100 protein-coding genes, 1 tRNA gene, 1 pseudogene and 2 riboswitches (1 of these 104 cut by a window edge) are annotated in these 94,371 nt (G+C 47.9%); of the genes and pseudogenes, 53 read left to right on the top strand and 49 right to left on the bottom strand.

From position 1 onward, the window contains the following. The coding region (locus tag NC980_RS11750) for a hypothetical protein (RefSeq protein WP_190376363.1) at window positions 1–239 on the bottom strand (239 nt) is incomplete at its 3' end. Between the two features lie 481 nt (window positions 240–720). Between NC980_RS11750 and NC980_RS11745 the strand changes: the two genes are divergently transcribed. Then, window positions 721–945, top strand: coding sequence for a hypothetical protein (locus tag NC980_RS11745; RefSeq protein ID WP_190376362.1), 225 nt, complete (start codon window positions 721–723; stop codon window positions 943–945). 26 nt (window positions 946–971) lie between these two features. Next, window positions 972–1,382: a hypothetical protein gene (locus tag NC980_RS11740; RefSeq protein WP_190376361.1), complete on the top strand. Its 411-nt coding sequence runs from the start codon at window positions 972–974 to the stop codon at window positions 1,380–1,382. Window positions 1,383–1,675: 293 nt separating this feature from the next. Here NC980_RS11740 and NC980_RS11735 read toward each other — a convergent pair whose 3' ends face one another. Beyond that, window positions 1,676–2,095, bottom strand: coding sequence for a hypothetical protein (locus tag NC980_RS11735; protein WP_190376360.1), 420 nt, complete (start codon window positions 2,093–2,095; stop codon window positions 1,676–1,678). A 593-nt stretch (window positions 2,096–2,688) separates the two neighbouring features. Between NC980_RS11735 and NC980_RS11730 the strand changes: the two genes are divergently transcribed. After that, a complete protein-coding gene (locus NC980_RS11730; protein WP_190376359.1) occupies window positions 2,689–3,285 on the top strand; it encodes a hypothetical protein in 597 nt (198 codons plus the stop codon). Window positions 3,286–3,368: 83 nt separating this feature from the next. Further along, the gene (locus tag NC980_RS11725; RefSeq protein ID WP_190376358.1) at window positions 3,369–3,548 is read left to right on the top strand and encodes a hypothetical protein; all 180 of its coding nucleotides are present in this window, start codon (window positions 3,369–3,371) and stop codon (window positions 3,546–3,548) included. On the opposite strand, the gene NC980_RS11720 is transcribed toward NC980_RS11725, so the two are convergent. After that, on the bottom strand, window positions 3,537–3,731 hold the full coding sequence (locus NC980_RS11720) for a hypothetical protein (protein WP_190376357.1): 195 nt from the start codon (window positions 3,729–3,731) through the stop codon (window positions 3,537–3,539). The two genes, NC980_RS11725 and NC980_RS11720, sit on opposite strands and share 12 nt — an antisense overlap. A gap of 303 nt (window positions 3,732–4,034) precedes the next feature. Beyond that, the gene (locus tag NC980_RS11715; RefSeq protein WP_190376356.1) at window positions 4,035–4,370 is read right to left on the bottom strand and encodes a hypothetical protein; all 336 of its coding nucleotides are present in this window, start codon (window positions 4,368–4,370) and stop codon (window positions 4,035–4,037) included. A gap of 174 nt (window positions 4,371–4,544) precedes the next feature. On the opposite strand from NC980_RS11715, the gene NC980_RS11710 reads away from it, so the two are divergent. The 3 genes from NC980_RS11710 to NC980_RS11700 all read left to right on the top strand — a co-directional run bounded on the left by NC980_RS11710 (window position 4,545) and on the right by NC980_RS11700 (window position 7,206). Next, a complete protein-coding gene (locus NC980_RS11710) occupies window positions 4,545–4,730 on the top strand; it encodes a hypothetical protein (protein WP_190376355.1) in 186 nt (61 codons plus the stop codon). Window positions 4,731–5,652: 922 nt separating this feature from the next. Beyond that, window positions 5,653–5,931, top strand: a complete 279-nt coding sequence (locus NC980_RS11705; RefSeq protein ID WP_190376354.1) for a hypothetical protein — start codon at window positions 5,653–5,655, stop codon at window positions 5,929–5,931. A 912-nt stretch (window positions 5,932–6,843) separates the two neighbouring features. Then, entirely contained in the window at window positions 6,844–7,206 is a 363-nt protein-coding gene (locus tag NC980_RS11700) for a hypothetical protein (protein ID WP_190376353.1), read from the top strand. Between the two features lie 101 nt (window positions 7,207–7,307). On the opposite strand, the gene NC980_RS11695 is transcribed toward NC980_RS11700, so the two are convergent. Continuing rightward, the gene (locus tag NC980_RS11695; protein WP_190376352.1) at window positions 7,308–7,472 is read right to left on the bottom strand and encodes a hypothetical protein; all 165 of its coding nucleotides are present in this window, start codon (window positions 7,470–7,472) and stop codon (window positions 7,308–7,310) included. 386 nt (window positions 7,473–7,858) lie between these two features. On the opposite strand from NC980_RS11695, the gene NC980_RS11690 reads away from it, so the two are divergent. Then, a complete protein-coding gene (locus NC980_RS11690) occupies window positions 7,859–8,116 on the top strand; it encodes a hypothetical protein (protein WP_348253926.1) in 258 nt (85 codons plus the stop codon). A gap of 14 nt (window positions 8,117–8,130) precedes the next feature. On the opposite strand, the gene NC980_RS11685 is transcribed toward NC980_RS11690, so the two are convergent. Beyond that, window positions 8,131–8,574, bottom strand: a complete 444-nt coding sequence (locus NC980_RS11685) for a cupin domain-containing protein (RefSeq protein ID WP_348253925.1) — start codon at window positions 8,572–8,574, stop codon at window positions 8,131–8,133. A gap of 195 nt (window positions 8,575–8,769) precedes the next feature. Between NC980_RS11685 and NC980_RS11680 the strand changes: the two genes are divergently transcribed. Further along, entirely contained in the window at window positions 8,770–10,548 is a 1,779-nt protein-coding gene (locus NC980_RS11680; protein WP_190376349.1) for an ATP-binding protein, read from the top strand. Window positions 10,549–10,815: 267 nt separating this feature from the next. Here the strand turns inward: NC980_RS11680 and NC980_RS11675 are convergent, their stop codons facing one another. Both NC980_RS11675 and NC980_RS11670 read right to left on the bottom strand, forming a co-directional pair. Next, entirely contained in the window at window positions 10,816–11,232 is a 417-nt protein-coding gene (locus NC980_RS11675; protein ID WP_190376348.1) for a hypothetical protein, read from the bottom strand. 252 nt (window positions 11,233–11,484) lie between these two features. Then, window positions 11,485–11,556 (bottom strand) — tRNA-Lys (locus tag NC980_RS11670). A gap of 48 nt (window positions 11,557–11,604) precedes the next feature. Here NC980_RS11670 and cbiE point away from each other — a divergent pair. Next, window positions 11,605–12,807, top strand: coding sequence for a precorrin-6y C5,15-methyltransferase (decarboxylating) subunit CbiE (gene cbiE, locus NC980_RS11665; RefSeq protein WP_190376347.1), 1,203 nt, complete (start codon window positions 11,605–11,607; stop codon window positions 12,805–12,807). Here the strand turns inward: cbiE and NC980_RS11660 are convergent. Beyond that, on the bottom strand, window positions 12,773–13,528 hold the full coding sequence (locus NC980_RS11660; protein ID WP_190376346.1) for a cobalt-precorrin-6A reductase: 756 nt from the start codon (window positions 13,526–13,528) through the stop codon (window positions 12,773–12,775). The two genes, cbiE and NC980_RS11660, sit on opposite strands and share 35 nt — an antisense overlap. A 77-nt stretch (window positions 13,529–13,605) precedes the next feature. On the opposite strand from NC980_RS11660, the gene bioA reads away from it, so the two are divergent. Together bioA and NC980_RS11650 are read left to right on the top strand one after the other, a co-directional pair. Further along, window positions 13,606–14,886 (top strand): adenosylmethionine--8-amino-7-oxononanoate transaminase, encoded by a 1,281-nt coding sequence (gene bioA / locus NC980_RS11655; RefSeq protein WP_190376345.1) that lies wholly within the window; start codon window positions 13,606–13,608, stop codon window positions 14,884–14,886. A gap of 119 nt (window positions 14,887–15,005) precedes the next feature. Continuing rightward, the gene (locus tag NC980_RS11650; protein WP_190376344.1) at window positions 15,006–15,566 is read left to right on the top strand and encodes a hypothetical protein; all 561 of its coding nucleotides are present in this window, start codon (window positions 15,006–15,008) and stop codon (window positions 15,564–15,566) included. A gap of 44 nt (window positions 15,567–15,610) precedes the next feature. Here NC980_RS11650 and NC980_RS11645 read toward each other — a convergent pair whose 3' ends face one another. Beyond that, window positions 15,611–15,811 carry a hypothetical protein gene (locus NC980_RS11645; RefSeq protein ID WP_190376343.1) on the bottom strand — a complete coding sequence of 67 codons (201 nt, stop codon included), beginning with the start codon at window positions 15,809–15,811 and terminating at the stop codon, window positions 15,611–15,613. A gap of 37 nt (window positions 15,812–15,848) precedes the next feature. On the opposite strand from NC980_RS11645, the gene NC980_RS11640 reads away from it, so the two are divergent. From NC980_RS11640 to NC980_RS11630, 3 genes are read left to right on the top strand one after another with little or no spacing between them, the layout of a single operon-like run. Next, window positions 15,849–17,375, top strand: a complete 1,527-nt coding sequence (locus tag NC980_RS11640) for an efflux RND transporter periplasmic adaptor subunit (RefSeq protein WP_199298462.1) — start codon at window positions 15,849–15,851, stop codon at window positions 17,373–17,375. 1 nt (window position 17,376) lies between these two features. After that, on the top strand, window positions 17,377–18,642 hold the full coding sequence (locus NC980_RS11635; RefSeq protein ID WP_190376342.1) for an ABC transporter permease: 1,266 nt from the start codon (window positions 17,377–17,379) through the stop codon (window positions 18,640–18,642). Between the two features lie 17 nt (window positions 18,643–18,659). After that, complete coding sequence (locus tag NC980_RS11630; RefSeq protein ID WP_277881344.1) at window positions 18,660–19,334, top strand: ABC transporter ATP-binding protein; 675 nt, start codon at window positions 18,660–18,662, stop codon at window positions 19,332–19,334. A gap of 38 nt (window positions 19,335–19,372) precedes the next feature. On the opposite strand, the gene NC980_RS11625 is transcribed toward NC980_RS11630, so the two are convergent. Further along, complete coding sequence (locus NC980_RS11625) at window positions 19,373–20,215, bottom strand: flagellar assembly protein H (RefSeq protein WP_190376341.1); 843 nt, start codon at window positions 20,213–20,215, stop codon at window positions 19,373–19,375. Between the two features lie 114 nt (window positions 20,216–20,329). Between NC980_RS11625 and fumC the strand changes: the two genes are divergently transcribed. Together fumC and NC980_RS11615 are read left to right on the top strand one after the other, a co-directional pair. Next, on the top strand, window positions 20,330–21,718 hold the full coding sequence (gene fumC, locus NC980_RS11620) for a class II fumarate hydratase (RefSeq protein ID WP_190376340.1): 1,389 nt from the start codon (window positions 20,330–20,332) through the stop codon (window positions 21,716–21,718). 133 nt (window positions 21,719–21,851) lie between these two features. Next, entirely contained in the window at window positions 21,852–22,133 is a 282-nt protein-coding gene (locus NC980_RS11615; protein ID WP_199298461.1) for a hypothetical protein, read from the top strand. On the opposite strand, the gene coaBC is transcribed toward NC980_RS11615, so the two are convergent. From coaBC to NC980_RS11600, 3 genes are all read right to left on the bottom strand, one after another. Then, on the bottom strand, window positions 22,130–23,335 hold the full coding sequence (gene coaBC, locus NC980_RS11610) for a bifunctional phosphopantothenoylcysteine decarboxylase/phosphopantothenate--cysteine ligase CoaBC (protein ID WP_190376339.1): 1,206 nt from the start codon (window positions 23,333–23,335) through the stop codon (window positions 22,130–22,132). The genes NC980_RS11615 and coaBC overlap by 4 nt on opposite strands. After that, entirely contained in the window at window positions 23,335–23,547 is a 213-nt protein-coding gene (locus tag NC980_RS11605; RefSeq protein ID WP_190376377.1) for a DUF2555 domain-containing protein, read from the bottom strand. The genes coaBC and NC980_RS11605 overlap by 1 nt, the downstream gene beginning before the upstream one ends. Before the next feature lie 122 nt (window positions 23,548–23,669). Further along, on the bottom strand, window positions 23,670–24,299 hold the full coding sequence (locus NC980_RS11600; protein ID WP_190376338.1) for an alpha/beta hydrolase: 630 nt from the start codon (window positions 24,297–24,299) through the stop codon (window positions 23,670–23,672). 72 nt (window positions 24,300–24,371) lie between these two features. Between NC980_RS11600 and purH the strand changes: the two genes are divergently transcribed. The 9 genes from purH (at window position 24,372) to NC980_RS11555 (ending at window position 32,496) form a co-directional block, all read left to right on the top strand. After that, the gene (gene purH / locus NC980_RS11595; RefSeq protein ID WP_190376337.1) at window positions 24,372–25,907 is read left to right on the top strand and encodes a bifunctional phosphoribosylaminoimidazolecarboxamide formyltransferase/IMP cyclohydrolase; all 1,536 of its coding nucleotides are present in this window, start codon (window positions 24,372–24,374) and stop codon (window positions 25,905–25,907) included. A 45-nt stretch (window positions 25,908–25,952) separates the two neighbouring features. Continuing rightward, the gene (locus NC980_RS11590; RefSeq protein ID WP_190376336.1) at window positions 25,953–26,423 is read left to right on the top strand and encodes a DUF4079 domain-containing protein; all 471 of its coding nucleotides are present in this window, start codon (window positions 25,953–25,955) and stop codon (window positions 26,421–26,423) included. A gap of 331 nt (window positions 26,424–26,754) precedes the next feature. Continuing rightward, the gene (locus NC980_RS11585) at window positions 26,755–27,243 is read left to right on the top strand and encodes a hypothetical protein (RefSeq protein WP_190376335.1); all 489 of its coding nucleotides are present in this window, start codon (window positions 26,755–26,757) and stop codon (window positions 27,241–27,243) included. A gap of 31 nt (window positions 27,244–27,274) precedes the next feature. Continuing rightward, the gene (locus NC980_RS11580; RefSeq protein ID WP_190376334.1) at window positions 27,275–27,622 is read left to right on the top strand and encodes a translation initiation factor; all 348 of its coding nucleotides are present in this window, start codon (window positions 27,275–27,277) and stop codon (window positions 27,620–27,622) included. Window positions 27,623–27,820: 198 nt separating this feature from the next. Continuing rightward, window positions 27,821–29,410, top strand: coding sequence for a glycoside hydrolase family 57 protein (locus tag NC980_RS11575; RefSeq protein WP_190376333.1), 1,590 nt, complete (start codon window positions 27,821–27,823; stop codon window positions 29,408–29,410). Between the two features lie 3 nt (window positions 29,411–29,413). After that, complete coding sequence (locus NC980_RS11570) at window positions 29,414–29,593, top strand: hypothetical protein (RefSeq protein WP_190376332.1); 180 nt, start codon at window positions 29,414–29,416, stop codon at window positions 29,591–29,593. A 1,187-nt stretch (window positions 29,594–30,780) separates the two neighbouring features. Further along, window positions 30,781–31,320, top strand: a complete 540-nt coding sequence (locus tag NC980_RS11565) for a hypothetical protein (protein WP_190376331.1) — start codon at window positions 30,781–30,783, stop codon at window positions 31,318–31,320. Between the two features lie 132 nt (window positions 31,321–31,452). Next, window positions 31,453–31,755, top strand: a complete 303-nt coding sequence (locus tag NC980_RS11560) for a hypothetical protein (RefSeq protein WP_190376376.1) — start codon at window positions 31,453–31,455, stop codon at window positions 31,753–31,755. A 30-nt stretch (window positions 31,756–31,785) separates the two neighbouring features. After that, window positions 31,786–32,496, top strand: coding sequence for a Uma2 family endonuclease (locus NC980_RS11555; protein WP_190376330.1), 711 nt, complete (start codon window positions 31,786–31,788; stop codon window positions 32,494–32,496). Here NC980_RS11555 and NC980_RS11550 read toward each other — a convergent pair. The 4 genes from NC980_RS11550 to NC980_RS11535 form a co-directional block, all read right to left on the bottom strand. Beyond that, window positions 32,493–32,768, bottom strand: a complete 276-nt coding sequence (locus tag NC980_RS11550; RefSeq protein WP_190376329.1) for a (2Fe-2S) ferredoxin domain-containing protein — start codon at window positions 32,766–32,768, stop codon at window positions 32,493–32,495. The genes NC980_RS11555 and NC980_RS11550 overlap by 4 nt on opposite strands. 4 nt (window positions 32,769–32,772) lie before the next feature. Further along, window positions 32,773–33,747: a cysteine synthase A gene (locus NC980_RS11545; RefSeq protein ID WP_190376328.1), complete on the bottom strand. Its 975-nt coding sequence runs from the start codon at window positions 33,745–33,747 to the stop codon at window positions 32,773–32,775. A gap of 115 nt (window positions 33,748–33,862) precedes the next feature. Further along, entirely contained in the window at window positions 33,863–34,246 is a 384-nt protein-coding gene (locus tag NC980_RS11540; RefSeq protein ID WP_190376327.1) for a lysozyme inhibitor LprI family protein, read from the bottom strand. Window positions 34,247–34,249: 3 nt separating this feature from the next. Further along, the gene (locus NC980_RS11535; RefSeq protein ID WP_190376326.1) at window positions 34,250–34,906 is read right to left on the bottom strand and encodes a bifunctional 4-hydroxy-2-oxoglutarate aldolase/2-dehydro-3-deoxy-phosphogluconate aldolase; all 657 of its coding nucleotides are present in this window, start codon (window positions 34,904–34,906) and stop codon (window positions 34,250–34,252) included. Window positions 34,907–35,051: 145 nt separating this feature from the next. Here NC980_RS11535 and NC980_RS11530 point away from each other — a divergent pair, with 145 nt between their 5' ends. Continuing rightward, window positions 35,052–36,032: a DUF2382 domain-containing protein gene (locus NC980_RS11530; protein ID WP_190376325.1), complete on the top strand. Its 981-nt coding sequence runs from the start codon at window positions 35,052–35,054 to the stop codon at window positions 36,030–36,032. Between the two features lie 66 nt (window positions 36,033–36,098). Here NC980_RS11530 and NC980_RS11525 read toward each other — a convergent pair whose 3' ends face one another. Together NC980_RS11525 and NC980_RS11520 are read right to left on the bottom strand one after the other, a co-directional pair. Further along, window positions 36,099–36,908 (bottom strand): DUF1028 domain-containing protein, encoded by an 810-nt coding sequence (locus NC980_RS11525; RefSeq protein ID WP_190376324.1) that lies wholly within the window; start codon window positions 36,906–36,908, stop codon window positions 36,099–36,101. 147 nt (window positions 36,909–37,055) lie between these two features. Continuing rightward, window positions 37,056–39,317, bottom strand: a complete 2,262-nt coding sequence (locus NC980_RS11520; protein WP_190376323.1) for an amylo-alpha-1,6-glucosidase — start codon at window positions 39,315–39,317, stop codon at window positions 37,056–37,058. Window positions 39,318–39,718: 401 nt separating this feature from the next. Between NC980_RS11520 and pyk the strand changes: the two genes are divergently transcribed. Continuing rightward, window positions 39,719–41,500 carry a pyruvate kinase gene (gene pyk / locus NC980_RS11515; protein ID WP_190376322.1) on the top strand — a complete coding sequence of 594 codons (1,782 nt, stop codon included), beginning with the start codon at window positions 39,719–39,721 and terminating at the stop codon, window positions 41,498–41,500. A gap of 101 nt (window positions 41,501–41,601) precedes the next feature. On the opposite strand, the gene glgA is transcribed toward pyk, so the two are convergent. After that, entirely contained in the window at window positions 41,602–43,077 is a 1,476-nt protein-coding gene (gene glgA / locus NC980_RS11510; RefSeq protein ID WP_190376321.1) for a glycogen synthase GlgA, read from the bottom strand. A 152-nt stretch (window positions 43,078–43,229) separates the two neighbouring features. Here glgA and NC980_RS11505 point away from each other — a divergent pair, with 152 nt between their 5' ends. Next, window positions 43,230–44,660, top strand: coding sequence for a glycosyl hydrolase family 57 (locus NC980_RS11505; protein WP_199298460.1), 1,431 nt, complete (start codon window positions 43,230–43,232; stop codon window positions 44,658–44,660). Window positions 44,661–44,680: 20 nt separating this feature from the next. Here the strand turns inward: NC980_RS11505 and NC980_RS11500 are convergent, their stop codons facing one another. Then, complete coding sequence (locus NC980_RS11500) at window positions 44,681–45,169, bottom strand: crossover junction endodeoxyribonuclease RuvC (protein WP_190376320.1); 489 nt, start codon at window positions 45,167–45,169, stop codon at window positions 44,681–44,683. A 50-nt stretch (window positions 45,170–45,219) separates the two neighbouring features. On the opposite strand from NC980_RS11500, the gene nth reads away from it, so the two are divergent. Then, a complete protein-coding gene (gene nth / locus NC980_RS11495; RefSeq protein WP_190376319.1) occupies window positions 45,220–45,873 on the top strand; it encodes an endonuclease III in 654 nt (217 codons plus the stop codon). On the opposite strand, the gene NC980_RS11490 is transcribed toward nth, so the two are convergent. From NC980_RS11490 to NC980_RS11475, 4 genes are read right to left on the bottom strand one after another with little or no spacing between them, the layout of a single operon-like run. Beyond that, window positions 45,870–46,592 carry a biotin--[acetyl-CoA-carboxylase] ligase gene (locus NC980_RS11490; protein WP_190376375.1) on the bottom strand — a complete coding sequence of 241 codons (723 nt, stop codon included), beginning with the start codon at window positions 46,590–46,592 and terminating at the stop codon, window positions 45,870–45,872. The two genes, nth and NC980_RS11490, sit on opposite strands and share 4 nt — an antisense overlap. After that, complete coding sequence (locus NC980_RS11485) at window positions 46,567–47,337, bottom strand: ABC transporter ATP-binding protein (protein ID WP_190376318.1); 771 nt, start codon at window positions 47,335–47,337, stop codon at window positions 46,567–46,569. Before NC980_RS11485 ends, NC980_RS11490 begins: the two co-directional genes overlap by 26 nt. A gap of 23 nt (window positions 47,338–47,360) precedes the next feature. Next, window positions 47,361–48,209, bottom strand: a complete 849-nt coding sequence (locus NC980_RS11480) for an ABC transporter permease (protein WP_190376317.1) — start codon at window positions 48,207–48,209, stop codon at window positions 47,361–47,363. A gap of 3 nt (window positions 48,210–48,212) precedes the next feature. Next, complete coding sequence (locus tag NC980_RS11475; RefSeq protein ID WP_190376316.1) at window positions 48,213–49,274, bottom strand: ABC transporter substrate-binding protein; 1,062 nt, start codon at window positions 49,272–49,274, stop codon at window positions 48,213–48,215. A gap of 117 nt (window positions 49,275–49,391) precedes the next feature. After that, window positions 49,392–49,492, bottom strand: a riboswitch (guanidine-I (ykkC/yxkD leader). A 257-nt stretch (window positions 49,493–49,749) separates the two neighbouring features. Continuing rightward, window positions 49,750–49,848: riboswitch (guanidine-I (ykkC/yxkD leader) on the top strand. 85 nt (window positions 49,849–49,933) lie between these two features. Here NC980_RS11475 and NC980_RS11470 point away from each other — a divergent pair. The 4 genes from NC980_RS11470 to uca are packed head-to-tail and all read left to right on the top strand — an operon-like array spanning window position 49,934 to window position 55,188. After that, the gene (locus tag NC980_RS11470) at window positions 49,934–50,662 is read left to right on the top strand and encodes an urea amidolyase associated protein UAAP1 (protein WP_190376315.1); all 729 of its coding nucleotides are present in this window, start codon (window positions 49,934–49,936) and stop codon (window positions 50,660–50,662) included. A gap of 34 nt (window positions 50,663–50,696) precedes the next feature. After that, window positions 50,697–51,338, top strand: a complete 642-nt coding sequence (locus NC980_RS11465; protein WP_190376314.1) for an urea amidolyase associated protein UAAP2 — start codon at window positions 50,697–50,699, stop codon at window positions 51,336–51,338. A 54-nt stretch (window positions 51,339–51,392) separates the two neighbouring features. Continuing rightward, complete coding sequence (locus tag NC980_RS11460) at window positions 51,393–51,575, top strand: hypothetical protein (RefSeq protein WP_190376313.1); 183 nt, start codon at window positions 51,393–51,395, stop codon at window positions 51,573–51,575. A gap of 7 nt (window positions 51,576–51,582) precedes the next feature. After that, window positions 51,583–55,188 (top strand): urea carboxylase, encoded by a 3,606-nt coding sequence (gene uca / locus NC980_RS11455; protein WP_190376312.1) that lies wholly within the window; start codon window positions 51,583–51,585, stop codon window positions 55,186–55,188. A gap of 10 nt (window positions 55,189–55,198) precedes the next feature. Here uca and NC980_RS11450 read toward each other — a convergent pair whose 3' ends face one another. The 5 genes from NC980_RS11450 to plsX are packed head-to-tail and all read right to left on the bottom strand — an operon-like array spanning window position 55,199 to window position 59,595. Further along, window positions 55,199–55,900, bottom strand: coding sequence for a TIGR02466 family protein (locus NC980_RS11450; RefSeq protein ID WP_190376311.1), 702 nt, complete (start codon window positions 55,898–55,900; stop codon window positions 55,199–55,201). A 58-nt stretch (window positions 55,901–55,958) separates the two neighbouring features. After that, window positions 55,959–56,597, bottom strand: coding sequence for a 1-acylglycerol-3-phosphate O-acyltransferase (locus NC980_RS11445; protein ID WP_190376374.1), 639 nt, complete (start codon window positions 56,595–56,597; stop codon window positions 55,959–55,961). 32 nt (window positions 56,598–56,629) lie between these two features. Further along, window positions 56,630–57,511 carry an ACP S-malonyltransferase gene (fabD, locus tag NC980_RS11440; protein ID WP_190376310.1) on the bottom strand — a complete coding sequence of 294 codons (882 nt, stop codon included), beginning with the start codon at window positions 57,509–57,511 and terminating at the stop codon, window positions 56,630–56,632. A gap of 27 nt (window positions 57,512–57,538) precedes the next feature. Continuing rightward, window positions 57,539–58,537, bottom strand: coding sequence for a beta-ketoacyl-ACP synthase 3 (locus NC980_RS11435; RefSeq protein ID WP_190376373.1), 999 nt, complete (start codon window positions 58,535–58,537; stop codon window positions 57,539–57,541). Window positions 58,538–58,563: 26 nt separating this feature from the next. Beyond that, window positions 58,564–59,595 (bottom strand): phosphate acyltransferase PlsX, encoded by a 1,032-nt coding sequence (gene plsX / locus NC980_RS11430; protein WP_190376372.1) that lies wholly within the window; start codon window positions 59,593–59,595, stop codon window positions 58,564–58,566. Between the two features lie 159 nt (window positions 59,596–59,754). Here plsX and NC980_RS11425 point away from each other — a divergent pair, with 159 nt between their 5' ends. Beyond that, window positions 59,755–61,152, top strand: a complete 1,398-nt coding sequence (locus tag NC980_RS11425) for a DUF2079 domain-containing protein (protein WP_190376309.1) — start codon at window positions 59,755–59,757, stop codon at window positions 61,150–61,152. A gap of 78 nt (window positions 61,153–61,230) precedes the next feature. On the opposite strand, the gene NC980_RS11420 is transcribed toward NC980_RS11425, so the two are convergent. Beyond that, the gene (locus NC980_RS11420; protein ID WP_190376308.1) at window positions 61,231–61,410 is read right to left on the bottom strand and encodes a chlorophyll a/b-binding protein; all 180 of its coding nucleotides are present in this window, start codon (window positions 61,408–61,410) and stop codon (window positions 61,231–61,233) included. 234 nt (window positions 61,411–61,644) lie between these two features. Here NC980_RS11420 and NC980_RS11415 point away from each other — a divergent pair, with 234 nt between their 5' ends. The 3 genes from NC980_RS11415 to NC980_RS11405 all read left to right on the top strand — a co-directional run bounded on the left by NC980_RS11415 (window position 61,645) and on the right by NC980_RS11405 (window position 65,988). Then, entirely contained in the window at window positions 61,645–63,069 is a 1,425-nt protein-coding gene (locus tag NC980_RS11415; RefSeq protein WP_190376307.1) for a folate/biopterin family MFS transporter, read from the top strand. Window positions 63,070–63,168: 99 nt separating this feature from the next. Next, window positions 63,169–64,692 carry a carotenoid oxygenase family protein gene (locus tag NC980_RS11410; protein WP_190376306.1) on the top strand — a complete coding sequence of 508 codons (1,524 nt, stop codon included), beginning with the start codon at window positions 63,169–63,171 and terminating at the stop codon, window positions 64,690–64,692. Between the two features lie 60 nt (window positions 64,693–64,752). Beyond that, on the top strand, window positions 64,753–65,988 hold the full coding sequence (locus NC980_RS11405; protein WP_190376305.1) for a lipid-A-disaccharide synthase: 1,236 nt from the start codon (window positions 64,753–64,755) through the stop codon (window positions 65,986–65,988). Window positions 65,989–66,027: 39 nt separating this feature from the next. Here the strand turns inward: NC980_RS11405 and NC980_RS11400 are convergent, their stop codons facing one another. Next, window positions 66,028–66,117, bottom strand: coding sequence for an NAD(P)-dependent oxidoreductase (locus tag NC980_RS11400; RefSeq protein WP_190376304.1), 90 nt, complete (start codon window positions 66,115–66,117; stop codon window positions 66,028–66,030). Window positions 66,118–66,192: 75 nt separating this feature from the next. Next, window positions 66,193–66,909, bottom strand: coding sequence for a Crp/Fnr family transcriptional regulator (locus tag NC980_RS11395; RefSeq protein WP_190376303.1), 717 nt, complete (start codon window positions 66,907–66,909; stop codon window positions 66,193–66,195). Window positions 66,910–67,286: 377 nt separating this feature from the next. Here NC980_RS11395 and NC980_RS11390 point away from each other — a divergent pair, with 377 nt between their 5' ends. Beyond that, window positions 67,287–68,048, top strand: a complete 762-nt coding sequence (locus tag NC980_RS11390) for a DALR anticodon-binding domain-containing protein (RefSeq protein ID WP_190376302.1) — start codon at window positions 67,287–67,289, stop codon at window positions 68,046–68,048. Between the two features lie 181 nt (window positions 68,049–68,229). On the opposite strand, the gene NC980_RS11385 is transcribed toward NC980_RS11390, so the two are convergent. Continuing rightward, complete coding sequence (locus NC980_RS11385) at window positions 68,230–69,054, bottom strand: Cof-type HAD-IIB family hydrolase (RefSeq protein WP_190376301.1); 825 nt, start codon at window positions 69,052–69,054, stop codon at window positions 68,230–68,232. Between the two features lie 58 nt (window positions 69,055–69,112). Here NC980_RS11385 and NC980_RS11380 point away from each other — a divergent pair, with 58 nt between their 5' ends. Further along, window positions 69,113–70,051 carry a cation diffusion facilitator family transporter gene (locus NC980_RS11380; RefSeq protein ID WP_190376300.1) on the top strand — a complete coding sequence of 313 codons (939 nt, stop codon included), beginning with the start codon at window positions 69,113–69,115 and terminating at the stop codon, window positions 70,049–70,051. Here the strand turns inward: NC980_RS11380 and NC980_RS11375 are convergent. Further along, window positions 70,027–71,319 (bottom strand): annotated as a pseudogene (locus NC980_RS11375) (cytochrome P450). The gene NC980_RS11380 and the pseudogene NC980_RS11375 overlap by 25 nt on opposite strands. A 72-nt stretch (window positions 71,320–71,391) precedes the next feature. Between NC980_RS11375 and NC980_RS11370 the strand changes: the two are divergent. Then, window positions 71,392–72,357 carry a carbohydrate kinase gene (locus NC980_RS11370; RefSeq protein ID WP_190376299.1) on the top strand — a complete coding sequence of 322 codons (966 nt, stop codon included), beginning with the start codon at window positions 71,392–71,394 and terminating at the stop codon, window positions 72,355–72,357. 4 nt (window positions 72,358–72,361) lie between these two features. Next, the gene (locus NC980_RS11365; RefSeq protein WP_190376298.1) at window positions 72,362–72,823 is read left to right on the top strand and encodes a CYTH domain-containing protein; all 462 of its coding nucleotides are present in this window, start codon (window positions 72,362–72,364) and stop codon (window positions 72,821–72,823) included. Between the two features lie 4 nt (window positions 72,824–72,827). Here NC980_RS11365 and leuD read toward each other — a convergent pair whose 3' ends face one another. Further along, the gene (gene leuD, locus NC980_RS11360) at window positions 72,828–73,424 is read right to left on the bottom strand and encodes a 3-isopropylmalate dehydratase small subunit (protein ID WP_190376297.1); all 597 of its coding nucleotides are present in this window, start codon (window positions 73,422–73,424) and stop codon (window positions 72,828–72,830) included. 117 nt (window positions 73,425–73,541) lie between these two features. Between leuD and NC980_RS11355 the strand changes: the two genes are divergently transcribed. Further along, window positions 73,542–74,252: a Uma2 family endonuclease gene (locus tag NC980_RS11355; RefSeq protein ID WP_190376296.1), complete on the top strand. Its 711-nt coding sequence runs from the start codon at window positions 73,542–73,544 to the stop codon at window positions 74,250–74,252. Between the two features lie 11 nt (window positions 74,253–74,263). Here the strand turns inward: NC980_RS11355 and NC980_RS11350 are convergent, their stop codons facing one another. Both NC980_RS11350 and NC980_RS11345 read right to left on the bottom strand, forming a co-directional pair. After that, complete coding sequence (locus NC980_RS11350) at window positions 74,264–74,722, bottom strand: anti-sigma regulatory factor (protein WP_190376295.1); 459 nt, start codon at window positions 74,720–74,722, stop codon at window positions 74,264–74,266. A gap of 21 nt (window positions 74,723–74,743) precedes the next feature. Then, complete coding sequence (locus NC980_RS11345; protein WP_190376294.1) at window positions 74,744–75,724, bottom strand: sugar transferase; 981 nt, start codon at window positions 75,722–75,724, stop codon at window positions 74,744–74,746. 475 nt (window positions 75,725–76,199) lie between these two features. Between NC980_RS11345 and NC980_RS11340 the strand changes: the two genes are divergently transcribed. Next, window positions 76,200–76,526, top strand: coding sequence for an STAS domain-containing protein (locus tag NC980_RS11340; protein WP_190376292.1), 327 nt, complete (start codon window positions 76,200–76,202; stop codon window positions 76,524–76,526). Between the two features lie 65 nt (window positions 76,527–76,591). On the opposite strand, the gene NC980_RS11335 is transcribed toward NC980_RS11340, so the two are convergent. Together NC980_RS11335 and NC980_RS11330 are read right to left on the bottom strand one after the other, a co-directional pair. Beyond that, on the bottom strand, window positions 76,592–77,770 hold the full coding sequence (locus NC980_RS11335; protein ID WP_190376291.1) for a SpoIIE family protein phosphatase: 1,179 nt from the start codon (window positions 77,768–77,770) through the stop codon (window positions 76,592–76,594). Between the two features lie 88 nt (window positions 77,771–77,858). Next, entirely contained in the window at window positions 77,859–78,584 is a 726-nt protein-coding gene (locus NC980_RS11330) for a PTPA-CTERM sorting domain-containing protein (protein ID WP_190376290.1), read from the bottom strand. Between the two features lie 242 nt (window positions 78,585–78,826). Here NC980_RS11330 and NC980_RS11325 point away from each other — a divergent pair, with 242 nt between their 5' ends. After that, window positions 78,827–79,231, top strand: coding sequence for an NIL domain-containing protein (locus NC980_RS11325; protein WP_190376289.1), 405 nt, complete (start codon window positions 78,827–78,829; stop codon window positions 79,229–79,231). On the opposite strand, the gene NC980_RS11320 is transcribed toward NC980_RS11325, so the two are convergent. The 3 genes from NC980_RS11320 to NC980_RS11310 all read right to left on the bottom strand — a co-directional run bounded on the left by NC980_RS11320 (window position 79,218) and on the right by NC980_RS11310 (window position 81,271). Then, entirely contained in the window at window positions 79,218–79,904 is a 687-nt protein-coding gene (locus NC980_RS11320; protein ID WP_190376288.1) for an SAM-dependent methyltransferase, read from the bottom strand. The two genes, NC980_RS11325 and NC980_RS11320, sit on opposite strands and share 14 nt — an antisense overlap. 3 nt (window positions 79,905–79,907) lie before the next feature. Beyond that, complete coding sequence (locus NC980_RS11315; protein ID WP_190376287.1) at window positions 79,908–80,663, bottom strand: class I SAM-dependent methyltransferase; 756 nt, start codon at window positions 80,661–80,663, stop codon at window positions 79,908–79,910. 71 nt (window positions 80,664–80,734) lie between these two features. Further along, window positions 80,735–81,271, bottom strand: coding sequence for a phosphate-starvation-inducible PsiE family protein (locus NC980_RS11310; protein WP_190376286.1), 537 nt, complete (start codon window positions 81,269–81,271; stop codon window positions 80,735–80,737). Window positions 81,272–81,433: 162 nt separating this feature from the next. Between NC980_RS11310 and NC980_RS11305 the strand changes: the two genes are divergently transcribed. The 3 genes from NC980_RS11305 to NC980_RS11295 all read left to right on the top strand — a co-directional run bounded on the left by NC980_RS11305 (window position 81,434) and on the right by NC980_RS11295 (window position 84,432). Then, window positions 81,434–82,564, top strand: a complete 1,131-nt coding sequence (locus tag NC980_RS11305; RefSeq protein WP_190376285.1) for a cob(I)yrinic acid a,c-diamide adenosyltransferase — start codon at window positions 81,434–81,436, stop codon at window positions 82,562–82,564. Between the two features lie 137 nt (window positions 82,565–82,701). Next, the gene (locus NC980_RS11300; RefSeq protein ID WP_190376284.1) at window positions 82,702–83,910 is read left to right on the top strand and encodes a S8 family serine peptidase; all 1,209 of its coding nucleotides are present in this window, start codon (window positions 82,702–82,704) and stop codon (window positions 83,908–83,910) included. A gap of 81 nt (window positions 83,911–83,991) precedes the next feature. After that, on the top strand, window positions 83,992–84,432 hold the full coding sequence (locus NC980_RS11295; RefSeq protein WP_190376283.1) for a peptidylprolyl isomerase: 441 nt from the start codon (window positions 83,992–83,994) through the stop codon (window positions 84,430–84,432). Here the strand turns inward: NC980_RS11295 and NC980_RS11290 are convergent. Both NC980_RS11290 and yidD read right to left on the bottom strand, forming a co-directional pair. Beyond that, window positions 84,429–85,118 carry a M15 family metallopeptidase gene (locus NC980_RS11290; protein WP_190376282.1) on the bottom strand — a complete coding sequence of 230 codons (690 nt, stop codon included), beginning with the start codon at window positions 85,116–85,118 and terminating at the stop codon, window positions 84,429–84,431. The genes NC980_RS11295 and NC980_RS11290 overlap by 4 nt on opposite strands. Then, complete coding sequence (gene yidD, locus NC980_RS11285) at window positions 85,115–85,336, bottom strand: membrane protein insertion efficiency factor YidD (RefSeq protein ID WP_190376281.1); 222 nt, start codon at window positions 85,334–85,336, stop codon at window positions 85,115–85,117. Before yidD ends, NC980_RS11290 begins: the two co-directional genes overlap by 4 nt. 587 nt (window positions 85,337–85,923) lie before the next feature. On the opposite strand from yidD, the gene NC980_RS11280 reads away from it, so the two are divergent. Then, the gene (locus NC980_RS11280; RefSeq protein ID WP_190376279.1) at window positions 85,924–87,264 is read left to right on the top strand and encodes a tetratricopeptide repeat protein; all 1,341 of its coding nucleotides are present in this window, start codon (window positions 85,924–85,926) and stop codon (window positions 87,262–87,264) included. Between the two features lie 173 nt (window positions 87,265–87,437). Continuing rightward, window positions 87,438–87,566: a hypothetical protein gene (locus tag NC980_RS11275; RefSeq protein ID WP_348253924.1), complete on the top strand. Its 129-nt coding sequence runs from the start codon at window positions 87,438–87,440 to the stop codon at window positions 87,564–87,566. A gap of 357 nt (window positions 87,567–87,923) precedes the next feature. Here NC980_RS11275 and NC980_RS11270 read toward each other — a convergent pair whose 3' ends face one another. Continuing rightward, a complete protein-coding gene (locus NC980_RS11270) occupies window positions 87,924–88,103 on the bottom strand; it encodes a hypothetical protein (RefSeq protein ID WP_190376278.1) in 180 nt (59 codons plus the stop codon). 1 nt (window position 88,104) lies between these two features. Between NC980_RS11270 and hisC the strand changes: the two genes are divergently transcribed. Next, complete coding sequence (gene hisC / locus NC980_RS11265) at window positions 88,105–89,163, top strand: histidinol-phosphate transaminase (protein WP_190376277.1); 1,059 nt, start codon at window positions 88,105–88,107, stop codon at window positions 89,161–89,163. A gap of 52 nt (window positions 89,164–89,215) precedes the next feature. Here the strand turns inward: hisC and htpG are convergent, their stop codons facing one another. Next, on the bottom strand, window positions 89,216–91,210 hold the full coding sequence (gene htpG, locus NC980_RS11260; RefSeq protein ID WP_190376276.1) for a molecular chaperone HtpG: 1,995 nt from the start codon (window positions 91,208–91,210) through the stop codon (window positions 89,216–89,218). A 464-nt stretch (window positions 91,211–91,674) separates the two neighbouring features. Between htpG and NC980_RS11255 the strand changes: the two genes are divergently transcribed. Both NC980_RS11255 and NC980_RS11250 read left to right on the top strand, forming a co-directional pair. Then, the gene (locus NC980_RS11255) at window positions 91,675–92,820 is read left to right on the top strand and encodes a HAMP domain-containing sensor histidine kinase (protein ID WP_190376275.1); all 1,146 of its coding nucleotides are present in this window, start codon (window positions 91,675–91,677) and stop codon (window positions 92,818–92,820) included. Window positions 92,821–92,842: 22 nt separating this feature from the next. Continuing rightward, window positions 92,843–93,544, top strand: coding sequence for a response regulator transcription factor (locus NC980_RS11250; RefSeq protein ID WP_190376274.1), 702 nt, complete (start codon window positions 92,843–92,845; stop codon window positions 93,542–93,544). Between the two features lie 134 nt (window positions 93,545–93,678). On the opposite strand, the gene NC980_RS11245 is transcribed toward NC980_RS11250, so the two are convergent. After that, a protein-coding gene (locus NC980_RS11245; RefSeq protein WP_190376273.1) for an amidase crosses the window boundary here: on the bottom strand, window positions 93,679–94,371 show its end. The gene runs 708 nt beyond the window's last position; only the last 693 of its 1,401 coding nucleotides appear in the window; the start codon falls outside the window, past its right edge — the gene reads right to left on this strand; it ends in the stop codon at window positions 93,679–93,681.

Raw genomic sequence — 94,371 nt, 5'->3', positions numbered from 1 at the left:
CCATGCTTCCTGCCAATCCGATCGCTTTCCACTTTATCAGCGTTGATACGGGCAGAGGTGCGTTCAATGGTGGTTGATAATTCAGTGATGAGGAAGTTTAAGTACTGCGGTAGCGAATCCTGCAAGATCAGCGAGTTGTGATGCAGGGAGGCGCTGATTTCAGTCCGTGCCCGCTCCTCCCATAGCTGCATGATGCGATCTGCATGTTGCTGAAGCCGCTCAGATGCCGGATTAATCATCAAATTTGCCTTTTATCGTCTTATCTAAGTGTCTACAATATTTAGATCTTATGTTAAGCAGAGTAACAACTCACTTTTCTAGTTGTCGATCAACTTCATCCCTACGCCAAGAGAAATATTTTTTGTACTATTCCAAAACAACCCTCAGATCCAGACCTGACGGTAAGAGAAGCGCGATCAACCATAGAAAAAACCGCCCAACTTTAACCATTTGGCTAGAGTTGGGCGATTTTTGATTCTGATGCGGATAGTGGGCAGGCTAGATATTGGGTGCAACTTCCCGGTAGTAAGTCGATCGCTCTCGACTCCACACAATGTGGAGAAATCCAGACGGCAAGCATTCTCACCGGATTAAAGGGAAAGAGACTGCTATTTTTTATCAGCGCTTCATCAACGTGATGTGTAATAAAAGTCTTGATGAATGCATATATAGGCTGAGGAGTATCGCTATTATCTTCAGCAGGCTCCTATTTCAAGAGTTATGTTGAAACCATTCATTCTCGGAAGCGCGATCGCTGTCTTATCATCTTTGTTTCTGCCTGCGACCGCTACTGATTGGCGAACGGTGGGAGTATCAAGTCGAACTCGCGAAACGGTGGCGATCGATATGGATTCAATCGATCGTGTATCTCGATATGATGTGCGGTTTCGGCATCTGATTGGCAAAGATTTGGTGCAAGCTTCGGTCATTGTGATTCATCGCTAGCGACTCCGAATATTGGTAAGCCGTTCATGCCTAATATGACGGGCGCGACTCGCGAGATGATTAAAATCGCTTGTGGCAATCAGAGCGCTCCTGCTCGATATGATCGCGGGTATGGAAATGCAGATTTTTCATCAACTGAATACACGATTGATGACGAGACGATTCGTATGTTTAGGCTGCTGTGGCACACTATGGATAAATGGGATGCTGAATTCGACTTTAGCGATCACGATGTCACGTTCTATCTTTCCAGCTATTGCAAGATTCGTAGCGACGGGCAAAACTCAATCGGCTTCATCGCTGCTTTCACAAGAAATATCCAAAACAAGTATCCAGGAAACCGAATAGCTGGAGAAACGGCACTGAGGCTCGGATCCACAATCTCCACGATCGGAGATAAATATGTTTGTCCTGAGTTCGATCGGAATGAGAATTAGATTGGATTGCAAGGAAGAGTGCGATTGCATTTGTGATTTGTACAAAGCGTGGGAAAGTCCAACTTCAACAGTTCTCAACGGATTGAGAACTGTTGAAGTTGACCGACCGCGGTCGTATTGATTGGTTGAATTCTTTAAGAATTGAGGGCGGTATGAGCCTCACTTTCCGATAACTTCCTGACTCATAACATCGACACGCGAACACTAAAATCATTGCCACGCGAAGCTTCGAGCCATCGTCGATCTGTTGAGGGCGCTGCAACTTCACTTAAAGTTGCAGCGCCCCCATCGCACTACTGAATTTCGTGGATGTAGTTGTGGTTTGAGCCGCAGGTGAAACTGTGCGGGAACCATGCCGAGGTGCGTGGAGACCCGTAACCGCTACCAGTGTCGTTCCTGTACTCGACAGCAGTGGAGGTAACTACAACGCCAGTAGCCGCGTTGTTCAGCGTTTGGCTTGACCAGTTCTCAGTCTCATTCGGGGTCAGGATTTTGTTAGCCAGCCCTTCAGTGTAGACTGTGTTGCCGCCGACTTTGTACAGAAATCTAAGCACTTTGATTGAAGCTCCCTTCTTGTTTATCACCCTCACGTTGGGTTGGCATTTGACCCCGGCTGCGGTGGCTGGCGACGTAGTGAGTGCGACCAGCACACGGCGATGGGTGGCGTTTTGGATCAGATTGGCTCTTGATTGCATATTGCGAATGATATCCATGAGTATCTGCTCCTTTTGGTACTAAATGTTGATGATTGAGTATTGACTTCAGGTGAGACAGCCTACCCAACAAGGGTTCCAGACGACAAAGGATTGAGCCTCGCTAGATATGTCCTGCCTTATGTTGCTACCCAATGATCTACACGGTGGGCTTCTGACCTTTATGCAGCGAAGTCAATGACCACATCCAAAATTTTGTTCCGCAACTTACACCCTCCCCGGAGAAACAATTGCATCGGCTCAGAAGTTAGAACTCAAGATACTATCGAATTGAGATACCTCTTATGCAAACTTGCTCCTGTATCTCGCTCTCCGGTGGTCAAGGTAAGACAACTAGCATTTTTTCACAGCGCTCTTATTGGCTCAACAAGGGAAGAAAGTTTTAGCGATTAATACGCACGTTCACAATTATCCATTCTTGAATTCCCCAGGTATAGATGCTTGTAGAACAAAGTTGTGATTGATGCCGCGATCGCCTCGCGAAACTCCCCTTTCTTCCTGTGCATCACGAAACTCACGAAACTCCGCTTTTTTTATGCAAGAGTTTGAAAAATATTTGTCATGATTAGTTTGAATGCAACCAGTGATGAAAAATGGAATTGCTGCAACAGTTGGATAAGCTGATGGATGTTTCACACCGCAATCGTGCTGCCAGCCGAGCCAAATCAGCACAAGGATTTACAGCCACGCTGCCAAAAATCGTTACAGATCCAGCGCTGGGCTTTGGGCTTTCGGTTGTGATGAGATCCCCTGAAGAATCATCAGAGTTGACGACAGAATTTGTCCAAGCTTGGCGCGATCGTATTCGAGCAATTGAATCAGACTTTCCAGGTGAAGCGGTGAAAGCATTGACCTGCCAGCTTGCCTTAATGGAATCAATTACGCAGGAATTGAGCAATTTAGCTTTTGCCTTACTTGAAGATATCGATCGCGCAGAAACGTTGTTTTCATTGATGTTTCGAGCGCAGGAATCCTGTAGAAAGCTGATTCTAGCGATCGATACGATCAAAAATCCCAAGAAGCCAACGCAGTTCATCAAGAGTTATGTCGATAAGCAACTGAACCAATTAGGGGGAATTCATGCCGCGATGGAGCAACGAACCGATAGAACGCGAATTGCAGAAAGCCAAGCAGCGTCACTGGATGCAACAGAATCGCCCCTGGTTGAAATCGACGGGCGCGAAGTCTGAGCAAGGGAAACAGCGCGTCAGTAAAAATCGACTGCGACACGGAAAACAGAGCCAGCTTGTTATCGAAATGCAGAGGTTAATAAATGAGGTCGATCGACTCAGCCGAAAGATCCTTGAGCAGTCAGGCACTTCGCACGATGGTTTATGAATTGGGTCAAAAGATTGAGACGGGTGATCATCGCGATCCAAAAATGATCACAGCCGTTGCTGAAGCCGTTGGAATCATGGCGCTGCTCTGGTTTGCCTTAGAACTACAAAAATGAGATCGTTAACTGAGCGATCGCTTCTACCATCTGCAACTCGGCTCGAATCTCCTTAATTACTTCCCTGGTTCCTTTAACTTGTCCACCATCATTGAGACCTGCTGAAATTTGAACATTGCGCCCTTCAGACTTGAGCGATTCTGCCAGCGATTCACACCTGCTGAAAAAGCGCCTTTTTAGCACGACACCGACCCGCTGCTCTCGCTTCAGCCAAGACCAGAAAAAGCTGATACGAACAAACGCTGTACACTGTGATCGATGTCAACTGCTTTGGGCATCCTGAAAATATTCACGTTTTCAGATGGCCCTTCCTCTAGTTGATTAGCTAGGGGATTTTATTGAGGGATGAAGGTGACCAATACATAAAAAAGAAGGCTCGCGACACCTTCCTGTCATCATGACGTATAACTATCCTTTTGTCTCATACCATTAACGAAGTTCGCTCCTCCAGAAAGCGTCGCTGAGTCACAGCAAAGTAGAGCTTCTTTAAGGCTTGGAGAGCCTTGTGCCCGAATCGAGAAGCGGGCTGTGTTTACCCTTCCAAAGTCCGTGCAATACACTCACGTCTACACCCCCAGCACGGTTCATCGCATTCACCTGCTGTAGCGCTCGGTACAAACTCAAGCAGAGCGTTTGATCGTATTGCTCACTTGCGTAGCGCAGCGCTAGATCAGACACAGCTAACCCTTGCTTGAAGCTTCTCAGCGTTTTAATTACCATGGTCAGTTTTGCAATTTCGTGCTCCCCGGAAAGCGAGATGGCATTCACAATCTGCTCCAACAGGGCATCGGAAATCTTTGAGTTGTTCTGCTGTTTGGACATGAGACAGTTTTAGTACTCACGGTTCCTGAGATCGAGGCTTCTCTATGCTTGAATTAAAGCTTGGGCTATCACAAGATATTTTGCATCAGCTTTTTAGTATTTCACAAATATGAGAGTCGATACAGTAGTCCACAGCACATCTTCCATAAGCAGGGGCGGAATTGCTGACCGAGTATGAGCATACTGGTGCAGTGGTTTTTGCCATTAAGTCTGAAGCACCCAGGCTGCAAACAAGGCTGTTGCCCTACCCTGCCCTTCGCCGAACGCTTGCCGCTTGCCGCTCGTATCAAGCTCAGCCCAGCCCGTGCAAGGATTGATGCCGAGCAAGTATTGCTCCTGAGAGCAGCAGAAAATGACTGAAATCCACGCTTTATCAACTTTGCACTGAGCTCATGGTCTTGATCACGGCAATCAAGACCAAAGCTGGCAAGCTGAAGGAACAATTGGTTTTGATAATGAATGCCATCACAAACGCGATCGTAGAACCAGAACTTAAACAACTGGCAGTCCGATTCATTAGCGGGGAGCATCTTTGTCATGACTGGAGTAGACCTAGGAAGTGAGAGATTGCAGGTGAAGGATGAGATCTACAATTCACTGTGGCATAAATAATTGTCTCTGTGTGTATAAAACACTGCAAACTGCTCAGAATTAGTCTAGTTGCAGAAAAATCACGATAATTTAGCTAAGTGTGTGCCTTACACATCAACGAGCACCTCGCATTTCTCTCAGCGATTGCACGGAGAGGAAGGCGTGAGCAAGACGGCACGCGCCACCTTCATAGCGTGTCCTGTCACTCTGTTCAACCGCTTTTGCTTTTTCCTATGATGCCTGTGTTCGATGGGTTGTGACTCTTATTCCTGAGGTAAGCTCACTCCGTCGCTGGGTGCAATCTGGTTAGACAAGCCATGTAATCGTGCTCCATTTTGGACACACTAGCCTCTTTCTTATCCCCAATGACAATAAAAGAGAAAGCGAATGCTCTGTACTACGAAGTGCTCGGTTCGATGCTGCACTCTGAACCTCGGAAGGCTTCACTGGGCCGAAAGCAGCACTCACATATCAATCAGGAGCTAGACCAAAGCCTCCCATTCAAGTCCTTCAGTCAGGTCTTTTTCGTTGCTTCAAACTCAAATGTTTTTTACGAGAAGATAATAAAGATTCTCGGCACTGCGATTGCTGAGCCATGCGGCAGGAAATTCTAGCTCAAGCGCTCCCCAGGAAGTGAACGGTCTTATTCCGTGCAACCTGAAGCGACTCAAACTTGAAAGGAATGTGAGGCATGGGGTTCGCAATAGACAAATCGTCCCAGGAGGAAATCGATCTCAGTGCTATCGAGCAAATCAAGCTGGAACTGCTCTTGCAGTTTCAGCAACAGTCTTTTAGTGTGCCGGATCTTCAGCGTCACTATCCTGGAGAATCGCGGCTGTTTTTACTGGATGACAGCATTGCCGTCAGAGCCATTCACATCAACTTGGTGTACGCGCTGCTCGAACTCCATCAGCAGAATCAACTCAGAATCGTTGATCGGAGTCCTGTCCGCTTTTGCATCGAGCCTTGACCAAATGGAGAAGACAAGCCGCGATCGATTAACTAGGCATCCTAGAAACAGCTTCAGATGGGCATCAATCACATTGCATGATCTACCAGGCATTTCTTCGTGTATTTGAATATGACTTATACACGAAATGGAGGTAAGTTTTTACGCCGTAAAAAGGGATTTGTAGATGCAGGGCTTGTAAGGTGTATGGGGAATTCCATAGATCTTGAGATGCCGCAATGCTTAACGAAGTTGCATGATCGTCGGTCGCCGCTGCTCTAGGGTCACTTCCAAATATCGAGAGAATTCATTCAAGGATTCGTGTCCAGAATTTGTGCGATCGTTTTAACCGGCACTCCCTTGTTGTGTAGTGACGTAACCAGCGATCGATAAGTTGAGCGGATGAACTCGATCGCACAAATTCTGGACTAGACACAATTTTGCTTAGTCCAGCCCTTCCAAATCAGGCTTGCCCCTGGAATGGGTGATACATAAGGGCTTGACGGATTTATGGTTTCTAGAGTTGTGTAGATTCCCAATGAACTTCTACGTGCCGCAGAAGTTCAATCAAATCAATAAAACTCAGGATATACGCCTGATAATAATTTAAGTCATTATCTAACTCATCTCAAAAATGGCTGGACTAAAAATGGTGTATTTGGACTAAGTGACGATCAATTTTTGCACTGGACGATCGAGACATCTTGCAGGATGAGGGCAAATGTACCCATTAAATAGAGTTATCAATGCTCTCTCTTCGAGCCTCGATTTAGACGATTAGGAAGCATGAGCTATGACTCATGCATTAAGGGAATCAATATTCTTTTATCGGCACTTCATCAAGGGTGTAGAGTAGCGCAAAGTTTTTATAAACTACGTCACCGTACTGAGGTTGACAGCTATATTCTCAGCACGTTTACCCCTTGAGAGTTCATGCTAACGAAAGAAGCGATCGCGCAAGTCCTAAAAATTAATCCAGAAAACATCGAGAAGTTTGGAATTAATCAAAAATGTGTACAAGTTTGGTTGAAAGATTCACCGGAAGTATTGTCTGTTAGTTTTGAAAAACTGGGATTAGACCAGAAAAAGCTGATTTCTACCGAGCCATTCGTGGTAATTGCTGTGGTTCTTTTGTTGGGACTGGTGTGGAACGCGATCGCAAATTATAAACCTGCTTCTTATGATGCTGCTGCCGAAGCTGAAAAGTGCGTTAAAGCCAATATGAGCGGCGGAGAGCGTGTTACTCATGAAGATATGGCGCATATTGAAAGGAACTGCGGTCGGTTTCTTCGGTAATGACAGGAACTTGCTAGTTACGAATAGTAGGCACCAAATTAAGCGACTTACAGAGAGATTAAGGGTAATAACTGTTTGGCTTAATCAAAACACCGATCGCGCTATCTGAAACCACTGCATTCGGAGGCGTAGAGAACTTTTTCTTCACCGCTCGGCGTAATCTGAACGCACCATTTCCCGCCCGCCTGCCACAGTCGAAATTCATCAGACATCCGAGCGATCGCATAGCTGAGGGGGATTATACCGATCGCGATGACGAGAATCATTTGGGAGATACGATCGCGCCTGATATGCTATTGAGAGCGCCACTGGAATTTATTCATCGCTATCTAAAAAGGGAATGTTTTAAGGATTCCCCTCTTTAAGGGACGCTTGCGCCTGCAATCGACTTTAAGGGTTATAGCTGAGCGATCGCGCTCATTCTCAAACAAAAAATCCTGCCAGATTGACGGGATGACAACAAAAAATTGAGCTGTTGAGTGTTCCCAAATGGGTGGGCGAGTGATCGTCTGAGCAATTAGGCTGCAACCGCTGACTTGGAAAGAAATTTACGCAGTTTAGCGATGCCAGAACTGATCTAGTTGGGATAAGTTCGCAAGGATGGTTGCTGCACATTGGAGATGCTTATTATCATCGCGATGAAATGACGGAAATGCCTCGCTGTCCACTTGGGCTGTCGATTCTACAACGGCTTGGAGATGTGGATTCTTTTGTTCGTCGCCGCAATCAAGAACGCCTACGGCAAGTGAAGCAGGCGCAGGGAGAGACAATTCATATCTTTTGTGCTCATGATTCCATTGAATGGGAGCAATGCCGAGACTACAGCAATTCTCAAATTAATCCGCTCCCTTGCTGTAGTCTCGGTACACCTAACGATACTCAGTCAAGCATGTTCTTAGAGCCAGAGTGACACGTTTGGCGAACTCAATTATCCAGGAGACTCAAGGGTTGAGTTGGCACCAAACTGGGTAGACCCGCATCGATGTCTCCCTCTTGATGAGCGGGTGCAGCACTGGGAAGGCGATGAAAATCTGGATTGTGGGGGTCAATTTTCTGGGACAGCATTGCAATCCATTGAGCGTTGGTCTTTGTCCGGAAAGTATGCAACTCGTAAGGTTCAATCAGAATCTGCTCTCCTTTCGTCGCGAAGAAGGTGGTGCGCTCTCCAGACTGTAACGACTCAATGCTGATCTCGATTTCACCCGAGATGATAAAGAAAAGCTCATAGGTATACTGATGGTAGTGGTTGCCGCGCACTTTGTTCGCTAATGTTTCCACATAGTTCACCTCAGCACAAGGCTGATCTAGCGCAGTCCAAAAACAGCCACGATGATCTAAATTCATGGCTTGAGACAAGAACCTTTTCATTCAATCTTCCTCACACACCGGGGGCTAGGTCACGGAATCCAACAAAATATTAAGCAATGATAAAGTATTATCACCATTTGCAATGTAGTGTGGATCACTGTTTCCTCTCTCTGTAATTTTTGTTGTGCCTTAAAAGCGGGTTTTGTTGGAGGATGGGAAAAATAGGGTTGCTGTCGCTTGTCCCTCAGTGTGTTCATGTCCCACGCCTCCCCATTTCCCGCAAAGATTGATTTACATAATTTGCAGCGCAGTGAGAACAGCTCGATCGAGCCTCCCTTGAAGCAAATCTTGGAAACAGGACCTGGTGTGATTTTCCAATTGCTTTCGCATTCTGATGGGTCAATTACCCTTCCCTTTATCAGTCCAAACTGCATCCTAGTGTTCGAGCGCCCATTTACTGAAATTCAAGCCAATGTCTCACAGTGGCTCGCTCAGATTGAAGCGGACGATCAGGCGACATTTCACAGGACGCTCACCGGAGCGACCCAAACACACCAGTTATGGCAATGGCAAGGACGATGGCGGTTGGCATCTGGACAGATTCAGCTCATTCAACTGATTGCCACCTCAGACTCACTAACCGCTTTAGGACAGCTTTGGAATGGCATTCTGTTTGTGCAACCGCCTGTCACCGGTCAGGATGAACCACAGTCTTTGCAGCTTGCTCAAGCTCACTCAAGGGAACCTGTACTGTCCTGTCAGACCATAGAACAACCAGCGCAGTTGCTGCAAACAGTGATCGACGAAACGCAAGATTGGATTTTTGTCAAAGACCAGCAGTTTCGCTATCTCTTGGTGAACCAAAGCTATGCCACCGCCATCGGACAGACCGTCCAAGACATGCTTGGAAAAGATGATCTGGAATTAGGCTTTCCTGTGGATCTCGTCCTCGGTAATCCAGACCAGGGCATTCGCGGGTTTCGGACGGACGATCAGGCTGCGCTTGCAGGACAAAGAATTCATAATTCCTACGACCCAGCAACCGCAGCGGATGGCACCACTCGTATTTTTGATACACAGAAAATTCCTCTATCTGCCGAGGGTGAGGTTTTCGCAGTGCTGGGCTTTTGTCACGATGTCACTGAGCGCATCACGATCGAAGAGAAGTTGAAACAGCAAACCGCTCAGCTAGAACAAGCCCTCCGCAATCTCCAAAGCAGTCAAACACAACTGATCCAGAGTGAAAAAATGTCGAGCCTGGGACAGCTAGTAGCAGGCATTGCTCATGAAATTAATAACCCTGTCTCTTTCATTCACGGCAATCTCACTTATTTACATGATTATGTCACTGAGATTCTGACCCTCTTGAACCTCTATCAACTTCATCATCCATTCCCACACCCCGCTGTTCAACGCCACTTGCAGGCGACCGATTTTGAATTTATTCATTCCGATCTCCCCAATCTCCTTAACTCAATGGAGATTGGAACCACTCGCATTCGCGAAATCGTCCTGTCGCTACGCAACTTCTCTCGGCTCGATGAAGCCGATTTCAAAGCGGTCGATTTGCATGAAGGACTCGAAAGCACACTCCTGATTCTGCAACATCGCTTGAAACCCTCGCCTCAGCGTCCTGAAATTCTCATCGTGCGAGACTATGCTGCACTGCCTCAAATTGAATGTCGTGCAGGTCAAATCAATCAGGTCTTTATGAGTCTCTTGAGCAATGCGATCGATGCACTCGAAGCTACCGCCCAGCCGCGAATCACCATCCGAACTTCCGTGGTGGATGACTGGGTAGAGATTGCAATCGCGGATAACGGCATGGGCGTGCCGGAACCGATTCAGCAACGGATTTTTGATCCCTTCTTCACGACGAAACCTGTGGGCAAAGGCACAGGCATGGGCATGTCGATTAGCTACCAAATCATCGTCGAAAAGCACCATGGTAAACTCTACTGCCACTCAACTCCCGGTCAGGGTGCTGAATTTGTCGTTGAGCTGCCGATTCGCCAGTCAGGTGTGCGTCAATGAGGCGGGCAGAACGTCGGTTAGCGCATCAGAGAGTCATGGTTCGAACGGCAGTTGAATGATTTTGCATTGTGCATTCGCGTGAAAAGCGCTGTAGATTCAGGACTCGATCTCATTCCCGCAAACTGAATCCACCAACGGAACCGCTCCCAATAAGGGCGGTTTTTTATGGACACTTTGATTGTGGTCGAGCTGCAAACCCAATTAACCCCCCTTCAAATCGAATTGCGCGATTGCGAGCTCAGAGTTCCCAGATTGAGTGCGATCGCTTTAGAGTTCGTCTAACGATCGCTTTAATTCTTCTAACTCTGCATCAATATCAGCGACTGAGGAAGAATGAGTCTTAATCGAGTTCTGCGAAGCGCCAAAATTTACATTTGTTGCTTTCAATTCTGAATCGTCAACACTAACAGATTTAGAATCAACAGTTCCACCAAGATCAAGAATTGCTTGCTCTAGTGTTGCTAGAGAGCGCTTCAGGCTTGAAATCGTAGTTCCATACTCGTGCCGCAATGCGCCACTCATTGAATTTTTAGCCGTAGTCTCTAAATCCACTATTTGACGACGAAGCGAATCCGCCTGCTGTTCTAATTCTCTAGTCTGCAAGTTCACATTATGACTCGGCTGAGACCGACGGCTATTCACCTCAGCCCGCGCAATTCGACTAATGCGATCGAACATTCCCATACCAAGTCACCTCCAATTTGGACTTCGACTCTAGTGTGTGTGAGAACCGGAGTATAAGCGTTCTAGTTAAAAGTCAGCTTTTCACACACAGCAAAAACAGCGGTACCAGTTTCGGTACTCATAACCTTCCAGGGGAATCTCACCCCGTTAAAAGCTGTGAATACGGTGTTGATCCGCAGTCCCCGTTATTCGGTTGTAATCGGGTTCTAGGGCAGATTTAGGGCAGTCCTGAATGCTGTAGACTAGAACCGATGGATGACCTGGGGCTCGAACCCAGAACCAGCGGATTAAGAGTCCGATGCTCTACCATTGAGCTAGTCATCCGACAAATCTTCTACCATCATATCAGAACTGCTCACATCGAGATCGGATATGGAGAAATGGTTGTCGATCGTTGGAATTGGCGATGATGGAATAGACGGGGTTGCCTCAATCGCTCGATCGCGGATTAAGCAAGCTGAAATTCTGGTCGGCGGCGATCGTCACTTGGCAATGCTGCCTGCTGATTCGCGCCCTAGAATTCGATGGACTTCTCCGATCGAAGATTCAATTCAAAAGCTGTTGAGCTATCGGGGGCGATCGGTGTGTGTATTAGCTAGCGGCGATCCGATGTGTTACGGCATTGGTGCAACTTTGGTTCGTCGCATTGCGATCGATGAAATGATTATTATTCCTGCGCCTTCGGCATTCAGTCTGGCTTGTTCTCGCTTGGGTTGGTCGATGTCTGAAGTCGAAACCCTGAGTCTTTGTGGTCGCGATCCAGTGTTACTAAATGCGGTGCTGTATTCGAGGGCGCGAATTTTAGTGTTAAGCGCCGATCGTCAAACGCCTGGAATTGTGGCTCAAATCTTGCGTGATCGTGGCTTAGCGGAAAGTTCAATAATCGTGCTAGAGCATTTGGGTGGAACACAAGAACGCATTCTTGCAAGTACCGCTGCTGATTGGGAGCATACCGATATTGCAGATCTCAACACGATCGCGATCACTTGCTCAAATGCGCCTCTCCCTCCTCGCGTCCCAGGACTGCCCGATGCTGCTTATCAACATGATGGACAGTTAACTAAGCGCGAAATCCGATCCGTTACCCTTTCGACGCTTGCACCGCTACCCGGACAGTTGCTTTGGGATGTGGGGGCTGGCTGTGGCTCAATTGCGATCGAATGGATGAGATCTGATCGCCGATGTCAAGCGATCGCGATTGAATCGAACGCCGATCGCTTAAAGTTAATCGCTCAAAATGCCAATACGCTCGGTGTTCCCAATCTCAAAATCGTTGCGGGAAAAGCACCAATCGCGCTTCAGAATCTTCCTCAACCGGACACCATTTTTATCGGTGGCGGATTGACCACACCGGATGTCGTTGAAACCTGCTGGCGATCGCTGCGTTCGGGTGGGCGACTGGTTGCGAATGCTGTCACAGTTGAAACCGAAGCACAATTGTTTCAGTGGCAAAGTCAAATTGGGGGAGAACTTAGCCGAATTGCTGTTCAGAGAGCAGAACCGATCGGAAAGTTCTTAGGCTGGAAAGCAATGTCACCGATTACGCAATGGTCTGTGAGCAAAGCTGTTGATTGATCCACAACAATGCAGCATCAACATCAGAAACAGAGGCTCCCTCTGGCGTCGTTGGACGCTGCACCATCACAACAGGTAGTTCTAACTCACGAGCTGCAATTAACTTAGAAACGGTTGCGTCACCGCCGCTATTTTTACTGACAATGGCTTGAATGTTATAACTCTGCATCCACGATCGCTCTTGTGCAACTGAAAACGGTGGACGCGCTAACAAAACCTCTCCCGGTGGAATTGGCGTTCCTGCAACGGGAGGATCAATCATTCGCATCAGAAACCATAGCTGTGTGAGATGGGCAAATGTTGCGAGTTCCTGTCGCCCGATCGTCAAAAAAATTCGCTTTGCAATCTCCGGTAACAGACCTGCTGCGGCTTCATTGCTTTCGACTTCGATCCAATGGGGTTCAGTTTCCCAGACAGGACGCACGATCGCTAATCTTGGAATCGAAGCGCGATCGACGGCGGTTGCCGCATTCCACGAAATTTGAGCCGCAAACGGATGCGTGGCATCAATTAGTAAATCAATCTGCTGGTCTTGCAGATAGTGAAACAATCCTACTGCGCCCCCGAACCCCCCAATCCGCAGGTCTCCCAAAGGATGATGTGGCTGTTGAGTGCGTCCAGCCAGTGAAGAAATCACATCTAAATTGGGAAGTTCTGAGGCTTTTGCTGCCAATTGTGTTGCTTCTGTTGTGCCACCGAGAATGAGCAATCGTTTTTTCACTGATCAAAGTCCAGTCTTCTGTTGATATTATCGCGCAGTCATTGAGACAATGAACATCACTGAAATTAACATCGACTATGAACGCACACTCTCCGATCTGGCGACCTTTCACGCAGATGAAAACCACCCCTGAACCGTTAAAAGTGAAGCGGGGCGACGGAGTTTGGCTAGAACTTGAAGACGATCGACGCATTCTTGATTGTATTTCTAGCTGGTGGGTAACTATTCATGGTCATAGTCATCCTGCTTTGGCTGAAGCGCTTTATCAACAGGCTCAACAGCTAGAGCATGTGATTTTTGCTGGATTCACGCATGATCCGGCTGAGCGATTGGCGCGTAATCTATTAGCTCACTTACCGTCTGAGCTAACGCGAGTTTTCTTTTCTGATAATGGTTCAACTTCGGTAGAAGTAGCGCTGAAAATGGCATATCAATACTGGTGCAACCTTGGAGAACAACGCAGCACATTTATTACCTTTGAGGGGGGCTACCACGGGGACACGATCGGTGCCATGTCGATCGGTTCTGGTTCAACTTGGTGGCAGCCATTCCGCGATTTGATGTTCGAGACTGCGTTAGTTCCGTTTCCGGCAACTTATCGAGGGGATTCAACTATCGAGCGCAAAGAAGCAGAAGTTTTAGAGACGATCGAACAATTACTCAAACAACAAAACATCATTGGCATTTTCATCGAGCCTCTGATTCAGGGGGCGGGTGGAATGCGAATGTGTCGCCCTCAATTTTTACAAGCACTGAGGACATTAGCAGATCAGTTTAATGTGTTGCTCATCTATGATGAAGTTATGACGGGGTTTGGGCGGACGGGTAAACTGTTTGCCTGCGTGAAATCTGCTGCAACCCCTGACATTATTTGCTTATCCAAAGGTCTATCCGGTGGATGTCTACCGCTTTCAGTGACGATCGCAAACGAAGCGATTTATCAAGCCTTCTATCAAGATGATCCCACTCAAGCGTTTTATCACGGACATTCTTACACCGGAAATCCCCTCGCTTGTGCAACCGGAGTCGTCTCCCTAGAATTACTGACACAAAATCCGAATGCGTATAAACGCTTAGAAGACCTGCATTGGAAATTTCTCGATCGCTATCTGCTGGCTCATCCGCGCTTAAAGCAGTTCCGCGTCTGCGGTACGATCGCGGCAATGGAGATCAAGACCGACGACGAATCCGGCTACTTTAACGCGATCGCTCCCCTGCTGCGATCGAAATTCTTGGAAGCGGGATATCTGTTGCGTCCTCTCGGAGATACGCTCTACATCATGCCACCCTACTGCATTACAGCCGATGAACTCGAATCGATTTATGAGGTTATCGATCGCACTTTGTCAACCCTGTAGAATTTACGATTTCTTCACGTAACTTTTCTGGAACAACACAAAGAAGTCTAAGTAGAATCAGCGATACTGTAGCAAGAGAATGATTAGTGCTACCGAGTATTTACTGATTTCTAAGAACGATGAATAGCCTCGATGACACCGAATTAGTCAAGAAATTTGTTGAGGGTAAGATCTCATTTTTGGCAAATCAAAACTTGCGGATTGAGCCTGCATTTAACACCGAGCAACTCTTAGCCAGAAAAGGCGAACTGGTTGCGACTGCGAAACTCGTTGGGCAAATTCGTGCTGTTTTGGTACGGCAATCCACAGCCTATGAAGAACTCGTCAATCGCATCTTGATAGCTCAGCAATATATCCCAACTCGAATCAATCCGCAGGGACTGATCGAATACGAGCACTGCCCAATACCCGTAGGCTACGAAGCAAACTGCACTGAATTTCGCCAACTCTGGAAAGCTTGGCGCGTTCACTACAGCACAGAGCCAAAAATTCCCTTGCTGATGCATGAGGGCAAGAAGTGGCTGCCAGTGGAGAAGATCACCTTTGGCAAAGAGAGGTTTTTCATCCAGGTGCCTGGTGATGAAAAGATGGTGAAGATTGACGATCGGATTATCTGGCTCAGTCCTGTCGAATCAACAGCCCCGGTCTTAGAACCTTCGCTCAAAAATCATCAGGATTAAGTAAGCCCTAACGCCCTCAATTTTTCTGCAAGTTGCTGCGCTTTTCAGCGTTCTTGTTCTAAGCCACGCTCAGCACTTTCCGCTCTTGATCTTTCTTGCTCTGCTCTCGATCTTTCCGCTTCTAATTCCTGCTCCACTTGTTCTGCTCTCTGCCGCTCTAATTCTGCTCGTCTGCGTTCTTGCTTTGAACGCTTTTCGCGATCGTGCCGTCTAATAGGAACAGCATTCACTACACTAATAAGCACGAGGGTTCAACGTTGGTTTCGGACTGAGGCAGGGGAAATGGCATCTGTGAAACAGTGGATGAAAGTTAGACCAAAGCTTCCGAAGTGGGTGGTGTGGCTACTGACAGCAGGCATCCTGGGAACCGGAGGCTATTTTGCCTATAACCAGTACACGGCATCGCAGCGGCAGGATGCCAGACGACGCGTGCAAACGGTGACGGTCGATCGCGTTGATACCGCCATTACAATTTCGGCCAATGGAACCGTGCAGCCTGCCCAATCGGTAAATGTGAGTCCAAAAAGCTCTGGGGTGCTAAAACAGTTGCTGGTGAAAGAGGGCGACCGAGTCGTCACAGGTCAGGTTCTAGCACGGATGGATGACTCGAACCTACAAGGACAATTGCTTCAAGCTCAGGCGCAAATTGCTAATACTCAAGCAAATTTGAATAAGCTTGAATCTGGCAATCGTCCGCAAGAAATTGCCCAAGCCCAAGCGCAGCTCACGGCGGCTGAAGCGAACTTAGATAAGCTGATTGCAGGCAACCGTCCGCAGGAAATTGCTCAGGCTCGATCGCAGCTCACGGCGGCTGAAGCAAGCTTACAGCAAGCTCAGTTGAACTTTAACCAGAATCAGCGATTGTTTAGCTCTGGGGCATTGTCTCAGCGCGAATTTGATACGTCTCAAACGGCTCTTGCAACTGCCCGCGCTCAGGTTGAACAAGCCAAGCAAGCCGTCAATCTTCAGCAAACCGGAACTCGTCCAGAGGAAATTGCGGCGGCTCGCGCTCAAGTTGAACAGTTGAGACAAGCTTTGAGCTTACAGCAGGCAGGGAGTCGATCGGAGGATATTGCCGCGGCTCGCGCTCAGGTCTTGAGTGCTCAAGGACAACTCAAAACCGTTCAAACTCAAATCAATGACACGATTATTCGCGCTCCGTTTAGCGGTGTGATTACGCGCAAGTTTGCTGATCCGGGTTCGTTTGTGACTCCAACCACTTCGAGTAGTGCGGTTTCGTCTGCGACTTCTTCTTCAATTTTGGCGTTAGCGGCGACGAATCAAGTTGTGGCGAAAGTGCCAGAAACGAGCATTTCTCGGATCAAAGTGGGGCAGCGAGTGACGATCGATGCCGATGCTTTTCCGGGCAAATCTTTTACCGGAACGGTGGTGCAAGTTGCGAATCAATCCACGGTCGATCAGAATGTGACCAACTTTGAAGTGAAAACCTCGATCGACGATCGACAAAACAACTTGCAGGCTGGAATGAATGTGAATGCGAAATTTAATGTCGGTCAGATTGAGAATGCTTTAGTCGTTCCAACGGTTGCGATCGTGCGGCAAGCCGAAGGAACGGGCGTTTTGCTTTCTGGTCGGGAGCAGGGAAGACCCCGATTTCAGCGAATTACAACGGGTGCAACCGTGGATGATAAAACCATTGTGGAAGCAGGGCTGAAAGAGGGCGATCGCGTATTGATTAGCTTTCCGCAAGGTGAGCGACCGCAATCGAGAACGCCTTCGGTCTTTCCGGGTGCGCCAGGCGGTGGCGGCGGATCTCAAGGTGGCGGTAGACGCAGCGGAGGTCAATGATATGGGAAAGTTTGCAGAGATTCGATCGAATCCCGTATCCCTGCTGGAAATCTTTACGATGGCAGTGGAAGCACTCTGGAGCAATCGATTACGCACCAGTTTAACCATGCTCGGCGTGATTATTGGAATCGCTTCGGTGATTACAGTCACTTCAGTTGGGCAAGGGGTACAGAAAGCGACAGAACAGCAGATTCAAGCCCTGGGAACGAATGTGATGCTGGTGCTTTCAGGCGTGGCACGATCGGGTGGAATTAGCCAAGGAGCCGGATCAGCAAGCACCCTGACGCTCGAAGATGCTCAAGCAGCGGGGCGGCAGGTTCCAGCAGCAGAAGGAGTAACGGCGTTTTTACAGCGCGGTGGACAGGTTGTTTACAACGATCAGAATGATTCGACTTCAATTTTAGGGATTGATCTCAATTATTCCGATGTGAAAGAGATCAAGCCGCAAGAGGGGCGATTTTTTACTCAGGACGATATGCAGAATGAAAATTCTGTTGTGGTGCTGGGAAGCGCAGTTCGCGATAGTTTATTCTCCCCAGGAGAAGCCGCGATCGGTGCAAATATCCGCATTCAAAACGGTCGCTATACCGTAATAGGTGTGGCAGAGTCGAAAGGATCAGTAGGTGGACAAGATCAAGACGATCGTGTGTATATTCCCCTGACGAATATGTCTTCGCGAATTGTGGGAAATAACTCGCTAAATGGTCGTGCGATTAGTGGGTTTTGGGTGAAAGCGAAAGATCAAGAACAACTTGAAGCGGCACAGTTTCAAGTGACGAATCTACTCAGAATTCGTCACAATATCTATCCACCGAAACCGGATGACTTTCGTATTAGCAATCAGGTAGATATTATCAATACGTTTAGTAGTGTTGTAGGACTGTTCACAATATTAGTGAGCGCGATCGCAGGTATTTCCCTGGTGGTTGGCGGCATCGGAATTGCGAACATTATGTTAGTGTCTGTGGTCGAACGCACTCGCGAGATTGGAATTAGAAAAGCGATCGGTGCAACGAATAGCGCTGTGTTAAGCCAATTTCTCACGGAGGCAATTTTAGTTTCGATGCTGGGGGGTGCGATCGGGGTGGCTGCGGGGTTGGGATTAGCATTCGCAGCATCCAACCTGTTTAGCTTCCCGTTTATTGTTTCGGGATTTGCGATCGCATCAGGATTAACGCTTGCCTTGGTTGTTGGGTTGATTGCAGGCGTGATTCCGGCTCGGAATGCAGCCAAACTTGATCCGATCGCAGCACTACGGAGTGATTGAACAGGAGTGACTGAACAATGGCAACGATGATTTGGATGGAAGACATCATTAAGACTTACCGTTTAGGTGATATTGATGTTCCTGTTCTCAAAGGCATTAATCTTTCCATTGAGGAAGGTGAGTATGTTGCGATTATGGGAATGTCTGGATCGGGTAAGTCAACTTTGATGAACATTATCGGGTGTCTCGATCGTCCTTCGGAGGGTCATTATGTACTGGAAGGTCGGAACTTAACTACACTCGATAATGATGAACTCGCTTTTATTCGCAATCAACGCATCGGTTTTGTATTTCAGCAATTCAATCTATTGAATCGATCGACAGCGTTAGAGAATGTGATGTTACCAATGGTGTATGCAGGCGTTCCGCGATCGCAAAGAAAAGAACGCGCCGCAGAAGCACTGACTCGCGTTGGACTTGCAGAGCGGTTAGGAAATCGCCCGAACCAGCTTTCAGGGGGACAACAGCAGCGAGTTGCGATCGCTCGTGCTTTGGTCAATCGTCCAGCGTTGGTGTTAGCGGATGAGCCGACAGGTGCGTTAGATACACAAACTTCAACCGAGGTGATGAGTTTATTAACCGAGTTGAATCAGCAAGGAATTACGATCGTGATTGTGACCCATGAACCCGATGTTGCAGCGCAAACTCAACGAGTCATTCATGTTAAGGATGGATTAGTAGTCGATCGTTAAAATTCTTCTAATTTGTCGTTGTCTCTACCATCGAATGCTCATCGATCGCGTTCAGCTTGAAGATGCTGGAGATACTCCATTGTTAGTCCCGTGACTTCCGAGATCGTCTCTAGGGGAAGATTTTTTTGTAGCATTCTAAACGCGATCGCTTCCACCGCTTCTTGCTGCCCTTCTTGCTTACTTCGCTCTTGAGTTTGTCGCTCCCATTCTAAGAACGCTTCTGAAAATGCCATGATCGCCTCCGAATCGCAGAAGTTTACCAGTTCACCTAAATCAATTCTAATCTTCCAGTTTGTCAGCAATCGTAAGATAGTATTTCGTCGATGGTGATCAGGCGGTAGCGCCAATACTTCTCGGATTGCTCTTTCCTGAGTTCTGTCACGCCCCAAAACTCTGAGCCATAAAGTGTCCTCAGTTTCAGGAAGTTGATCAATTGCAACAATAGCACTCTTAAAGATGCCTGACAGGAAGTATACTCCGGGCATCCAGTCAGCTTTGACTCTGCCTTCTGCTTCCTCTAACAATGGCTTCGAGGTTGTCGCTGCCAGAATCCACAGACAAGGTAAAGCCTCTTCTGGAAGCTCATCGAGTTTAGCTTTGCGCCGTTCATCTTCTTGTATCCAAACCAACTTCATGACTGATACTCTCACCTCAGTTCGAGTTGGAACATTGCGATATGGCTCGAACAGGCAAGGCTGTTGTACCATTCGTCGTAAAAGTCCCAAATCTTCGGTTTGAGTTGCATCTGGGTTGGGAACAAACCAAACATCGACAAATTTAGACTCACCTGGAATTTCATACTGTCGTTGTACTGTACCAATCGGAGCAAGAAATTCCTCTAAATATTGTTTAGCGAGCTGATCAAAGGGGTTTTGAGTCACACGATCGAATTTAGAGTTGTCAGAGCGATTGTATTATACGGTTTCGGTCTCGCTTTTCCCTTTGCCACAGATCCCGTAGTCTAGAGATTGCCGATCGCACAAGGAAGCCTTCACATGACCACTAGAACTGAAACAGACAGCATGGGCGCGATCGCTGTACCAAACGATCGCTACTGGGGCGCACAAACGCAACGCTCTTTGATGTATTTCGCGATCGGACAAGATAGGATGCCGACCGAGTTGATTCGGGCATTTGGAATTCTGAAAAAGGCAGCGGCGATCGTCAATCAAGATTTAGGAAAGCTCCCACCCAAAAAAGCCCAATTGATCATTCAAGCTGCGAACGAAGTGATCGAAGGAAAGCTAAACGATCATTTTCCGTTATCTGTATGGCAGACAGGAAGCGGAACACAGACCAATATGAACGCAAATGAGGTAATTTCAAATCGTGCGATCGATCTCGCTGGCGGTGTTTTAGGCAGCAAAGAGCCGATTCATCCAAATGATCACGTCAATATGTCGCAATCGTCGAATGATACGTTTCCCACAGCGATGCACATTGCAGCAGCAGAAGCGATTCATCAGCGATTGTTACCGATGATAAAAAAGTTGCGGGATGCGTTGCAGGAAAAATCAGCCGAGTTTGAAACCATTATCAAAATTGGGCGGACTCATTTGATGGATGCAGTTCCGTTAACATTGGGACAAGAATTTTCGGGCTATGTGGCACAGCTAGATCAAGCGATCGTTCGCATTGAAGCAACATTGCCGGGATTGTATGAGTTAGCGATCGGCGGAACCGCAGTTGGAACCGGAATTAACACACACCCCGAATTTGCAGAACGCTCAGCGAGTGAAATCGCGAAGTTAACCGAATTGCCCTTTGTCAGTGCGCCGGATAAATTTGCAGCATTAGCAGCGCATGAAGCGATCGTCTTTACCAGTGGCGCGATCAAAACACTAGCTTGCGCCTTGATGAAGATTGCGAATGATTTGCGCTGGATGGGATCAGGCCCGCGATGTGGACTTGGAGAATTAGTCTTACCCGCGAATGAACCGGGATCATCAATCATGCCGGGAAAAGTCAATCCAACTCAGTGTGAAGCCATGACAATGGTGTGTGTGCAAGTGATGGGAAACGATAGCGCGATCGGCATTGCTGCCAGTCAAGGGAACTTTGAACTGAATGTGTTCAAGCCTGTGTTAATTCATAACTTGATCCATTCGATTCGCATTCTCTCAGATGCTTGTGCTTCATTCACCGATCATATGGTTGCAGGCATTCAACCGAATCGCGATCGTATTACCCAATTTCTCGAAAATTCATTGATGCTAGTTACTGCGCTGAATCCGAAGATTGGATACGATCGGGCTGCGAAAGTTGCATACAAAGCTTATCAAGAGAATTCAACCTTACGGCAAGCTTGCATTGAGCTAGGCTTTTTAACGGGAGAAGAATTCGATCAAATCGTGCGACCGGAGCACATGATTTATCCGAGCTAAACCAGCGTCAAAAATTAGACGTAGGAGTGAGGCGCGAATTGATTCAATCCGAATAATCTAAAAATATTCAGGGCGCGAGTGCTTCTGAAGTTTCGGCTTTCGCTACGTTGTCCTTACTCCGGAACCTAAACCAATGGATGCAGCTAGAACCCCGCTTCGACGAATCGATTATCTTTTGCGTAAGGCTGATTATGTCAATTGGCATCGTCAGCAGAGTAATCAGCAAATTTTGCGATCGCAGCAAGGGTTTGGCGAGGTAGAGTCATCGCGTCCCAAATCGTGTCGCGGTTGTGCGAATTATCACGGGATTGCATACGGGTACAGCCGCGAAAAGCGCACCCCTTTGATTTGCGGATTTCATCCGTTCGGCTGGGAGGATTCAAATTGTCCTGACTGGCAAGGCAAAAAGGATTAAGCCTGAAGAAAGTCAAAAAGTTGATGCGCCAGTTCTAGTTTGCTACAGGTTGGAAGGGTGAGTTGGCGACCGGAGCGATCGATCAACACCGCCTGATTCGTATCACTTCCAAACCCGCTATTGGGTTGATCAACGGGATTGGCGACGATCGCGTCTAAGTTTTTGCGCTTGAGTTTGTCGATCGCAGGCGTAACATAATCTCCAGTCTGCGCTGCAAATCCGATCAAAGTTTGATGCGGTTTCTTTAGGGTTGACAATTCAGCAACGATATCAGGAATTGAAACCAGATCTAACGATTTTGGTAACTGGTTTTTCGGAAGTTTGGTATCGCTATGGAGATCAGATCGTACATCACCGACCGCAGCAGACATCACAATATAATCAGCAACGCTAAAATGATCTTTCATCGCCTGCTGCATTTCAGCAGAACTGGTGACAGGAACTAAGCGAACATTGCGGAGCGGAGCAAGGAGATGCGAGTCGATCGGAGCATGAACCAGGGTGACTTGTGCGCCGCGATGTAGAGCAGCTTGCGCGATCGCCACGCCCATTTTCCCGGTTGAGGGATTACCAATAAACCGCACTGGATCAAAATGTTCTCGCGTTCCACCTGCGCTGATTAAAACGCGCTTTCCGGCTAAGTCTCGTTTTCCTTTCGTGTGTAATAGCGATCGGATCTGTACAAGTAATTCTTCCGGTTCTGCCATGCGTCCAGTCCCGACGCGATCGCACGCTAAAATTCCCGCACTTGGATCAGCCGAATGGTAACGAGGATCAATTAGCAATTCGCGCCAGTTGCGTTGGGTCGATCGTTGCTCCCACATATCGGTATTCATTGCAAGGGCTAACAATACCGGGCAAATTGAAGCGAGTACCGTGTTGGTTAATAAATTATCTGCCAGTCCGTAAGTTAATTTTGCTAAGGTGTTCGCCGTTAGGGGAGCGATCACAAACAGATCAGCCCATTCACCAAGTTCGATATGCAGTGGACGATCGTTTGAAGCATCCCAAAACGTGCGATCGACATAAGCGGGATGACGGCTCAGTGTTGCAAACGTCAATGGTGAAACGAACGCTTGAGCCGAATCGGTGAGAATGACTCGGACTTCAATCCCTTCTTTTGCCAATGCCGAAACTACATTGCACACTTTATAAGCTGCAATCCCGCCTGTGATACCAAATAAAACTCGCTGACTGGGCATCACGACTCATCAAACGCTTCTAAATCCAGTAGATAAAGATACGGTTCGACTAATTCTGGACGTTGAAACGCGATCGCTCTGAGTAAATGCCAGTCTTTCAGCCCTTCAAACGCATCGGTGTAATCATCTTGCTCTAAGCGCGTCGCCAGTTCTGCGATATCTGTTTCGGTCAATGCGGACACATCTAGTTGTCCCGAACGAAATGCAGTCATCATACTAACCTCCCGCTAGTTTCCCCGTAAGTTCAAATTCTACTTCAGAAGACGGAGGCGATTAACAGAATAAAATGTTCGTTTACGATCGGTTGATTTAGATCGACTAATCACTCTAATACTCACGCCAAAGCTTTCTGCACAAACGCATAAACTTCGTTTAGAACAAGCGGCGAAATTTCGTGCCCCATATCGAACTCGCGATATTCAATCGACGCATTCAATCGCTCTAAATTCGCCTTCGCTCGATGGGCAGCAGCGATCGGAACAACCTGATCCTGCCGACCATGCACCATCAGAATCGGTGAAATTTTTTCACCAGGATTCAATGCTCCGTGTTGATAGCCACTTAGAACCATTAATCCAGCTAACGGTAACGACAATCCCACCTCTAAAGTCATTGCGCCACCTTGAGAAAAACCGCCAAGAATCGTGCGAGATAAAGGAATTCCAGACTGCGCTTCGAGCGAGTTCAGCCAGTCGATCAAAGCTTTTCGGCTCGTTTGTAAGTCTGATCGTTGCGTGAAATCAGCTTGAAAGTTGGCATACGAGAGGTCATACCACATTTTTCCCTGAGTGCTGTAGGGATGCGGGAACGGCGCATCAGGAATGAAAAACTGAATATCCGGTAACTCCAAAAGTGAGCAGAGAAATGCAACATCTTGAGCATTCGAGCCCCAGCCGTGCAGGATGACGATCGAGCCTTTGGGAGTGCCAGATTTTGCGGGAATTGCGATCGCGTTCAGTGCCATAGAATTTCATCACTCATCCTGCTGATTGTAACGCTATGCTTAAAGATCTCTTTTTACTTGGGAACTAAATCGATGGCACGTTTAGCATTATTGAGCGTCTCCGACAAAACGGGATTAATCGAGCTTGCAAAACAGTTAGTCGAAGAATTTGGCTTTGATTTGATTAGCAGTGGCGGAACAGCTCAGGCATTGAAAGCAGCCGGATTACCTGTGACAAAGGTTTCAGACTACACCGGATCGCCGGAGATTTTAGGCGGACGAGTCAAAACATTGCATCCTCGGATTCATGGCGGAATTCTGGCGCGTCGAGATTTACCGGAGCATGTAGCAGATTTGGAAGCGCAGAACATTCGCCCGATCGATCTGGTCGTGGTCAATCTTTACCCGTTTGAGCAAACGATCGCGAAGCCTGATGTCTCGCTCGAAGACGCGATCGAACAAATCGATATCGGCGGCCCTGCCATGATTCGCGCTTCGGCTAAGAACTTTGCAAACCTCACCGTGTTGTGCAATCCAAATCAGTACAATGCTTACCTTGAGGAGCTTCGGAAGAATGGAGAAGCCTCGATCGCATTCCGCCAAAATTGCTCACTCCAAGCCTTCAAACATACTGCAAGTTACGACCAAGCAATCGCAGCTTATCTAGAAAAGCAAACACAATCAGAATCAACCTCATTCACTCTAAGTGGAACGCAAATTCAAGCCTTACGCTACGGAGAAAATCCACATCAACCCGCAGCCTGGTATCAAACGGGAGCAGTTCCAACCGGATGGGCAGCCGCAACAAAGCTTCAGGGAAAAGAACTGAGCTACAACAATCTGGTTGATTTGGAAGCAGCACGATCGATTATTGCTGAATTTATTAACGATGATCCCGCCGCAACAATCATCAAGCACAACAACCCTTGTGGATCAGCAATGGGCGGATCAATTTCCGAAGCTTATGAGAAGGCGTTTAACGCAGATTCGACTTCTGCATTTGGTGGCATTGTGGCATTGAATAGAGCGATAGACTCTGCAACCGCCACTGCCCTAACCAAAACCTTTCTAGAATGCGTGGTCGCACCAGGCATTGATCCAGAAGCTCAAACCATTTTGCAGACAAAGCAGAATTTACGAGTGTTAGTTCTGCCAGATTTGAGCAACGGTGCAAAAGAGAACATTAAACAAATTGCAGGCGGGTTTTTAGTACAGGCAGCAGATGATATTGTTGCCGATCTAAACAATTGGCAGTTTGTCACCGAGAAAAAGCCAACTCCCGCACAGCTTGCAGAATTGCTGTTTGCCTGGAAAATTTGTAAGCACGTGAAATCAAACGCGATCGTCGTCAGTCGAGATCGCACCACGTTAGGAGTTGGAGCCGGACAAATGAATCGCGTCGGTTCTGTCAAAATCGCACTCGAACAAGCAGGAGACAAAGTAAACGGTGCAGTCCTTGCTAGTGATGGCTTTTTCCCGTTTGATGATTCGGTGCGAACGGCGGCGGCGGCGGGAATTAGCGCGATCGTTCAGCCCGGAGGCAGTATGAGAGACGCCGACTCGATCGCTGCTGCCAACGAGCTTGAAATCGTGATGGTGCGTACCGGAATTCGTCACTTTCTGCATTAGAAATTGTGCTAAGTTTTATTACAGTTCTCACGAAACACATCCCCTATGTCGCCTGACATCCTTCACACCCTCAAAGTCTACAGTCAGTTTGTTCACCCCGTTTTGATGTGGGTGTTGCTAGCGCTGACAAGCTATGCGCTGTACACAGGATTCCAATGGCGACGGACTCGATCGGCAGAAGGCGACCTGAAAAAACAGCTCATCAAGCAGAAATTCAACATCAAACATCATCAAATTGGTGCGATCGTGTTGACTTTGATGGTGGTGGGTTCAGTTGGAGCAATGGGCGCAACTTACATTAATAGCGGCAAGCTTTTTGTCAATCCCCATTTAGTTGCAGGACTAGGCATGACCTGCTTAATTGCAATCTCAGCTTCACTCACCCCGTTTATGCAGAAAGGTCAGGAATGGGCACGAATGAGCCATATCTTGATCAATGTGGTGATTACTGGATTATTCGGATGGCAAGCTGTAACCGGAATGCTGATCGTGCAGAACATCATTAACCGAATGTAATTCAACTCAATCTAATCCGAAGGCAGGAGCGATCCTACCTTCGGATTTTTATTTGCGATTTTTGATCACTCTTCCAGGACTGACGAAAGAAATTCCTTGATTTCCTAGCCATCATCCCCCTCGTCTGAGGTTCCGTCTAGCCCGTGTAATACCAGGTCTCTAGATCCGCACTACAGATCTTGGTACAGGTGCGACTCGCCACAGTCTCATACCTCAGGCTTTCGCTATCTCTATCACAAGTGCGAGGGAAGCTAATTCACTTCCGGTCACAGTTAAAGGCGTACAACCTACAAAAACTCTTATACAGAACAACGAGGTGGCGAGGTAGGAAATGATTTTATTCAAGTCTCAGAAAGGAACAAAACTTGCTTCATGGTTTCTGTCCTGTCTAATGATGGTGCCATTTGTCGCTGCATGTGGTGGTGGTAGCAATCAACAAACTCGGATCGATGACGCTCGAATCGCGTCTGCTCCAAACGGTGCACCGAATGCGCCAGCGCGACCTAAAAAACAAGGACTATCGACGGGTCAAAAAGCAGCAGTAACCTTAGCAGGTGCAGCAGCGTTGTATTACCTCTACAACCAGCACAAAAAGTCCCAAGCCGCCAAGGGTCAACAACCGCAGTATTACATGTCGAAAAATGGTCGGGTTTACTACCGGGATGCTCAGAAACGGGTGCAGTGGGTGACACCGCCACGTGAAGGAATTCAGGTTCCAGCATCAGAAGCGCGGCAATATGAACAGTTTCAGGGATACAACAACCGACCAAGCGGACGCGATTTAACCAGTTTGCCCGAAGCGCGATCGGCAGGCTTCTAGATTGAGTAAAACCTTATTTGGAGATTAGATCATGGTTGACGATATTTTTAGAAGAGTTGCCGGTGCTTTTTTGGGCAATGAGAATTCATCCGAGGAAGAGCGTCGTCCCCGTCCCGCGAGTCAAGACCCGTATGGTGATCCAGCCGATCAAGATGGGCAAGGCTACAATCAGCAAGGTTACGGTGATGTGATGCCTGCAAGTCAAGATCCCTACGGTGATCCGGCTGATCAGCAAGGCTACAATCAGCAAGGTTACGGTGATGTGATGCCTGCAAGCCAAGATCCCTACGGTGATCCGGCTGATCAAGGTTATAGCGATGTGATGCCTGCAAGTCAAGATCCCTATGGCGATCCCGCCGACGAAGAAGGATATCGCTAGTAGTTACAATCGCAAAACCGCAGCGTAAAACCATCTCATCCTTCCTTCAGCTTTAGCCGAGGGGAGGATTGTTTTTGGCGTTCAGAATTTCCAGCACTAACGGCAGCAAATTACCGTTTTGAATTTCACTATATTGGCTACAATTTTGCTTTACAATTTTGGCAACTGATCCCAGTCCACTTACGGATAAAAAGTTCTATGAGTATCGGATATGTTGCCCTCGTACTTCACGCTCATTTACCGTTTGTGCGTCACCCAGAAAGCGATTACGTTTTAGAAGAAGAATGGCTCTACGAGGCGATTACCGAAACCTACATTCCACTAATTCAGGTCTTTGAAGGGCTAAAGCGCGACGGGGTAGACTTCAAAATTACGATGAGCATGACCCCGCCGTTGTGTTCGATGCTGGCAGATCCCTTACTGCAGGAGCGCTACGACGAGCATCTCGCCCAACTCGAAGAACTGGCAGAGTTGGAGGTCGAGCGTCATGCTCACGCTGGACACATGAAGTATCTCGCAGAACACAACGCCAAAGAATTCAATGCGGTTCGCAATACTTGGGAAAAGTACGATCGCAACCTCATCACCGCCTTCAAACAGTTTCTCGACTCCAACAACCTCGAAATCATTACCTGCGGCGCAACTCACGGCTATCTGCCACTGATGAAAATGTATCCGCAAGCAGTCTGGGCACAGATCCAAGTTGCTTGCGAACATTACGAAAAAACCTTTGGTCGTCCCGCTAAAGGAATTTGGCTCCCGGAATGCGCCTACTACGAAGGGGTTGAACGGATGTTAGCCGATGCGGGATTGCGCTACTTCCTCACCGATGGACATGGAATTCTCTACGCTCGTCCTCGTCCTCGATATGGAAGTTATGCCCCGATTTACACAGAACCTGGTGTGGCTGCATTCGGGCGCGATCATGAATCGTCGCAGCAGGTTTGGTCATCAGAAGTTGGGTATCCGGGAGCGGTTGAATACCGCGAGTTCTATCGCGATTTAGGCTGGGATGCAGACTACGAATACATCAAGCCATACGTCATGCCCAACGGTCAGCGCAAGAATGTGGGCATTAAGTACCACAAGATTACCGGTAAAGGCTTAGGGCTGGGAGATAAGCAGCTTTATGATCCGTACTGGGCGCGACAAAAGACAACTGAACACGCCGCAAACTTTGTCTACAATCGGGAACGCCAGGTCGAGCATTTATTTGGCATCATGCACCGCCCGCCGATCGTTGTTTCCCCCTACGATGCTGAACTATTCGGTCACTGGTGGTATGAAGGTCCTTGGTTTATCGATTACCTATTCCGCAAAGCCTGGTTTGATCAAGACACCTTTGAAATGACGCACTTAGCGGACTATCTGAGAAAGCACCCGACTCAGCAAGTGTGTCGCCCGTCGCAATCGAGCTGGGGCTACAAGGGCTTCCACGAATATTGGCTGAATGAAACGAATGCGTGGATTTATCCGCATCTGCACAAAGCCGCAGAACGCATGATTGACCTTGCAAAACGGGAACCTGCAGACGAGTTAGAGTGGCGGGCACTCAACCAAGCGGCGCGAGAACTTTTGTTAGCGCAATCTTCTGACTGGGCGTTTATCATGCGAACCGGAACAATGGTTCCGTATGCCATAAGAAGAACTCGATCGCACCTGATGCGCTTCAACAAACTCTATGAAGACCTGAATCACGGCAAAGTAGATTCAGGCTGGATTGAGAAGGTGGAAGCGATCGACAACATTTTCCCAGACATTAACTACCGCGTTTACCGCCCGTTGTAATTTGTGGAAGCGCAACCGAGAGAACTGGTTTTGTACGTCACAGATGAGGGTGATTGTCCGTTTGAGACTTGGTTTTCTGGGTTGCGCGATCAACTGTGCGGTGGAGACAACAGCACTCAAGATCGAGATATCCTGATAGCTAAGCAGTATTGGAGCGATTTTCAAGCCAATGCCAACGACTAAAAGCTACCATGCTTTCCTCATTGATTCTCTGAAAGATCTAGAGGAAGCAGCAGCATATTTGGATTCTGTCTTAGAGGATGGTGACCCACAGCATATTCGATTGGCTTTAAAGAATGTAGCGGAAGCTCGTGCTGAATTCATGGGCTAAAAGATGCTTCAAAGTGGCGATATTGCCACGAATTGCTTGAGAAAGGACAAATGCCCGATCTGCTAGACATTAGTTGAGCTTTTGAATCAATTGAATTTGAGATTGGCGATCGCTCAAAAAACCTGAAGTTCCAATTCAAAAATTTATCGTCTCTGTACTCGAAATTCTAAAGTGGCGCTATCTGAGAACAGAAGTTCTGCTCTCAGAGTTGCTTTGTATGCTCGATGACAAGTGGAAGCGGTTTTGGTGTCTTCGATCGGGGCAATTCGATCTTGGCGATCGTGGATATCTGACCAAAGTATTCACGTTACTCATTCTCAAGTAAGGGGTGTTGTGGGTAGTGGCGAAATTGAACAAAAGAGCGCTCCTCCTAAACGTGAATTTGACTGAAAATCTTGGTTTTCATCATCTGTGACGGTAATAGGTATCTTCCTTTCTGTAGTGGCTAGTGAAGTATTTAACTTCGTCGTTAAATACTTTTTCAAACCGAACGCATCGCCCTCGGTTGAGCAAAAACCAGCGAAATGAGTCAATCCATCGATCGCGATTTGTGTCAACTATCTGACCTGAGATTAATCATTGTTGCAAACGCAAATTGCTTAAATCAAGCATGGTAAGTTAAGCATGATGCTCTAAGGCGCGGTGAATTGGGGCAAGTAAGGCATTTCAGCCCTTCAAACAGGTTGAGATCGACCTACCTCAACTGCCAAATTTTAGACTGTCACTCTATCAAATCCGACGGCTCTCAACAGATGATTTGATAGTTAAGCAAGGCAAGGTGTAACGCTTGTTGAAGGTTCTTCACAACGGAGTTGCACTGCTTTTTCAATGGCTCTTTCTTGCTCGCATCCCTACTACGTACTTGGCTGAGGCATTTTTCAAAATCTCTGCATTTCGTTTTCCGAAATCACATCCTCAGAGAGAGTAGCAGTACAAAGACGGTGTTGGATACTGTTCACTAGCCCCCTGGTGAAATCAGGGTATTACAACACTTTTTATTCAACCCCCGCTAAAGACTTTATTTATGAGAGGGCATTCCATGAAAGCATTGAAGACTTACCTCCTCGCCCCTGTTAAACAGGCAGCCCCGATGATCGCAGGTTTTTCGCTTGCGCTCACCAGCTTGGTGGCGACGAATGCTCCTGCTCAAGCAGCTCCCCGCACTCTGGCGAAAAACGCAGTTGCTCAAGCAACCACACAGAAAACCACATTGCCGGATGGAGTCTACCTTTACGGGCAATCCGCAGAACCCGATCAGATCGGGCAGGGCTATTTTGTATTTGAAGCACGACAAGGTAAGTTAGTCGGTGCGCTATATATGCCGCGATCGTCGTTCGATTGCACCTATGGTAGCGTTGAACCTGATAAAGTTTCGCTCACCGTGATCAACAGCTACGATCGTGACGAAAATCCCTACGTCATTGCAACCGAGCGCAACGATTCTGTTGCATCCCGTGGAAATCCCACGATCGCTCCGGTCGGTCTGGAAGGCTACCATCGCATTTCCAAGGTCAGCGAAAACGATCGGCGAATTTTGAATGTTTGTAAGCAAAACTATCAGCAACGGGCTTGGAAATGAATCGATCAGGCTTCGGGTGTTGAGCAAGAATTTAACTCAGCATCCGAACAAGGCTGGAAAACTTGGTTAAATTGAACGCGATCGAGCTACTTTCGCGCTAGGGTTAGCAGCAGGGCTGAACTGGTGAAGGTAGTGAAGTATTTCTTTCTGTCTGAAGGCTGGAGTGTCGGTCGAGTCTGGGAGTTGGGCGGCTTGTGGAATGAGGTCGCTTGGAGACGGAAGCCCCAGATCGAGCAGTTGGAATTGTACATTTGGGAAAACGGCGAGAAGCTGCGACTCTATCGGGTCGAACAGGCGGTGCTGATGGTAGAAGTGAAGCCAACTCCCGCAGTCGAATCGGGCGCGATCGGACAGGTGGTATTGAAGCGTCTGATCACGGCAGATCAAGCGATCGACATGATTTGCAGCGCGAACCTGAATACAGGAATACTGTGATAATAAAGTGTAGGGTTTGGACTTCGGACTATGACTCAGCAATATATCGGGGAATTCGTTGCGCCCGACATTAGCCACATTGTCACCGAGAACGATACGCCTGTGGACAATTTTCAAAGTGCGAAACAACAAAGGCTACTCGTTGAACCACTCTACACATCTTGGTTGGAGAACCTGCCGTTCGTTGCAGATGCAAATGTTGGGTTATTTTACACTGCGAAGCAAGATCCGATCGTCCCTGATGCCTTCCTCAGCTTAGGGGTCGAAATGCCAACCGACTGGAGCAAAAAGCAGAATCGCTCTTATTTTGTCTGGGAGTTTGGCAAATTCCCAGATATTTGTATTGAGATTGTTTCCAACCGCGAAGGAAACGAATTAGGCAAAAAGAAAGATCTGTATGCGCGGATTGGTGTCCCTTACTATGCCGTCTTTGATCCGCTCAAGCAACTTCAGCGACCAGACGAGATGAATGGGCAACTGCTTCGAGTCTGGGGTCTATCATTTGGGCAGTATGTTGAGCTGTCACAACCGTTTTGGCTGCCTACTGTAGGTTTGGGATTAACCGTTTGGCAAGGAGAGTTTGAAGCGGTGAGTGGAATTTGGTTGCGATGGTGCGGTGCCTCCGGGCTAAGCGAAGCTTCCTGCGATCAACAAGTCATCCCAACCGGAGCCGAAAGAGCCGAAGCCGATCGTCTAGCAGCGCGATTACGAGAATTAGGAATTAACCCGGATGAGATTTAGTTCGGATGGAATTTGCGGTAAAGCATGGCTTTGATCGGCTGTCCTTGGATCAAGTGTCGATCGACGATCGCGTCCACTTCTTCGGGCAGAACGCGACAGTACCAGATCTCGTCCGGTAAAACGAGTACCATTGCGCCATTGCCACATTGACCCAAACATTGGGAAGGCTCGATCGCGGCATCATCAGGCGCAAGCGTTTGAAAGGCTTTGAGTACCTTTGCTGCGCCCTGTTTGCGACAAGCCTTGTTCTGGCAAACTCTGACCGTGATCATTCGATTAATCTGGTAGCAGTCCTTTTGCCGCTAACCAGTCTCGATTGAATAACTTCGATTGATAACGACTGCCGCCATCACAGAGAATGGTGACGATCGTATGTCCTGCTCCCATTTGTTTTGCTAGGGCAACTGCCGCTGCAACGTTGATTCCGACAGAACCGCCCATAAATAGACCGTCTTTTTCGAGCAGTTGGTACAGGACGCGGATGGCATCTCGATCGTCTACCCGAATGGCATCATCTGCGGGTGCGCCTTCCATGTTGGCAGTGACGCGACTGTTGCCAATTCCTTCTGTGACTGAATTGCCTTCGGATTTCGTCTCTCCGGTTTTGACATAGCTATAGAGAGCGCTACCCATCGGATCAGCCAGGACGCACTTGATATTGGGGTTCTGCTCTTTGAGATACAGCGCAACTCCGGCATAAGTTCCACCTGTTCCGGTCGCTGTCACCCAAGCATCAATTTTGCCGTTGGTTTGAGTCCACATCTCAGGGGCAGTAGTCTCGTAGTGAGCACGGCGATTCGCTAAGTTATCGAACTGATTCGCCCAAATTGCGTTTTCCAGTTCTGAAGCGATTCTGCCCGACAGCCGGACATAGTTATTCGGATCTTTGTAGGGAACCGCCGGAACGGTGCGAACTTCTGCGCCTAAAGTGCGGAGCAAATCAATCTTTTCTTGAGACTGGGTTTCAGGAATGATGATCAGGCATTTGTAACCTTTGGCGTTGCAGATGTGCGCGAGTCCGATTCCAGTGTTGCCTGCTGTGCCTTCGACCACGGTTCCGCCGGGTTTGAGTAAGCCTTGTCGCTCGGCATCTTCGATGATGTAGAGCGCAGCGCGATCTTTGACGGAGCCACCCGGATTGAGAAATTCCGCTTTGCCGAGAATTTCGCATCCGGTTTCATCACTAAAACTATTGAGGCGAATCAGCGGAGTATTTCCGATCGCGCCTACAAATCCGTGTTTGATATCCATGCCTAAATCTTCCTGTGAGTTCCCTATTGCCATTTTGACGGATTGTGGCGCGATCGAGGGGGTTAAAGTCCCGTTTCTGTGAGATAAGACAGAAGCTCTTGTCTGCGTTGCTGGCTCAATCGAGCGATGCAGCTAGAGTAGACCATTGGAGCCATTGAGCCGCCTTTGAAGCGATCCGCACGAAGGCACAGTCAGCATCGCGAAATTTAGTCCAAGCGGATTGAGCTGCGATGAGTTGGGCTTCTTGGGGAGTGCCCTTGAATTTTGCGATCGCTCGCTGATACGCTTGATTGAGTTGCTGCTCGGCGGTTTTTACCCGTTCAGCCGCACAGAAGTTGAGGTCAAACTGACTTCTAGGATTTTGGCAATCTATTTTGATATTGCTTGGTTGATTGTTGATTGGTGGACGATTGCTTTGTGCTTGAGTCGGCACATTTAAATACATCGCGCTGCCAATGAGCAAAGCTGTAATTCCTAAAATAGATTGATCCCATTGCATAAGTTATGTCTCACTTGAGTTATTTACAGATTGTAAGTTGTGCATTAGTGTTTTAATCTGCCGTTCGATCAGCGTCCAATTTTCTGATTCAACAACTTGTTTCGGAAATAAGTTTCCACCAATTCCAACCGCGATCGCGCCTGCTTGAATCATTGAGCTAGCATTCTCGATCGTTACCCCTCCAGTTGGAATCATCGGAATGTGTCCGATTGGTGCGCGTAATGCTTCAAGATAATTCGCATTTCCGACCGCTTGAATTGGAAAGACTTTGACACAACTGGCTTTCGCATCCCATGCGGTCATAATCTCGGTCGGAGTTAAAGCGCCGGGAATGATTGGAATTTCATGACGCTTTGCGATCGCAATTAAATCAAAATTAATATGGGGTGTGAACGCAAATTGTGCGCCTGCTGCAATTGCATTCTTTAAATCTTTTACTGTAAGAATTGTACCGACTCCGATCACACAGTTTGGAAAGCTCGATCGCAGATGTGTGACTAATTCCGCAGCGCAATCACTGTTCCAAGAAATCTCGATCAAGGTCATGCCGCCTGCGATCGCAGTCTTTACCATTTGCATACCCATTCTTAAACTCGGAGCGCGGATAATTGCGATCGCTCTCTGCTGTTTAATCAAACTTAACCAAGCTTTATCTCTCATATAAAATAATCTATTTTTTCTAGTTCCAAGGAAATTATTTTAGTGGATTTCTCTCATTAGATTGAGTCGATTCGGTCGTTGGAAAGAGGGAAAAGAATATCCCACTTCCTAAGCTAAGTGTGTAACCAATCCTGGAGTTAAAAAGATGGCTTTATACAAAATCAAGGAATTCGATCCCAACTATCGCGACCATTTTGATGGTGGTGATGTCAAGGATTTAGATCTCTACAACGGCGACGAAAAAATTGGTTCAGTGAATGATGTTCTAGTCGATGAAGATGGACGTTTTCGCTATCTCGTCATCAGCACTGGCGCATGGATCTTTGGTAAGAAAGTTTTATTGCCGATCGGACGCGCTCAAATTGATTACAGCGCTCATCGTGCTTATGCAAATGGTTTAACGAAAGAACAAGTCGAACAGCTTCCTGAATTCACCGATGACCTGAAAATGGACTACCACGGTGAAGAACAAGTACGTAACGTCTACCGCTCTGATGCTGCAAGCACTACTGCAACGGGTGCTACGGGTACGAGTGCTGCAATGGGTGCATCTACAATTGACACATCTGCAATGAACACCCCGATCGAGGGATCTGCCGCGCTAGATTCAGATGCAGCAGGCATGGCGTACACGGGTTCATCGATGGGCGCAGGTTTCACCCCGACCTACGACCAAGACACCTACAACTATGACCTGGATCGCGACCTCTACAAGATGGATCATCATGACGATCGCATTCGCTTGTATGAAGAGCGTCTGATCGCGAACAAGCGCCGCATGAAAGCAGGCGAAGTCACAGTTGGCAAGCACGTTGAAACCGAAACGGCTCGTGTGAGTGTGCCGATCGAGAAAGAGCGCGTGGTTGTAGAGCGGGTTGCTTCGACCGATACGACTGCAGTTCCTGTGGGTGAAGCTGCGTTCCACGAAGGCGAAGTTGCTCGGATGGAAGTCTACGAAGAAACGCCGGACATCCGCAAAGAAGCGTTTGTACGTGAAGAAGTGCGCGTGAAGAAAGTGGTTGACCAAGATGTCGTCAACAGCGAAGAGCAAATCCGCCGTGAAGAGTTGGATCTCAACACTGACGGTCGCCCGGTGATCGATGATTCTTCGACCCGCAAGGTGTAGTGTCTCGCTTGAGATAGACTAAACGAAAACCTCCGAGTTGTAATAAGCTCGGAGGTTTTTTAGTGTTTATCGAGATTCCGCAACGCTGATTCCTGTGGCTTCTGAAGCTCGATCGTCCGGCTTAAACTTTGACGATGCCGCTTTTTTCAGAATCACCTCCTGAATTTGTTTCGCTAATTGGTTCGCTCTGACCGAATGAGTCCGGAGACACTGCGAGGGCATCGTTTGACGGAAAGATTGATAGTAGTCTTTGCGGGATTCTTCAAAGAGGAATCTGAGTTGCGCGATCGGATCATGATGATGATCCACGCGCAAATCTAAATGCGGATAAACATCCTGTTTCATCACATAAATCGCGGCCGATTGTCGCCCGCGCTTATCGCCGCCTGCTCTTTCTCCCGCCTCTAGGGCTTGCAGCAATCGTTCTGAAAATTCCATGCCTGCTTTCGCTTGATAGGCTTCTGCCATTACGGTTAGAACTTGTTCACCGACGAGCATATTTCCAGCCACAGAAAAGCCCGGAAAAGTCAAATGCCCTGCCCAATCAACACAGCGAGATCCTGTCCAAGCGGCGGTTTGTCCGGTGTGATCCACAAGATGCAGTTGGCGATCGTCTGCTTCTGGATCGTTTTCTAGAAGTAAGTCAATAATGTCTTCAACCGAGATTTCATCGGCTGTGCCTTCACTGGCGATGCGTTGCTCTAGAAGCTGAATCCCGTGAATTCCGAGTAAAGGATTGGTTTGTGCTTGGGTGGCGATCGCGCCAACAGAGGCTTTAACGTGCGGCACCAGTGAGCCAACGGCTAAATGTTTCGTCGCGACAGCAATCCCGGTCATCTGTGTCTCAAAATCCCATGCCACGATCGAGAATGTCATAGAGTTCTAATCACTAAAAAATGTATAGAGATATTACCCTTTGATATCATCGATCGCTCAGTTGAAACTGTCTTTAGCGTAACGCTTCCAAGATTGGGGTAGGGAGTGGGGAGTAGCAAGACATCTTTACTCGTTACTCCCTATGCCCTACGCTTCAATGACAACGCGCAAATTTCCCCGCTTTCTCGAAACGCGGCAGGACGTGGAAGACCCCGATCGCTCAAATTCCAAATCTATCAAAGTAGGCCCCACTCGCAGATTCTTCAGCGCGAGATAGTTGATCGACTCTGGTAAAGCTGGATCAATCACGCGCAAACAGTTTCCAGGCGCATCCGGCACTAAATTCACAATCATGTGAACCAGTTGGAAAATGCTGCCTGTTGCCCAAGCTTGCGGAGTACAAGCCACCGGATATTGCACAGGTTCATTATCTTCAGTGCGATCGTAGCCGCAGAACAATTCTGGCGGACGTTGGTAAGGTTGATGGCGCGTCATATCGAGCAACCCTTTACACAGTTCCAAAGCTTGATCAATCAAACCCAGAGAACGTAGCCCGATCGCAATCAGCGTATTGTCATGCGGCCACACCGAACCAACGTGATAGCCCATCGGATTGTAAGCAGGCGATAGACTGCTCAAGGTGCGAATGCCCCAACCATTGAACATATCCGGAGCGCGGAGTCGTTCTGCAACGCTGTAAGCTTTCTCTGGCGTAAAGATGCCCAACTGTAAACAATGTCCTGGATTCGAGGTAATGCTATCTACTGGATTGCCATCGCCATCGAGCGCTAAAGCACAAAAGTCTTGATCCTCCATCCAGAAATCTCGATTGAACCGAACTTTGAGATCGCGGGCTTCTTCTTCCCAACGATCGGCAAGATCAATCCGCTTTTTCATTCGGGCAATCTGACTCAATCGCACTTTTGCCGAATACACATAGCCTTGTACTTCACAGAGCGTAATCGCTCCTTGAGCCAGTTTGCCTTTGCGATCGACAATACAGTTCCCTGAATCTTTCCAGCCTTGGTTATCTAAGCCGCGTTTGGATTTGCGCTGATAGCTGAGATAGCCCGTTTCTTTCAGGTTGAGATCGACCCATTCCATTGCAGCAAGCGCATTGTTCCAGAGTCGATCAAGCGTTTCATAATCGGCTGTCCAGGAGAAATACTCGGCATACAGCATCAACCAAAGTGGAGTTGCATCTACCGTTCCGTAATAGGGAGTGTGTGGAATTTCCAAGCAGCGCGCCATCTCACCGAAACGGATTTCGTGCAGAATCTTTCCGGGCTGTTCTTCTCGCCATTCGTCGTCTACTTTGCCTTGATAGTGCGCCAAAATCGTTAGCGTTTCACGTGCGATTTGTGGATCAAGCAGCAACGTTTGCGAAGCAGCAATAATCGAGTCGCGTCCGAATAGGGTCGAGAACCACGGAACTCCAGCAGAAAGCGCTTTGTTTTTTCCAAAGGTTTGTCTGAGAAGATAGACATCTTGCTCAGCCCGTTCGACCACGCGGTTAAAGGTGTTTTTGTCCGATCGAATCTGCGTCACTTGCTGCTGCCAGTGCTGTTCTTCGGCAAATTCGGCGGCTTTCGCTTGCGATAAGGTAATCGGTGCGCTGACTTTAGAAACAGGACGACCATTGCTTAACGGCTGCAAGCGATAACCGAGTTTCTGTTTCTCATGCGGCTGTAATCTCAACTGCCAAAGAGCGGTATAGCCTTTGAGGATGTCGGGTTGATGGTGAACAAAATCGATTCGGGACTCTAAAATCGTGCCGTCTAAGCCCTGATACGCTAGCGTTAGTTCGATCGGCGAATGTTCCGCTTCATCGACTGCCACAAAGGATTCCATATCCTCAATTTCGTGCGGTTCTGAGGGCAGCCGTCTTAATAAGGCGCCACGCTGGTTTCGCAAAAAGCCTCGCACTTCAAACAAATCGATAAAATCTGCTCCAAAGCTCAGACTCAATTCAAATTCAACCGGTTCGGTGCTGTAGTTGGCAATCTCGATTTCTTCAAATAATCCACCGTTCAGCACTAATTCGCGTTTAATCCCGATCGTTTCTGCCGGGATGCGATCGTCAAGGCGCGGATTGGTACACAGCACCGACATCACGAAGCCTTTTTCGGCAGTGCTGCTGAGTAAAATTGGGGGTCGTCCATCTAACTGCAACTCTAGCCGATTGAGAAACCGCGTATCGTTGCAAAACAATCCGAGACCGCTACTGCGCCCTTCATCCGATGAGCCACCAATATTGCCAAACGTATCCGTGAGCAAAAATAAATCATCATCTTTAAGCGTCAAAATCGGTTGCGGACGCTCACTTAAAACGGATATCCACTCCGGAATCGGATGGTGATCGGCGGGGGCAAATTTTCTACCATCAAGTTCGATAATTTCTACGGTCATGAGTTCTGTGGAGGACTGGTATGCAGGGTTTAGGGAACAAATCGTAACCATTTTAACGACGATGATGCGATCCGGATTTTCCAGCTTCAAACTTTGCTAATTCATTACTTTTGATTGCGATCGGTTTCGTTTTACTTGATGGTTTTAATTAAATTGAACGAGTAAACCTGGATTACAGATTGATCCCCAACCTCTCAATTCAATTGGCATCTCGTTCTGCGTCCAAAGCTGCGATAATCTCTATCCAGAAGCGATTCTGTCTTGTGCCCAAACGTGGTAGTATCCCAAATGCCCTAGCAGCACATTGCTGATGAGCGGCTTCGCTGCTTTTTGGTGAAAGGCTTTGCCGAGCCAGCGATCATCCGATTCGATTAATTTGATTCTCTAGGTTGTCCACTGTAATGCCATTGCCATCCTCTCACCGTCGCACGAAAATTGTTGCCACGATCGGCCCTGCCACGAGCAGCCCTGATGTCCTCCGCAATCTCATTCAGGCAGGGGCAACCACGCTGCGCCTGAATTTTTCTCACGGCACCCACGATGATCATCTCCGCAGCATTCGCCTGATTCGCCAGATTTCGTTTGAGTTGAATCAGCCTGTTGGAATTTTGCAGGATTTGCAGGGCCCGAAGATTCGCTTGGGACGGTTTGAGAACGGCTCGATCATTCTCAATAAGGGCGATCGCTTCACATTAACCAGCCGCATGATTCCCGGAAACCAAGACGCTAGCTCGGTGACTTACGATTTGCTGTCTGAAGAAGTCCCAGCCGGCGCAACAATTCTGCTCGACGATGGCAGAGTGGAAATGAAGGTCGAAGAAGTTGACCAAGCAACTCAATCGCTACATTGTCGCGTGATTGTGGGTGGCCCGCTCTCGAACAATAAAGGCGTGAATTTCCCCGGCGTGTATCTGTCGATCAAGGCGCTGACCGACAAAGATCGCAAAGACCTAGTGTTTGGACTGGATCAAGGAGTCGATTGGGTCGCGCTCAGCTTTGTGCGAAATCCGCAAGATGTTTTAGAAATCAAAGAACTGATTTCGAGTGCTGGAAAATCGACCCCAGTGATCGTCAAGATCGAAAAGCACGAAGCGATCGAACAAATGGAAGCGATTCTCTCGATTTCCGATGGCGCGATGGTAGCGCGGGGCGATCTTGGAGTTGAATTGCCTGCTGAAGATGTGCCGATTCTGCAAAAGCGCTTGATCAAAACGGCAAATCGTCTCGGAATTCCGGTGATCACCGCTACCCAGATGCTGGATAGCATGGTGCATAGTCCGCGTCCGACTCGTGCTGAAATTTCCGATGTCGCCAACGCGATTTTGGATGGAACCGATGCCGTGATGCTGTCGAATGAGACCGCAGTCGGAAAATATCCGATCGAAGCCGTTTCGCAGATGGCTTCGATCGCGGTACGGATCGAGCAGGAAAGCAACAAGCAGCTTTTAGACAGTAATGGTCGATCGATTCCCAATGCAATCAGTGAAGCGGTTGGGAATATTGCCGTGCAGCTCGATGCTTCTGCAATTATGTCGCTGACTAAAACGGGTGCCACTGCTCGTAACGTGTCCAAATTCCGCCCCAGAACGCCGATCCTCGCAATCACGCCTCATGTGGATGTGGCGCGTCAACTGCAGCTCGTTTGGGGAGTTAAACCGCTACTGGTGCTAGATCTCCCTTCGACGGGGCAAACCTTCCAAGCAGCGCTCAATGTTGCTCAAGAAAAAGGTTTAGTTTCAGAAGGTGATCTGGTGGTGCTGACCGCAGGAACGCTGCAAGGGGTAGCGGGTTCAACGGACTTGATCAAGGTTGAAGTGGTCACGGCGGTACGCGGTAAAGGGGTTGGGATTGGACAAGGGTCGGTTAGTGGTCGAGCGCGGTTAGCTTCGACGCTGAAAGAGAGTCGCCAATTCCATTCGGGTGAAATCTTAGTTGCACCGAGTACGACGGCTGAGCATATTGATGCCATCCGCAAGGCGGCGGGAATTGTAACCGAGGACAGCAGTTTGACCAGTCATGCGGCTGTGATTGGATTGCGCTTAGGAATTCCGGTTTTGGTCGGCGTGAAGAATGCAACGGGTGTAATCCGCGATGGTGAGATTGTGACGCTTGATATGCAGCGCGGTTTGGTTTATTCCGGTAGCAGTGGAGCCGATCAGACGGATGCAGCATTGTCGCTTTAAGCAGGCATAGGAAACAAGATTCTATCGCCCTTCTCCCTGGGGAAGAAGGGCTGGGGCAGGCGTTCGCTTTGCAAGGGGGCAAACGCTCCATCACGCTGGCGTTATTGATGACGAATGCGATCGTACATTGCAAGATATTCCTGCGCGGGATTCTTCCACGAGTAATCGTACTTCATGCCTTGAATCGCCAACTGCTCAAAAATCTTACGGTTTTGTCCCCAAAGATCAAAAGCGCGTCCTAAGCCCGATTCCAGCGCAGTATTGTCCGACTCGTAAAAGACAAAGCCGTTCCGCTCTTCTGGTGGATGTGCTTGATCATAGTCGTAATCAAACACCGTGTTGACCAATCCACCCACACCCCGAACGATCGGCACAGTTCCATATTTCAAAGCAATCACCTGTGTTAGTCCACAAGGCTCAAAGTTACTCGGAACCACAATCATATCTGATCCGGCATAAATCAAATGCGATAGCTCCTCGTTAAATCCAAGTTCAATATGACAATCTGGATTATTGTTCAGAAACTCTTTTTCGTGCCTGAACCATTGATCGATCGCGGCTTCCGTTGCTGACCCCAGTAGCACAAACTGTGCGCCTCGCTCTAGCGCATAGTACATCGCGTGATGAACTAGATGCACACCTTTTTGATCATCTAAGCGACCGATAAAACATACAATGGGCTTGTTGTCCTCTCGAAGTAACAATCGCTCTCGGAGTGCTTTCGTGTTGTAGTGCTTTTGCTCAAAGCTATCGGCAGAATAATGATACGGAAGATAGCGATCGTTCTCCGGGTTCCAGAAACCATAGTCGATCCCGTTGAGGATGCCCGTAAACTTGTCTTGATAAAGCTCTAAAGTGTGCCCTAATCCATAGCTAATGGTCGTATGTCGAGCTTCCCAAGCATGATGTGGCGAAACGGTATTTACTGCGTTTGAGTAAACAATTCCACCTTTCATGAAGTTGATCGAGAACGGATTGAAATTGTCTCTTAGCTTGTCATAGCTAAAGTAGTATTCGGGTCTTCTGAGCTGAGTTGCTTCTAAAATATCTGTGCCACCAAAGCCTTGATGTTTGAAGTTATGAATGGTGTAACAGACTCGCTGGTTTGCCATGCCATGATACTTGTAAATCTCAAACAGCATTACTGGAACCAATCCGGTCTGCCAATCATGACAATGAATCACATCTGGTCGCTTATTGCTTTGCAGCAGAAATTCTAGTGCAGCTTTGCTGAAGAACGCGAACCGCATATTGTCATCATTGCAGCCATAATAACAGCCACGATCGAAGTAAAAATCCTCAGAGTGCGGCTCAATAAAAAAGCATACTTGCCCATGTACCCAACCACAGTACACCGAACAATGTACCCAGCTATCAAACCAGGGTACATACAAATCCCGATACGCATCATGCAAGCCCCAAATGTGGTCATACCGCATACAGTCATACTTTGGCAGAATCAATTCGACGCAGTGCCCTTGACTCTCCAATTCGCGACTCAGCCCATAGACTACATCTCCCAGTCCTCCAGCTTTAATCACTGGAGCGCATTCGGAGGCAATTTGCACAATGTACATCGGTATCCTCTTGCTTTACATATGTTCATTTTTTGATGTCTTTATTCAATACGCAAGCTCGGATTTTTGCAAGAGGCGATCTGGTCTCAAAACTTAAGCGCATTCTTAGAATGTCCGATCTATGATTTGACGCAAAGACTCTGGCAATTCTCATGACTGTAACTCTCGCTTCACTGCCTCACATTTCTGGCACTCTGCCGGCTCCCTCGGCTGATCCCGTCTTTCTTGCCACTACGAATTTAAGATTAGACGTGATCGAGGCTGCGTTTGCCTGTGCCCTCCATATGCACCAACCGACAATCCCCGCAGGTCACAACGGGGCATTGATCAGCAATCTACAACAGATGTTCGAGCATCCGAACGAGGGAGATAATCACAATGCTAGTGTGTTCGCCTGGTGCTACGGTCGCATGGGTGAATTTATCCCGGAGTTGGTGGCTCAAGGCTGCAATCCTCGAATTATGCTCGATTATTCTGGGAATTTGCTCTGGGGACTTCAGCAGATGGGACGCGAGGATATTCTCAATAACCTGAAGCGGATTACGTGCGATCGACAGTTCCAGCCTTATGTGGAATGGCTCGGTACAATGTGGAGCCATGCGGTTGTTCCATCTACACCGATTCCTGATTTGAAGCTGCATATACAAGCATGGCGGCATTATTTTGCTTCGATTTTCGGAGTTGATGCGCTGCAACGAGTTCGAGGATTTTCGCCGCCAGAAATGCACTTGCCGAATCATCCGGATACGCTGTTTGAGTACATTAAAGCGCTGAAAGAGTGCGGTTATCGCTGGCTTTTGGTGCAGGAACATTCCGTAGAGCAGCTAGATGGTTCAGGCTTAACTCAGGATCAAAAGTACATTCCAAATCAATTAGTAGCACGTAATTCTAACGGTGAAACCATTTCAATCACGGCGTTGATTAAAACTCAAGGCTCGGATACAAAGTTAGTGGCACAAATGCAGCCTTATTTTGAGGCGAAAACGCGATCGAAACAATCGACCAACAATACTGTGATTCCCTCGATCGTGTCTCAGATCGCAGACGGGGAAAATGGCGGAGTGATGATGAATGAGTATCCTCGTGATTTGTTCAGGATCTATCACGACATCCGGGATGCAGGAAACAATACTTCGGGAGTAGTGGCGATCAATGGAACAGAGTATCTAGAACTGATTGAAGCGACTGGAGTTCGGGAGGATGACTATCCGAAAGTTCAAGCGATTCAACAGCATAAAATTTGGCAAAGCATTGATCAGGTCACTCCTGAAGCGGTTGAGAAAGCAATCGCACATTTAAAGCAATCGGACGATCGCTTTCACATTGATGGTGCATCCTGGACGAACGATCTCAGTTGGGTCAAAGGATACGAGAATGTTTTAGAGCCAATGACTGAACTGAGTGCATTGTTTCACCAAAAGTTTGATTCAGAGGAGCCAACCGTAGCCGCACGATCGGACTATCAAGAAGCATTGTTGTACAACTTACTGCTGCAGACCAGTTGTTTTCGATACTGGGGTCAAGGCACTTGGACAGACTACGCTCGTGAACTTTATCAACGGGGTAAGGCGATTTTGAGTTAGAACCGGAGCGATCGCCATCTCTACTTCACGTTTGCGCGTGCGCCGGATTGCGCGGCATAGGCGATCGCTAATCCATCGGCTGCATCATCCGGTTTTGGTGGCTCTGACAGTCCAAAAATCATCATCACGGCTTGCTGAATCTCTGATTTTTGCGCTCCATATTTTGCAACAGAAGCTTTTACCTGCGATTGGTGTAAAAAAATCGGCTCAGATAAACCACATTCACCCAGCGCTAACTCGATTACACCTAATGCTCGCAGAACTTTATTCGCGCTTGTCATTTCGCGGCTAAAGAAAGGCATTTCTAAGGCAACAACATCAGGCTTTAGAATTTGGCAAAGCTCACAAACATCATCGTGAATCTGCTTCAAGCGATCATAGATTGAAGACTTTGCAGGAGTCACAATCACACCATAATCTAAAACCGTGTCGTCCTGGATTGCTCCATATCCGATCGTTGCGATCGCCGGATCGATGCCTAAAATAATTTTTCCCTGTAACGTTAGCATTTGTATTAGCGCTATCTTTAGACTTTCATAATACACTCGAACTATCGAATATGGCGAAACTTCCATTTGATATTGATATCGTGCTGGATAGAGTCCGCGAAGCTGTTGAGGCACTTCCCAAAGCTGCAATGTTTGAACTCTACGAAGCGGGTTACACTTCTTTGTTTGAGCAATTAATTAGCTGCTTAATTTCAGTTCGCACCTACGATGAAGTGAGCTTACCTGTTTCACGTCGATTGTTTGAACGCGCTCGGACACCGAATCAGATTGCACAACTCACCCCAGAAGAAATTGAAACGCTGATTCGAGAGTGTACCTATCCAGAGCAAAAAGCACGGCAAATTCATGCGATCGCGAATCAAATCGTTAACGATTATGCAGGTGAACTTCCAGCCGATTTAGAGGTGCTATTAAGCTTTAAGGGAATTGGAGTGAAATGCGCTCACCTAGCCTTGGGAATCGCCTGCAGACAGCCATACATCAGCGTCGATACTCATGTGCATCGGATTACAAATCGTTGGGGATACGTCGAAGCGAAAACACCAGAGAAAACCACGATCGCACTTTCAGCAAAACTTTCGCAACGCTACTGGATCGAAATTAATCAATTATTAGTCCCGTTTGGGAAACACATTTGCACCGGGAAGCGTCCTCATTGTCTCCAGTGCCCTGTTTTAGATTGGTGCGAACAGAAGATTGATTAATCAATCGATAACACGCGCCCTGATCGATAAGCCCTAATCCCGTCAGCAAGTTGAATTAACAGTCGTCCTTGCTCATCAATTCCAGCACCGACTCCAGTCAATTGCTCATTTACAGCATCGAACACGATCGTTTTTCCCTGTAGAATGTCTCGCGCTTGAATCTCCGGCAGTAATTCCACAAGAGAGCGATTGCATAGTTGCAGCAAACAATATTGTAATTGCTCTAAGAGTGCTTGTAAATCTGGTACATACGCTGAAATCTCTTGTAAGCTAATTGCCCCATCCACAGGTACGGGCTCACAATTAATCCCAATTCCTACGACGACCTGAGCTTGCTCTGCTTGAATCCGCGATTCACACAGCACACCCGCAAGCTTTCGACCTTCTGCAAATACGTCATTTGTCCACTTCAAACCCAGCGTACCGTGCAAATTCGGCGACAAAGTTTCGATCGCATCAATTGTCGCAAGTCCCGCAATCAAACTCAACCCCGCGAGTTGCGCGATCGGCAAATTCAGCACAAAACTCGCAGTTAATGCACCCGACGAAGACACCCAAGCACGATCAAACTGTCCCCGTCCTGCGGTCTGATTGTGGGTAAACACCACATCTCCGTGCTGCAATTGAGAAAGCTGCTCTAGTGCCCAAGAATTGGTACTTTCACAGCTTTCTAGCTCAATCAACCATTGTTTGTCAGGCTGCGATCGCTTCTTGTCCATGCTTGCGTAACAAATCCATAAGTTCATCCCGATAGTCGTGAAACGTAGAATGTCGCTTCACCGAAGCTGCTCGTTCTGGTAAATTAATGTTCATCACCTTGCGAACCGTTCCCGGACGCGCACTCAGAGCAAAAATTCGGTTCGAGAGAAACACTGCTTCTTCGACATCGTGAGTAATCATAAAGATTGTAATGCCTGTGCGCTGCCACAGATCAATCATAAAGTCGTGCATCGACTCTTTGGTATGGATGTCCAAAGCTCCAAACGGTTCATCCATCAGCAGAATTTTCGGTTCCGAAGCAAGAGCACGAGCGATCGCAACTCGCTGCTTCATCCCACCGGATAGCTCTTTCGGCAACGCCTTACCAAACTGTGATAAGCCCACCACATTCAGATAGTAGCCAGCTTGCTCCCGACGATCTTTTTTCGGCACGCCTTGCAGCTTTAAACCAAACTCTGCATTTTCCTGCACAGTCATCCACGGATACAGCGTGTAATGCTGGAAAACCATGCCGCGATCGGGTCCTGGCCCTATAACTCTTTTGCCTTCGATCCGCACTTCGCCAATAGTCGGTGTATCCAATCCTGCAATCTGACGCAGCAGTGTTGATTTACCTGACCCCGATGCACCGACCGCGCAAACAAATTCGCCTTGCTCGATCTCGATATCAATATCCTTCAGAACAACGAGCGTTCCATTACTGGTGGAAAAATGCTTGCTGAGATTGTTAATTTGCAAAAACATTGGTGAGGTCTCCAGAGTGAAAGTTATCGTTTTTGGCTTGCCCATTTGCAAGTGACGCGCAACAGATACTGAAACAGTAAATCAAATGTTAGACCAATGACTCCAATCACAATTAGTCCAGCAAAAATTTCATCGGTTCTGAGAAAGCGTCCTGCTACACTAATTCGCCGTCCTAAACCTTCTGTCGCTGCAATCAATTCAGACACAATTACAAGCTGCCAAGCTGCTGCTAAGTTAATTCGACAAGCATCCAAAATTCCCGGAAGGACGTGCGGCAAAATGACTTGAGTTAATGCGGCTCGACGATTGCCACCGAGCATATAGGTTGCTTCGATCAAATCCTTCGGCACAAACTTCACGGTGTCCATCACCATTAGGGAGTTAAAGAAGAACGTTCCAAGGAAAATTAGTGTAATCTTTGGCTCTTCATCAACTCCCTGATAGAGAATCAACAGTGGGATAAATGCGGGTGCTGGCATGTAGCGCACTAATCCGAACAAGGGTTCCAACAAAGCTCGAATGCTTGGAAAGCTACCCATCAGTATGCCAACCGGGATAGATAACAATGCCGCAAATAGAAACCCTACTCCGACCCGCCACAAGCTTGCAATGGTATCCTTCAGCAGTTCACGAGTGCTCCATAGTCGCCCGAATGCCTCTAGCACTTTTGCAGGTGAAGGGAGAAACTTTGAATCAATGTTGCCGAAAGTTGTGACTGCCCACCAGAGCAAGAGCGGAAGCGCGATCGACAGAACGGTTAAAGTCGTATACAAAGGTTTCGGAATGTCTTCTGCTAAACGCCAAAACACCGTTGGTTTCATCGGCTTAGGCTTCATCAGAGACTGAATCGATCGAGGAGTCGAGTTTTGCATAACTTAAGCTGCTTTGGCTACTTTTTGGTTCTGAGCGTGGGCTTTAACAAAGCGATCGTCAAACAATAACATCGTGTTTGGTTTATTTTTCGCGAGTCCAACGTCCATGAGGAACTGACTCATTTCATCGGCTGCATAAAGCAGCGAAGTCATGTCGTTTCCAGGCTGAAAGGCTTTCAGGTTCTCTTCGAGCGTAAATAAACGAGTGCCATCGGCGTATTCTTTGTATTCGTCGATCAACACTCCCGCCCGTTTCGCCATAATTTCATAAGCTTTCGCTTGATTATTTTTGATGTAGTCGAGCGTTGAAAACCAAGTATCCACTAAAGCTTGCACTTGATCCGGATGCTCATACAGAAACTTGCGATTGACAACTAAGTGATCCGAAATTGCGCCCGGAAAATCTTTGGAGCTGAAGAGTTCTTTGCTGTTTGAGCGCTTCAATGCTTGAGTCGTAAAGGGTGCGAAAACGGCACAGGCATCGACTTGTCCGCCAACAAATGCGGCGGCAGCTTTCCCAGTTTCAAGTGGCACGAATTGAATATCTTGAGGCGAAAGTCCCGCTTTTCTCAAGCCCAATAACAACAAGAAATGATCGACCGTTCCTTCTTCGGCTGCAACTCTTTTTCCTTTGAGATCTGCAACCGTGTTGATGCCTTCTCGAACAATAACTTTGTCGTTTCCGGTTGAATTATCGTTCACCAACACAATGACTTGATCTGCACCACCCGCGATCGAATTCACCGTATCTCCGAGCGTTTGACTATTGGCATCAATTTGTCCTGCTGTAAGCGTGCTAATCGATTCCAAATAGCCATCAAACCACTTGAGATCAGCATTAGCAGATTTAGTTTTAAAGATGCCTTGTTGCTGTGCAACTTCCCAGGGAAACCAACCTGGCCAAGCACTAAAACCGAGTCGAATCGTGTTTGCGGTTGTCGTGGCTGCAACTGCTTCTGTTTCTGTCGTCGTCCGAATATAAGTGGCAGGATTTGTGCAACCAACTGCTAGAAATACAGCCATTAAAAACAGCAAACAGGAAGTCACGATCGTTCTCGCTTTCATAAGCAAATCCTGGGTCAAGGTTCTGGGAAATAGAGCGGAAAGGTTAGCGACAAACGATCGAGTTTCTAATAGAAAAACCCAGGTGAAACCTCACAGTCTTGTGCTTCGACTGAAAGTTCCTCCCGGGCTTTTCTCCCGCCGTGTAGCCAACATTTTTCGGTTAGCCTGCTTCTCTCGGACCAGACATTCTACGAACCGGAACCCTAGAAGCAAATTAAATTTTAGAACTGCAATCGCGCACCACTTTGGGTGGGTTGGTTCGATTTTACAGTAACAACTGATTTCCAAGCAGTTTGTATCAATCATTACTGTTTATGATTTAGACAGGAACTTTTTAAGCTTTCACAACTTTCCAAAGAACGAGAATTCATGAATCAAAAAATTGAGTGCGATCGCTTGACTTCTTAATATGAAGTGATAAACTAACGAAGAGTTAAGCAACTTAACGATTCAGAACTCAAACGCAAATTGAATAGGAGTACGCTTCTAGGGTTCCGGTTCATTAGAATGCCTGGTCCGAGAGAAGCAGCCGAAATGATATTCGGTCACACGGCGGGATAAAAGCCCGGGAGAGCCATACAGATCACTGTTTTGGTATCTCCTGGGCTTTGCCGTTTCAGGTCGATCGCACTCAATCGTTTATTTTCTGGAGAATTTTTATGGTGCAGACCATCGATAAGACTTCGCAAATCGATCCCAGCCTGATTTTGCTCGATGAAAAGCTCCCCGGTAGCGCGTACTGGCATTTTGTAATTAAGCGTGGAAATACACTCAGAATCACCGATTTAGAAGGCTCTCAAGGGGTTTCGCTGATTTGCTACAACGCAGATAGCCCGATCGAGCGCTTGAATGTTGCCGACACTTCAAAAATTCAGTTCAATGCGTTTCTGCAGAAAGGTAAGCTGCTCTATTCGGATATGGGTCGAGTGCTGTTCTCAATTACCGAAGATACATCTGGTTATCACGATTTGATCTGTGGATGTAGCAATGCTGCCAGCAGCTTGGCAAAATACGGTGAAGGAGACTACAACAACTCGCGCAACAACTTCCTCAAAGCACTAGGTAAGCGGGGTTTGACTCGGAAGGACTTGATGCCGAACGTGAATCTCTTTAGTCGCGTTGCAGTCGCTCCCAATGGTGATTTGAACTATATCGAGGGCATTGAAAAGCCAGGAAGCTTTGTCGATTTGCGGGCAGAGATGAATGTATTGGTCGTGGTGTCGAACTGTCCTCATGTGTTGCACCCCAGCACTGAATACAAGCCGAAACCAGTTCAACTCACAATCTGGAAATCTTCGACCCCGGCGGCAGATGATTTGTGTCGGACTTCTTGCCCGGAAGCGGTGCGTGCCTTCCAGAACACTGATGCTTTGTTTGCTCAAGCTTAGATTGCTTAGAACATAGATTTTTGGAGAACTAACAATGGTTTCTACTCTACAAACGAAACTTGATCCGGCAACTGCGATTTACGATGAGACTGTTCCTGCACGTCAGCCTTGGTCAAGGATTCTAAAGAAGGGTCAAACGCTGCGGATTGTTGATCTCATGGGTAATCAGGCAGTTGATACTTTGTTCTACAATGCTCATGATGTTTCTGAACGCTACAGTGCTCCTGATACTGTCGTTCGCCAAGGTAACATCTTCATTACCACAGGAACTCAGTTGATTTCCAACGAAGGAAATGTGATGGCGACGATTACCGATGATGAGTGTGGCAAACATGACACGATCGGCGGTGCTTGCAGCATGGAAAGCAACTCAGTGCGCTATGGGCTGCACAAGAAACATCTTCATGCCTGTGTTGAGAACTATTTGCTGGAACTCAGCAAGTATGAAATGAACAAGCGTGATTTAGTCAGCAACGTCAATTTCTACATGAATGTTCCAGTCAGTGAAGATGGACGTTTGGAAATTGTTGACGGCATCTCTGAAGCTGGCAAAATTGTTGAACTGCGAGCAGAAATGGATTTGATGGTTTTGATTTCTAACTGTCCCCAAGTCAACAATCCTTGTAATGCTTACAATCCAACTCCGATTCGGCTAATTATTTGGGACGCTGCTTAAGGAGAAAGGGCGATTTGCATCACTGCACAAATCGCCCTTTATGGCAAAGAACTTATGAAAATTCCATTGCTTTCTGCCTGTGTTGCACTCTTTGCAACCGCAATTACCTGGCGCGGGATTTGGGTACTCGCAGATGCTTATCTCTATCCTAACAATCCAGCACTCAGCGCTTTATGGTCTTTTGTCTTGGGACTGTTTAGTTTTCTAGTGCTAAAGCTCGTGATCAAACATCGGTAGTCTTTCTATGTTCAACAAAGTTCTGATTGCTAATCGAGGCGAAATTGCTTGTCGAGTGATTCGGACGCTCGATCGCTTAAATATTCCTTCGGTTGCAGTCTACTCGGATGCAGATGCTCATGCTCAGCACGCCTCAATGGCGACGGAAGCCGTTCATATTGGCGCGGCTCCGGTGGCAGAGAGCTATCTGAAGTACGATCGCATTCTCGAAGTCGCGAAACAAACGGGTGCAGATGCGATTCATCCGGGTTATGGCTTCTTGAGCGAGAATGCTGAGTTTGCCGAAGCTTGTGAAACCGCAGGAATTGCGTTTATTGGTCCGACTCCAGAGCAGTTGCGGCAGTTCGGGTTGAAGCATACGGCGCGGGAAATTGCTCAACAGAATCAAGTGCCGATGCTGTCGGGGAGTTCTTTGCTTGAGAGTTTAGAGCAGGCACGAGAAGTGGCGAGTACGATCGGTTATCCGGTGATGCTCAAGAGTACCGCAGGGGGCGGTGGCATCGGGATGCAGGTGTGCATGAGTGAAGCAGAACTATCCGATGCGTATGAGAAAGTTCAGCGCTTGAGTCAATCTAACTTCAAGCAAAGCGGAATTTTCCTAGAAAAATACATTCAAACTGCAAGACATATTGAAGTTCAGATCTTTGGGGATGGCACCGGGAATGTAATTGCGCTAGGTGAGCGGGACTGTTCCACGCAGCGACGCAATCAGAAAGTGATTGAAGAAACGCCCGCACCAGGAGTTTCTGATGAGTTGAGACAGGGATTGATTGACGCGGCGATTCGACTTGGGAAAGCAGTGAACTATCGATCGGCGGGAACTGTCGAATATGTGTTTGATGTCGAAGCACAACAGTTCTATTTTCTAGAAGTCAACACTCGCTTGCAGGTTGAACATGGTGTCACGGAAGAAGTTAGCGACGTTGATCTCGTTGAATGGATGATCCGAGTGGCAGCAGGTGAGACCGAGTTTATCAAAGCTTATCAGCATCGTCCGCAAGGTCATTCGATTCAGGTGCGAGTGTATGCAGAAGATGCGAACAAGAACTTTCAGCCGAGTTCTGGATTGTTAAATGCTGTCGAGTTTCCGGATTCGGTTCGCATTGATGCTTGGATTGAAGCGGGGACTGAGGTAACACCGTTTTATGATCCGCTTCTGGCAAAAGTGATTGTTCGTAGTGACGATCGCACCTCCGCGATCGCAGCCCTTCAATCTGCCTTAGAGCAATCAACGATCGCAGGCATCGAAACGAACTTAGACTATCTGAAGCAGGTGGTTGCTGCTCCCAAGTTCCAAGCTGGAACGATCAGCACAAGGTTTCTCAACTCATTCGAGTACAAGCCGAGAACGATCGACATTCTAGAGCCTGGAACTTACACCACAGTTCAAGACTATCCAGGACGGCTGGGATATTGGGATATTGGTGTGCCCCCATCAGGTCCGATGGATCATTTTGCCTTCCGAGTGGCAAACCGAATTGTGGGGAATCCTGAATCCGCAGCAGGTTTAGAATGTACGGCAACAGGTCCAACGCTGCGATTTAACTGTGATACAACGATCGCGCTTACAGGCGCAACCATGAAGGCAACTCTGAACGGGCAACCTGTTGAATTTTGGACAGCAATTGAAGTCAAAGCAGGGAGCACCCTGAAGCTTAAAGCAATTCAAGGCGATGGATATCGAACTTACATCGCTGTTCAGAATGGTTTGGATGTGCCAGAGTATCTGGGCAGTCGATCGACCTTCACGCTCGGACAGTTTGGTGGACATGCAGGACGAACTCTCAGAACCGGGGACGTTCTACACATTGAGCAATCCACAAGCGAAATTTCAGCTCGACACTGTTCATCTGAGTTAGTTCAACAGTACAAAGAACAATGCTCGACTCAATGGAATATCGGAGTGATGTATGGTCCGCATGGTGCACCGGACTTCTTCACACCCGAAGACATTGATATGTTCTTCTCAACCGATTGGACAATCCACCACAACTCCGCTCGAACAGGAATTCGTCTCATCGGACCGAAACCGAAATGGGCGCGAACCGATGGCGGTGAAGCAGGTCTACATCCATCGAACATTCACGATAATGCTTATGCGATCGGCACGGTTGACTTTACTGGTGATATGCCAATCATCCTTGCTCATGACGGACCTAGTTTGGGCGGATTCGTTTGTCCGGCAACGATCGTACAATCTGAACTCTGGAAAATTGGACAGTTAAAGCCAGGGGATACCGTTCGGTTTTATCGGTTAAGCGCGACGGAAGCCCGCGATCGAGAACTTGCTCAGGATAGCGCGATCGTAACACTCACTCCGTTACCAAAACCTGCACCGCTGCAAGTCGTAGAACACTCCCCGATTCTGGATCGGATTTTTGATGCCGATCAAATTCCCGTCACCTATCGCCAAGCTGGAGATAAGTATCTTCTCGTCGAATATGGGGAGCTGGTGCTGGATTTGAACTTACGGTTCTGTGTTCATGCCTTGGTTCAATGGCTGCAAGAGAACCACATTCCGGGCATTATTGATCTCACACCGGGAATCCGATCGCTTCAAATTCACTACGATAGTCGCACTCTTCCCGTTCAAGAACTGATTGCAATTCTGACTAAAGCTGAATCAGAACTTCCGAACATTGATACGATCGAAGTCCCGACTCGCATTGTTTATCTACCACTTTCTTGGAATGATGAATCGACCCAGTTAGCCATTCAGAAATATATGCAGTCGGTGCGACCCGATGCGCCTTGGTGTCCAAGTAACATCGAATTCATTCGTCGCATTAATGGCTTAGATAGCATCGAGCAAGTCAAAGACATTGTGTTTAATGCAAGCTATCTAGTTTTAGGATTAGGAGATGTGTATCTCGGTGCACCTGTTGCTACACCGCTTGATCCACGGCATCGTCTCGTCACCACGAAGTACAATCCTGCTCGCACTTGGACACCAGAAAATGCAGTCGGGATTGGTGGGGCTTATATGTGCATCTATGGCATGGAAGGTCCGGGTGGCTATCAATTTGTAGGACGCACCGTACCAATTTGGAACCGTTACAAGCAAACAGAGGACTTTACACAGCCTTGGTTATTGCGGTTCTTTGATCAGATTCGATACTATCCGGTTTCAGCAGAACAATTGCTACGCGATCGAGAAGCTTTAATTCAAGGCAAACTGAAGCTCAGAATCGAAGAAGAAACCTTTAGTTTGAGAAAATACAATGAGTTTCTCAAATCGAATGCGGATGAGATTGCTGCATTTAGAGGGAAACAACGTGCCGCATTCCAAGCAGAGCGCGATCGCTGGGAAGCGGCCGGAGAATTTACCCGCCAAGAAACCCTCGAAGAAGCACAAGCTGATCAGGAAGAAACACCTGAGATTGTTCTGCCTCCAGATAGTGAAGCCGTCGTTGCTCATGTTTCTGCAAATGTCTGGCAAGTCTTGGTCAAGCCAGGAGATGTAGTTGCAGAAGGCGATCGCTTAGTAATTTTAGAAGCAATGAAAATGGAAATTGCAGTGACCGCAGACGAAGCAGGAACCATTACAGAACTTTACTGCGTTCAGGGGCAGACGGTTTCCGCAGGTCAGGTTCTACTCGCTATCCGGTCATGAGGAACCTTTGCTAACCAGAAAATTTCTTCCATTGCTGCGGCGGCGGCGTTAGAAACTCATATACGCCTGCCGCGGTTCCTGTTGCTGTCACCACAATGTCAAAGGACAAAGACATCCGCAATTCCTCTGTCTCATTCATTGTGACTGCATGACGCTGTTTCGCTGGAAAGATCAGCAACCGCCCCTCCACGGGTGGATAAGCAGCATAAAGCTGATTCAGATAGTTATCTGCATCGACAATATCCGTATTCTCGCTTCCCAGCCCCGGACAAACTTCATTCACTCGCGCATCGTTGAAGAAGACTAAACTTCCTGGATCGCCCATTTCGTCAGTCGGCACCTGAATATAGTAAACCGCACTAATATGAGCCGTATTGTGGGAATGAGCGCCGATTTCTTGTTCAGCCCGTGAGACAATGGGCCACGCTCTTTGGATGTACAGATCCACTTTGCTCAAATCCACGCCGATGTCTTGTAGATAAGCGGCGACGTGCTGCTCGACTTGTTTCACAATCCATTCAAAAGCGGGATGAGTATGAATCTGATTAACGCCGTGAATGTCTCCTGTCCAAGCCATCTCCGGATAGTTCCGGGGTTCGATTGCTTCTTTCTCTAGCTGTAGTACCGCCTTGATCAAACTTTGTTGATGCTTCGCGGCATCTGGCAAGTCCTCATAATAAATCGCTAGAGGAAACCAAGTCTCGATCGGCATTCGCTATCCTTCTAATCCTTCGCCCGATCGAGTGTAACAGTTGTCTCGGCTCAATTCGTCACCGTCCTAAATCATGTAACGCATGAATTGCAGCAGCGCATCGCTGAGTGATTTCCTCAAGCTCAGATCGATCGCTACTCTGCGGCGCGTCAATGACTTCCCCGATCCGAATCGTAATCGGCACAGGGCGCGGAATCGCGCTTCCAGGCTTGAATATCTGATGCGTTCCCCACAAGCTCACTGGAATTAAAGGCGAATTCGTTTTTGCCGCAATCCAAGCGGCTCCTAATTTCGGATCAGCAATTCGACCGTCAGTAGTGCGAGTGCCATCGAGAAACACACCCGTCGCCCAACCGGACTCGATCGAAGCCATCGCCGCTTTCATCGCTGAGCGATCGGCAGTTCCTCGCTTGACCGGATATGCCCCGTATGCCTTAATCGCCTGCTTCAGAACAGGAACATTGAACAGTTCTTCTTTCGCCATATAAGCGACCGGACGACCGATCGCACAAGACAACAACGGCGGATCGAAATCACTGGCATGATTGCTCACGACTAGGAGCCGCCCCTGTTTCGGCACATTCTCCGCTCCGTAGATGCGACCGCGAAAATAAGTGTGCAGCACCGGAGACACGATCGACCATTTGAACAGGTGATACAGAATCAAACTGATCAAAGGTTCACGATCGGGTGAAATTTCAGCGTTCACAGGGCAGGTGGGCGTTTCTCTCATACGGGGATGTCAGCAAGACTGCTCACATTTTCTAACACGAGATCGGGACAAGTGCGCTTAATAATTCCCGTCAAAACTTTTCCAGGACCGACTTCGACGACTCGATCGACCTGTTCTTCCAGAAATTTGAGCGAAATTTCGCGCCACCGCACCGAACCCGTCATCTGCCGACTTAACCGACTTTTTAATTCACCCGCATTCCGGCTTGGGATTGGATCAACGTTTGACAAAACTGGCACTTGAGCCGCTTTGAAATTCACTGAATCCAGCACCGTTTGGAACTGCGCCGCCGCATCTGCCATCAGAGGCGAGTGAAACGCCCCGCTCACATTCAATTTGACCGCTCTTTTCGATTTCACTTGTGACATCACTGCTTCAACCGCCGCAGGCACTCCAGAAATGACCACCTGACCTGAATTGTTGTCATTCGCCAGAACCGCATCCGGTGTTTGTGCCAACACTGCCTCAAGCTGATCGCGATCGAACCCTAACAGCGCTGCCATCATGCCATCCGACGCACTATCCATCAGCTCAGCTCGACGCTGCATCAATCGCAGTCCCGCTTCAAAATCAAACACTTCCGCTGCATATAGCGCCGAATATTCGCCTAAACTATGCCCTGCAACGTAGTCAGGATACCGGCCTTTCTCCTTCAGCAAATCCGCCAAAATCGTCTCTACCACATACAGACAAGGCTGCGTATAAAGCGTTTGCGACACTTTATCTTCCGTGCTTTGGCAAATCTCGACCACCGACCAGCCGAGAATTTTTTCTGCCTGAGCAAACTTCGCTTTTGCTGCGGGAACCTCTAATAAATCGAGTCCCATTCCGATCGCCTGAGACCCCTGCCCAGGAAACACCCATGCCGTTTTTACCATTGTCCTAATTAGTTGTCATGAATCGAGTTAGCGTCCCCATTGAAAAACTGCGGCTCCCCAAGTCAAGCCCGCGCCGAAGCCGGATACCGCGATCGTCTCCCCTAGTTTTACCGCTCCTCCCCGCACAGCTTCATCGAGCGCGAGGGGAATTGATGCGGCTGAAGTATTGCCGTATTTTGCCAGATTGCTGATTACTTTTTCCGAGGGAATTCCTAAACGATGGGCGACTGCATCTAAAATTCGCTGATTCGCTTGATGCAGTAGCAGCCAGTCGATCGCATCCACAGTGATATTTGCCCGAAACAGCGCTTTTTCAATCACTTCCGGCACTCGTTTGACCGCAAAGCGATAGACTTCCTGCCCGTTCATTGTTAACGATCGAAACTGCCCTTGGGTGATTTCACAGTCGTTCAGTAACGCTTTTGGCTCTCCTGAATACGCCAGATTTAAGCAGTGATGCTGACTGCCATCGCTTCTCAGCTCAAATCCCAGTAAGCGATCGACCGTATTCGCTTGCATGACTACCGCGCCCGCACCGTCGCCAAATAATACGCAAGTCCGGCGATCGCTCCAATCCACCCAGCGCGATAGAATATCCGCCCCGATCAGCAGCACATTACGGTAAGTTCCGGTGCGAATATATTGCGCCGCAGTCACCAGCCCAAACACAAACCCCGAACAAGCCGCTGTTAAATCAAATGCCACCGCTTGCGAGGCTCCCAAGGCTGCTTGAACCTGACACGCACTGCCGAACATATCGTCTGGAGTCGAAGTCGCGAGCAAAATCAAATCTAAATCGATCGGCTCAATGCCCGCCATCTCGATCGCGCCCCTCGCCGCCTCGGTCGCAAGCTGCACGAGCGATCCAGACGCATCGCTGAGCCGTCGCTGCCGAATCCCGGTGCGTGAGGCAATCCATTCGTCGGAAGTGTCCATGATTTCACTTAAACGATCGTTGTCGATCGCAGTCTCCGGTGCGGCTGATCCGCATCCTGTAATGGCAATTCCGACCCCTGAGTAGTCCACCAAAATCTTTAACTCCAGTGCGTAGGTTAGCTGTCAGAACGCGCAGCAACCGTTGGATCGTAGCTTGAGCGAATTCGGTCTAAAACATTGTTGTCGATCGCGTCTTTCGCCAATCGTGCAGCATTGAAAATCGTCGGAGCCTGCGAACTGCCGTGACTGATAATGCAGACCCCATCGACACCGAGCAGCAATCCGCCCCCGTGCTCTGCGTGATCCATCCGCTGCTTGATTCGCTTCAGGTTCGGGCGCAGTAAGGTGACACCCGCTTTGCCATGTAGACCACGGGGTAATTCTTCGCGCAGAATCTGTAGCGCTACCTCACCAACCGCTTCAGCAAATTTCAGCAACACATTCCCGGCAAAGCCATCACAAACAATCACATCAAAGTGTCCAGACAGCACATCGCGCCCTTCTGCATTGCCAATGAACGGAATCAGTGGATTATCCGTTAATAATTGATGGGTCTGAATCGCGAGTTCGTTGCCTTTATTTGGTTCTTCGCCAATGTTAAGTAAGCCGACTTTTGGCTCAGAATTGCCCAAGACATATTGCGAATAGATCGTGCCCATCAAGGCGAACTGCTCTAGGAATTTGGGACGACAATCGACGTTGGCACCGACATCGAGAATTAGCACAGGCTTGCCAGCGATTAGCGTGGGCAAAACAGCGCCGATCGCAGGGCGATCAATGCCTTTCAAGCGTCCTAATCTCAGCAATGCTGCTGCCATTGCCGCGCCGGAATGCCCTGCCGAAACCACTGCATCCGCTTGTTTTTGCTTCACCAAATCCATTGCCACATTGATTGAGGCTTTTGGCTTACGACGCAGTGCCGTCAGCGGCTCTTCTTCCATTGCGATCGTGCCTTCCGAGGACACAATTTCAATTGCCGAAGACTGCGTATGATGCTTCAGAGCCGCTTCCACCTGTTGCGGATCACCCACCAAGACGACATCGACATCGAGTTCTGCCTGTGCCCGCACCGCTCCCGCGACAATTTCGTCGGGGGCGTTATCTCCACCCATTGCATCGATTGCAATTCGTACCCGCGTTGATCCCATTGGCTCTAAGTTCTTAAAAACCTTCCAAATTTTATCAGAAGCGGATGATGCCCTCACCCTTGTCTATCCGAATTGCTTTATTCTGCCTCACAAGGGGGACATCTTGAGAAGTGTGAAGGAACAGGTTAGGCTATCTGCGTCCTGTGATATGCCGGATTTATGCAGTGGATTCTCCGATTCTGGAAATCAGAAAATTTTTTGCGATCGCTTGTGATCTCCAGTTTTGTGGGTTTCTTCACTGTGAGTGTCATTCGACATTTGCTGTTGCAGTCCAACGCGCTCGATTTGGGCTATTTTGATCAAGCAGTTTATCTAATTAGCCAGGGAAAAACGCCGATCGTGTCTTTCCGCCCCTATCACGTTCTCGGCGATCATGCGGCTTGGATTTTATATCTGATCGCAGGCGTTTATCAGATTTTTCCCAGCGTTTATGAGTTGTTTGCAATCCAGAGTGGGATGTTTGCGATCGCGACGATCCCCGTTTGGTACTTGGCGCATCAGGCAGGACTCGATCGCCAGAAATCGAATGCGATCGCCGTTGCCTATTTACTTTATCCACTTGTTTTTAATCTCAGTCTGTTTGATTTTCATCCTGAAGTGATTGCTCTGCCACTGTTTTTTGCGGCAATTTGGACGGCGAGATCAAATCGAATTGGTTGGTTTACGCTGTGTGTGGTGCTGATTTTGGGGTGTCGGGCATCTTTGGCGCTGTCGATCGCGGCAATGGGAGTTTGGCTGATTGGGTTTGAAGGGCGTAAAAAATCTGGGGTGATCGCGCTCATTTTGGGTGTGAGTTGGTTTGTGATTGCAACGGGGGTGATTATTCCTCACTTTCGTCCCGCAGGAGCGGATTTTGTCATGCGCTACAGCTATTTGGGCGCTTCGATCGATGAGATTGTACAAAATTTGGGCTTAAAGCCATGGCTTTGGGTCAGACGGCTTTTCTCGAGCGAGAACCTACTCTATCTTGTGCTAGTTTTGGCACCGATCGGCTGGGGTGTTTCGCTGCGTCATCTTGCGCCGCTTCTAGCAACCATTCCAGTGTTTGCAATGAATTTACTCTCGGGGTTTGCAAATCAGCGAGATTTAGTGAATCAATATGCGCTGCCCATTCTGCCGTTTTTGATGGTGATGGCGATCTCAACCGTTGCAACCCAAAGACGACGATCGCACCTGATCTTGGTCTGGTCGCTGATTGGTTTTCTAGCATTGGCGAAATTCGGTTATTTTGGGTCGCGTTACCTTGATCGCGTTTCGATCCTATCGGAAACTTATGCTGCGATCGCGCAAATTACGACTAAAGAGCCTGTGTTAACGACGAGTTATCTTGTGCCGCACCTCGCGCATCGAACGACGATCGACTACCTCAAGCGCAGCGAACCCGCGACGAACTTAAGTGATTTTAAGTACGTTCTACTCAATCCAGCATTTCCGGGATGGGCAAGCAGTTCACAGTTCGCTCAACAGATTTTGAGTCAAGTTCAAGCCAACCCAGAATTCGAGCTTCGGTATCAAAGAAGCAGCGTCTATTTATTTGTGAAGCGATCGGCGGCTTGAGCCAAAAAAATCGGGCATCCCCCAAAAGAGATACCCGCAAGACTAGCTTTCAAGGTTGACCAGAATTTAGAGGAAAAATTACATCAGACCCAGGAAGTGAAGCGTTCCACCACCCGTCAAGTATTCCGTAGCTAAAGCAGCGACAAAACCGAGCATTGCAAACCGACCATTCCACAATTCGGCTTGCGGGGTGAAGCCAAATCTCCAAGCATTGCGGTCTTCCGTAGCCGTTGCCGTCATCTTTTGTGTATCTTGCATGGTTATTACTCTGAAACGCATTAGCTGGAAATATATTAACTAATGTAACGAAAAGTGTCAAAGTATTACGTAAGCCAGAGGATTTAATCCGTAAATCTTATTCATTCAGCGGCTGCAGACCGAAGATTCTCAGCAAAAATCAGCGATCGCTTAACTTTAACCGCTGAAACTCGCGCTAGTTTTGAATATAGCGATATGATCAAAGCGATTGATAATTGTAAAGAATCATCAATAATGATTGTCTCTGACGCTCGCTATCGCAAATTCAAAGACTCTATTACTGAAAAGCTGTTTTTCGGTCATGAGCCTTCTGCTGAGCTAATCGCGATTCTTCTGGTCTACTTTGTTCAGGGAATTCTGGGGCTGGCTCGCTTGGCAGTGAGTTTCTTTCTCAAAGACGAGTTACACCTGAACCCGGCGGAAGTATCGGCGCTGTTGGGAATTGTCGCGCTGCCGTGGATGATTAAACCCCTGTTTGGATTTATCTCGGACGGCTTGCCGATCTTTGGATATCGTCGTCGTCCTTATCTTGTGCTGTCAGGAATACTAGGCGCGCTCGCTTGGGTTTTACTTGCAACCGTTGTGCATTCTGCCTGGGCAGCAACTTTGGCGATTTCGCTCGGATCGCTCTCGACCGCGATCGCCGATGTGATTGTAGATTCGCTAGTGGTCGAGCGGGCGCGAGGAGAATCAGTGAGCGGTGCGGGATCGCTCCAGTCACTCAGTTGGGGCGCGTCTGCCGTGGGAGGTTTGATTACGGCGTATTTTAGCGGTGCGCTGCTTCAGCATTTTGACACGCGGACGATTTTTTGGATTACGGCGACGTTTCCGCTGATTGTGTCTTGTGTGGCGTGGTTGATCGCAGAATCGCCCGTCACCGAGAAAGCGAATTGGTCGATCGTGGGCGATCAGTTAAAGCAGCTTAAGCAAGCAGTGTCGCAGAAATCAATTTGGCTGCCGACCCTGTTTTTATTTTTATGGCAGGCGACACCCACAGCTGAATCCTCGTTTTTCTACTTTTCAACCAATGAATTAGGGTTTGAGCCGGAGTTTTTAGGGCGAGTGCGATTAGTGACGAGCATCGCTTCGGTGGTTGGAATTTGGGTTTTTCAGCGATTTCTCAAAGCTGTGCCGTTTCGCGCCATTTTCGGCTGGTCTACGGTAATTTCCGCAGTATTAGGTCTGACGATGCTGCTGCTTGTAACGCATACCAATCGAGCGTTGGGAATCGACGATCGCTGGTTTAGCTTGGGGGACAGCCTAATTCTGACGGTGATGGGGCAGATCGCGTTTATGCCTGTGTTGGTGTTGGCGGCAAGACTCTGCCCACCGGGGGTAGAAGCCACGCTATTTGCTTTGTTAATGTCGGTAGTGAACTTATCGGGGCTGGTGTCGTATGAGTTCGGGGCGCTGTTAACTCACTGGTTAGGCGTGACCGATACGAATTTCGATAACCTCTGGATTTTGGTGCTAATTACGAATTTGAGTACGTTGTTGCCGTTACCGCTGTTGAGCTGGTTGCCTGGGGCAGATATAACAACGTCCACCGTTCAATATCCTCCTGCGTTGGAAGCTGATCCGGCAAAACCGATCAGACAGGCATTTATGCCGAATTTAGTTTCGGTGGCAGGTGAAGCGGTGGAGACTTCGATCGAGTAGCTAAATCACCGCTGATCAGAACTCCGAATTTGTGAAAACATTCGGGGTTCTTCTCATTTAAAAGCCAAGTAAAAATCAAGGTAAAGGTACGAACGAACAATGCAAGGGTTTCAGCTTTTTGAACATGCGGCTACGGTTCCGACCAAGGCTTACAACACGAAAGAATGGCAGCGGGGCTATCGATCGCTCACGCAAGAATATGACTACTGGATCGATGAAATTGAAGGCGAACTGCCAGCCGAGTTAAACGGAACGCTGTTTAGAAATGGGCCTGGATTGTTTGAGGTCAACGGCGAAAGATTTCAGCATCCGTTTGATGGGGATGGCATGATTAGCGCGATCTCTTTTCACGATGGACGCGCTCACTTCCGCAATCGGTTTGTCAGAACTGAGGGCTATTTGGCGGAGCAGAAAGCTGGAAAAATTCTCTATCGCGGCGTGTTCGGGACGCAGAAATCTGGCGGTTGGTTGGCCAATGCCTTTGATGTCCGGATTAAAAATATCGCCAATACGCAGGTGATTTACTGGGGCGGTAAGCTGCTGGCACTGTGGGAAGCGGCTGAACCCCATCGACTTGATCCAAACACTCTAGAAACGCTGGGTTTAGAGTATTTCGACGGCAAGCTAGGAAAAGGCGCACCGTTTGCGGCACATCCTTGGATTGATCCGTCGAGCAAATTTGACGGTGGCAAGCCTTGCTTGGTGAATTTCTCGATCAAGGCAGGGCTATCGTTTACGATCGCAATCTACGAACTCGATGTTGATGGCAATATTGTTCGCCAGCACGATTATCCGGTGCCCGGATTTGCCTTTATTCACGACTTTGCCATTACGCCGAACTACTGTATTTTCTTCCAGAATCCAGTGAAGTTTAACCCGCTGCCGTTTTTAGCAGGAACGCGGTCGGCAGGAGAATGTATTCAATTCCAGCCGGATCAACCGACAAAAGTTCTGATCATTCCACGCGATCCGGCAATTAAAGCAAAACCTCAAACTCTCGAAACTCCATCCGGCTTTGTGTTTCATCATGCAAACGCATTCGAGCAGGAGGGCGAGATTGTAATTGATTCAGTTTGTTACACCAGTTTGCCCGCTGTTGAACCTGGTGCAGATTACCGAGAAACTGAGTTTGATGCACTTTCACCCGGTCAACTGTGGCGTTTTCGCATGAACTTAGAAACGGGTCAGGTCGATCGCACTCTACTCGAACCCCGCTGCTGTGAATTTCCGTTTATTCATCCGGCAAAAGCTGGACGACCACATCGCTATATCTACATGGCGGCGGCTCATGCGGAAACAGGGAATGCACCGCATCAAGCGATCGTTAAAGTCGATGTCGAGACTGGAGCGCGGCAGCTTTGCAGCTTTGCACCCACTGGATATGTGAGTGAACCTGTATTTGTTCCACGTGGAAACGCTTCTGAGGATGGACTTTACACAGAGTTGCAGGGCGAAGAAGATGACGGATGGTTGATTGCAACGGTGTTTAACACAGAGCGAGATCGATCTGACGTGGTAATTGTCAATGCCAAAGATCTCAGCATTGTTACAACGCTGCATCTGAAGCACCACATTCCCTATGGATTGCACGGAACCTTCACGCCGCATTACTTTGAGTCGTAATTGCTCTTTTTTGTGTGAACTGCGTCATTGATAATCAGAAGTACCATTCTGATTGTTGTTATGGCTGTTGATATTCTGATTCTGTCAAATGCTCCGGGTGAACTTGCAACCTGGGTAAAGCCCACGGTTCGGGAACTCAGAGCGCAACTCGGTTCAGAGCCGCGGATTTCGATCGTGCTGTCTCCCTGTCCGAACGCTAGTGGACAAGAGGCGGAAATCGCCCGGAGTTATCCCGAAGTAGATCGCGTTCAATCCGCAGAGCATTTTTTCCCGTTTCTGCTAGGAGGAAAAACAGCGGACAACTGGGACTGGCACGATCGCGGCGTGGTGATTTTTCTGGGTGGCGATCAGTTTTTCCCGGTGGTGATTGGCAAGCGGTTGGGATATCGCACCGTGATTTATGCCGAATGGGAGGCCCGATGGCATCGCTGGATTGATCGCTTTGGTGTGATGCGATCGGAAATTCTCGATCGCGCCCCCGCTCAATTTAGAGACAAAATCAGCGTGGTTGGGGATCTCATGGCAGAAGTGCAGACTCAACAGACAAGCCCTTCCTCACAAGAATTCATCGGACTGCTGCCGGGATCAAAGCCTTCAAAGCTGATGCAAGGTGTGCCGATCATGATGGCGATCGCTGAAGAAATTCAGCGCGATCGTCCTCAAGCGCAATTTGTGATCCCCGTTGCTCCAACGTTAGATCTACCCACTTTAGCGAAGTATGCTGATCCAGAACAGAATCCGATCGTGCCGCTCATGGGCAACGTTTCCGGCGAATTGATTCAAGGCGATCGACTGATATTAAAAACTCAGAATGGAGTCGCGATCGAGCTTTGGCAATCTCGAAATGAGGAGCGGGTTCCAGTTTATGAAGTGCTGTCCCAGTGTCAATTGTGTATCACAACAGTTGGCGCGAATACCGCAGAGCTTGGATCGCTCGCTGTGCCGATGATTGTGATCTTACCCACACAGCAGCTTGATGCGATGCGGTCATGGGATGGACTCTTAGGATTGCTTGTTAATCTGCCGGGAGTCGGCTCTAGTATGGCAAAGCTGATCAACTCGATGATGCTGAAGCGATTGGGCTTATTAGCTTGGCCCAACATTTGGGCAAAAGAAATGATCGTGCCAGAACTAATTGGAAAACTGAAGCCGCAGGAAGTCGCAGACCTGGCGATCGATTATCTTGAGCATCCCGAAAAGCTAGATCAGATGCGAGATCGACTTAGACGAGTGCGGGGAGAACCAGGAGCCGCGAAAAAACTGGTCGCGATCGTCGCTGAAGAATTAGCACTTTAGGGGTTTCTGTCATGAATGACAATGATCCTGGAACCGAGATCAAGACAATGTGTTAAACACCTTGAGATCGCGCAAATATTTTACGACTGCGGCTCCCACACCTCCAGAAGCACCCGTGACAAAAATCATGACGGGAACACTTAGAAATAGCAAGAAGAGCCGGGGATCACTGCATTCTCGGATCTTCTTGTGATCACGATCGTGCTAATTTTCGTTTAGCTTTCCTTCAGAACGAGCCATCACCGAATCCGTCGGTAGACAAAGGAGATTATCTCCCTGAGTCCGAATCATTCCCTTTTGCCGCAGCTTACCCATTAAGCGCGTCACCGTCACACGAGTCGAGCCGATCGCGCTACCAATTTGAGCATGAGTCAGAGGAAAAGGTAAGCAGTATCCCTCATCCGTGGGTTCACCGTATTCCTCGATTAACAGGGTCAAAAAGCCGAGCAGTCGGTCGATCGTCCGGCGTTGTCCTAACGTACTGAGCCACAGCAATTTGCGCTGATGCTGATAGCGGAACGCATCCAAGACTTCGCGGCGGAAGTGAGGCCAATTGTCCAAGTCATGCCAGTACATCCAGACGACAGAGGTTTGATCTACATGAGCATAAGCCTGGAGCGTAAAGGGCGACTGCGCTACGATTTCAAACGGTTGACCCGTTCCCACAAATCCTAAAAAAGCTTCCTCTGGGCTAATTCGAGCCAAGCGAGCCGCATTCCCACTCGTTGCATTCACCTGAGCCGTACCAACCAAGCGAACCGCGCCCTTCTGTACCAAGTAAAGCAAGCCCGGACGAGTTGGAACCCGTTCATCTTTGCTAAAGTTGCGAACGCGATAATGTTCCTGCGCCCAATCAATGATTCGTTGCCAAGTGAGGAACGGACGAGCCGCGTCAGAATTTTGGGGAGTGACTGAGTACATACATTAATAGGCTGTTGGAGAACAGTGAGACTTTGACAAGCGCTGAGTCCAGCGGGATTGCAGAAGAGATTCAAACCAATGGAAGGTTTGCTCAGGGGGTGTGGTCAGTTCTCTGTATCCGGTGTCTTTACGAGATTATACGGAGAAATTGGCTACTTACAGTGGAATCACGGTGATTTTTACAGATTCAAGCATAAACTACTGGTAGAGCTGAACTTTTTTGGTCAAAAGTGTCTCATCTTAGGGCTTCAACCGTAATTACTGTGAATTGTAACCTACCAAAGATTACTTATCCTACGCTTCGCTCATTGTTACTTCTGAAAATATACGAGGTAATCTGCCAAAAGACGGATGTTGAAGTAGAAAACTCCCTAATTATGCACTCAAAATTCGAGATAGAACTCTCGAATTTCAAGCATTTTCAGCAACTGAGCGTGCCGAAACAGGTTAGGAATCAAACTGCGATCGCCCTATATCGCTCGTCGATCGCGCTTCAATTCGGTGCAGGATCAATCCAAACGACTCAGCAAGTTGCAGGCCAAATTATTGACTTCTTTCTATCGTCGCCGTTCGATTCTGCAAAAACTGAGATTGAAAAGAAGCTTCTCCGTGATCTTACGGTGAGGGCAACTGAAGCAGGGCAACTTGAATTTGAATTTGGAGCGATCGCGATCTCCGCTTGGCTGCAAGTTGTGCTACGGCATTGTTCGTCTCAGGGTCTTGAGTGGCAGTCGAACGCGGTACCCGATCAAACGCTTTCAAAAAATCCTGAGGTTTTCTTCTGTCAGTACAGCTATGCCCGCTGCGCGGCGCTTTTACGCTTGGTCGATTCACAGGTTCTGATTAGTCAAGAAGCGATTTGGTTGAGGGATGGAAAACTTTTATTGCAACAGGAGCGATCGCTCACTGCGCAGATTGTCACAACGCTGGACACTTGGGAAGAAGCAACGGTTTTGAAGAGCGCGATCGCCCTTAGCCAAGCCTTTCAAGCGTTTTACCCACACTGCCAAATTGTAAAGTACGACACGGTTGACTGTGAAATCGCGCAATGTCGATTAGCTTTAGTAATGATTACTCATTGGCTTTTGAAACAGCTTTTAGAGCAAGGATTGGGCGTGTTAGCACCGGAAACCCTTTAAGATTCGGCAGCACAAGTTGAGATCGAATGTCACATCAATGTCACAAAATCGCCATAAAGAATTTTTATCAGCCAAAGGGTGACAAACCTATGAAACCCACCTATAGTATTGGAGTGTGAGGAGCGAACCAGCTAAGGGCACCGAGACGAAACACGGCCAGTCGTCGGTGCCCTTTCTGATTTTAAAGCAAGAATTTTTCGAGTGCGATCGCAGCCCCATCTACTTCTACAGGCGGCGCAACCCATTGAGCGATCTGCTGCACTGCTTCTGGTGCATTTCCCATCGCGATCCCAATTCCCGCATACTGAATCATTTCGAGGTCGTTGAAGTTATCGCCGATCGCCATAACGTTCTCAGGTTTGAGATTCAGCAACTCTTCAGCTAGATATTTCACTGCCACGCCTTTATTTGCCGCTGGATTCGTTGCCTCGAAGAAGGTCGCGACTGACTTCGTCAGATAGAGTTCAGCGGGTGTGTACTGTTTTTGCAAAGAGCCAAGCAGCGAATCGATTAGCGCGATATCGTCGCTCAGTGCCAGCACTTTTGTCGTTTCCATCTGGAGCGTCGATCTCAAGTCGCCTACGACGATCGGTGTGATTCCACTGCGTTCGACGTAAGCGATCGTTTCAGGAGTCATAGCGCGGACGTACAAATCATCATTGATATAAAAGTGAATCGACAAAAGTTCACGCAACTTGGGCTGCTCAAAATAGTCGAGGAGTTCTGACAGTTGCGCTCTCGGTACTGACCAGCGGCGTAAAATCTGCTGAGTCATGGGATCTTGTATCCATGCGCCTTGGTAAGCGATCAGAGGTAAGGTTGAGCCTACTGCTTGGTGAAATCGGAGTGCAGAACGATACATCCGTCCCGTGGCGATCGCCACTTGTACGCCGCGTTTCTGTGCGGCAGCGATCGTCTCTAAGACAGGTTCACGGATATGATTAGATTTGCCTGCGATCGTCTCGTCGATGTCTAAAACCAGTAACCGAATTTCAGAGTGCTGCATAACTTGATTCAGGGTGAAGGACTTCAGCTTTCATCATCCTCCTACCTCGGAACGCTTTATGGCTGAAGTCAATCAGAAAAGAATTAGTCGCCGGATTTTGCTGGTGACGCTTTGGCTAACGCTGCTGATGCTGGTGGTGAAAGTAGGAGCGGCGTGGGCGACACGATCGCTGTCGATCGTTGCAGAGACGCTTCACACCGTAATTGCTGGATTCAGTACGGTTTTGGGTCTGATTGCGCTTTCAACTCCGAACCGGCAATCGGGGCGCGAGGTTTGGGGGCATGGGCGCTTAGAGGCAGGATTAGCGTTATTGCTGGTCGCATTGTTGGGGTTTGCAGGCTTAAGCTTGTTTGGGGTAGCGATCGATCAACTCGCGGCGGATTCAGCGTTAAGAACATTGCCTCCAGTGCAGATGCGATTGTCAGTGATTGGATTGTTAGCGGTTGTATTTTTAGCCAGTGTGGGGCTTGCGTTGTTTGAGCGCAAGGTTTCGCGATCGTTTGATAGTTCGATTTTGAAGTTGAATGCCCGTCACATTCTGCAAGATGCTTGGTTAACTATTCTTCTATTAGTTGGACTGTTGGGAATTTGGCGCGGGTATGTGTGGCTTGATCCAGTGTTGACGATCGCAATGGTAATTACAGCCGGAGTAAGCTGCTGGCGGGTGCTGAATTGGCAGTTACCGCTGATGATGCGCCAAGTCGCGATTGCGCCTGAAGCGATTGCTTCAATTGTGCGCCAGGTGCAAGGTGTGACGCACTGTTATGGGGTGCGATCGCGGGGAATTGTGGGGCGGCAGGTGTTTGTTGAGATGCGGGTGACGGTGCATCCAGAGTTTTTGGGTGCAAGGGATTGGATTGCGGAACAGATTGAAGGGGGGATTCGCGATCGTTATGGTGCGGTACAGGTGATAGTTGAGATCGAGGAAGCACGGGATGAGTTACAGCATCCGTTTGAGCAAGTGAGATCGGATCAGTCAAGCCGCGAAATCGATTGAAACCTGACCTTCAAGCCGTCTTTGGGGCGGCGAGTTGGAATAATCACAGGCTTAAGGCTTTGATTGGGTAAGAGATCCCAAGCGTAGCTTCGCAAGAGATGAGCCGCGATCAACTTCATTTCGAGTTTGGCAAAGGCAAGCTCGATGCAGATGCGAGAACCGCCACCGAAACCGATTAAACTAGAAGGCTTTTGCTTCGTATCTTTCCAGCGATCGACATCAAACTTCTCTGGATTCGGATACAGTTCCGGTAATCGATGCGTGAACAAAATCGAATACTGCGCCATCCAGCCTTGAGGAATTTGATAACCTGCAAATTCAAATGGTTTGATTACACCACGAAAGCCACCCGCGATCGGAGGATGTAATCGCTCTACTTCATTCAGGACTTGATCTAGGTAAGGCATTTTGCTGAGTTGGTCTAAAGTGATCGAAGAATCGAAGTGTTGTTGCTCCGATCGTGCTTTTTCTAACACTTCAGGATGTCGCGCAAGTTCTAGAACTAACCAAGTTAACATTGCGGTTGTGGTTTCATGTCCAGCAAATAAAAGCAGCAAAGCCTGAACCCGGATTTCTTCGGTGCTGAGACGATCGCCACTCTCATCTTCTGCCTGGATCAGCAAGCTTAAAGCATCATCGGTTGGGTGCTGGCGGCGGCGATCGATCACCTGATCCAAATGCGCCAAAATTTGATCACGCGCTTTCACTGATTTGTGGAATCGGCTTCCTGGCAAGCTTGGAAAGGAGAAAAAGCCATCGGTGAGTGTGGCAAACAGATCACTAAAGCGTTTTGCTTCATCACTCGAATCAATGCCTAAGAAGATTTGACTTGCAATCTCAAACGTTAACTGCTTGAATTCCTCAAACCATTTGAATTCTTGTTTTTGCTCCCATTTGACTAAGTATTTACAGATCAGTTTATCCATTGTTTCAAAATACCGCGCTAGGGCTGCACCATGAAACGCAGGCATGATCAACCGACGATTTCTCTGATGTTCTTCACCCTCTTGGGCAAACAGCGATCAACCTAGCAATTTATGAAACGTCTCCGGATAGCCATCCCGCCAAGAGAAGTTTTCAAACCCCGTTGAAAGCAGAAACTCGACCGCTTCCGCTCCCATCATAAATACAGCAGGCTTACCAAGAATATGCGATTTGAATACCACGCCATACTTGCGGTAGCGTTTCTCAACAAACTGCGGATCAAAGAGGAACGACAGCGTTTCACCGATGACGGGCAATCCAAGATTTCCAGGAGGTAAAGACATCGTGATTTCTTTAGGTTTCGAGACAGCAGGGGCAAATACACTAATAGAAGACACACTACCAGTAAAACTGTAATGCACCCTCGCGTGATTTGCTTAGGCGAAATTCTATTCGACTGCATTTCTAATCAACCTGGACTGCCGCTTGAATCGGTTACTTCCTGGACTTCTTACCCTGGTGGCGCTCCCGCGAATGTTGCCTGCGCGTTGACCAAATTGGGCACATCCAGCGCCTTTGTAGGCTGCGTGGGCGAGGATGAACAGGGTCGATCGCTGGTCGAATTGCTTCATACGATCGGGGTCGATACCACCGGAATTCAAACGCATTCCGCACCGACACGCACCGTTTTAGTTTTAAGGTCAGAAACGGGCGATCGTAGCTTCGTTGCCTTTGGAGAGCAGCGAGACACAACTGAATTTGCAGACACTCATCTACAAGCCAATCAAATTCCAACGGAGCTATTTCAGCACGCAGATTACTTGGTGATTGGAACTTTACTACTAGCTTATCCGGAGAGCCGAGCCGCGATCGAACGCGCACTTCAACTATCTGAACAGTTCTTTGTCAAAGTTGTACTTGATGTAAACTGGCGGCCTGTGTTCTGGAATGATCAGACGATCGCACCTAGAATGATTCATGAATTAATCAAACGAGCGGACTATCTAAAGCTTGCAGAAGAAGAAGCAGAATGGTTGTTTGATACTACCGATCCGGGTGTGATTGCTCATCGAGTTGAAAGCTTAGAAGGAGTGCTAGTCACAGCAGGTGAGAAAGGGTGTGCTTACTGTTTGAGCCAGAAAGAAGGCAAGGTTCCAGCGTTTTCGATCGCAGTTAAAGATACAACCGGAGCAGGCGATAGTTTCTTAGCTGGATTTGTGCATCAACTTTGTCAGCATCAACTTACAGAAGTGAATCAAGATGCCGATCGCATTGTGCGATATGCGAGTGCAGCAGGAGCATTAACCACAACACGGGCAGGGGCGATTGATGCTCAGCCGACAGGTGCAGAAGTCGATGCGTTTTTGCAGCAAGAGGAATAAGGCTATGGGTGTTGAAATTGAGCGCAAGTTTTTAGTCAAAGGCGATCAATGGCGAGATCTCGCTCCGGGTGAACTGTACCGACAAGGCTACATTCCCACTGTCGAGAGTACGGTGAGAATTCGTGCGGTGAACGATCGAGGTTTCATCACGATTAAAGGAATGAGTCAAGGCATCTCGCGGGCTGAGTTTGAGTATGAGATTCCTGTGAGCGATGCGGCGCAAATGTTAGATACTTTGTGCAAGGCTCCTCTCATCGAAAAGTATCGCCACAAAATTGAGCTAAACGGCTTGATTTGGGAAGTCGATGAATTTTTAGGAGAAAATCACGGATTAATCATTGCAGAAGTTGAACTGAGAAATGCGGATCAAGCGATCGACCTTCCAGACTGGATCGGGGAAGATGTTTCACATGATCCGCGCTACTACAATTCCAATCTCACAAAGCATCCCTTCACAACTTGGTAGAGGACTAGCGGCTCCAAGCAACATAAGGTAACTTTGCTGCGGTGGCGCGGACTTGTTCTGCTTGTGCGACTAATTGACCGCAAGCATCCCATGTACCTGAAGTCAGCATTTGATGTGCGCCTGCAGGCATCGAAATTGCAGCCGTAAATGATCCACACCGCACTTGCATTTGATCTAGATCGATCGTCACCTCAGCCTGTGGATCATTTGCTACTAGCGTTTGAAGCTTGCTTGTCACACTAGGATCAGCAGTCACGCAGGGAATTCCAATCGCAACACAGTTGCCAAAAAAGATTTCTGCAAAACTCTCACCGATGATCGCTTGAATGCCCCATTTTGCGATTGCTTGCGGCGCGTGTTCCCGACTCGATCCACAGCCAAAATTCCCATTCACAATCAGAATCGTGGCTGCTTGATATTGCGGCAAATCAAAAGGATGCTCTCCTTTAAGCTGAGCGCGATCGTCCGCAAACACTTGTTCGCCTAATCCATCGAATGTGACGCAACGCAAAAATCGAGCTGGAATAATGCGATCAGTGTCAATGTCGTTTCCAACCACGGGAATTCCGCAACCTGCGATCGCTTTAACTTCACTTACCATACTGTTTCGTCTTCCATTCAGTGCGATCTATTTTGGCATTTCTCAAGGCTCACTGAAAAAATGAATCAACTGTACTATAGTTAAGAAAACGTTCAGCATTGCAGGAAATTCCGCTTTATGGTGACTCAGCAGTCGAACAAGAGCGATGTGTTTTACCCGGAAACTGACGGCGAACCAATGGCAGACAACACCAAACAATTTCGCTGGATTGTAGTGATTGAGCAGAATCTAGAATGGTTGTTTGCAGATAATGCTGATGTATTTGTTGCAGGCGATTTATTGTGGTATCCGGTTGAAGGCAACAATAGGCTGAGTACCGCCCCTGATGCAATGGTTGTGTTTGGTAGACCAAAGGGCGATCGCGGCTCTTATCAACAATGGAAAGAAAATAATATTCCGCCTCAAGTTGTCTTTGAAGTATTATCTCCGGGCAACACGCAACGCGAAATGGAGCGAAAGCTGCTGTTTTATCACAGCTATGGTGTTGAGGAATACTATGTCTATGATCCTGATCGCATCCGATTAGAAGGATGGATACGCTCGGAAGATGGAATGCTCGATCGAATTGAATCGATGTTGGGCTGGGTTAGCCCTCGATTGGGAATCCGGTTTGAATTAGGTGCAGAACTGCGACTGTTTCGACCTGACGGAATCTCCTTTTTCTCGTTTGCTGAAATTAATCAACTGCTTGATCAAGAGCGCCAACGAGCAGAACAGGCGGAGCAGCAATTAGCACAAGAGCGCCAACGGGCAGAGCAAGCAGAACAACGGGCGCACCAAATGGCGGAACGGCTACGATCGCTCGGCATTGACCCAGAAGCGCTTTAAACCGAATTCTGCTAGCAAAACTTGACCAAGCGTAAACAATTGCGACCTTCGTTTAGACAGTGATATTCAATGTTCCAGCGATGCTGGTCCTGGAGCTTCTTAAACAAAGCTGCACCCCAATGTGCCTCATGTTCTAGCGGCTCAGGATAGTCTTGCTCAACTCGATCGATTAACCGTGCTAAATTGAACGGCGCTCCTTGATCCCAAACTCTAATTTCCAGTCGATCAACACAAATTCCTGCTTCTAGAGTGATCGGAGTCTGTCTTGGTAACAGTTCATGAGCGTGGCGAACTGCGTTGGTGAAGGCTTCGACTAAAGCAATTTGCCCCTGTAACCAAACTGCCTGAGAGACAGGAGCTTTCTGAAATGCTTCAAACCACGTTAAGATCTGGGCGATCGCTCTTAAATCTGACTGAACGACCAATTGATCGAAGTGAATCACATCTTCTATTTCTGTAAGACCGCTCATCTCCGATCGCTCCTAAAGTCGTTAAAATGCGCTATCTTTGTTCAACAATACAACGATCGTTTTGAGCAATAGCTGTAGATCATACTTCAAACTCCAGCGTTGTTGATAGCGCAAATCGAGTTCAATCACTTCCTCAAAATTGCGAATCTTCGATCGACCATGCACTTGCCACTCTCCGGTAATTCCGGGCTTCACATCTAGGCGTTGCCAGCTCGGAATTTCATAGTGTTCCACTTCTTCGGGTAAGGGTGGACGAGTTCCGACTAAACTCATTTCGCCGTGTAAAACATTCCAAAACTGTGGCAGTTCATCCAAGCTAGTCTTACGAAGAAATCGTCCGACTCCAGTAATCCGTGGATCATTTGCATTTTTAAAGAATGCCCCTTCATTTTGATTTTCGACCTGAGCTTTTAATTGTTCTGCATCGCTAACCATCGATCGAAACTTCCACACCTGAAAGCGTCTACCTAAATGACCACAGCGCGTTTGAGAAAACAAAATTGAACCTGGACTATCCAGTTTAATCGCGATCGCAATCGGAACAAACACTAGCGCCGTAATTCCTAGCCCCACGATCGCGCCAACAATGTCGAGCGCACGCTTTGTTCTCGACTGAATCGAGGGATGCGTTGGCGCGATCGTGGGGCTAGCAGGGGGTTCTAATTCGACAGCTTTAGCCTCAATAGTGAAATGTCGATCAAGGTCTGCAAGCACCAAAACTGATAGAATCTCAGGCTTTACACTGTGCAAAACTAGCTCAATTTGATGAGCTTGGCAAGCTTTGAGACACCTCACTAATGCACCGATCGCACTACTATCGATAAACATTGTTTCAGCGAAGTCAAGAACGATTTTTTTGGGTGCAGGCTCTGCCTCGATTAATTCTCGACAAAGAGCGCGGAATGCAACCGCTTCGACGACAGTTAACAGAGGAGGCAATTTCATTATGCAAGCTTCTTCCGTTTGTACTGTTGAGAAGTGGGTCGGAGAATGCTGGATCATGTTGACCTCAAATAAAACATTAGGCAATAGAGTTTGAAAGCTATTTAGACGGAATCGCTTAGGCTCTATCTAAATCAATCCTTAACTGATAGCAGAGTGGTGATGTCGCTGCGATCGGTAATATTCTGCTTTTGCTCAATTCGATCGTCATGGTAAACCGAATGCTCCGCGATAATTGGCTTACGATCAATGCCCTGATGTCCTTCTAAAAAATTCCCCTGTTCACAACGAAATACAACAAAATAGTCAATCTTTAGCAATGATATTGATAGAAATTAACGAATACGAAAATGGTCAATTCGGCAATTCAGACAGGTTGAAAATACGGAATTCTCCTGCTTCCAATTAGACACAAGCACGAAAGATCTGAAGTTTCACGTAAAGAAATTTTGGGATTATTAGGGCTTTATGGTGTAGGGTGCTGATTTGATTAAGCAGCGCTTTATTCATTTATCGATTACTTAGGTGAGCCGCGATGTATTATCCTGTGAAAGTGATTAAAGTTTGTGGCATTCTAGGTCACTCTCAAGCCAAGCAGTTTAGACAAGAGATTCTTGATTTGATTGCAGCCGGAACGAGTGACGTTTTAATCGATTTTGAGCAAGCTGCATTTATGGATAGTTCTGGTTTGGGTGCGTTAATTAGTGCGTTAAAAGCCGTAAGAGCGGCGCATGGTCGGCTGTCGCTCTGCGCAGTCAAGCAGGAAATTAGAATGCTGCTAGAGCTTGCAGATGTGATTCAGTTTTTCCCCATTTTCTCTAGTCAAACCGAGTTCTATCAGCAGAAGCACACAGTTGAATAATTTTCCCGGTGCATCATCGCTTGTGCAATAGTCTGGATCAATAAAATTCTTGCTTTACTAAGCTATCAAAGCTTAATTTGCAAAAGAGAACAATCATCCTCAAAGTCGTGATTTTGATTCAAGCATCTCACGGCTTGAATGATTTTCTTAGGGTTATCTAAGTCTTCAGAATTGTGACACCGATCGAGTAAATCAATAAATTCATTTAAAGTCCACATTGCTCCGTCTGGTTGCCGGACTTCATAGATGCCATCGCTGAATAAATAAAGCGTACTCTCTGGCTCAACTTTGAAAAAGTGAGTTTTGTATTTTGCGTCTGGAAACATCCCGATCGGTGTTCCGGGAGTCCGAAGGCGATCGATCCGATGATTTGGAGAGCAACCCGATAACACCACAGCGGGAGGATGTCCAGCGCAAGAATACATCAAGAGGCGCTTGGAATAGCTGTAAACTCCATACCAAATTGTAAAGTAGCGATCGCTAGAGGTTTCGGTTAACCAGTTTGTTTGTTGCTCTAATGCAAACGCTTCATTCAGCGCAGTTAGCACCAGTCCAGGCTGATAAAAATTAATTCCAGGAAGAATCTGAGCGCGGAGAATGTTTTGAATCGAAACAGAGACTAAAGCAGCGCCTAACCCATGTCCAGACACATCCAGCAAGTACATGGCGAGAAAGTCAGAATCTAGCCAGTGATAGTCGAAACAATCGCCACCTAACTGTCGAGAAGGAAGAAATTGCGATCGTGCGATCACTCGTTCATCCATTGGAGCGGGGAGCAGCGATCGGACATATTCGGCTGCCTCTGCAATTTCTGATTCTAGTTGTTGTTGCTGAAGCGATAATTCTTGAGCGAGTCTACGTTGTTCTTGAAAGGCTCGATAGACTCTCAAACCTGCTCGAAGTCTGGCGCTGAGTTCTTTAAGCTGAATTGGTTTAGCGAGAAAATCATCGGCTCCACTATCGAGCGCTTTAACATGGGATTCAGGAGTACTATGAGCAGTTAGCAAAATGAAGTAGATGTCTGCCCATTCTGGTCTTGACTTCAACGTGCGACAAATAGACAGTCCATCAATTCCCGGTAAGCGCCAGTCACAGAGGATCAAAGCAGGGCGAACGACTGAAATCAGAGATAATCCTTCTTCTCCAGTAGTAGCTTCAACCACTTCAAACCCTTCCGGCTGAAGCAGTTTTTTCAGCAGCTTACGCATTAATCGATCGTCTTCAATAATCAGGACTGGGAGCATACAAGGAGAAAGGCAACCGTGGTGCAATCGTCTTTCTCAGAGTTCCCAGACTGACCTTGAAGTTGCTGAGCCGTTGCGGTTTGATTGCTTAATTCTGCTGATTCTGGTTCCGCGCCTTTCGCCACAGCCCTAAGCCGAGTCCGATGATTCCCGGTAAAAGTAAGGGAGTGGGGACGGTAGCGGTAGCGCTCGCGCCACGGAGTTGACCGATTGCGAATCCGCCTGATCCCTGCTCTGAAGTAATCTGAATCGACTGAATTGGATCAAGCGGATCGTCTGAATAGAAGCCAAAATACTGGGCACCGCTGTTGCCGTTGACCAGTTGACTCAGCACATCAGAAGTTTCGCCACTTTGAGCGATCGCGGAAATCCTGTAGGGTCTTTGGAACTGTGGCTCAAGGAAGAATGTGTCCGGTTGAGCATAGAAGTCGAATGCAACGAGGTTCGGCAATTTGAGGTCAAGCGTCAGTGCGCCATTTGTAAAATACACTTCGCCTTGATAGTTATTACTCCAAGTCCGCCATCTTTTTTCGGGCTCAGGGTTGCCAACTTGCCGTTTGTTAACGCTGGGGCTGAACTCAATGTTGCCCAGGCGTGAACTCAGGGTCGATAAGTCGCTGCCTAAATCTTCGTTACCATTCGGCACTTGAATGAGATTAAAGCCTTGATTCTCTAAGGTGTTCGCGCCGTTGATCCAGGAACCAGAATTGTCGATCGTCACGATCGCAGCGTTGGACTTTGAAGCCGCGATCGTGGTTAGACTCGCGGCGACCAGTGCGATCGTGAGCCGGGTCATTCGTGCTGATGTAGTCATGCAAACTTACTCCAATTCAGGTGAAGCGGCAGTTGTCCCTGATTGAGCGATTCAGTCGTTTAGAGTTTAGGTAAATGCTGTGTGTTCGATGCCTCGATCATTCTGTCGGAATTACGGAGAGTTCGCAAAAGACTTCATGAAATCTTCATGGAACTCATCCGTAATACTGCGGTGTTGATTGGTGAGAGGCAGCCTGATCAGAAATTTCATCTATAGAATGGAGGAAAGTCAGCCTTTAAGCCGTGAAAAAACGAGTTACACTCACCTTTCCCAAACGCTCTGTTCAGATGCCAGTCACCTACCGACTCGCAAAAGATTTTAATGTCGCAGCCAATATCATTCGCGCTCAGGTTGCTCCCAATCAGGTGGGTAAATTGGTTGTGGAATTGTCAGGCGATATTGATCAGCTTGATGCGTCGATCGATTGGATGCGATCACAGGATATTCATGTTTCGTTCGCCAGCCGCGAAATTACGATCGATGAGGATGTTTGTGTCGATTGCGGCTTGTGTACGGGCGTGTGTCCGACCGAGGCACTCACGCTTGATCCGCAAACGTTTCGATTATCGTTTACGCGATCGCGCTGTATTGTTTGCGAACAGTGTATTCCGACCTGTCCGGTGCAAGCGATTTCTACGACGTTTTAATTTGAAGCATCTGATTACCGCCACGCTGGAACTCATAAGGAACCTGCCGTAAATTAACGGTATAACCTTGCTCTTTCAACGCTTGCATGACGGGTTCGAGAAATGGAGAAGTTTCACCTGTCATGTTGAGCAGCAATGGAAAAATTCTCACTTCGGGCGACACGCGACACATTTCGAGAATCGATGCTAAATGAAATTCTAAGTTTAATTGATCGGAGTATAGAAATAGCAAGTGAGAACACAACGCTAAATTGAATTGGTTATTTTCAAAGGGAAGATTAGGAAGTTCATGAGTTTGATATCGCTCCTGCTGTAATCCAAGGGGAAAATCGGCTAGAAAGTGCCGCATTGAAGTCATACGGGTCTGTGCCATTTCTTGAGGCGAGCGGAAGGTTGTCCAGATGAAATTTTCCCGTGTTGCTTGGACTTTACCGAGAATAGTTTCGTAGATCTCATCAATTCGTTGTTGAATCTGCTCGGCTGAGAATTGATAAATCGGATCGCACGACGTTACGGAATAGCCCAATGCTGTCATCTCAGCATTAAAGCTTGCAGGCCCACTACCGCAATCGAGAATTTTGTCCTGAAGATCAGCTTCAGTAAGGTCAAACATTTGAATGTACTCGGAGCGCGATCGACCCCAAGGCACAATTTGTTCTAACCGCAATCCCATCCGTTACGCTCCTGCAATGAAGACTTTTGTTTGATACTTCACATAGACTAGGCCCTGAGCATCTGCATTGCGGTGATACAACGCTTCGAGATTTTGTAACAGTCGCTCGAGCAATTCTCCTGAACTTGGAACATACGATCGGCTTTTTGCGTTACCAATTAATGCAGGCAAATCGAGTGCGTGTTCTAACGTAAAACGATGTTCCTCGAAAGCGGAGAAATCTGAATTCTCTGGAAGCGTTTCCATACGATCAATCGCCGGATGCTTGTTCGAGGCTTGCCGTAATAATTCGCCGTATTCCTGAGTAAATGGATCGCTACGATCGCGTGTATTCCAAACTAATGCCAGTCGCCCACTTGGTTTAAGAATGCGGCGAAATTCCTGAAAGGTTCGCTCTGGTTCAAACCAATGGAACGATTGAAAGCAAGTGACTAAATTGACCGATTGATCGGGTAGTCCAGTGTTTTCTGCGGTGGCTTGGCGAAATTCTACTCGTGGGTAGGGTTCTGTCTGATCGCTCATTGCGGTATTGGGTTCAATTCCCCAGACGAATAAACCACGATCGCTGAGTAATCTTGCTGAAATTCCGGTTCCTGCACCGATATCTGCGGCGATCAGTTGAGTTGGATCACCAAGGTTGGAGAGAATTTTGTCGATCGCAGATGTGGGATAACTCGGACGATATTTTTGGTAATCGGTAGCGCGATCGGAAAACCGATTTAACGGATCGAGTGTATGAAGGGGAGGCGTTTCAGTCATGGTTTTGCAGGGGTCTGAAAGCTTCTATAGCATATCGCCTTTCAAACCTCTGCTGAGCCTGCTGAGCATTTCTAGTGATGATGTCCGTTGCCATTCAACGAGATAGTTTCCAATTCTTGATGATGTGCAGAGAACCGCTTCTCAGGGTCAATTCCCTTAAAGGTTGGCGGCAACCAAACTCGCACGATTAATAAGAATGCCAACGCCATCAAAAACGAACAGGTGGCAAGAACTTGAGTCCAATGTACTTCTAGAATTCCTCGCACCAGCACTTCTCGTAGAACAGAGACGATCGCCACCTCGACCGCAACCCCGATCGAAATCCGTTGCTCTTGCAAATAGATAATTAATAATCGAAACAATTCAACCAGAATCAGCAAAAACAAAATATCAGCAGTAACATCATGAAAGTTCAACGGTGGCAGCAATGAAATGAACATTGCTCTTAACTGAATCACCATCACGCAGAACAATCCGATGCATAGCGAAACCACAATCAAATCTTGAACCGTTTCCAATGCTTTCACGACATGATTTCGGCTGAAATTGGTAAACCAGCGATCAGTTTCATTTAATGGGGTAAACGAGGGCTTAACCGAATCCTGCATTCTGGCGCTCCTTGAATTTGAGACTGCTCCCACTTTAAGTTGAGCGAAGTTTATATTTCAAGCCACTTTGCATCAGAGTGCTTTATCAATCTCATCAACGATCGATGTTTCATTCTCAATAAACCTGTTAGAGTAAATCTGCATTTAGAAACGGCGATTGATATGACTAGAGCAGGCGTTGGTATCCGCACCGCACAAGCGCGATCAGAACGCATGACCGGACAGATTCACATCTACGATGGGGCGGGTAAAGGGAAATCTCAAGCAGCGCTCGGTGTGGTGCTGCGATCGATTGGGTTGGGCATTCAATATGCGTCCCAAACTCGCGTTCTACTGCTGCGATTTCTCAAGGGGCCGGGACGCACTTATGACGAAGATGCTTCGATTCAAGCTTTGCAACGCGCTTTCCCACATCTAATCGACCAGGTTCGTACCGGACGCGGAGAATTTTTTGGAGCCGACGAGATTACCAAGTTCGATCGACAGGAAGCTCAACGTGGTTGGGACGTGGCAAAGGGCGCGATCGCATCCGGGCTTTACTCGGTCGTTGTGATGGATGAACTGAATCCGGTTTTAGATTTAGGATTGCTTCCGGTGGATGAAGTGGTGCGAACGCTGAAGCACAAACCGGATCACATGGAAGTGATTGTCACGGGTCGCGCTGCCCCCCAAGCCCTGATTGATATTGCGGACTTGCACTCCGAAATGAAGCCGCACTATCACGTTGCCAAAGAAGAAGGAATTGCAGGGATTGAGATTTACACGGGAGCCGGAAAAGGAAAATCAACCAGCGCACTCGGTAAGGCACTGCAAGCGATCGGTAAAGGAATCAGCCAAGATAAATCGCATCGAGTCCTGATCATGCAGTGGCTCAAAGGCGGAGCGGGTTATACCGAAGATGCAGCCATTAACGCACTGCGTCAGAGCTATCCAAACTTAGTCGATCATCAGCGATCGGGGCGAGATGCGATCGTCTGGCGCGGTCAACAGCAAGAACTCGATTATGTCGAAGCAGAACGCGCCTGGGAAATTGCGCGGGCTGCGATCGCGTCGGGATTGTACAAAACGATTATTCTCGATGAACTTAATCCGACTGTGGATTTAGAACTGCTGCCGGAAGAACCGATCGTTCAAGCCTTGTTACGAAAACCTCGCGATACCGAAATCGTGATTACAGGTCGCTGTAAAAATCCGCCTGCTTATTTTGACCTCGCAACCGTTCACTCAGAAATGGTGTGCCATAAACACTATGCCGAGAGAGGGGTTGACCTGAAGCGTGGTGTGGATTTTTAAAGTTTTCTGCTTCATCTCCGGACGAAGAAATATCATGCAAGAAACTTCTATCTAGATTTTGCTGAGGATAGTGTTTTAAGGCTTTGGTTTGAAATAGAGCCATTGCAATCATCTTCGTCCGTTATTACTTGCAACCCATGAAAACGAAACACATTGTTCTAAGAAGCCTGCGATCGACCACCCGTGATTTGTTTGCAGGCCCCGCCGCGTTCCCCGGTCAATCCAATCCGGCAGAAGCTGCTTTTCCCAGCGCACAAATTAGCACGTATGATATCGAACGCAGTGAAATCGCTTCGCTCAATCGCGATCCCGATGTCGTTGCGATCGCGCCTGCGATGCCAATGAAGCTAATTCGCCCTGTAGAAGTCGAAGGGCTCGCAGAAGGCTCAGCAGAGGCTACTGCATCCCAATTAACCTGGGGGGTTCAGGCAGTGGGAGCAGACACCTCACCTTTTACTGGAGATGGCATTGTTGTTGCCGTTCTCGATAGCGGCATCGATGCGACTCATGCTGCATTTGCTGGTATTGAGATCATTCAAAAAGACTTTACGGACGAGGGAGATGGCGATAAGGACGGGCACGGAACTCACTGTGCAGGAACGATCTTTGGTCGCACTGTTGATGATATTCGGATTGGCGTTGCACCCGGAGTCAACAAAGCGTTAATTGGAAAAGTGATCGGTGAGCAAGGCGGCTCTAGTGATCAAATTGCTGATGCAGTTTTATGGGCACTTGACAATGGCGCGAACGTAATTTCGATGTCGCTCGGCATTGATTTTCCTGGCTTTGTACAATACTTTGTCAAGCAAGGCTTACCGACAGAACTGGCGACCTCGCGTGCCTTAGAAGGCTACCGCGCTAATGTTCAATTGTTCCAAAGCTTAGCTGCGCTTGCCAGTGCTCGCGCTTCGTTTTCCCAGGCTGCGGTTTTGGTTGCTGCTGCCGGGAATGAAAGCCGTCGCCAAGTCAATAAAGACTGGGAAATTGCGGTTGCACCTCCAGCGGTTGCTGAGGGAATTATTTCGGTTGCGGCGCTGGGTCGTGGTACGTCTGGGTTGACGATCGCTCCCTTCTCAAACACCGGAGCCAATCTTTCAGGGCCTGGTGTACAAGTGCTGTCAGCAAAAGCGGGCGGTGGATTGGTGGCGATGAATGGTACGAGTATGGCGGCTCCGCATGTGGCAGGGGTGGCTGCACTGTGGGCAGAAAAACTCAAGCGGAGTGGGCGGCTGAACTCACTGGAATTAATGGCGCGTGTTGTTGGGAATGCCACCTCAGAGGGGATTGTTGCGGATTTCGACCCGTTTGATGTGGGGGCGGGAATGGTGCGTGCGCCTCAGAGTTAGGACGATCGCATCAAACATCAGTGATGCAATTGTGAAGACCTTGATAGGATGGAAAAGCTGAAAATATAAGGGAGCGCAATCATGACACGCGCAATCATGGAAACGGACAAAGGCACCATTCATCTTGAGTTGTTTGATCAAGATGCGCCGAATACCGTAAAGAATTTTGTTGATTTAGCAAACAAAGGATTTTACGATGGCTTGAAATTTCATCGGGTGATTCCGAATTTTATGATTCAGGGCGGCTGTCCGAACACCCGTGACGGAGCATCAGGAATGCCCGGAACCGGAGGCCCCGGCTACAAAATTAACTGCGAAATTAATCCGAATAAGCATGAAGCTGGAAGCTTATCGATGGCTCATGCAGGACGGAACACAGGCGGTAGTCAATTTTTCATCTGCCATTCACCGCAGTCGCATTTAGACGGCGTTCATACGGTGTTTGGTAAGACGAGCGATATGGATATTGTCAATGCGATTCGCGGCAACGATCGCATTCTCTCGGTGAAAATCGAGGCTTAAATCCTGCCGTATTTGGCGATCGCATTGGCTCCCGGATTGTCTTGATTCGTGAGCCATGCCCAAATCTGATCTCCGTAGGAAAAGTGCCACCATTCATTCCAGTGGCGCTTAAATCCTGCGGAGATCATGCTATTTGCCAAAATTTCTCGATGTCGATGATACGGTAAATCAGAGTTTGCAAAGTGATTCGGAAACGATCGCTCTGAGATTTCATCAATTTCTGATCCCATGTCGATCGCGCTTCCGGCTTCATCGATTAAAGTGACATCGATCGCGGCTCCGGTACTATGCGGCGGCGGAGTTGCCGGATCCAAATTTGGCATTGCCCAGAATTGATAGACCTGTTGCTGAAATTCTTCTCGCTGTGTTGTGGATAGCGTTTCTAAACTCAATCCGTTTGCGTTGACCAGTTCTTTTAGCGTGTGATCCACCATAAATTGCTGGACTGCGACCGGACGATACGCATCAAAAATCTGAATCTTCCATCCGGGTTGAAGATGCTGAAGGTGAGCATCGGCAATGAGTAAGCGATCGAGAATTCCCTCTCTAACAAAAAACGGTGATTTCTCCCCATACGGTGCGCCCAACTTTGCGTAGGGATGTGGCGTGACCCGCGCAAACTGGTCAGGAATTTCGACTAAGGGCTCATTGCATTCTGCGATCGCAACAGTTTGATAAGCTTTCATGCGTCTTTTTTCGGAACAGGATCATACCCGCCAGGATTGAACGGATGACAGCGACAAATTCGCCCCGCTGCTAGCCAAGTGCCTTTGAGTGCGCCGTGAGTTTCGAGGGCTTCGATCGCATATCGAGAACAAGTGGGATGAAATCGACAAGTCGGCATCATGAGTGGAGAGATGGCAACTCGGTAGCCTTTGACTAAGGCTATTAACAGGAATTTCATAGGTCAGAGTGGGTGTCTTATTCGATCGTAAACGATTCAGCAGTTGTATGGAACAAGCCTTTTGATCTTTGGAGTGTTGTTCCGATCAATGTGATCGTAAATCTTACTGCGGGAAACACGGAAACGATGCCCCAGATCAAGGCTTCAATTGATAAGCGGGTTGATCTGACTGCGTAGAATACTGAGCGGACGCTTTTGCGGATTGGCCTGATTGATCTGATCGTGGATCGCACTGCGTAGAACACTGAAACGGAGCCTTGCTCGATTCCGCGATCGCTGGTGTCGGTTCTACGATCGCAAAGATAAATTAGGCGATCGCAGTTCTCAACCCTCTGATTGCATTCAATCTGATAATCGATTGATTGCTTCACGGCAATATTCCCATAACCATCCTTTGCAGAATGTGAAGGCTGTAAAAAATTCTGCTTTAGGTAATAAAGTCCCCTGCTCAATTGCAATTCAATTCGTTAAAAACTCGTCCCTAACCTCTCCCTTTAAGTCGAGTAAAAACCTTAGAACAGTCGCTATGGTTATGATATGGCAACGATTAAAAGAAGTTTTAACAAATCAGTCGAGGGAGAAAGAATATGTCGGATAGCAGCATAGAGTTCAATCAGCAGAATGAAAATCAATCCTCTTTGAATGAGGTGAATGAGGTGCCACAAGCACGAGACCCAGTTCAAACAGTGGCAACGGGTCTTGGAACTGTAAGTGGAGGGTTAGCTGGAGCCATCATTGGTCGCTTAGTTGGCGGACGCTTAGGGGCTGCTGTTGGTGCAGTGGTTGGTGGTGTTGCGGGTGCTAATGTTGGACGGGAAGCAGCAACAGGTGTTGACGCCGCGATCGGTGAAGTCGTCCATGAAGTCAAACAGACGGTTGAGGATATCAAACCCTCTGTGATTGGAACGGTCGATGCAGTGAAACAAAACATTGAAGCAGCACAGCCTTCGGTTGTAGGCGTGATCGATTCAGTTCGAGAAACAATTGATGAGGCTCGTCCTGCTGTAACCGAAACGATTCATGCAGTGACAGAAACGATCGATGAGAGCCGTCCTTCAGTAATTGAGACAGTTGATTCAGTCCGAGGGACGATCGAAGATGCTCGACCTGAGCTTAAGCAGGCTGTTCACAAAACGGCTGAGAGCATTCAATCATCTGCTGCCAGTGTTGCAGATTCAGTGCAAGGAGTCGCTCAATCGGTTAAGGGTGCAGCGCAAGATGCTCAACCCAAAGTGACACAGGCAATGGAAAGCGTGTCTGAGAGTGTTCAGTCATCGGCTCAATCGGTTAAGAGTGCAGCGCAAGATGCCCAACCCAAAATGACACAGGCAATGGAAGGCGTGTCTGAGAGTGTTCAGTCATCGGCTTCTAATGTGGCAGATTCTGTTCAACGGGCAACTCAAGATACTGCTGGCTCAACCAGCGATATTGGCACAACTTCAAACATGGGACAGGATGTGATGCTCGACCAGCCCTATGGTCAGTCGGGAATTATTGAAGACAGCTATCCCACAATGACAGCGGGAACGTCAACAAACATCGGTTCTACCCTTTCACCTGACCAAACGGGTATAGAGTCAATTGATCAGATGCATCAGAGCACGACCTCAGGGTTTGGAGCAATCAGTGATGCGAACGATATTGTGGCAATTCAAAATGAGTTCGATCGCGGCGTATTCCTGACTGAACAGGGTGATCTGGATGGAGCAAAGGCTGCATTTGCTGAAGTGATTCGTGTTATGCCAGATGCTCCTGAGGCATACTTCAACATGGGTATTGTGCTATTCCAGCAAGGACGGAAGATGGAAAGCAGAGATTATATTCGCCAAGCACGGGATCTTGCACGCACTCGCGGCGATCTTGATGCAGTAGCAAATCTTGACGCTATCCTACAGCAGATGGAATCCACTAGCTTACAGGGGTTGTAAATTCCCTTTTGCTCTGAGTTAAGGGGTTCGCTACGCGAAGCGCAAGCGAGCAGGTTAAAAACGATTAACCCGGCAATGTTCGACCTGATATCCCGAACCGCCCTCATCTCTAACCCTTCTCCTGTGAGGGAAAGGAGTTAGATCAAAAATCCCGCTCTTTGGGGAGCGGGATTTTGGGTGAGGGACATTCAGCAACAATGATTGCAGCGATCGCAATGAGTCGAAAGGCGATCGCTCTGACTCGTAATCTCTCAGATTTTGAACGAATCACTGAACTACAAGCTGAAGACTGGTCAGTTTGATTTCACAAATTGCTGCTCATGAGTAGGGGGCGATCGCAGTTCTCAACCCTCCGATCGCATTCAATCTGATAATCGATCGAGATTCCGTTGAGTTATCGCCATAGACTCATCGTCAAACTCAGTAAAGATTTCCATTGCTTTCTGCAAACAAGCTCTAGCCTCCGAAACATTCCCCTCTGCTTCTGCTAACAGTCCTAAGCTGTGATGGGTACGGGCTTGCTCATAGCGATCATTGAATTCGACTTTAATTTGCAGGGCTTGCTGGTAGTTGTTCCAGACTTCTTCATACTCTCTCAGTTCTTCGGCAATCCTGCCTAACGTTCCTACTGAGCGGAAAAGAATCCTGCCAATGCAACGCTAGTTACCGGAATCATTACTATCCTCGTCAATCTTTCCGGTGTTCCCCTGCCGATCGATTCCGCCATTGCAACCGCTATCGCGCTCTACATTCTTCACATTGGCATTGATGTCTTCTACGAATGGTCTGCTCCAGCGACTTAAACCGCTAAGCTGAGAAATGTCGATCGCGTAAATCATTATGCCTTCTTTCTTTCGAGCTAGCGTTGATGCCATGACCGGATATATTCCGGGTGAGCAACCCAAACCGGGAACTCCAATCATCAAGCTCAATACAAATGAGAATCCTTACCCGCCGTCACCGGAGGCGATCGCAGTGCTTCGCTCTCTCGATCCCGAATGGCTCAGACGCTACCCAGACCCGTATGCTAACGATTTTAGACAAGCGACCAGCGAAGCATTAGGCATTCCGAAAGATTGGATCATGGTTGGCAACGGGAGTGATGACATTTTGAATGTGATTGTTCGGGCTTGTGCGGAACCTAGACGCAAAGTAGTTTATCCGATGCCAACTTATGTTCTGTATCGCACTTTGGTTGAGATGCAGGTTGCCGATCGCGTTGAGATTCCGTATGGCGATCGCTACGAATTCCCTCTAGATGAACTAATTGCTGCACAAGGAGCGATTACCTTTATTGCATCACCGAACAGTCCTTCAGGTCATAGTGTTGCACTATCAGATTTGCGACAACTTGCAGCACAGCTAACCGGAGTGTTAGTCATTGATGAAGCGTATGTTGATTTCGCTGAAGAAACTGCTTTGCCATTAGTACGTGAGTTTGAGAATGTCTTGATTTTGCGAACACTCTCGAAAGGATATTCTCTCGCAGGATTGCGGCTTGGATTTGCGATCGGACAGCCTCATCTATTAAGCGGATTGTTCAAAATCAAAGATAGTTACAACATTGATGCGATCGCAACTTTAGTGGGAACTGCTGCAATGCGGGATCAGGGCTATAAAAATGAATGTGCAGAGAAGGTTAAACAGTCTAGAGCGAAGTTAGCAATCGACCTTAAGCAACTTGGCTGGAAGGTCTGGGACTCTCAAACTAACTTTCTTCTAACTCAACCGCAGAACAATGCAGAACAGATTTATCTCGCTCTAAAAGAACGTGGAATCTTAGTTCGGTACTTCAAACAACCCGGACTCAATGACAAACTTAGAATCACAGTTGGGACTGATGAACAAAATCAAGCATTAATCGAGACATTGATCAGCGATCGTAGCTACGTCTCCTAACAAAAAATCCACTGAGGGTAATGCTCAGTGGATTTTGTTTAACGAACAGTCACTAACTTAGAGCACGATCGGTCAACTTCGTCAGCACTTGATTCGATCGCTCAACAAACGCTTTCATTCCATCAGCATTAAAGCCCTTTTGTGCCATCAATGCTAAGTCATACACATGATGACAAATCATATTCGCAAGCTCAGCCGATGGAGAACTCGAAGACCCCGTAACAATCGCACCTTGGCTCAGACCGATCAAATTCTGAATCATTGGATGCGAAGTGTTAACCAGCAGAATATGTTCTTCGGGGAACTCGATCGCTTGTTGCTGCAACAATGCGCTCATTTCCTGCATTCGGCGTAGATGCTCCGGTAACAGAACCATTGCAGGAGGAGCGGCTGCATCTCCTTTGAGTGCTTCCGTGCGAATCGTTAGCTTCGGTTTGCCTAATGCGGTCTGGAACAGCGTTTTAATCTGTTCACTGCGCGTCTGATTCGTGTTCGGATCAACAATCTCGGACTTGTCTTTGTCAATCAGCGTCTCATCGAGTTCCGCATCAACCCGCGAGAACTTGATGTGTGAGTATTCCCGTTCTAAGAAGCTGACAAAGTGACTATCGATGAATGAATCCATGAACAGCACTTCTAAGCCCTGACTGGTGTGCAACTGAACATATGTTGCTTGTGTCACTTCATCAGTACAGTAGAACACTCGATTCTCATGCCGCTCTTTGTTGCGCTCCAGATACTCCTTCAATGTCGTGTAGGTTTTTCCGTCTACCGCGTTGCTAGATGCAGTATCTTGCCAAACATCCCCTTCCTGCGTTTGCACTTCAACTCTCGGTTGATCATCACCGCTGAATGTTGTGCGATAGATCAGAATGTCCTCAACTTGCTTTTTGAACTTGTCATCGTTGAGAGAGCCGAACTTAACAAACGTACCTAAATCTTGCCAACTACGAATGTAAGCTTCTCGATCGTCGCGATACAGTTCCTTCAGCCGATCGCCCACTTTCTTGGCAATGTAATCTGCAATGCGGCGAACCGTGCGATCGTTCTGCAAAAAGCTACGAGACACATTCAGCGGAATGTCAACACTATCAATCACCCCTTGCAACGGCAGCAAAAATCGCGGGACAACTTCCTCACAGTTATCACTGACAAACACCTGATTACAGAACAGCTTGATCTGTCCTTTGGTCACATCAACATCCGGCTTGAGCTTGGGGAAGTAGAGAATGCCATTCACCACAAATGGATAATCCGTGTTGAGATGTACCCAAAGCAGTGGATCTTCTTGGAACGGATAGAGATAGCGGTAAAACTCTAAATAGTCCTCTTTCGTTAGATTGCTGGGGGATTCTTTCCAGGGTGCTTTCTGACGGTTGATTTGCTCTGGCGCGGTCATTTCTTGGCCTTCGGCTGCCAGAACTTCTAACTTAATCGGAAATGGTAGAAAATCGCAGTAGGTCTTCACTAACTGACGAATCCGATGCGGCTCCAGGTATTCTAATTCCTCATCCTGTAGCGTTAGCTTAACTGTTGTACCTCGCGCTGTCCGCTGTGAATCTGAAAGACTAAATTCAGTGGAACCATCACATTTCCAATGAACCGCCTGCGCTTCTTCTTTGTAAGACAGCGTATCGATTTCAACCTGTTGCGCCACCATGAACGACGAATAAAAGCCGAGACCAAAGTGACCGATAATTTGCTGATCACTGCTGGCTTTGTACTTCTCGACAAACTCTTCTGCGCTGGAGAACGCAACTTGGTTGATGTACTTCTTCACCTCATCCGCAGTCATCCCGATCCCAGTATCTGAAATCGACAGCGCTTTGTTGGGCTTGTCGATCGTAATTACAATCTCCGACTCGCCCAACTCCCCAGAAAACTCACCAGAGCGAGACACCATGCTGAGCTTCTGAAGCGCATCCACTGCGTTAGAAACTAATTCACGTAAGAAAATCTCGTGATCCGAGTACAGCCACTTTTTGATGATCGGGAAAATATTTTCAGTATGAATTGAAATATTTCCCTGCTCTAAGATCGTCGTCATAAGCCTCGTCCAGTGTTCTTAGAAGATGGAATGCTCTTTATTGTGCGCGACGATCGCGCTTTGCGTCTCTATTTTGTTCAGTGAGGCTTGCCGCTCAGCGAGTGCGGGTTTCCCTACTTCGAGTCGATCGTCCCACAGAATTTGCCTTAGCCGTTAGTCGGAGTTGAAACACGGCATCGGTTGAAATTTAAACGGAAGTGCTATAGAAAACGGCAGAAGCCCCAGGAAAATGCGCTGACAAAATTTAGTCTTTGCAAAATAGAGGGAGAACTCGCACTCTCCCTCCGAGAAACTACTGAGATAGTACAGGAGATTTTAGGGAAGTTTAAGGAATTTCCGGTGATCGGATTGGCTGAAAGTATGGTTTTTTATCAATGTGCTTAAGCTGCAACTGATTCAGTTTTCTTTTCTGAACAGGCGCGTTTTTGCTTGTGTTTTCCTGATCCTTTGGTGTGTGTGGTGTTATGCGAGCTGTTGTTCCCCCTGTTTCTACTCGTGCGATCGCGATGTCCTCCGCACAGACGATCGAACCTATTTCTGCTGATTCTCCACTCCAGGTATTCTGTCGGCTCCAAGTCGGACAGGTGCTTTCACAACTGCCGGATGCTGGAATCCGCCTCGTTTACCAATCTCCGGATCAATCAAAGCGCCAATCTTTTGTGTTTGGGCGGGAGCGCTGGTCGATTTTAGATGCTGAATCACGGACTTATCTGGCTTCAGAGGCTTGGTGGACAAAAAACCCGATCGGCTGTCTCAAAAAAGTGCGGGTCAAATCACCGGGACGATTTTATGTCTGTTCTCTGAGCCAAACTAAACCAGAATATCTTCTGATTGCAACCACAAAGCTGCTTACAACCGATCAAAAGCGGTTTATTGAGAACACAGCAACGCTTCTAAATCATCATCTTTCAACCGTAAGAGAATTGCATAGACAACGCCAAACTCAACAGCAAATTGAACACAACAATCATCAAATCGAACATCAAGTTAAAAGCCCGATCGCACTGATCCAGATCTACACGGAGATGCTGTTATCGACTGTCCCGGAGCGGCAGGCGCGATCGTATCTTGAGTCAATTCAATCTTCGATTCAAGACATTCATCGCCACTTAAAGCAGCTATCGGCTCAGCAAAAACCTCTACGAATCGAGCCGCACGACTTAAGCCAAATTCTGACCCGGAGTATCAATCAGCTCCAGCCTTGGTTAACGGAAAAACAAATTACAGTTCACTATTCCCGCTCTCCAATGCTGCTCGATGTAGACGCGTGGCAGCTTAAACAAGTGTTCGATAACCTGATCACAAACGCTATCTACTTCAGTCCCGATCGCAGCACAATTTACTGCACCTGGCAGATCGTGCAGCAGGAGATTCTGATTGAGGTGTCAGACCAAGGTGCAGGACTTTCTGAAGCTGACTTAGAGCAAGTCTTTATGCCGTTTTATTCTCGTCGCCCCGAAGGAACTGGACTAGGACTCTCGATCGCTCAAAAAATCATTCAGGCGCATCAAGGGCGCATCTGGGTCAGTAACTTACCGACCGGAGGCGCGAAATTTTCGTTGACCTTACCCCGCCAGCAACCCAAGCTCTCGATCGTCCCAGCCCTTTAGAATTTGATTTTTTGAGTTCATCATGCTTTCTTCTGCTCAAGTTCCTGTGTTACTGGTTGACGACGACTCTAAATTCCGTCAAGGGCTGCAAACGCTGCTTCAGTTTTACAGCAGCCATTGCGCTGCCTCTGGCACACCTGAAGGTGGCCGCACATTTACGGTCGTGGCTGAAGCGACCTCCTCGGAGCAGGCGGTACAACTTGCAGCCGAGCAGCGCCCAAGCTTGATTCTTCTCGACATGGAATTAGCACAGGGCAATGGAATTTCGACGCTGACGGAACTCTCGAAGCTAGAACATCGATCGAAGATCCTAGTCGTTTCGGGACACCAGGAAGAGGAATGGGTGTTTCGAGCAATGCAAGCAGGCGCAAATGGCTATGTGGTTAAAGATGGACTGGCAACGGAATTGTTTAGTGCAATTACGACTGTCTTGAACGATCAGATTTATCTTTCTCCGGCGTTGGCGACTCGGTTTTTTCAGATGTTCTGGTTTTACAACGGGAAAGCACTAGAGAACAAAGCAAAATTGCATTTAACCGATCGCGAACAAGAGGTGCTGTATTGGTTAGTGCAGGGGGCTTCTAATGATGAAATTGCATCTCAACTATACATTTCGATCGCAACCGTGAAGGCGCATTTAACGGCAATTTTCCATAAATTGGAAGTAACGAGCCGCACCCAGGCAATTATTCGTGCTTTGAAAATGGGGTTAGTTAGGGGTTGAGAATGATACCAATTTAAAGAATTTAAAAAACAAAGGGGCAAATCACCGATTCGTTCCATTTGTGAATGGTGGAGACGCGATGATCAATAACATGCAGCAATCACGAATCAAAACAATCACGAATCAAATTGGTATTACGTTTGCGCCATTGCAGGTCGAATTCCGATCCAAGGCTGTACCTGCTCGATTTGTGCAGCTAAGGCTAAAATCGTCGCCTCATCTGCGGGTCGTCCCACAAGCTGAACCCCGATCGGTACTCCATTTGAATCAAATCCAGCCGGAATACTAATGCCCGGTTGACCCGTGACGTTAAACGCGGGACAAGGCGCAATCCACCGGATGATTTGATCGATTGTGCTTGCCGGACTCAACTTTGCCCATTCTCCGACCCGAATGGTCGGGTACATATAAGTTGGAGTCAGTAGTACATCAAAGCGGTCGCACAATTCCACCACTTTACGAGCAAAAATTTGAAGCTGTTGGCGCGATTTCGCATACCGTCCCGCAGACGTGAACTTCGCCCGCCACCACAGCCAGCGATTGACCTTTTCTAATAGAAATGGCGGAACTCCAACATCCGTCTGAGTCCGCCAAATCAGCGTAAACGGCTCAATCATTTCGCCAAAATCGAGAGTTAGAGGCTCGATCGTATGCCCCATTGCTTCAAGCAGATGCGCGATTTTTTCGACCGCCTGCACACAAGTTGAATCAGCCTTACCGATTGGCTCAATCTCAGTGACCAATCCAATTCGTAACGGCTCAAGTTGCCGTTGGGTCGCCTCCAGAAAAGAAGTCTCAGGATCAGGCAGCCAATACGGATCACCTGT

The organism is Leptolyngbya sp. AS-A5 (assembly GCF_039962495.1).
Classification (GTDB): domain Bacteria; phylum Cyanobacteriota; class Cyanobacteriia; order Leptolyngbyales; family Leptolyngbyaceae; genus Leptolyngbya.
This window is presented reverse-complemented; position numbering and strand designations above follow the sequence as displayed.

Coding starts and splice junctions, on each gene's coding strand:
- purH (WP_190376337.1), top strand. CDS start 24,372: ATGGCACGTTTAGCATTATTGAGCGTCTCCGACAAAACGGGATTAATC.
- NC980_RS11555 (WP_190376330.1), top strand. CDS start 31,786: ATGACTCAGCAATATATCGGGGAATTCGTTGCGCCCGACATTAGCCAC.
- NC980_RS11270 (WP_190376278.1), bottom strand. CDS start 88,103: ATGATTTACGCGATCGACATTTCTCAGCTTAGCGGTTTAAGTCGCTGG.
- NC980_RS11575 (WP_190376333.1), top strand. CDS start 27,821: ATGAGTATCGGATATGTTGCCCTCGTACTTCACGCTCATTTACCGTTT.
- NC980_RS11405 (WP_190376305.1), top strand. CDS start 64,753: ATGGCTGTTGATATTCTGATTCTGTCAAATGCTCCGGGTGAACTTGCA.
- uca (WP_190376312.1), top strand. CDS start 51,583: ATGTTCAACAAAGTTCTGATTGCTAATCGAGGCGAAATTGCTTGTCGA.
- NC980_RS11310 (WP_190376286.1), bottom strand. CDS start 81,271: ATGCAGGATTCGGTTAAGCCCTCGTTTACCCCATTAAATGAAACTGAT.
- NC980_RS11315 (WP_190376287.1), bottom strand. CDS start 80,663: ATGACTGAAACGCCTCCCCTTCATACACTCGATCCGTTAAATCGGTTT.
- NC980_RS11605 (WP_190376377.1), bottom strand. CDS start 23,547: ATGACTGCATTTCGTTCGGGACAACTAGATGTGTCCGCATTGACCGAA.
- NC980_RS11425 (WP_190376309.1), top strand. CDS start 59,755: ATGCAGTGGATTCTCCGATTCTGGAAATCAGAAAATTTTTTGCGATCG.
- leuD (WP_190376297.1), bottom strand. CDS start 73,424: ATGGTAAGTGAAGTTAAAGCGATCGCAGGTTGCGGAATTCCCGTGGTT.
- fabD (WP_190376310.1), bottom strand. CDS start 57,511: ATGGTAAAAACGGCATGGGTGTTTCCTGGGCAGGGGTCTCAGGCGATC.
- NC980_RS11415 (WP_190376307.1), top strand. CDS start 61,645: ATGATTGTCTCTGACGCTCGCTATCGCAAATTCAAAGACTCTATTACT.
- NC980_RS11700 (WP_190376353.1), top strand. CDS start 6,844: ATGCTAACGAAAGAAGCGATCGCGCAAGTCCTAAAAATTAATCCAGAA.
- NC980_RS11540 (WP_190376327.1), bottom strand. CDS start 34,246: ATGCAATGGGATCAATCTATTTTAGGAATTACAGCTTTGCTCATTGGC.
- NC980_RS11460 (WP_190376313.1), top strand. CDS start 51,393: ATGAAAATTCCATTGCTTTCTGCCTGTGTTGCACTCTTTGCAACCGCA.
- fumC (WP_190376340.1), top strand. CDS start 20,330: ATGACCACTAGAACTGAAACAGACAGCATGGGCGCGATCGCTGTACCA.
- nth (WP_190376319.1), top strand. CDS start 45,220: ATGGCGAAACTTCCATTTGATATTGATATCGTGCTGGATAGAGTCCGC.
- NC980_RS11255 (WP_190376275.1), top strand. CDS start 91,675: ATGCGAGCTGTTGTTCCCCCTGTTTCTACTCGTGCGATCGCGATGTCC.
- pyk (WP_190376322.1), top strand. CDS start 39,719: ATGCCATTGCCATCCTCTCACCGTCGCACGAAAATTGTTGCCACGATC.
- NC980_RS11520 (WP_190376323.1), bottom strand. CDS start 39,317: ATGACCGTAGAAATTATCGAACTTGATGGTAGAAAATTTGCCCCCGCC.
- NC980_RS11690 (WP_348253926.1), top strand. CDS start 7,859: ATGCCTCGCTGTCCACTTGGGCTGTCGATTCTACAACGGCTTGGAGAT.
- NC980_RS11745 (WP_190376362.1), top strand. CDS start 721: ATGTTGAAACCATTCATTCTCGGAAGCGCGATCGCTGTCTTATCATCT.
- NC980_RS11290 (WP_190376282.1), bottom strand. CDS start 85,118: ATGAAAGCTTATCAAACTGTTGCGATCGCAGAATGCAATGAGCCCTTA.
- NC980_RS11300 (WP_190376284.1), top strand. CDS start 82,702: ATGAAAACGAAACACATTGTTCTAAGAAGCCTGCGATCGACCACCCGT.
- NC980_RS11355 (WP_190376296.1), top strand. CDS start 73,542: ATGGTGACTCAGCAGTCGAACAAGAGCGATGTGTTTTACCCGGAAACT.
- NC980_RS11730 (WP_190376359.1), top strand. CDS start 2,689: ATGGAATTGCTGCAACAGTTGGATAAGCTGATGGATGTTTCACACCGC.
- NC980_RS11680 (WP_190376349.1), top strand. CDS start 8,770: ATGTCCCACGCCTCCCCATTTCCCGCAAAGATTGATTTACATAATTTG.
- NC980_RS11450 (WP_190376311.1), bottom strand. CDS start 55,900: ATGCCGATCGAGACTTGGTTTCCTCTAGCGATTTATTATGAGGACTTG.
- NC980_RS11565 (WP_190376331.1), top strand. CDS start 30,781: ATGAAAGCATTGAAGACTTACCTCCTCGCCCCTGTTAAACAGGCAGCC.
- NC980_RS11500 (WP_190376320.1), bottom strand. CDS start 45,169: ATGCTAACGTTACAGGGAAAAATTATTTTAGGCATCGATCCGGCGATC.
- NC980_RS11615 (WP_199298461.1), top strand. CDS start 21,852: ATGGATGCAGCTAGAACCCCGCTTCGACGAATCGATTATCTTTTGCGT.
- NC980_RS11590 (WP_190376336.1), top strand. CDS start 25,953: ATGTCGCCTGACATCCTTCACACCCTCAAAGTCTACAGTCAGTTTGTT.
- NC980_RS11305 (WP_190376285.1), top strand. CDS start 81,434: ATGACTAGAGCAGGCGTTGGTATCCGCACCGCACAAGCGCGATCAGAA.
- NC980_RS11740 (WP_190376361.1), top strand. CDS start 972: ATGCCTAATATGACGGGCGCGACTCGCGAGATGATTAAAATCGCTTGT.
- NC980_RS11490 (WP_190376375.1), bottom strand. CDS start 46,592: ATGGACAAGAAGCGATCGCAGCCTGACAAACAATGGTTGATTGAGCTA.
- NC980_RS11535 (WP_190376326.1), bottom strand. CDS start 34,906: ATGAGAGATAAAGCTTGGTTAAGTTTGATTAAACAGCAGAGAGCGATC.
- NC980_RS11465 (WP_190376314.1), top strand. CDS start 50,697: ATGGTTTCTACTCTACAAACGAAACTTGATCCGGCAACTGCGATTTAC.
- NC980_RS11385 (WP_190376301.1), bottom strand. CDS start 69,054: ATGCAGCACTCTGAAATTCGGTTACTGGTTTTAGACATCGACGAGACG.
- NC980_RS11600 (WP_190376338.1), bottom strand. CDS start 24,299: ATGGCACTGAACGCGATCGCAATTCCCGCAAAATCTGGCACTCCCAAA.
- NC980_RS11295 (WP_190376283.1), top strand. CDS start 83,992: ATGACACGCGCAATCATGGAAACGGACAAAGGCACCATTCATCTTGAG.
- NC980_RS11350 (WP_190376295.1), bottom strand. CDS start 74,722: ATGAGCGGTCTTACAGAAATAGAAGATGTGATTCACTTCGATCAATTG.
- NC980_RS11705 (WP_190376354.1), top strand. CDS start 5,653: ATGGGGTTCGCAATAGACAAATCGTCCCAGGAGGAAATCGATCTCAGT.
- NC980_RS11280 (WP_190376279.1), top strand. CDS start 85,924: ATGTCGGATAGCAGCATAGAGTTCAATCAGCAGAATGAAAATCAATCC.
- NC980_RS11685 (WP_348253925.1), bottom strand. CDS start 8,574: ATGAAAAGGTTCTTGTCTCAAGCCATGAATTTAGATCATCGTGGCTGT.
- NC980_RS11330 (WP_190376290.1), bottom strand. CDS start 78,584: ATGACTACATCAGCACGAATGACCCGGCTCACGATCGCACTGGTCGCC.
- yidD (WP_190376281.1), bottom strand. CDS start 85,336: ATGAAATTCCTGTTAATAGCCTTAGTCAAAGGCTACCGAGTTGCCATC.
- NC980_RS11345 (WP_190376294.1), bottom strand. CDS start 75,724: ATGATCCAGCATTCTCCGACCCACTTCTCAACAGTACAAACGGAAGAA.
- htpG (WP_190376276.1), bottom strand. CDS start 91,210: ATGACGACGATCTTAGAGCAGGGAAATATTTCAATTCATACTGAAAAT.
- NC980_RS11475 (WP_190376316.1), bottom strand. CDS start 49,274: ATGAAAGCGAGAACGATCGTGACTTCCTGTTTGCTGTTTTTAATGGCT.
- NC980_RS11410 (WP_190376306.1), top strand. CDS start 63,169: ATGCAAGGGTTTCAGCTTTTTGAACATGCGGCTACGGTTCCGACCAAG.
- NC980_RS11470 (WP_190376315.1), top strand. CDS start 49,934: ATGGTGCAGACCATCGATAAGACTTCGCAAATCGATCCCAGCCTGATT.
- NC980_RS11585 (WP_190376335.1), top strand. CDS start 26,755: ATGATTTTATTCAAGTCTCAGAAAGGAACAAAACTTGCTTCATGGTTT.
- NC980_RS11640 (WP_199298462.1), top strand. CDS start 15,849: ATGGCATCTGTGAAACAGTGGATGAAAGTTAGACCAAAGCTTCCGAAG.
- NC980_RS11250 (WP_190376274.1), top strand. CDS start 92,843: ATGCTTTCTTCTGCTCAAGTTCCTGTGTTACTGGTTGACGACGACTCT.
- NC980_RS11695 (WP_190376352.1), bottom strand. CDS start 7,472: ATGATTCTCGTCATCGCGATCGGTATAATCCCCCTCAGCTATGCGATC.
- NC980_RS11630 (WP_277881344.1), top strand. CDS start 18,660: ATGGCAACGATGATTTGGATGGAAGACATCATTAAGACTTACCGTTTA.
- NC980_RS11380 (WP_190376300.1), top strand. CDS start 69,113: ATGGCTGAAGTCAATCAGAAAAGAATTAGTCGCCGGATTTTGCTGGTG.
- NC980_RS11675 (WP_190376348.1), bottom strand. CDS start 11,232: ATGGGAATGTTCGATCGCATTAGTCGAATTGCGCGGGCTGAGGTGAAT.
- plsX (WP_190376372.1), bottom strand. CDS start 59,595: ATGGGATCAACGCGGGTACGAATTGCAATCGATGCAATGGGTGGAGAT.
- NC980_RS11715 (WP_190376356.1), bottom strand. CDS start 4,370: ATGTCCAAACAGCAGAACAACTCAAAGATTTCCGATGCCCTGTTGGAG.
- NC980_RS11320 (WP_190376288.1), bottom strand. CDS start 79,904: ATGGGATTGCGGTTAGAACAAATTGTGCCTTGGGGTCGATCGCGCTCC.
- NC980_RS11340 (WP_190376292.1), top strand. CDS start 76,200: ATGTATTATCCTGTGAAAGTGATTAAAGTTTGTGGCATTCTAGGTCAC.
- NC980_RS11365 (WP_190376298.1), top strand. CDS start 72,362: ATGGGTGTTGAAATTGAGCGCAAGTTTTTAGTCAAAGGCGATCAATGG.
- NC980_RS11370 (WP_190376299.1), top strand. CDS start 71,392: ATGCACCCTCGCGTGATTTGCTTAGGCGAAATTCTATTCGACTGCATT.
- NC980_RS11650 (WP_190376344.1), top strand. CDS start 15,006: ATGAATAGCCTCGATGACACCGAATTAGTCAAGAAATTTGTTGAGGGT.
- bioA (WP_190376345.1), top strand. CDS start 13,606: ATGAACGCACACTCTCCGATCTGGCGACCTTTCACGCAGATGAAAACC.
- NC980_RS11390 (WP_190376302.1), top strand. CDS start 67,287: ATGCACTCAAAATTCGAGATAGAACTCTCGAATTTCAAGCATTTTCAG.
- NC980_RS11635 (WP_190376342.1), top strand. CDS start 17,377: ATGGGAAAGTTTGCAGAGATTCGATCGAATCCCGTATCCCTGCTGGAA.
- NC980_RS11485 (WP_190376318.1), bottom strand. CDS start 47,337: ATGTTTTTGCAAATTAACAATCTCAGCAAGCATTTTTCCACCAGTAAT.
- NC980_RS11505 (WP_199298460.1), top strand. CDS start 43,230: ATGACTGTAACTCTCGCTTCACTGCCTCACATTTCTGGCACTCTGCCG.
- coaBC (WP_190376339.1), bottom strand. CDS start 23,335: ATGCCCAGTCAGCGAGTTTTATTTGGTATCACAGGCGGGATTGCAGCT.
- NC980_RS11725 (WP_190376358.1), top strand. CDS start 3,369: ATGAGGTCGATCGACTCAGCCGAAAGATCCTTGAGCAGTCAGGCACTT.
- cbiE (WP_190376347.1), top strand. CDS start 11,605: ATGGAGAAATGGTTGTCGATCGTTGGAATTGGCGATGATGGAATAGAC.
- NC980_RS11480 (WP_190376317.1), bottom strand. CDS start 48,209: ATGCAAAACTCGACTCCTCGATCGATTCAGTCTCTGATGAAGCCTAAG.
- NC980_RS11710 (WP_190376355.1), top strand. CDS start 4,545: ATGAGCATACTGGTGCAGTGGTTTTTGCCATTAAGTCTGAAGCACCCA.
- NC980_RS11525 (WP_190376324.1), bottom strand. CDS start 36,908: ATGACATTCTCGATCGTGGCATGGGATTTTGAGACACAGATGACCGGG.
- NC980_RS11420 (WP_190376308.1), bottom strand. CDS start 61,410: ATGCAAGATACACAAAAGATGACGGCAACGGCTACGGAAGACCGCAAT.
- NC980_RS11530 (WP_190376325.1), top strand. CDS start 35,052: ATGGCTTTATACAAAATCAAGGAATTCGATCCCAACTATCGCGACCAT.
- NC980_RS11335 (WP_190376291.1), bottom strand. CDS start 77,770: ATGCTCCCAGTCCTGATTATTGAAGACGATCGATTAATGCGTAAGCTG.
- NC980_RS11580 (WP_190376334.1), top strand. CDS start 27,275: ATGGTTGACGATATTTTTAGAAGAGTTGCCGGTGCTTTTTTGGGCAAT.
- glgA (WP_190376321.1), bottom strand. CDS start 43,077: ATGTACATTGTGCAAATTGCCTCCGAATGCGCTCCAGTGATTAAAGCT.
- hisC (WP_190376277.1), top strand. CDS start 88,105: ATGCCTTCTTTCTTTCGAGCTAGCGTTGATGCCATGACCGGATATATT.
- NC980_RS11550 (WP_190376329.1), bottom strand. CDS start 32,768: ATGATCACGGTCAGAGTTTGCCAGAACAAGGCTTGTCGCAAACAGGGC.
- NC980_RS11735 (WP_190376360.1), bottom strand. CDS start 2,095: ATGGATATCATTCGCAATATGCAATCAAGAGCCAATCTGATCCAAAAC.
- NC980_RS11395 (WP_190376303.1), bottom strand. CDS start 66,909: ATGTACTCAGTCACTCCCCAAAATTCTGACGCGGCTCGTCCGTTCCTC.
- NC980_RS11545 (WP_190376328.1), bottom strand. CDS start 33,747: ATGGATATCAAACACGGATTTGTAGGCGCGATCGGAAATACTCCGCTG.
- NC980_RS11400 (WP_190376304.1), bottom strand. CDS start 66,117: ATGATTTTTGTCACGGGTGCTTCTGGAGGTGTGGGAGCCGCAGTCGTA.